Source organism: Arthrobacter bussei (genome assembly GCF_009377195.2).
Taxonomy (GTDB): Bacteria; Actinomycetota; Actinomycetes; order Actinomycetales; family Micrococcaceae; genus Arthrobacter_D; species Arthrobacter_D bussei.
Genome location: NZ_VJXX01000001.1, coordinates 112598 through 226472, shown reverse-complemented (window position 1 = coordinate 226472; position 113875 = coordinate 112598). Strand labels below are relative to the sequence as shown.

General features: G+C 70.1%; 107 protein-coding genes, 3 tRNA genes, 1 other RNA gene and 1 riboswitch (2 of these 112 cut by a window edge). Of the genes, 70 read left to right on the top strand and 41 right to left on the bottom strand.

The annotated features are described in order from the left end of the window. From FNH21_RS01105 to FNH21_RS01095, 3 genes are all read left to right on the top strand, one after another. Nucleotides 1–237, top strand: partial view of a lysophospholipid acyltransferase family protein gene (locus FNH21_RS01105; RefSeq protein ID WP_152811669.1) — the 3' portion only. It extends 558 nt beyond the left edge of the window; 237 of the gene's 795 nt are visible here — the last part of the coding sequence; the start codon falls outside the window, past its left edge; the stop codon is at nt 235–237. A 95-nt stretch (nt 238–332) separates the two neighbouring features. Continuing rightward, nucleotides 333–1340 (top strand): NAD(P)H-dependent glycerol-3-phosphate dehydrogenase, encoded by a 1008-nt coding sequence (locus FNH21_RS01100; protein WP_191931727.1) that lies wholly within the window; start codon nt 333–335, stop codon nt 1338–1340. Beyond that, nucleotides 1337–2473 carry a D-alanine--D-alanine ligase gene (locus FNH21_RS01095; protein WP_191931490.1) on the top strand — a complete coding sequence of 379 codons (1137 nt, stop codon included), beginning with the start codon at nt 1337–1339 and terminating at the stop codon, nt 2471–2473. Before FNH21_RS01100 ends, FNH21_RS01095 begins: the two co-directional genes overlap by 4 nt. Before the next feature lie 164 nt (nt 2474–2637). Here the strand turns inward: FNH21_RS01095 and FNH21_RS01090 are convergent, their stop codons facing one another. After that, nucleotides 2638–3786: a YeiH family protein gene (locus tag FNH21_RS01090; RefSeq protein ID WP_152811667.1), complete on the bottom strand. Its 1149-nt coding sequence runs from the start codon at nt 3784–3786 to the stop codon at nt 2638–2640. 374 nt (nt 3787–4160) lie between these two features. On the opposite strand from FNH21_RS01090, the gene FNH21_RS17240 reads away from it, so the two are divergent. The 3 genes from FNH21_RS17240 (at nt 4161) to FNH21_RS01075 (ending at nt 7690) form a co-directional block, all read left to right on the top strand. After that, nucleotides 4161–5066 (top strand): hypothetical protein, encoded by a 906-nt coding sequence (locus FNH21_RS17240; RefSeq protein WP_152811665.1) that lies wholly within the window; start codon nt 4161–4163, stop codon nt 5064–5066. Next, nucleotides 5063–6559 (top strand): NHL repeat-containing protein, encoded by a 1497-nt coding sequence (locus tag FNH21_RS01080; RefSeq protein ID WP_206687015.1) that lies wholly within the window; start codon nt 5063–5065, stop codon nt 6557–6559. Before FNH21_RS17240 ends, FNH21_RS01080 begins: the two co-directional genes overlap by 4 nt. 102 nt (nt 6560–6661) lie before the next feature. Then, on the top strand, nt 6662–7690 hold the full coding sequence (locus FNH21_RS01075) for a PKD domain-containing protein (RefSeq protein WP_152811661.1): 1029 nt from the start codon (nt 6662–6664) through the stop codon (nt 7688–7690). 83 nt (nt 7691–7773) lie between these two features. Here FNH21_RS01075 and FNH21_RS01070 read toward each other — a convergent pair whose 3' ends face one another. Beyond that, nucleotides 7774–11310: a bifunctional proline dehydrogenase/L-glutamate gamma-semialdehyde dehydrogenase gene (locus FNH21_RS01070; protein ID WP_152811659.1), complete on the bottom strand. Its 3537-nt coding sequence runs from the start codon at nt 11308–11310 to the stop codon at nt 7774–7776. 165 nt (nt 11311–11475) lie between these two features. Between FNH21_RS01070 and FNH21_RS01065 the strand changes: the two genes are divergently transcribed. Both FNH21_RS01065 and ribA read left to right on the top strand, forming a co-directional pair. After that, a complete protein-coding gene (locus tag FNH21_RS01065; RefSeq protein WP_191931489.1) occupies nt 11476–12396 on the top strand; it encodes a LysR substrate-binding domain-containing protein in 921 nt (306 codons plus the stop codon). A 72-nt stretch (nt 12397–12468) separates the two neighbouring features. After that, entirely contained in the window at nt 12469–13866 is a 1398-nt protein-coding gene (gene ribA / locus FNH21_RS01060; RefSeq protein ID WP_152811657.1) for a GTP cyclohydrolase II, read from the top strand. A 96-nt stretch (nt 13867–13962) separates the two neighbouring features. On the opposite strand, the gene FNH21_RS01055 is transcribed toward ribA, so the two are convergent. Continuing rightward, nucleotides 13963–14193: a DUF3072 domain-containing protein gene (locus FNH21_RS01055; RefSeq protein ID WP_152811655.1), complete on the bottom strand. Its 231-nt coding sequence runs from the start codon at nt 14191–14193 to the stop codon at nt 13963–13965. Between the two features lie 74 nt (nt 14194–14267). Between FNH21_RS01055 and FNH21_RS01050 the strand changes: the two genes are divergently transcribed. Next, nucleotides 14268–14714 carry an SRPBCC family protein gene (locus tag FNH21_RS01050; protein WP_152811652.1) on the top strand — a complete coding sequence of 149 codons (447 nt, stop codon included), beginning with the start codon at nt 14268–14270 and terminating at the stop codon, nt 14712–14714. On the opposite strand, the gene FNH21_RS01045 is transcribed toward FNH21_RS01050, so the two are convergent. Beyond that, nucleotides 14711–15730 carry a glycosyltransferase family 2 protein gene (locus FNH21_RS01045; RefSeq protein ID WP_241742687.1) on the bottom strand — a complete coding sequence of 340 codons (1020 nt, stop codon included), beginning with the start codon at nt 15728–15730 and terminating at the stop codon, nt 14711–14713. The genes FNH21_RS01050 and FNH21_RS01045 overlap by 4 nt on opposite strands. A gap of 162 nt (nt 15731–15892) precedes the next feature. Between FNH21_RS01045 and FNH21_RS01040 the strand changes: the two genes are divergently transcribed. Then, on the top strand, nt 15893–16732 hold the full coding sequence (locus tag FNH21_RS01040) for an SDR family oxidoreductase (RefSeq protein ID WP_191931488.1): 840 nt from the start codon (nt 15893–15895) through the stop codon (nt 16730–16732). Nucleotides 16733–16963: 231 nt separating this feature from the next. On the opposite strand, the gene FNH21_RS01035 is transcribed toward FNH21_RS01040, so the two are convergent. Beyond that, the gene (locus FNH21_RS01035; RefSeq protein WP_191931487.1) at nt 16964–17821 is read right to left on the bottom strand and encodes an SMP-30/gluconolactonase/LRE family protein; all 858 of its coding nucleotides are present in this window, start codon (nt 17819–17821) and stop codon (nt 16964–16966) included. A gap of 42 nt (nt 17822–17863) precedes the next feature. Next, nucleotides 17864–18352: a DUF3515 family protein gene (locus FNH21_RS01030; protein ID WP_152811650.1), complete on the bottom strand. Its 489-nt coding sequence runs from the start codon at nt 18350–18352 to the stop codon at nt 17864–17866. Between the two features lie 248 nt (nt 18353–18600). On the opposite strand from FNH21_RS01030, the gene FNH21_RS01025 reads away from it, so the two are divergent. The 11 genes from FNH21_RS01025 (at nt 18601) to rsmD (ending at nt 30183) form a co-directional block, all read left to right on the top strand. After that, nucleotides 18601–19380 (top strand): hypothetical protein, encoded by a 780-nt coding sequence (locus FNH21_RS01025; protein WP_152811648.1) that lies wholly within the window; start codon nt 18601–18603, stop codon nt 19378–19380. A 60-nt stretch (nt 19381–19440) separates the two neighbouring features. Beyond that, nucleotides 19441–20439 (top strand): dTDP-glucose 4,6-dehydratase, encoded by a 999-nt coding sequence (gene rfbB / locus FNH21_RS01020; protein WP_191931486.1) that lies wholly within the window; start codon nt 19441–19443, stop codon nt 20437–20439. A gap of 3 nt (nt 20440–20442) precedes the next feature. Continuing rightward, nucleotides 20443–21864: a sugar nucleotide-binding protein gene (locus FNH21_RS01015; protein ID WP_191931485.1), complete on the top strand. Its 1422-nt coding sequence runs from the start codon at nt 20443–20445 to the stop codon at nt 21862–21864. Between the two features lie 54 nt (nt 21865–21918). Continuing rightward, nucleotides 21919–23049 carry a thiamine-phosphate kinase gene (gene thiL, locus FNH21_RS01010; RefSeq protein ID WP_152811646.1) on the top strand — a complete coding sequence of 377 codons (1131 nt, stop codon included), beginning with the start codon at nt 21919–21921 and terminating at the stop codon, nt 23047–23049. Nucleotides 23050–23071: 22 nt separating this feature from the next. Further along, entirely contained in the window at nt 23072–24016 is a 945-nt protein-coding gene (locus tag FNH21_RS01005) for a DAK2 domain-containing protein (protein WP_152811644.1), read from the top strand. Next, nucleotides 24006–26240, top strand: coding sequence for a DEAD/DEAH box helicase (locus FNH21_RS01000; RefSeq protein WP_191931484.1), 2235 nt, complete (start codon nt 24006–24008; stop codon nt 26238–26240). The genes FNH21_RS01005 and FNH21_RS01000 overlap by 11 nt, the downstream gene beginning before the upstream one ends. Nucleotides 26241–26281: 41 nt before the next feature. Continuing rightward, nucleotides 26282–26686 carry a TOBE domain-containing protein gene (locus tag FNH21_RS00995; protein ID WP_152811642.1) on the top strand — a complete coding sequence of 135 codons (405 nt, stop codon included), beginning with the start codon at nt 26282–26284 and terminating at the stop codon, nt 26684–26686. A 116-nt stretch (nt 26687–26802) separates the two neighbouring features. Further along, entirely contained in the window at nt 26803–27558 is a 756-nt protein-coding gene (gene modA, locus FNH21_RS00990) for a molybdate ABC transporter substrate-binding protein (RefSeq protein ID WP_152813766.1), read from the top strand. A gap of 43 nt (nt 27559–27601) precedes the next feature. Beyond that, nucleotides 27602–28483: an ABC transporter permease gene (locus tag FNH21_RS00985; RefSeq protein ID WP_338403107.1), complete on the top strand. Its 882-nt coding sequence runs from the start codon at nt 27602–27604 to the stop codon at nt 28481–28483. Continuing rightward, the gene (locus FNH21_RS00980; protein WP_152811640.1) at nt 28483–29601 is read left to right on the top strand and encodes a sulfate/molybdate ABC transporter ATP-binding protein; all 1119 of its coding nucleotides are present in this window, start codon (nt 28483–28485) and stop codon (nt 29599–29601) included. The genes FNH21_RS00985 and FNH21_RS00980 overlap by 1 nt, the downstream gene beginning before the upstream one ends. Before the next feature lie 9 nt (nt 29602–29610). Next, nucleotides 29611–30183, top strand: coding sequence for a 16S rRNA (guanine(966)-N(2))-methyltransferase RsmD (rsmD, locus tag FNH21_RS00975; RefSeq protein WP_152811638.1), 573 nt, complete (start codon nt 29611–29613; stop codon nt 30181–30183). 112 nt (nt 30184–30295) lie between these two features. Here rsmD and FNH21_RS00970 read toward each other — a convergent pair whose 3' ends face one another. The 7 genes from FNH21_RS00970 to FNH21_RS00940 form a co-directional block, all read right to left on the bottom strand. Continuing rightward, complete coding sequence (locus tag FNH21_RS00970; protein ID WP_152811636.1) at nt 30296–31048, bottom strand: YcnI family copper-binding membrane protein; 753 nt, start codon at nt 31046–31048, stop codon at nt 30296–30298. Between the two features lie 120 nt (nt 31049–31168). Next, entirely contained in the window at nt 31169–31774 is a 606-nt protein-coding gene (locus FNH21_RS00965; RefSeq protein ID WP_152811634.1) for a hypothetical protein, read from the bottom strand. Nucleotides 31775–31941: 167 nt separating this feature from the next. After that, a complete protein-coding gene (locus FNH21_RS00960; RefSeq protein ID WP_152811632.1) occupies nt 31942–32148 on the bottom strand; it encodes a hypothetical protein in 207 nt (68 codons plus the stop codon). An 8-nt stretch (nt 32149–32156) separates the two neighbouring features. Next, entirely contained in the window at nt 32157–33908 is a 1752-nt protein-coding gene (gene ctaD / locus FNH21_RS00955; protein ID WP_152811630.1) for an aa3-type cytochrome oxidase subunit I, read from the bottom strand. Between the two features lie 73 nt (nt 33909–33981). Beyond that, nucleotides 33982–34329 carry a hypothetical protein gene (locus tag FNH21_RS00950; RefSeq protein WP_152811628.1) on the bottom strand — a complete coding sequence of 116 codons (348 nt, stop codon included), beginning with the start codon at nt 34327–34329 and terminating at the stop codon, nt 33982–33984. A gap of 144 nt (nt 34330–34473) precedes the next feature. After that, entirely contained in the window at nt 34474–35355 is an 882-nt protein-coding gene (locus FNH21_RS16965; protein ID WP_338403106.1) for a spermidine synthase, read from the bottom strand. After that, nucleotides 35352–36596 (bottom strand): aminotransferase class I/II-fold pyridoxal phosphate-dependent enzyme, encoded by a 1245-nt coding sequence (locus tag FNH21_RS00940; protein ID WP_152811626.1) that lies wholly within the window; start codon nt 36594–36596, stop codon nt 35352–35354. Before FNH21_RS00940 ends, FNH21_RS16965 begins: the two co-directional genes overlap by 4 nt. A 66-nt stretch (nt 36597–36662) precedes the next feature. On the opposite strand from FNH21_RS00940, the gene coaD reads away from it, so the two are divergent. From coaD to FNH21_RS00910, 6 genes are all read left to right on the top strand, one after another. Then, nucleotides 36663–37208, top strand: coding sequence for a pantetheine-phosphate adenylyltransferase (gene coaD, locus FNH21_RS00935; protein WP_152811624.1), 546 nt, complete (start codon nt 36663–36665; stop codon nt 37206–37208). A 229-nt stretch (nt 37209–37437) separates the two neighbouring features. Then, entirely contained in the window at nt 37438–38004 is a 567-nt protein-coding gene (locus FNH21_RS00930; RefSeq protein WP_055773283.1) for a YceD family protein, read from the top strand. A 2-nt stretch (nt 38005–38006) separates the two neighbouring features. Beyond that, nucleotides 38007–38210: a 50S ribosomal protein L32 gene (gene rpmF / locus FNH21_RS00925; protein WP_055773285.1), complete on the top strand. Its 204-nt coding sequence runs from the start codon at nt 38007–38009 to the stop codon at nt 38208–38210. Nucleotides 38211–38288: 78 nt separating this feature from the next. Next, nucleotides 38289–39092 (top strand): ribonuclease III, encoded by an 804-nt coding sequence (gene rnc / locus FNH21_RS00920; protein WP_191931483.1) that lies wholly within the window; start codon nt 38289–38291, stop codon nt 39090–39092. Continuing rightward, nucleotides 39093–40055: a bifunctional DNA-formamidopyrimidine glycosylase/DNA-(apurinic or apyrimidinic site) lyase gene (gene mutM, locus FNH21_RS00915; protein WP_191931482.1), complete on the top strand. Its 963-nt coding sequence runs from the start codon at nt 39093–39095 to the stop codon at nt 40053–40055. A 136-nt stretch (nt 40056–40191) separates the two neighbouring features. After that, nucleotides 40192–40368, top strand: a riboswitch (cyclic di-AMP (ydaO/yuaA leader). A 2-nt stretch (nt 40369–40370) separates the two neighbouring features. Next, nucleotides 40371–41201 (top strand): LysM peptidoglycan-binding domain-containing C40 family peptidase, encoded by an 831-nt coding sequence (locus FNH21_RS00910; RefSeq protein WP_152811622.1) that lies wholly within the window; start codon nt 40371–40373, stop codon nt 41199–41201. A 327-nt stretch (nt 41202–41528) separates the two neighbouring features. Here FNH21_RS00910 and FNH21_RS00905 read toward each other — a convergent pair whose 3' ends face one another. From FNH21_RS00905 to FNH21_RS00895, 3 genes are read right to left on the bottom strand one after another with little or no spacing between them, the layout of a single operon-like run. Then, nucleotides 41529–42497: an NAD-dependent epimerase/dehydratase family protein gene (locus FNH21_RS00905; RefSeq protein ID WP_191931481.1), complete on the bottom strand. Its 969-nt coding sequence runs from the start codon at nt 42495–42497 to the stop codon at nt 41529–41531. Next, entirely contained in the window at nt 42494–45283 is a 2790-nt protein-coding gene (locus tag FNH21_RS00900; RefSeq protein ID WP_191931480.1) for an alpha/beta fold hydrolase, read from the bottom strand. Before FNH21_RS00900 ends, FNH21_RS00905 begins: the two co-directional genes overlap by 4 nt. Further along, complete coding sequence (locus FNH21_RS00895; RefSeq protein WP_055773295.1) at nt 45277–46302, bottom strand: 3-oxoacyl-ACP synthase III; 1026 nt, start codon at nt 46300–46302, stop codon at nt 45277–45279. Before FNH21_RS00895 ends, FNH21_RS00900 begins: the two co-directional genes overlap by 7 nt. 255 nt (nt 46303–46557) lie before the next feature. Here FNH21_RS00895 and smc point away from each other — a divergent pair, with 255 nt between their 5' ends. Next, the gene (gene smc, locus FNH21_RS00890; RefSeq protein ID WP_191931479.1) at nt 46558–50187 is read left to right on the top strand and encodes a chromosome segregation protein SMC; all 3630 of its coding nucleotides are present in this window, start codon (nt 46558–46560) and stop codon (nt 50185–50187) included. 15 nt (nt 50188–50202) lie between these two features. Here the strand turns inward: smc and FNH21_RS00885 are convergent, their stop codons facing one another. Then, on the bottom strand, nt 50203–51519 hold the full coding sequence (locus FNH21_RS00885) for an MFS transporter (protein WP_152811618.1): 1317 nt from the start codon (nt 51517–51519) through the stop codon (nt 50203–50205). A 94-nt stretch (nt 51520–51613) separates the two neighbouring features. On the opposite strand from FNH21_RS00885, the gene ftsY reads away from it, so the two are divergent. From ftsY to FNH21_RS00870, 3 genes are all read left to right on the top strand, one after another. Beyond that, on the top strand, nt 51614–52807 hold the full coding sequence (gene ftsY, locus FNH21_RS00880) for a signal recognition particle-docking protein FtsY (RefSeq protein ID WP_191931478.1): 1194 nt from the start codon (nt 51614–51616) through the stop codon (nt 52805–52807). 199 nt (nt 52808–53006) lie between these two features. Further along, entirely contained in the window at nt 53007–54356 is a 1350-nt protein-coding gene (locus tag FNH21_RS00875) for an ammonium transporter (RefSeq protein WP_152811617.1), read from the top strand. Beyond that, nucleotides 54353–54691, top strand: coding sequence for a P-II family nitrogen regulator (locus FNH21_RS00870; protein WP_055773303.1), 339 nt, complete (start codon nt 54353–54355; stop codon nt 54689–54691). The genes FNH21_RS00875 and FNH21_RS00870 overlap by 4 nt, the downstream gene beginning before the upstream one ends. Before the next feature lie 159 nt (nt 54692–54850). On the opposite strand, the gene FNH21_RS00865 is transcribed toward FNH21_RS00870, so the two are convergent. Beyond that, nucleotides 54851–56290 (bottom strand): glucose-6-phosphate dehydrogenase, encoded by a 1440-nt coding sequence (locus tag FNH21_RS00865; protein ID WP_338403105.1) that lies wholly within the window; start codon nt 56288–56290, stop codon nt 54851–54853. A 168-nt stretch (nt 56291–56458) separates the two neighbouring features. On the opposite strand from FNH21_RS00865, the gene ffh reads away from it, so the two are divergent. The 13 genes from ffh to FNH21_RS00800 all read left to right on the top strand — a co-directional run bounded on the left by ffh (nt 56459) and on the right by FNH21_RS00800 (nt 66409). Further along, nucleotides 56459–58045 (top strand): signal recognition particle protein, encoded by a 1587-nt coding sequence (gene ffh, locus FNH21_RS00860; protein ID WP_191931477.1) that lies wholly within the window; start codon nt 56459–56461, stop codon nt 58043–58045. Between the two features lie 46 nt (nt 58046–58091). Continuing rightward, nucleotides 58092–58799 (top strand): alpha/beta fold hydrolase, encoded by a 708-nt coding sequence (locus FNH21_RS00855; RefSeq protein ID WP_338403104.1) that lies wholly within the window; start codon nt 58092–58094, stop codon nt 58797–58799. Then, nucleotides 58796–59905 (top strand): amidohydrolase family protein, encoded by a 1110-nt coding sequence (locus FNH21_RS00850; RefSeq protein ID WP_152811613.1) that lies wholly within the window; start codon nt 58796–58798, stop codon nt 59903–59905. Before FNH21_RS00855 ends, FNH21_RS00850 begins: the two co-directional genes overlap by 4 nt. A 51-nt stretch (nt 59906–59956) precedes the next feature. Further along, entirely contained in the window at nt 59957–60850 is an 894-nt protein-coding gene (locus FNH21_RS00845) for a VOC family protein (protein WP_152811611.1), read from the top strand. A 153-nt stretch (nt 60851–61003) separates the two neighbouring features. Further along, the gene (gene rpsP / locus FNH21_RS00840; protein ID WP_191931476.1) at nt 61004–61408 is read left to right on the top strand and encodes a 30S ribosomal protein S16; all 405 of its coding nucleotides are present in this window, start codon (nt 61004–61006) and stop codon (nt 61406–61408) included. A gap of 1 nt (nt 61409) precedes the next feature. Beyond that, nucleotides 61410–61655: an RNA-binding protein gene (locus FNH21_RS00835; protein ID WP_055773313.1), complete on the top strand. Its 246-nt coding sequence runs from the start codon at nt 61410–61412 to the stop codon at nt 61653–61655. A 112-nt stretch (nt 61656–61767) separates the two neighbouring features. Further along, nucleotides 61768–62358, top strand: coding sequence for a ribosome maturation factor RimM (gene rimM / locus FNH21_RS00830; RefSeq protein WP_152811609.1), 591 nt, complete (start codon nt 61768–61770; stop codon nt 62356–62358). After that, nucleotides 62358–63149: a tRNA (guanosine(37)-N1)-methyltransferase TrmD gene (trmD, locus tag FNH21_RS00825; protein WP_191931475.1), complete on the top strand. Its 792-nt coding sequence runs from the start codon at nt 62358–62360 to the stop codon at nt 63147–63149. The genes rimM and trmD overlap by 1 nt, the downstream gene beginning before the upstream one ends. Before the next feature lie 210 nt (nt 63150–63359). After that, nucleotides 63360–63719 carry a 50S ribosomal protein L19 gene (gene rplS / locus FNH21_RS00820; RefSeq protein WP_055773319.1) on the top strand — a complete coding sequence of 120 codons (360 nt, stop codon included), beginning with the start codon at nt 63360–63362 and terminating at the stop codon, nt 63717–63719. Nucleotides 63720–63729: 10 nt separating this feature from the next. Next, entirely contained in the window at nt 63730–64413 is a 684-nt protein-coding gene (lepB, locus tag FNH21_RS00815; protein ID WP_191931474.1) for a signal peptidase I, read from the top strand. A gap of 91 nt (nt 64414–64504) precedes the next feature. Further along, nucleotides 64505–65338 carry a signal peptidase I gene (gene lepB, locus FNH21_RS00810; protein WP_152811605.1) on the top strand — a complete coding sequence of 278 codons (834 nt, stop codon included), beginning with the start codon at nt 64505–64507 and terminating at the stop codon, nt 65336–65338. Beyond that, the gene (locus FNH21_RS00805) at nt 65335–66075 is read left to right on the top strand and encodes a ribonuclease HII (RefSeq protein WP_152811603.1); all 741 of its coding nucleotides are present in this window, start codon (nt 65335–65337) and stop codon (nt 66073–66075) included. Before lepB (FNH21_RS00810) ends, FNH21_RS00805 begins: the two co-directional genes overlap by 4 nt. Nucleotides 66076–66082: 7 nt before the next feature. After that, nucleotides 66083–66409 carry a DUF2469 domain-containing protein gene (locus FNH21_RS00800; RefSeq protein WP_055773327.1) on the top strand — a complete coding sequence of 109 codons (327 nt, stop codon included), beginning with the start codon at nt 66083–66085 and terminating at the stop codon, nt 66407–66409. Between the two features lie 150 nt (nt 66410–66559). On the opposite strand, the gene FNH21_RS00795 is transcribed toward FNH21_RS00800, so the two are convergent. After that, complete coding sequence (locus FNH21_RS00795) at nt 66560–66865, bottom strand: hypothetical protein (protein ID WP_152811602.1); 306 nt, start codon at nt 66863–66865, stop codon at nt 66560–66562. 229 nt (nt 66866–67094) lie between these two features. On the opposite strand from FNH21_RS00795, the gene FNH21_RS00790 reads away from it, so the two are divergent. The 6 genes from FNH21_RS00790 to FNH21_RS00765 all read left to right on the top strand — a co-directional run bounded on the left by FNH21_RS00790 (nt 67095) and on the right by FNH21_RS00765 (nt 72888). Continuing rightward, a complete protein-coding gene (locus tag FNH21_RS00790) occupies nt 67095–67460 on the top strand; it encodes a YraN family protein (RefSeq protein ID WP_191931473.1) in 366 nt (121 codons plus the stop codon). 38 nt (nt 67461–67498) lie between these two features. Further along, a complete protein-coding gene (locus tag FNH21_RS00785) occupies nt 67499–68995 on the top strand; it encodes a YifB family Mg chelatase-like AAA ATPase (protein ID WP_152813748.1) in 1497 nt (498 codons plus the stop codon). Further along, on the top strand, nt 68992–70194 hold the full coding sequence (dprA, locus tag FNH21_RS00780; RefSeq protein WP_152811598.1) for a DNA-processing protein DprA: 1203 nt from the start codon (nt 68992–68994) through the stop codon (nt 70192–70194). Before FNH21_RS00785 ends, dprA begins: the two co-directional genes overlap by 4 nt. Nucleotides 70195–70295: 101 nt before the next feature. Beyond that, nucleotides 70296–71072: a methylated-DNA--[protein]-cysteine S-methyltransferase gene (locus FNH21_RS00775; RefSeq protein WP_152811596.1), complete on the top strand. Its 777-nt coding sequence runs from the start codon at nt 70296–70298 to the stop codon at nt 71070–71072. Nucleotides 71073–71092: 20 nt separating this feature from the next. After that, entirely contained in the window at nt 71093–72160 is a 1068-nt protein-coding gene (locus FNH21_RS00770) for a tyrosine recombinase XerC (RefSeq protein ID WP_338403102.1), read from the top strand. A gap of 224 nt (nt 72161–72384) precedes the next feature. Beyond that, the gene (locus FNH21_RS00765; RefSeq protein ID WP_055773336.1) at nt 72385–72888 is read left to right on the top strand and encodes a DUF3145 domain-containing protein; all 504 of its coding nucleotides are present in this window, start codon (nt 72385–72387) and stop codon (nt 72886–72888) included. A gap of 161 nt (nt 72889–73049) precedes the next feature. On the opposite strand, the gene fabF is transcribed toward FNH21_RS00765, so the two are convergent. The 6 genes from fabF to aceE form a co-directional block, all read right to left on the bottom strand. Beyond that, the gene (gene fabF / locus FNH21_RS00760) at nt 73050–74285 is read right to left on the bottom strand and encodes a beta-ketoacyl-ACP synthase II (protein ID WP_152811594.1); all 1236 of its coding nucleotides are present in this window, start codon (nt 74283–74285) and stop codon (nt 73050–73052) included. Between the two features lie 114 nt (nt 74286–74399). Further along, nucleotides 74400–74645, bottom strand: a complete 246-nt coding sequence (locus tag FNH21_RS00755) for an acyl carrier protein (protein ID WP_026552001.1) — start codon at nt 74643–74645, stop codon at nt 74400–74402. A gap of 76 nt (nt 74646–74721) precedes the next feature. After that, entirely contained in the window at nt 74722–75783 is a 1062-nt protein-coding gene (locus tag FNH21_RS00750; protein WP_191931472.1) for a beta-ketoacyl-ACP synthase 3, read from the bottom strand. Then, complete coding sequence (locus FNH21_RS00745; protein WP_191931471.1) at nt 75780–76745, bottom strand: acyltransferase domain-containing protein; 966 nt, start codon at nt 76743–76745, stop codon at nt 75780–75782. The genes FNH21_RS00750 and FNH21_RS00745 overlap by 4 nt, the downstream gene beginning before the upstream one ends. A gap of 78 nt (nt 76746–76823) precedes the next feature. Continuing rightward, a complete protein-coding gene (locus FNH21_RS00740) occupies nt 76824–78275 on the bottom strand; it encodes a PucR family transcriptional regulator (RefSeq protein ID WP_241742685.1) in 1452 nt (483 codons plus the stop codon). 119 nt (nt 78276–78394) lie between these two features. Continuing rightward, nucleotides 78395–81148: a pyruvate dehydrogenase (acetyl-transferring), homodimeric type gene (gene aceE / locus FNH21_RS00735; RefSeq protein WP_338403101.1), complete on the bottom strand. Its 2754-nt coding sequence runs from the start codon at nt 81146–81148 to the stop codon at nt 78395–78397. A 348-nt stretch (nt 81149–81496) separates the two neighbouring features. On the opposite strand from aceE, the gene FNH21_RS00730 reads away from it, so the two are divergent. The 4 genes from FNH21_RS00730 to FNH21_RS00715 all read left to right on the top strand — a co-directional run bounded on the left by FNH21_RS00730 (nt 81497) and on the right by FNH21_RS00715 (nt 84338). Then, complete coding sequence (locus FNH21_RS00730; protein WP_191931470.1) at nt 81497–81916, top strand: DUF3052 family protein; 420 nt, start codon at nt 81497–81499, stop codon at nt 81914–81916. A gap of 2 nt (nt 81917–81918) precedes the next feature. Beyond that, a complete protein-coding gene (locus FNH21_RS00725) occupies nt 81919–82383 on the top strand; it encodes a redoxin domain-containing protein (RefSeq protein ID WP_338403100.1) in 465 nt (154 codons plus the stop codon). Nucleotides 82384–82413: 30 nt separating this feature from the next. Beyond that, complete coding sequence (locus FNH21_RS00720; RefSeq protein WP_152811588.1) at nt 82414–83373, top strand: NAD-dependent protein deacetylase; 960 nt, start codon at nt 82414–82416, stop codon at nt 83371–83373. 119 nt (nt 83374–83492) lie between these two features. Then, nucleotides 83493–84338: a hypothetical protein gene (locus tag FNH21_RS00715; protein WP_152811586.1), complete on the top strand. Its 846-nt coding sequence runs from the start codon at nt 83493–83495 to the stop codon at nt 84336–84338. Nucleotides 84339–84436: 98 nt separating this feature from the next. Here the strand turns inward: FNH21_RS00715 and FNH21_RS00710 are convergent. Together FNH21_RS00710 and rlmN are read right to left on the bottom strand one after the other, a co-directional pair. Further along, nucleotides 84437–84512, bottom strand: a tRNA-Val gene (locus FNH21_RS00710). A gap of 97 nt (nt 84513–84609) precedes the next feature. Next, nucleotides 84610–85836 (bottom strand): dual-specificity RNA methyltransferase RlmN, encoded by a 1227-nt coding sequence (rlmN, locus tag FNH21_RS00705; RefSeq protein WP_241742684.1) that lies wholly within the window; start codon nt 85834–85836, stop codon nt 84610–84612. Between the two features lie 242 nt (nt 85837–86078). On the opposite strand from rlmN, the gene gndA reads away from it, so the two are divergent. After that, nucleotides 86079–87518 (top strand): NADP-dependent phosphogluconate dehydrogenase, encoded by a 1440-nt coding sequence (gene gndA, locus FNH21_RS00700; protein ID WP_152811582.1) that lies wholly within the window; start codon nt 86079–86081, stop codon nt 87516–87518. Between the two features lie 58 nt (nt 87519–87576). On the opposite strand, the gene epsC is transcribed toward gndA, so the two are convergent. The 3 genes from epsC to msrA all read right to left on the bottom strand — a co-directional run bounded on the left by epsC (nt 87577) and on the right by msrA (nt 89825). Continuing rightward, nucleotides 87577–88164, bottom strand: coding sequence for a serine O-acetyltransferase EpsC (epsC, locus tag FNH21_RS00695; protein ID WP_191931469.1), 588 nt, complete (start codon nt 88162–88164; stop codon nt 87577–87579). 90 nt (nt 88165–88254) lie between these two features. Next, on the bottom strand, nt 88255–89190 hold the full coding sequence (cysK, locus tag FNH21_RS00690; protein ID WP_152811580.1) for a cysteine synthase A: 936 nt from the start codon (nt 89188–89190) through the stop codon (nt 88255–88257). Between the two features lie 110 nt (nt 89191–89300). After that, nucleotides 89301–89825 (bottom strand): peptide-methionine (S)-S-oxide reductase MsrA, encoded by a 525-nt coding sequence (msrA, locus tag FNH21_RS00685; protein WP_152811578.1) that lies wholly within the window; start codon nt 89823–89825, stop codon nt 89301–89303. A 141-nt stretch (nt 89826–89966) separates the two neighbouring features. Here msrA and FNH21_RS00680 point away from each other — a divergent pair, with 141 nt between their 5' ends. The 3 genes from FNH21_RS00680 to FNH21_RS00670 all read left to right on the top strand — a co-directional run bounded on the left by FNH21_RS00680 (nt 89967) and on the right by FNH21_RS00670 (nt 92794). Next, nucleotides 89967–90935, top strand: a complete 969-nt coding sequence (locus FNH21_RS00680) for a Nif3-like dinuclear metal center hexameric protein (RefSeq protein WP_152811576.1) — start codon at nt 89967–89969, stop codon at nt 90933–90935. Nucleotides 90936–91103: 168 nt separating this feature from the next. Next, nucleotides 91104–91853: a CT398-like coiled coil hairpin domain-containing protein gene (locus tag FNH21_RS00675; RefSeq protein WP_191931468.1), complete on the top strand. Its 750-nt coding sequence runs from the start codon at nt 91104–91106 to the stop codon at nt 91851–91853. Nucleotides 91854–91906: 53 nt separating this feature from the next. Further along, entirely contained in the window at nt 91907–92794 is an 888-nt protein-coding gene (locus FNH21_RS00670; RefSeq protein WP_191931723.1) for a reverse transcriptase-like protein, read from the top strand. A gap of 84 nt (nt 92795–92878) precedes the next feature. On the opposite strand, the gene FNH21_RS00665 is transcribed toward FNH21_RS00670, so the two are convergent. After that, the gene (locus FNH21_RS00665) at nt 92879–93640 is read right to left on the bottom strand and encodes a peroxide stress protein YaaA (RefSeq protein WP_191931467.1); all 762 of its coding nucleotides are present in this window, start codon (nt 93638–93640) and stop codon (nt 92879–92881) included. A 101-nt stretch (nt 93641–93741) separates the two neighbouring features. Here FNH21_RS00665 and rnpB point away from each other — a divergent pair. Together rnpB and FNH21_RS00655 are read left to right on the top strand one after the other, a co-directional pair. Then, nucleotides 93742–94133, top strand: an RNA gene (gene rnpB / locus FNH21_RS00660) — RNase P RNA component class A. A gap of 552 nt (nt 94134–94685) precedes the next feature. Beyond that, nucleotides 94686–95981 carry an MFS transporter gene (locus FNH21_RS00655; protein WP_152811574.1) on the top strand — a complete coding sequence of 432 codons (1296 nt, stop codon included), beginning with the start codon at nt 94686–94688 and terminating at the stop codon, nt 95979–95981. 57 nt (nt 95982–96038) lie between these two features. Here the strand turns inward: FNH21_RS00655 and def are convergent, their stop codons facing one another. The 4 genes from def to orn all read right to left on the bottom strand — a co-directional run bounded on the left by def (nt 96039) and on the right by orn (nt 98753). After that, nucleotides 96039–96611 (bottom strand): peptide deformylase, encoded by a 573-nt coding sequence (gene def, locus FNH21_RS00650; RefSeq protein WP_152811572.1) that lies wholly within the window; start codon nt 96609–96611, stop codon nt 96039–96041. 5 nt (nt 96612–96616) lie between these two features. After that, nucleotides 96617–97789 carry an acyl-CoA dehydrogenase family protein gene (locus FNH21_RS00645; protein WP_152811570.1) on the bottom strand — a complete coding sequence of 391 codons (1173 nt, stop codon included), beginning with the start codon at nt 97787–97789 and terminating at the stop codon, nt 96617–96619. Nucleotides 97790–97942: 153 nt separating this feature from the next. Further along, nucleotides 97943–98015: transfer RNA gene (locus FNH21_RS00640), tRNA-His, on the bottom strand. 135 nt (nt 98016–98150) lie between these two features. Then, nucleotides 98151–98753 (bottom strand): oligoribonuclease, encoded by a 603-nt coding sequence (orn, locus tag FNH21_RS00635; protein WP_152811568.1) that lies wholly within the window; start codon nt 98751–98753, stop codon nt 98151–98153. A 360-nt stretch (nt 98754–99113) separates the two neighbouring features. Here orn and mptB point away from each other — a divergent pair, with 360 nt between their 5' ends. The 3 genes from mptB (at nt 99114) to FNH21_RS00620 (ending at nt 101296) form a co-directional block, all read left to right on the top strand. Then, nucleotides 99114–100634 (top strand): polyprenol phosphomannose-dependent alpha 1,6 mannosyltransferase MptB, encoded by a 1521-nt coding sequence (gene mptB, locus FNH21_RS00630; protein ID WP_191931722.1) that lies wholly within the window; start codon nt 99114–99116, stop codon nt 100632–100634. Nucleotides 100635–100716: 82 nt separating this feature from the next. Beyond that, nucleotides 100717–101142 (top strand): DUF3224 domain-containing protein, encoded by a 426-nt coding sequence (locus FNH21_RS00625; protein ID WP_152811566.1) that lies wholly within the window; start codon nt 100717–100719, stop codon nt 101140–101142. A gap of 81 nt (nt 101143–101223) precedes the next feature. Then, a tRNA-Arg gene (locus FNH21_RS00620) sits at nt 101224–101296 on the top strand. A gap of 94 nt (nt 101297–101390) precedes the next feature. On the opposite strand, the gene FNH21_RS00615 is transcribed toward FNH21_RS00620, so the two are convergent. Beyond that, entirely contained in the window at nt 101391–101876 is a 486-nt protein-coding gene (locus tag FNH21_RS00615; protein ID WP_194718413.1) for a DUF6098 family protein, read from the bottom strand. 217 nt (nt 101877–102093) lie between these two features. Here FNH21_RS00615 and ssb point away from each other — a divergent pair, with 217 nt between their 5' ends. The 3 genes from ssb (at nt 102094) to ettA (ending at nt 105104) form a co-directional block, all read left to right on the top strand. Further along, on the top strand, nt 102094–102678 hold the full coding sequence (ssb, locus tag FNH21_RS00610) for a single-stranded DNA-binding protein (protein WP_152811564.1): 585 nt from the start codon (nt 102094–102096) through the stop codon (nt 102676–102678). A 57-nt stretch (nt 102679–102735) separates the two neighbouring features. Next, the gene (locus FNH21_RS16960; protein WP_338403098.1) at nt 102736–103323 is read left to right on the top strand and encodes a DUF6993 domain-containing protein; all 588 of its coding nucleotides are present in this window, start codon (nt 102736–102738) and stop codon (nt 103321–103323) included. A 98-nt stretch (nt 103324–103421) separates the two neighbouring features. Further along, nucleotides 103422–105104: an energy-dependent translational throttle protein EttA gene (gene ettA / locus FNH21_RS00600; RefSeq protein ID WP_152811562.1), complete on the top strand. Its 1683-nt coding sequence runs from the start codon at nt 103422–103424 to the stop codon at nt 105102–105104. 160 nt (nt 105105–105264) lie between these two features. On the opposite strand, the gene FNH21_RS00595 is transcribed toward ettA, so the two are convergent. Next, complete coding sequence (locus tag FNH21_RS00595) at nt 105265–106239, bottom strand: acyl-CoA thioesterase (RefSeq protein WP_152811560.1); 975 nt, start codon at nt 106237–106239, stop codon at nt 105265–105267. A gap of 171 nt (nt 106240–106410) precedes the next feature. Between FNH21_RS00595 and FNH21_RS00590 the strand changes: the two genes are divergently transcribed. Together FNH21_RS00590 and FNH21_RS00585 are read left to right on the top strand one after the other, a co-directional pair. Next, complete coding sequence (locus FNH21_RS00590) at nt 106411–106875, top strand: acyl-CoA thioesterase (RefSeq protein ID WP_152811558.1); 465 nt, start codon at nt 106411–106413, stop codon at nt 106873–106875. Further along, entirely contained in the window at nt 106859–107551 is a 693-nt protein-coding gene (locus FNH21_RS00585; RefSeq protein WP_338403097.1) for a DUF8185 domain-containing protein, read from the top strand. Before FNH21_RS00590 ends, FNH21_RS00585 begins: the two co-directional genes overlap by 17 nt. Before the next feature lie 246 nt (nt 107552–107797). Here the strand turns inward: FNH21_RS00585 and FNH21_RS00580 are convergent, their stop codons facing one another. The 4 genes from FNH21_RS00580 to pepN all read right to left on the bottom strand — a co-directional run bounded on the left by FNH21_RS00580 (nt 107798) and on the right by pepN (nt 112524). Then, nucleotides 107798–108211, bottom strand: coding sequence for a globin (locus tag FNH21_RS00580; RefSeq protein ID WP_152813726.1), 414 nt, complete (start codon nt 108209–108211; stop codon nt 107798–107800). Between the two features lie 221 nt (nt 108212–108432). Further along, on the bottom strand, nt 108433–109194 hold the full coding sequence (locus FNH21_RS00575) for a mechanosensitive ion channel family protein (RefSeq protein ID WP_191931466.1): 762 nt from the start codon (nt 109192–109194) through the stop codon (nt 108433–108435). Between the two features lie 122 nt (nt 109195–109316). After that, a complete protein-coding gene (locus FNH21_RS00570; protein ID WP_152811556.1) occupies nt 109317–109802 on the bottom strand; it encodes an OsmC family protein in 486 nt (161 codons plus the stop codon). Nucleotides 109803–109971: 169 nt separating this feature from the next. Next, entirely contained in the window at nt 109972–112524 is a 2553-nt protein-coding gene (gene pepN / locus FNH21_RS00565; RefSeq protein ID WP_152813724.1) for an aminopeptidase N, read from the bottom strand. Nucleotides 112525–112738: 214 nt separating this feature from the next. Here pepN and FNH21_RS00560 point away from each other — a divergent pair, with 214 nt between their 5' ends. Together FNH21_RS00560 and FNH21_RS00555 are read left to right on the top strand one after the other, a co-directional pair. After that, nucleotides 112739–113209 (top strand): ribose-5-phosphate isomerase, encoded by a 471-nt coding sequence (locus tag FNH21_RS00560; RefSeq protein ID WP_152811554.1) that lies wholly within the window; start codon nt 112739–112741, stop codon nt 113207–113209. Next, nucleotides 113202–113875, top strand: the 5' portion of a protein-coding gene (locus tag FNH21_RS00555; protein WP_055771531.1) for an Fpg/Nei family DNA glycosylase. Its footprint extends 205 nt past the window's final position; 674 of the gene's 879 nt are visible here — the first part of the coding sequence; its start codon is at nt 113202–113204; the stop codon falls past the right edge of the window. Before FNH21_RS00560 ends, FNH21_RS00555 begins: the two co-directional genes overlap by 8 nt.

The following is a 113875-nucleotide window of genomic DNA, read 5'->3' as shown; positions in this document are numbered from 1 at the left end:
GTGGACCTCAGCGAGTTCCGTGGTGCCCCGCTGACCCGCACCACCCTCGACGCCGCGACGGAGCGCATCCTCGATGCGATCACGGAGCTGCTCGCCGAGCTGCGCGGTGAGCCGTCGCCCACGGAGCGCTGGGATCCGGCCGCGAAGCAGCAGAAGTCGACCGGCCGTGATTTCGGTGCGACGGGCGGGAACGCCGGGGATCCGCCGTCCGCGGAAGAGTCGGGAGCTGCATCGTGAGCGGTCCGGAGACCGGCGCGCCCGGCACTGCCCACCACGCCGTCGCGGAGCGCCCCGGCGGGCAGCGGACACGACCCGACGGTGCACCCCGAAAGATCGCCGTCCTCGGCTCCGGGAGCTGGGGGACCACCTTCGCGAAGGTCCTGGCCGATGCTGCTCCGGACACCGATGTCATGCTCTGGTCCCGACGCCCGGAGGTGGCGGAGGAGATCTCGGTGCACCACCGTAACTCGCGATACCTCGGGGACACCCTCCTGCCGGGCAACGTCTCCGCCTCGGCGGTCATCGACGCCGTCCTCGCGGACAGCGACCTCGTGGTCCTCGCCGTCCCCGCGCAGACGCTGCGCGCCCAACTGCCCGCCTGGCGGCCCCTCATCCCGCCCCACGCCGTCGTCGTGTCCCTCATGAAGGGCCTCGAGGTCGGCACGGACGCGCGCATGAGCGAGGTGATCGCAGAGGAGCTCGCGCTGCCGCCCGAACGGATCGCTGTGCTGTCCGGGCCGAACCTGGCCATGGAGATCGCCCGGGAGGAGCCGACGGCGTCGGTCGTCGCGTGTCCCGACCACGACACGGCGACCTGGATCGCCGCCGCGTGCACGGCCTCCTACTTCCGCCCGTACACCTCGACGGACGTGATCGGGGTCGAGATCGGCGGCATCGTCAAGAACGTGATCGCGCTGGCGGTCGGCATCTGCGAGGGCCGCCGCATGGGTGACAACACCAAGGCCTCCGTCATCACGCGCGGCCTCGCGGAGACCACGCGCCTCGCCGTGGCCCTGGGTGGGCGCCCCGAGACCATGGCGGGACTGGCGGGCATGGGCGACCTCATCGCCACGTGCTCCTCCGCCCTCTCGCGCAACCACACCGCCGGGCACCTGCTCGGTCAGGGGCTGACCCTCGACCAGGTGACGGTGCGCATGAACCAGACCGCGGAGGGCATCAAGTCGGCGCAGGCCGTCCTCGACTCCGCGACGAAGCTCGGCGTCGACATGCCCATCACCGCGAGTGTGGTGGCCGTGCTGCAGGGACGCCTCTCCGTCAACGACCTCGGGCCGCGCCTGCTGGCCCGCAACCTCAAGCCGGAAGGCGATCACGCACCGTGACCACCGAGACTCCAGCCCCGTCCAAGCCCCGCGTCCTCGTCCTGTTCGGCGGCCGATCCAGCGAGCACGCGGTCAGCTGCGTGACCGCGGCGGGTGTCCTCGAGGCCATCGACCGCTCGCGCTACGACGTCATCCCGGTGGGCATCGCGAAGAGCGGCCAGTGGTCGCTCGTCTCGGCCGATCCTGCGGCCTGGTCGCTCCGTTCCGACGTCCTGCCCGAGGTGACCGCGACCGCGCAGGCCGTGGTGATGGGTACCGCAGACGGTGGTGCGGGACAGGAACTCCTCGTGGCCGCGCCCGGGTCAGTGCCCGAGAGCCTCGGCGGGGTGGACGTGGTGCTGCCCCTGCTGCACGGCCCGTTCGGCGAGGACGGCACCCTGCAGGGCCTGCTCGAGATGGCCGACATGCGGTACGTCGGCGCAGGTGTGCTGGCCTCCGCGGTCGGGATGGACAAGCACTTCATGAAGGTCGTGTTCGCCGCCGCGGGCCTCGAGGTGGGTCCCTATACCGTGATCTCGGACCGGCAGTGGCGCACGGAGCCCGAGGACTCCTGCGAGCGGGCCGCGGCCCTCGGCTTCCCCCTGTTCGTCAAGCCGGCGCGTGCGGGCTCCTCGATGGGCATCAGCCGGGTCGAGGACCCCGACGGGCTCCGCGCCGCGATCGAGAAGGCGCGGGCATTCGATCCCAAGGTGGTGATCGAGGCCGGTATCGAGGGCCGTGAGATCGAGGTCGCCGTGCTGCAGGGCCGGGGCCTCGACGGCCCGCGGACGTCCCTGCCCGGCGAGATCGCCATGCAGCCGGGCGATCACGCGTGGTACGACTTCGAGGCCAAGTACGTGGACGGTGCAGCCGCGGAGCTGTCCTGCCCGGCTGATCTCCCCGACGACGTCCTCGACTGCGTCCGGGTCCTCGCCGGGGAGGCGTTCGACGCGATCGGCGGTGAGGGGCTCTCACGCGTCGACTTCTTCTACACGCCGGACGGTCGGCTGGTCATCAACGAGATCAACACCATGCCGGGCTTCACGCCGATCAGCATGTATCCGCAGATGTGGGCGAAATCCGGTCTCGGCTACACCGAACTCATCGACGAACTGATCGGGCTGGCGCTGGAGCGGAGTACCGGGCTGCGCTGACATCGCGGTGCTCGTTGCGGTGCTCGACGCGGTTGGCGCGGTGTACGCGGTCAGCCCGAAGCGCGGCATCGTGCCGTCCGGCCCTGCCGGATCCGATTCGCCCCGGTCAGTCCCCCGGGTCCAGCCCGACTGTCGGGGTCGGTCTGTCGGGGTCGGTCTGTTCGTCAGGTCAGGACGACGACGCCCAGGAGTGACAGCCCTGCCAGGAGGGTGGTCGCCGCTGCACCGACGGCGGCGAAGCGGCCGCCCGTGCGGAGCAGTCTCCGCAGGTCGATGCCCGCGCCCAGGCCGAACATGCCCGCAGCGAGCAGGATGGTCGTGATGGTCCGGCCGACGTCGAGGACGGGTTGCGGCAGGATGCCGAGCGATCGCAGGACCACCATCGCGAGGAAACCGACGACGAAGAGCGGAACCACGGGTGTGGAGCGACGGACCTCAGCCGTACCCGTGTCCGCGGCATCCGTCATCATCCTGCCGCCGGTCGTCGAACCGGTCGTCGAACCGGTCGTCGAACCGGTCGTCGAGGCGGTCGGCCACCCGGTGCCGGCTTCGGTCGTCGCGGCCTGCGGGCCTGCGGATGAGCGACGTCGTTCACCGATGCTCGTGATGGCGGCCACCGGCGCGAGCATGAGGACGCGACCGAGCTTCACCACCGTGGCGGACGCCAGCGCCACCGTACCCGCCGTGCTCGCCACCGCCACGACCTGCGCGACCTCGTGGACCGCCAGCCCGGACCAGACCCCGAAGCGGGTCGCATCGAGGCCGATCGCCGCGTTCGCCAGGGGCAGGGCGATGATCATGAGGGAGCCGTAGAGGGTGACCATGGCGACGGCGGAGGCCACCTCGTCGTCGTCCGCATCGACGATGCCCTGCATCCCGGCGACGGCCGACGCCCCGCAGATCGAGAAGCCTGCCGCCATGAGCAGGGAACCGGAGCGGCTCAATCCGAAGCGCCGGCCCAGCCAGAGGGTGCCGTAGAAGCTGAGGACGACGCACGCGACGATCAGCAGGATGACCTGCGGCCCGAGCGCGAGGATGTCGGGCAGGGCCAGTTGCAGTCCGAGCAGCACCACGCCCGCGCGCAGGAGGCGCTTGGTCCCTCCGCCGATCCCCGTGCGCAGGGTGGCCCTGTACAGACCGGAGTTCCCGAGGAGAATCCCGAGGACGAGCGCGATGACGAGGGCCCCGAGGAGTGTCTGCAGGTGCGCGAGGAGCATCGAGACCCCTACTCCACCCGCCATCACGGCAAGCCCCGGAGTCCATGCCCGGACCCTGGCACGGCGGGACCTCCGGGTGGTGCTGCGGCTGCTCATGGGCTTCGATCCTTCCGACCACTGGCGGGCCGCGCGTCGTGGCGTCGGGAGCGGGCCACGGGTTCTCCGCGCGCAAGTCTACGTGCCACGGAGTGGCCGCCAGTGGCCGCCAGCGGCCGGCAGCGCCGACCTGCGTAGTCCGGAGGCCGACAACGCGTACGCCCTACTCGTGCGGTCGCACGCGCCCGTTCGTAAGCTGGCTGTGCGTACAGGTGAAGGACTCGGCAGGACTTTCGAGAAGCAGGTCCCATAATGGGCACTGGTGTCGACCGCGGTGGTGACCGCAGCCGCGTCGCGCGGCGGCTCGGCCGCCCCGCCGCTGATGACGGGCCGGAGGCCCGCCCCCGCTGCGACGGTCCCCTCGGTGGTGCAGCGTGGCAGCGCCGCAGGATGCGGGCGTCGTGACCTCCGACCGGCCCGGCACCTCGGAGCGGACAGGCCGCCGGGGACGGATCCGGACCATCGCGGCGCTTGTCCCTGTGCTCGGCCTGACCGGGTGGGCCGCGGCCGAGGCCCTGAATCCCGGGTCGGAGCAAATGCCCCCTTCGGCGCAGATCGGCGTTTCACCGGGTGCTCCGCTGGCCGGGTCCGCGTACGCTTCGCCGCAACCGACCCGCCCCGCACCCGCCAAGCCCGCACCCGCCAAGCCCGGATCGACGCCCGCTCCGGCGCCCTCGATCAGGCCCGTCGAGGGAGCCGAAGCGGCGACGCCGCCAAAAATTCCCGGTCCCGCGATCCCCGGCCCCGCGACCCCGAGCCCGGGGAATCCGACCCCTGCCGCGCCCGGGACGCCCGCTTCAGCGCCTCCGGGCCCGGACGCGTTCGCACCGCCTCGCGCCGTGGGGGCGATCGACGAACCCCCGCCCGTCGCCGCGGCGAAGGGCTTCGGGGAAGCGGCGGACCTCGCGCGTGGTGTGTCCGCCGAGGTGACGGCGCTGCAGTCCGTCGAGGGAGAAGCGCGAGGTATCGGCGAGGTGGGCGGGCCCGCGGTCCGCGTCACCCTCGAGGTGACGAACAGCACCGGTGAGCCCATCTCCCTGGCCGAAGCAGTCGTGAACGCCGAGACGGTAGCAGACCGGGCGCCGGCGGAACAGCTCAGTGGCCCGGGAGCCATCCCGTTTCCTGTCCAGGTGGGCCCGGGACAGACGGTCTCCGGAGTCGTCGTGTTCAGGATCTCAGCGGAACACCGTGACGCCGTCCGCGTCCTCTTCCACTACCGGGCCGTCTCGACGGTCGCGGTCTTCGAGGGTTCCGTGCCAGTGCAAGGAGAAGCACCATGAGAAGCACCAGCGGGCCGGAAGCGGGGATCGCCCCGGAACGGCGGTCCCGGATCCCTCGGGGGCTCTGGAGCGGTTTCCGGAGGACCGGGACCATGGCAGCGGGCACTGTCCTCGCGGTCGTGGCGACGGTGATCACCGGCCCGGTCGCCTCCGCCGACACGGCGCCGGATCCGGTGACCGCCGCGAACCCGCCCACGGTGTCGGCGGACCCGTTGCCCACCGTGCAGGTCGATGGCGTGGTCTGGCAGCAGGTGATCGTGGGGAACACCGTCTACGTGGCGGGTAACTTCTCGACGGCGAGGCCGGCCGGGGCCGCCCCGGGGACGAACACCGTGCCACGCAACCACATCCTGGCCTACGACCTCACGACCGGGGTGCTCCGCCAGTCCTTCGCCCCGAGCCTCAACGCGCAGGCCAGGACGATCACCGCCTCTCCGGACGGCTCCCGCATCTACGTCGGCGGCGCCTTCACCGCGGTCAACGGGACGCCCGCCTACCGGGTCGCCGCGCTCGACCCGACGACCGGGGCGATGATCAGCTCCTTCAGGCCGGCGCCGAACTCGAGGGTCGAGACGATCGTGGCGACGGCCGATGCGGTCTACCTGGGCGGCTGGTTCTCCGCCGTGGGTTCGAGCCCGCGGGCGAAGCTGGCCGCCGTCGATGCGGGTACCGGAGCACTGCGCGGCTGGAACCCTTCGGCCGCGGGCGGGGATGTGACCGCGATGGTCATCTCACCCGACCGGACGAAGATCGTCGTGGGCGGCAGTTTCACGACGCTCAACGGATCCTCGAACCCGGGTTACGGTCTCGGGGCCGTCGATGCAACATCAGGAGCACTGAGGCCGTGGTCCGTCAACGGGCTCATCCGCAACGGCGGTCCGAATGCTGCCATCACCGGGCTGTCGGCCGATGCGGCCAACGTCTACGGCACGGGGTACGTCTTCGGCTCGGGCGGGAACTTCGAGGGGACGTTCTCGGCGAACTGGGCGGACGGATCGCTCAGATGGGTCGAGGACTGCCACGGCGACACCTACGGCGTCAGCCCCGTCGGAGAGGCTATCTACACCGTGGGGCATGCCCACTACTGCGGGAACATCGGCGGATTCCCCGAGACGAACCCGAGGAGCTGGCAACGGGCGCTGGCCTTCAGCCGGAGTGCAACCGGGACCGTCGCCCGCAACGGTTCCGGTTCGTACTTCAACTTCCAGGGCAATCCCGCACCGTCGATCCTCACCTGGTTCCCCCGCCTGGACGCCGGCACGTTCACCGGCCAGAGCCAGGGACCCTGGACCGTGACCGGCAATGCCGACTACGTGGTGCTGGGCGGCGAATTCCCGAGGGTGAACGGCAAGGCACAGCAGGGCCTCGTCCGCTTCGCGGTCCGCAGCATCGCGCCGAACACGTCGGGTCCCGTCGTCACCGACGCCTCGGCCAGCCCGACCCTGACCTCTCCGGCGGCCGGCCGGGTCACCGTGCGGTGGACCGCCAACTAGGACTACGACAACCAGAAGCTCACGTACAGGGTCATCCGCGACGGCCAGATCGCCACCCCGGTCCGTCAGGTCTCCCAGCTGTCGACCTTCTGGCAGCGGCCCGTGCTCACGTTCGAGGATTCCGGGCTTGCCCCGTCCTCCACGCACAGCTACCGGATCCTCGTCACGGATCCCTTCGGCAACGAGGTGCGGTCGGCCGATTCGAGCGTCACCGTCATGGCCGGGTCCGCCCCGAACACGGCACCCGTGGCCCGGTTCACGGAGACGGTCAGCGGCCTGACCGCATCCTTCGACGCATCGACGTCGACCGACGCCGATGGCACCATCGCCTCCTACGCGTGGGCCTTCGGGGACGGGACCGCCGGTAGCGGCGTGGGACCGGCGAAGACCTACGCCGCAGCGGGCACCTACACCGTGCGGCTGACGGTGACCGACAACGCCGGGTCAACCAGCTCGGTCTCCCGCGTGGTCACCGTGACGTCGACAGGGCAACCCCCCGCGCTGGCGCGGGACGCCTTCAGCCGCACCGTCACCGGTGGGTGGGGCACGGCCGACGTCGGTGGGAGCTGGGCGGTCGGCGGGTCCACCGCCAGGTACTCCGTCGACGGGAGCGCAGGCCTGATGAGCATCGCGGCTCCGGGGACGAGCAGCACGTCCCGGCTCGACGGTGTCTCGTCCCTGACGACCGACACACGGTTCACCACACGACTGGACAAGGCGCCGAACGGGGGCGGCGCCTACCTGACGGTCATCGGCCGGAATGTTGCCGGGACCGGAGGCTACCGGGCGAAGCTGTGGATCTCCGCCGCGGGCGCCCTGTCCCTGTTCACCGAGAAGGTCGTCACCGGGACCACGACACCCCTCGGCAGTGCCGCCCTGTCGCCGATGACCTTCGCCGTGGCCGACACCTACACCGTCCGGGTGCGCGTCTCGGGTACTGCTCCGGCCACGGTCCAGGCGAAGGTCTGGAAAGCCGGGACCACGGAACCGACAGTATGGCAGGTCACGAGTACCGACGCCGATCCGGCCCTGCAGAAGGCGGGGTCCGTGGCGGTGGATGCCTACCTCTCCAGTTCGGCGACCATGGCACCGCTGACCGCTCGGTTCGACGACCTCCTCGTCCAGCAGTAGCCCGGCCCACCATACGGGGGACCGGCCGCTCCGAACGGGCGGCCGGTCGGGTGGCCGGGCCTCGCCGGACGACCGCGGTGGGACTAGAGGATTCCCTCCGTCAGCGCGTTCGGCGTACCGAAGCGGTGAGCCGTGATGCTGATCGACTGTTCCTGCAGGAACGGCAGGATCTCCACGCGACCCGACTCCGTCACCGGCTGCGCGTAGACCGCGAGGTCCGGGCGCCCGCCGGTCGCTGCAGCAAGCTCGGACACGCCGCCTCCGATGAGTCGGACGCGGCGTGCCGCGGAGGTCGCCGCAGCGGCGAGCCAGCCCGCATCGTCCTCCGTCGTGAGGCTCTCGGCCTGCGCCGCGACGACGGAGCGGAGCGCGGCAGGCAGCTCGACGGCGCTCGAGACCCTGACCGGGGCCCCGGCGGCGCGAGCGGCCAGCAGCACGCGGACGAGATCGGCGACCGGGGCACCCTCTGCGAGCCGGACGGTGACCGGGTGGGTGAGGTACCGGAAGAGGTTGCGCTCGGCCGAGAGCGCGGAGACGTCCCGCACCACGCCGAACTCGCCGGCCCACGCCTCGGCATCCGACGCCGCTGCGCGCGCCAGCCGGGCAGTGTCCGCCTCCGGCAGGCCCACGGACCGGGCCGCCGCGAGCAGGGGAGCGACGCCGGCCAGCGGTGCAGCGCCCGCGGTGGACTCCCTGGCCGACCAGGAGCCGAGGCCCACGAGGTAGTTCGGGCCTCCGGCCTTCGTCCCTGCGCCGACCGCCGACTTCTTCCACCCGCCGAACGGCTGGCGCTGCACGATCGCGCCGGTGATCCCGCGGTTGACGTACAGGTTCCCGGCCTTGACGCCGTCGATCCAGGTGGCGATCTCCCTGCTGTCGAGGGAGTGGATGCCCGAGGTCAGGCCGTAGTCGATGTCGTTCTGCAGCGCGATGGCCTCCTCGAGCGTGGAGGCCGTCATGATGCCGAGGATCGGCCCGAAGTACTCGGTGAGGTGGTAGATGGAGCCCCGCTTCACCCCGTCACGGACGCCGGGGCTCCAGAGCCGACCGCCGGCATCGAGCTTCCGCGGCTCGATCAGCCAGGACTCACCCTCGCCGAGGGTCGTCAGGCCGTCGAGGAGCTTGCCCTCGGCCGGTTCGATGACGGGCCCCATCTGCGTGGCGGGGTCCTCCGGGTAGCCCACGGTGAGGGAGGCGACGGCATCGAGCAGTTGGTTGCGGAAGCGGTGCGACGTGGCGGCGCTGCCCACGAGGATCACGAGCGACGCCGCCGAGCACTTCTGCCCCGCGTGGCCGAAGGCCGACTGCGCCACGTCCTTCGCCGCGAGGTCGAGATCGGCGCTCGGCGTCACGATCACCGCGTTCTTCCCCGAGGTCTCGGCGAGCAGCGGAAGGTCCGTCCGGAAGGACCGGAAGAGCTCCGCGGTCTCGTATCCACCGGTCAGGATCACCCGGTCCACGCGCGGGTCGGCGATGAGCTGACGGCCGAGCTCGTTCTCCTCGAGCTGCACGAGGCGCAGGACCTCGCGCGGCACGCCGGCCGCCCACAGGGCGTCCACCATGACCGAACCGGAACGGCGCGCCTGGGAGGCGGGCTTGATGATGACCGCCGAGCCGGCGGCCAGGGCGGCGAGGGTGGAGCCGGCCGGGATCGCGACGGGGAAGTTCCACGGCGGGGTCACGACCGTGAGCCGTACCGGGGAGAAGGCAGCACCGTCGACGTCGTCGAGGTCGCGGGCACGCTCCGCGTAGTAGTGGGCGAAGTCGACGGCCTCGGAGGTCTCCGGGTCCGCCTGGTCCAGCGTCTTGCCGGTCTCGGCGGCCATCACCTCCATGAGCTCGGCGCGCCGGGCCTCGAGGGCGTCGCCGGCCCGGTGCAGGATCACGGCCCGCTCGGCGCCGGTCAGGGAGCCCCAGTCACCCGACGCGGCGACGGCACCGGCGACGGCGTCCTCGAGGTCCTCGGTGCTGGAGAGGGTCGTCGCTGCCACGAGGTCGTTCCCGAGCTGCGAGGTGGGGACGCGATCCAGGATGGCCCGGCCCCAGGTGCGGTTCGCGGGCAGTGAGGGATCGGTGTCCGGGGTGTTCACGAAGCCGGAGCCCGGGTGGACCGGCTCGGGGAGGAAGCGGTCCTGCAGGCGGTTCGGCTGCGGCACGGTGTCGTCGAGGTCGTCCAGCGAGGCGAGGAACCGGTTCTTCTCGCGCTCGAACAAAGCCTCGTTCTCGGTGAGCTCGAAGACGGCGGACATGAAGTTGTCCTGGCTCGCGCCCTCCTCCAGACGTCGGATCAGGTAGGCGATGGCGACGTCGAACTCGCTGGGGTGCACCACGGGCGTGTAGAGCAGCAGGGAGCCGACGTCGCGCTTGACCGCCTCGGCCTGACCCTGGGCCATCCCGAGGAGCATCTCGAACTCGATCCCGTGCCGCACGCCGCGGTCGCCGGCGAGGAGCCAGGCGAAGGCGAGGTCGAACAGGTTGTGGCTGGCCACACCGATCCGGACGTTCTCCACTCGGCCGGGCTGCAGGGCGTAGTTGAGGACGCGCTTGTAGTGGGTGTCGGACTGCTGCTTGGATCCCCAGGTGGCGAGCGGCCAGTCGTGCAGGGAGGCCTCCACGGTCTCCATGGGCAGGTTCGCGCCCTTGACGACGCGCACCTTGATGCCCGCTCCACCGCGCGCCCGCCGGGCGGCAGACCACTCCTGGAGGCGGATCATCGCTGCGAGGGAATCCGGCAGGTAGGCCTGCAGGACGATCCCGGCTTCCAGGTCGAGGAACTCGGGACGGTCCAGGATCTTCATGAAGACCGCGATCGTCAGGTCGAGGTCCTTGTACTCCTCCATGTCGAGGTTGATGAATTTTCTCGACCCGGACCGCGCGGCCAGGGTGTAGAGGGGCGTCAGCTTCTCGGCCACGTGCTCCACGGCCTCCTCGAACGCCCACGCGGGGTGCGGCGCCACGGTGGAGGACACCTTGATGGACACGTAGTCGACGTCCGGGCGCTCGAGCAGGCGGACGGTCCCCTCGAGGCGGCGCTCGGCCTCCCGGTCGCCGAGCACGGCCTCACCGAGGAGATTGACGTTCAGGCGGATCCCCTCGCGCCTGATCTTCGCGATCGAGCGGCCGAGCTTCGCCTCCGAGGCGTCGATGATGAGGTGTCCGACCATCTCGCGCAGCACGCGCCGCGCGATCGGGATGACCACCCGGGGGAGGACGGGGGCGACGCCGGCGCCGACCTTCACGGCGGCGCGCATGTACCAGGGGAGGAAGCCGGGCACCATGGGCGCGATGGCGCCGAGGTTGCGCGCGGCGACCGAGAGGTCCTCCGGGCGGATGACGCCGTCCACGAAACCGACCGTGAAGGCCAGTCCGTCCGGATCCTTCAGGACCCCTGCCAGTTGCTGTGCGGAGGCGTCCACGGGCACCTTCGACGCCTCGGTGAGCCAGCGCCGCACGAGTGCGACGGATTCCTCCGGCAGCGTCGCCGGGATCTCGGTGGTCCCGCCGGGCACGGCGAGGAAGCGGGTCGAGCCGCCGTCGTTCACCGGGTGGGTGTCGACGGACGGGCCGGGGGTGGCCGCTGTGGCGGCGAAGCCCTCGAGGGGCGGTATCTGGGTTGTCATGGCAACGGCTCTCGGTCGGTCGGCTCTCGCCGGGCACAGGATGAAGCAGCTACTTCACGTCCCAGTATCGACCGGCCGTAGGATGAGGAAAAGCGATGAATACCGAAGGGTATTCATCAGCGGAACCGAAGAAGCGGGACCGCCGGGACGACCCCTGGAGGCACAGTGCTGGACCTGCGGAGACTGCGCCTGCTCAGGGAGCTCAAGATCCGCGGGACCCTCGCCGACGTCGCTGCCGCCCTCAGCTACAGCCCGTCCTCCGTGTCGCAGCAACTGGCCCTGCTGGAGAAGGAAGTGGGCGTCGAACTCCTGCGGAAGACCGGCCGGCGCGTGGTCCTGACGCCGCAGGCCGAGGTGCTCGTCGCGCACACGGCGGAACTGCTGGAGACCCTGGAGCGGGCCGAGGCCGACCTCGCCGCCTCGCTGACCACGGTGTCGGGGACCGTTCGGGTCGCCGTGTTCCAGTCCGCGGCGCTCGCGCTGATGCCCGACGCCCTGACGGCCATGAACCGGGACTACCCGGAGGTGCGGGTGGAGATGGTGCAGCGCGAACCGGAGAGGGCGCTGTACGAGACCTTCGCCCGCGACTTCGATCTCGTCATCGCCGAGCAGTACCCCGGTCACGCGGCCCCGCGCCACGCGGAACTGGACCACGTACCGCTCACCCAGGACGCGATCCGCCTCGCGGTCCCGCAGGCGGGGGAACGCGCTGTCACGGACATCACCACGGTGGCGGACGCCGCGGACGCGGCCTGGGTGATGGAACCGAGGGGTGCGGCGTCCCGCCACTGGGCGGAGCAGGCGTGCCGCCGTGCCGGGTTCGAACCGGACGTGCGGTACGAGACCGCCGACCTCCAGGCGCAGATCCGGCTCATCGAGTCCGGTAACGCCGTCGCGCTCATGCCCGACCTCGTGTGGACCGGGCGGAGCGTCCCCGTCCGGCTCCTCGACCTCGACGAGGACCCGCGACGATCGATCTTCACCTCGGCACGCCGGGCCGGCGCGCTCAGACCCGCCGTGCTCGCCCTCCGCGACGTCCTGGGACGTGCCGCGGCGAGCGTGCTGCGCCCCGCCCAGGAGCAATAAACCGTCCGCCGATCCCGTTCAAAGGATGACGCACGTTTTCGCCCTGTTCCGCCCCGCTCCTAAGGTTGTTGCATGCCCGCCCAGTCCGTCCGCTCCCTCCCGTCCGAGTCCTCGTCCGTCCCCGCCAGCGTGGAGCGGGTCGCGGAGACGGTGCTGCCCACGCGGCACGGGACCTTCCGGCTGGTCGGGTACCGCGACGGCGGCGGGACGGAGCACGTGGTGCTGGCGCAGGGGATCGACGACGACGCGCCCGACACGACGGGTCCGCCGCCGCTCGTGCGGGTGCACAGCGAGTGCCTGACCGGAGATGCCCTCGGCTCATGGCGTTGCGACTGCGGGGAGCAGCTCGACGCTGCGCTCGCGGAGATCGCCCGCGAGGGTCGTGGTGCCGTGGTGTACGTCCGGGGACACGAGGGCCGCGGGATCGGCCTGCTCGCGAAGCTGAAGGCGTACGCACTCCAGGACCAGGGGATCGACACCGTGGATGCCAACACCGCGCTCGGTCTGCCGGTCGACGCCCGCCGGTACGACCAGGCCGCCGAGATCCTGCAGGACCTCGGGATCGGGGCCGTGCGCCTCCTCTCCGGGAATCCGGCCAAGGAGGAGGCCCTGGAGGACCTGGGTATCCGCGTCGTCGAGCGGCGAGGGCTCGTGGTGTCCGAGCGCTCGGAGAACGCGCGCTACCTGGCGACGAAGCGGGCCCGCATGCGCCATGACGCCGCGCCGGTCGCCGACGCCTGGGACCTGCTGCTGGACGGCGTCGTGCCCGCAGCACCGGCGCCGGGTGAGGCCGAGGAGCTGGCCCACCGCTACGGCTACGTGGCGGCTGCCACCGGGCAGCTCGTCATCGGGCAGCTGCGGCAGAGCCTCGACGGATTCATCGCCTCACGGACGGGTGACGCCGGGCTGCACGAGGACCGCGGCGATCAGGGCCACCTGCAGCGCCTGCGCGCACTCGTGGACGCCGTCGTGGTCGGGGCGTCGACGGTCCTCACGGAGGACTGCTCCCTCGCGGTCGAGGAGGTCCCCGGCAGCAGCCCGGTGCGGGTGGTGCTCGACGCCGGCGCGAAGGTCGGCGTGCAGGCACGCGTCCTCGCCGACGACGGCGTCCCGACCCTGTGGATCACGGGACTCGGAGCGGTGGTCCCGACGGGCCTGCCCGCGTCCGTCGAGGTGGTCCGGCTCGCGGAGGGCGACTTCGCTCCCCGGCGCGTCCTCGACATCCTGCAGGCACGGGGGCTGTGGAAGGTGCTGATCGAGGGGGGCGGGAAGACGGTGTCCCGATTCCTCGACGCCGGGGTGCTCGACAGGCTCTACCTCACCACCGCGCCCGTCCTCGTGGGCGACGGCGTGCCGGGCATCCGCTTCAGCGGCTCGGATGCTCTCGACGAGGCCCGAAGCGCCCCGGTGCGGCGCTTCGTGTTCGGACAGGACATCTGCACGGAGTTCAACTTCGCCGCGGTGCGCTGACGAGGGTGACGGACGCCGGACCGACGAATCCCACGGCGCCGCGGCTGGAAGCCGCTGCACCGTGGGACCCGATCGGTACCGAGGCGTGCCGGGGGATCAGGATCCCTCGTCGAGCCTCTTGCTCTTGCCCTGGAGCCTGTCGATGTGCTCGGACGCCTCGGCCTTGTTGATGTCTGCGGGGATCTCCTCGCCGGCCTCGCGGGCGAGGGTGTCGAGGTAGCTGCGCTGCGCTGCGGTCATGGGCTCGTCGCCGGTGACCCAGTCGGAGGGATCGCGCTCGAAACCGCCCTCGGGCTCGGAGGTCGGGCTTCCCAGTGTGTCTGCCATGTGTGTTCCTCTTCGTCGTGGGGCGTGTTCCATCAGTCTACTTACCGTCACCGACACCCTTGTAGGGTGGGGCCATGATCACCGTCAGAGGATCCATCAGCACCGTCCTTCCTCCCGAGCGGGCCTTCGCCTTCCTCTCCGAGTTCGAGAACACGAGCACCTGGGATCCTGGGACGCCCGTCGTCGAGAAGCGGTCCGAGGGACCGGCCGCGGTGGGGCACCGCTACCACGCGGAGGCCGAGTTCCGCGGCAAGCGCCGTCCCATCGAGTACGAGATCGAGGAGTTACGGCCCGGCCACATCCGATTGCGCGGGGAGAACAAGACCCTCGTCGCCTTCGACTCGATGGACGTGGTCCCCTCGACGTCCATCCCGGGCGGCAGCGATGTCACCTACACCGCGGAATTCGACCTGAATGGGGTGCTGAAGATCGCACAGCCGGTCCTGCGGCCGGCGTTCGACGCGCTGCGTGACCCGGCGTTGAACGGGATGAAGGGGAAGCTCGACAGCCTGGCGGGCTAGCGCCGCGCGCTGATCCCGACGGGTGCGGGTCCCCGCGATCCGTCCCGCGGGCGGATCGCTGCGACGCGTCTCCGCAACTGGCGCTCGGAGTGCGCTGCCAGCCGCATCCGCCCGCCGCTGTACCGCACCCCACCGCGTGCCCTGCTCAGCACGGCGAGCCAGCTGCACACGGCCCGCTCCGCGAGCCACAGCGGTACCCACAGGGCAGCAGCGGGTGGATACACCGCCCGCCCGCCCCGCCGTCGTCGGCCCAGCTCCGCCAGGGCGGCGACACCGCAGGCCAGCCCGGCGAGCCGTAACCCGTCGGGACGGATGAGGACCAGGGCGGGAAGGACGCCGAGTTCCGCCAGAAGACGTGGCGGCTGACCGAAGCTGTCATAGGCCTGCCGCACGCGCTGCCGCAGGAAGTGCCGCGTGGTACAGGGCAGGCGACGCACGAAGAGATCGTCCGCCCGGACCTCCCGTCCGCCCGCAGCGCGGATGGTCCTGATCAGTTCCAGGTTCTCGAACAGGGCCTCGGTGCTGTATCCGCCGGCCGCCAGGACCGTGCTGCGCCGGAGGGCGAGGGTTCCCGGGTAGTCGGAGGCGAAGGCCCGGTTCAGCAGGGTCCGGCCGGTGTCCCAGCGTGCGTGCCAGGTGAGGGGTGCGAAGTAGTTCTGCGGCCGGACGAGATCCGCGCCGTCGAGGAGCCGCAGGACCCGCGACAGGCCTTCCTCGGTGTACCGGACGTCGTCGTCCGCGATGACGAGCCGTTCGTGCCGGGCGAGGGCGATCCCGGTCAGGACGCCCTGCACCTTGCCGTTCCCGCCCCGGCTGACCTGCTGCTGCGCGGGCCTGACGTGGCGGACGGCGGGAGGGAACGCCCGGGCGTGACGCCGGAAGGACGCGTCGGGGGACCCGTCGACCACCGTGACGTCGACCCACCGGACCAGCCTGGCCAGGTAGCGGGCCAGCTCGTCGAGGGGTCCCCGATCGGTCCACCTCAGCGGGAGGATGTACTCGGCTGGCTGCTGCATGGCTGCTACGGGTCCTCCTGCGCAACGGGTTCCCGGACCGGATGTCCGCTTCTCCTCAACTACTAAGGCTGCTTATGGTGAGGAGGCAAGGAACCTGCGGCACCGATCCCCGGTGGACACGGAGCGCCTGCAGGAGAGACCCAGCAGACACCAGGAGGAACAGTGAGCCAGCCAGTGCAGCAGCAGGACCCGCCCGGAACCACCGACGCGATGGACCCAGCGCCCGATCACGGCGAACAGTCCTACCGCGGCTCGGGCCGCCTCGCCGGCAAGAAGGCGGTCATCACCGGCGGCGACAGCGGCATCGGGCGCGCGGTCGCCATCGCGTACGCGAGGGAGGGCGCGGACGTCCTCATCAGCTCTCTGGACGAGGACGACGACGCCCGCGAGACCGCGCGCTGGGTCGAGGAGGCAGGCAGGACCGCTGTCCTCTTCCCCGGCGATCTGGCTGATCCGGCGACGTGCAGGGGCGTGATCGACACGGCGGTGCAGGAGTTCGGGCGCGTCGACATCCTCGTCAGCAACGCGGCCTTCCAGATGACGCACGAGACCATCGAGGAGATTCCCGACGAGGAGTGGGACCGCACGCTCGCCATCAACCTCAGCGCGTTCTTCCACCTGACCAAGGCGGTCCTCCCGCACATGGGCCCCGGAGGCTCGATCATCGGGTCCAGTTCGGTCAACTCGGACAACCCCGTCCCCACCCTCATGCCGTACTCGGCCACCAAGGCCGGCATCGCGAACATGACGGCCGCCATGGCTCAGCTGCTCGCCGAACGCGGCATCCGCGCCAACTCGGTGGCCCCCGGACCGATCTGGACGCCGCTCATCCCGGCTACCATGCCCGAGGAGCAGGTGGAGAGCTTCGGGCAGCAGGTCCCGATGCAACGCGCAGGCCAGCCGGCGGAGCTCGCCCCGGTGTACGTGCTGCTGGCCTCGGATGAAGCGAGCTACGTCTCCGGCGCACGCATCGCCGTGACGGGCGGGCAACCCATCCTGTAGTGCCCCTCCGCTCCGTTCGGAACGCACCCATCCACGGCCGGAGCGGACACGAACATGTGGGGGACAAGCCTCCCGCGGACGCATAACAGTGGTCGTTCGCGGGAGGATGTCCCTCCTCTTCGCCTCCGCTCGCCGGAGGCAGCGCTGGGCCGGTGATCGTGCAGGGACATCCCAGGGACTCAGCCCAGGGACTCAGCCCAGGGACTCAGCCCAGGGACTCAGCCCCGGGACTCAGCCACGGAACATCGGCAGCGGGGCTCCGGCCACACCTGTCCGCACCGAGAAAAGAGCTCCCGCCAGTGGCTCCGACCCCTCCGGGATGTTCTCCTGCGTGGTCGTGATGAACAGCGTCGAGAGGTCCGCTCCTCCGAAGGCGCACGCCGTCACGTTGGTGACGGGCAGGGGGATGTGCTCCGACAACCTGCCCGACGCATCGAAGCGCGCCACGGCGCCCCCGCCGTACAGCGCGGTCCAGACACCGCCCTCCGCGTCGATCGCCATGCCGTCCGGCATCCCCAGCGCGGGCTCGACGACGGCGAAGGTGCGGCGGTCCGTGAAGCTCCCCGCCTCGACGTCGTACCCGAGCGCGTCGATCCGGCCCGTCGGGGTGTCGCTGAAGAAGGCGGTGCCGCCGTCGGGGGAGAAGTGCAGGCCGTTGGACACCGTGATCCCGGTGAGCAGCGTCGAGACCGAGTGGTCGCCGTCCAGCGAGTACAGCGTGCCGGCGCCGAAGCCGCCCTCCCAGCCCATCGAGCCGCAGAGGAACCTGCCGGCCGTGTCGCAGCCGCCGTCGTTCATGCGGACGGCGGGGTCGTCGAAGGCCTCCGGCCCCTGTGAGAGGTCGGCGAGCGACTCGTCCGCGAACACGAAACCACGCTCCACGCCGATGACGTAGCCGCCCGAGGCGCGCCCGCGGATCACACCGGCCAGGCGGGGGTGCACGTCATGCCGGTCGATGCCCCCGTCCTCGTGGCGCACGAGGACGTCGCCCTCCATCATGTCGACGAGGAGCAGTTCACCCCGCCGCGGATCCCAGTAGGGGCCTTCTCCGTGGAAGGTGCAGACGTCGGAGATCTGTTCGGCTTTCACTGTGCCTCCTGGCGGGTCGCGGCTGGTGCGGTCGGTCCGGCGTCAGCCGCCGGTGGGTACGGGGGTGGCCTCGGACAGTCCCACGCAGGCCCGGGTCTGCTCGACGCGCGAGACGGCGTCGCCCAGCTCCACGAGGACAGTGCTGGAGGCCACCTCCTCGGGATCGAACAGGACCTCGACGGCGGGATCCCGCCCGTAGGTGGTCGCGGTCCACGCGGGATCACCCTCGCGGACCACCCAGTCGACGTCGTTCACGGTCACGCAGGGATCGGTGGTGGGCCCGGGCACGACGACGCCGCACCGCAGCACCACCCTGGACGGATCGCCCCAGGCGGACGTCGCCTGACTGTTGGTGTCCCGCTGTTCGTTCTCGGCGACCAGCGGCGGCAGGGCGATCATCACATCCGCGCAGTCGGCATTCGCGGCGTCCGCTGCCGGATCGACGTCGACGACGGACGTGCAGCCGGGCAGCACGACCAGCAGGGTCGCGGCGGCCGCGACGAGGGCCACGGCACGGGGGAGAGCACGCATGGAGCCAGCCTAGTGCGTGGCCCCGGCCTTCCCTCGACACGCGGTCGCGGGCTTCTTCCGCTTGCGGCCGGAGCGTCCCGTCGACGCCCGGGCGGCCTGCTGCGACACGCGGCCGCCGCCGGACCCGGCCGACCGCGCCGTGGAGCCGGCCGCCAGTAGGATTCGAGAGCCGCAGCGCTCAGGCTGACGGTCCCACGCGTGACCGGTGCGCTTCCCCAGCATCCCGGCGCAGATCGAGCCGAGGACGAATGACAGCGCCCCACCTCCCCGCCCCCCATCCCATCGTCCGACCGCGGGTCGCCGCCGCGGGCGCACTCCTCGCCGTGGCCGCGGTGGCCGCGGTGGCCGTCCTTCCCGCGCCGGCCGTCGCCGTCGCGCCCCGTCCTGCGGTCGTCGCCCAGCAGCAGCCCGACGTCGTCGAGCAGCAGCGGCCGAACGTCGTCGAGCAGCCCCAGCCGGGAGCGACGTTCGGCGAACCCGCACCGCCCGTGCCGGATCCCACCGCCACGTCGGGGATCGACCCCGCGACGGGATTCGCGATCAACGCCCGGACAGGCTTCCTCGTGCATCCGGGGACCGGCCACCTGATCGAACCCGGCACCGGGTACCTGCTCTTCGCGGACACGCTGATCTACACCAACGAGCGGTACGACGCCGCAACCGACCAGGTGGTACCGATCGAGGACGAGGGGCCCGTGCCGTCGCCGACTGCCGCGCAACCCACGGCGACGGCCACCCCGAGTGCGACGGCCTCCGCCCCCGTGACGGCAGCCCCGCCGTCGTCCGCGCCTCCTGCCGTCGTCCCGCCTGCGACCCTGCCCTCCGCCACCCCGGACGCGACGGTCACCGCGACGCCGCGCACGAGCAGCGTGCCGACTCCCTCGCCGAGCGGCAGCACGGTCGCGGTCGAGGCGGAGCGCACCTCCTCGCTCGCGCCCGCGGCCTGGATCGGCGCGGGTCTCGTCGCCGCACTCGTGGCCGTCGTGGTGGTCGTCGCCGTCCGCAGGAGGGGCCGCCACCAGTCGTGAGTGACGCAACGGGAGCGGTGCGCCCGGGGAGGCCGGGGTGCACCGGGTAAAGTGCAGGACGTGAAGAATCTCCTGGTGACCGGCGGAGCCGGCTTTATAGGGTCCAATTTCGTGCACTACCTGATGGAGCAGACGGACGTCTCCGTCACGGTCCTCGACAAGATGACGTACGCGGGCAACCATGCCTCCCTCGAGGGGCTGCCCGCCGACCGCTTCGACCTGGTGGTCGGTGACATCGCCGACGCCGCCGTCGTCGATCCGCTCGTGCAGCGCGCCGACGCGGTGGTGCACTACGCCGCGGAGTCGCACAACGACAACTCCCTGCACGATCCCCGTCCGTTCCTGGACACCAACATCATCGGGACCTACACCCTGCTCGAGGCCGCCCGCCGTCACGGCACGCGCTTCCACCACATCAGCACCGACGAAGTCTACGGCGATCTGGAACTCGACGATCCAGCACGGTTCACCGAGGAGACGCCCTACAACCCGTCGAGTCCCTACTCGTCGACGAAGGCCGGCTCCGACCTGCTCGTGCGCGCGTGGGTCCGGTCTTTCGGCGTCGGGGCGACCATCAGCAACTGCTCGAACAACTACGGCCCCTACCAGCACGTCGAGAAGTTCATCCCGCGCCAGATCACCAACGTCATCGACGGCGTCCGGCCCAAGCTCTACGGTGAGGGCCTGAACGTCCGCGACTGGATCCACGCCAACGACCACTCCTCCGCGGTCTGGACCATCCTCAACAAGGGCGAGATCGGCCAGACCTACCTGATCGGCGCCGACGGCGAGCGGAACAACAAGGACGTCGTCGAACTCATCCTCACCGAGATGGGACAGGCTGCCGATGCCTACGACCACGTGGTAGACCGTGCGGGCCACGACCTGCGCTATGCGATCGACTCCACCAAGCTCCGGACCGAGCTCGGCTGGGAGCCCGAGTTCCACCACTTCGAGCAGGGCCTGCGCGACACGATCGCCTGGTACCGCGACAACGAGGCCTGGTGGCGGCCGCAGAAGGCCGTGACCGAGTCCAAGTACATCGAACTGGGGCAGTAGCCCGTGGGCCCCACCTTCTCGAAGCCCCTCGGCTCGCGCGAGACGCCCATCCCCGGCGTCGTGCTGTTCGACCTCCCGGTCCACGGTGACAACCGCGGCTGGTTCAAGGAGAACTGGCAGCGGGCCAAGATGACGGCCGCCGGCCTCGCCGACTTCGGACCCGTGCAGAACAACATCTCCTTCAACGAGACGGCCGGCACGACCCGCGGCATCCACGCCGAACCCTGGGACAAGTTCATCTCGGTGGCGACCGGGCGCGTCTTCGGTGCCTGGGTGGATCTGCGCGAGGGACCCTCGTTCGGCGCGGTCTTCACCGCCGAGCTGGACCCCTCCACCGCCATCTTCATCCCCCGTGGCGTGGGCAATGCCTTCCAGACTCTCGAGGACGGCACGGCCTACACCTACCTCGTCAACGACCACTGGTCGGCCGACGCGCAGGACCAGTACGTGTTCCTCAACCTGGCCGACGAGACGTCGGCGATCGACTGGCCCATCCCGCTCGCCGACGCCGAGCTGTCCGACAAGGACCGACAGCACCCCCGGCTCGCCGAGGTCACACCGCTCGCGCCGCGCCGCACGCTCGTCGTCGGCGCCGACGGACAGCTGGGACGGGCGCTGCGCGCGGCCCTCGCGGGGCACCCGTCGGTGGAGTTCGCCGGCCGTGCGGAGCTGGACCTGCTCGGCGGTGGGCTCGACGACGCCCGCCCGTGGACGGCCTACGACACCATCATCAACGCGGCGGCCTACACCGCCGTCGACACCGCGGAGAGCCCGGAGGGCCGCGCGGCAGCCTGGGCGGTCAACGTCTCGGGCGTCGCGGCCCTCGCCCGCGTGGCCACCGCCCACCGCATCACCCTGGTGCACGTCTCCAGCGACTACGTCTTCGACGGGTCCCGGGACGTGCACGGCGAGGACGAGGCCTTCACCCCGCTCGGGGTGTACGGGCAGACCAAGGCCGCCGGCGACGCCATCGTGGCGACCGTGCCGCGGCACTACATCCTGCGCACCAGCTGGGTGATCGGTGAGGGCGGGAACTTCGTGCGCACCATGGCGAGCCTTGCCGGCCGCGGGATCTCGCCCAGTGTGGTCGACGACCAGGTGGGACGGCTCACCTTCACGGAGGACATCGCCGGCGCCATCCTGCACCTGGTCGGCACCGGCGCACCGTACGGCACCTACAACGTCACCAACGACGGCGCGCCGCAGAGCTGGGCAGAGATCGCCGCCGACGTGTTCGACCTCGTCGGACGGGAGCGTGGTGACGTCACCGGCGTCAGTACCGAGGAGTACTTCGCGGGCAAGGCCGCGGCTCCCCGCCCGCTGAGGAGCACGCTCGACCTCGCGAAGATCAAGGCCACCGGGTTCGCGCCGGCGCCGGCGTCCGAGCGGCTGTCCGCCTACGTGCACGCACTCCCGAGGGCGTGACGGCGGACCCGGCAGCCCGGCGCGCGTGTCGGCCCCGGGGCCTACGGTAGGAGTATGCGGCACGACATTCCTTCCGAACCGGGCGCAGCTGCAGTCCCGGACGCGACGACCGGGTCCTCCCGTCCGGCAGGTGGTGCTCCTCGGCCGGTGGCGCTGCCGGAGGACGCGGCTCCGGGCGTCGATCGCGGGTCCACCGCCGAGGCGTCGGTCGGCGGGCTGGGTGAAGGTGAACTCCTGGCACGGATCATCGCGATGCTGGGTGCTCCGCAGGGAGTCCTCGTAGGGCCCGGTGACGATGCCGCCGTGCTGTCGGAGGCCGGACCGCTCGTGCTGTCGATGGACACCCTCGTGGAGGGCCACGACTTCAGGACCGTACGCCCCAACGGCTTCAGGACCTCGGGCTTCGACGTCGGCTGGAAGTCCGCGGCGCAGAATCTCAGCGACATCAACGCGATGGGCGGCACGCCGACGTCGCTCGTCGTCAGCCTCACCCTGCCCCCGATCACCCCCGTCGCCTGGGTCGAGGACTGCGCGCGGGGCCTCGCCGCAGCGATCCGGGAGCTCCGCGCAGTGGGCTGCTCCGTGGTCGGCGGGGACCTCGGCCGCGGTTCCGAGCTCGTCATCACGGCAGCCGTGACGGGGGCCCTGCACGGGCTCGCGCCGGTGCTCCGTTCCGGAGCCAGGCCGGGCCACGTCCTCGCGGTGGCCGGAACCCTGGGCCGGGCAGCGGCCGGACTGGCCATCCTGGAGGACGGGCGGCCGGTGACGGAGTTCGGCGCGTCGGCGGCTGACCTCATCGCAGCCCAGCTGCGTCCCCGCCCGCCGCTCACCGCCGGCCCGGCCGCCGCTGCCGGCGGCGCGAGCGCGATGCTCGACATCTCCGACGGCCTCGTCCGCGACGCAGGGCGGATCGCCGCCGCCAGCGGGGTGCACCTGGACCTCGACCCCGTGGTCCTCGGGACGTACGCCGATCCACTCCGTGAGGTGGCCCTGGTGCTCGATCTCGATCCGATGGAGTGGATCCTCGGCGGCGGCGAGGACCACGGTCTGCTCGCCACCTTCCCGCAGGACTCCCTGCTTCCTCCCGGCTTCACTGCGGTAGGCTCGGTGAGGCCGGGCAAGCCGCTGGTGACACTGGCGTCACAGGCGACAGCTCTCAGGGGATGGGACCACTTTGCACACTAAGATCACCGCCAACGCAGTGGCGATGAAGCGTTGGTTGAGCAAGGCCGAGGAGTCGCTCGGGAACCACAGCGACCGCCTGAACGCCATCAACATCTTCCCTGTCGCGGACGGGGACACCGGCACCAATCTGTACCAGACGGTGCGGGCCGCTGCCCGGGCGGCGCACGAGGCGGACACCTCCGACCTCGGCGAGCTCCTCACCCTGGCAGGACGTGCCGCCATGGAGGATGCCCGCGGCAACTCGGGCACCCTGTTCGCCGTCTTCCTCTCCGCGTTCGCCGAGCCGCTCCACGGCACCAGCCGGCTGACCTGCACCCTCCTCGCCTCCTCCCTGCACCGCGCCCAGATCCGCAGCTGGTCCGCGCTCAGCGACCCCGTGCCGGGCACCATGCTCTCCGTCCTCGAGGCGAGTGCGCGGGGTGCCGCCGAGACGGCCGCGGGACACGCGTCGGACGACAGCAACTCGACGCTGGCGCTCACGCTCCGGGCCTCGGTCCAGCACGCCCTGCAGGCCGTGGTGCACACCGAGAGCCAACTCGGACCACTGACGGACGCGGAAGTGGTCGACGCCGGCGGCGTGGGCTTCCTGCTCATCCTCGACGCCCTCCGGGCAGCGGCCCTCGGCGAGGAACTGCAGGACGAGCTGATCGACGGCCTGCACGGCTACGACATCCAGGCACCCCACATCCACAACGGGGGAGACGCGGACGGCGTCGAGGTCATGTGCACCATCAACCTCAGTCCCCTCGATGCCGCAACACTCAGGCTCCACCTGGACGAACTCGGCGACTCGGTGATCATGAGCGCGGTCACGGAGGTCGAGGAAGGCTATCGCTGGAGGATCCACGTGCACGTGCCGGATGCCGCGCCGGCCCTGGCCCTCATCCACGAGGCAGGTCACCCCGTCAACATCTCCGTGACGCAGCTCGCGGTACCGGTTCCGGGAGCCGAGGCCGGTGAGTCCTGATGCGGCGCGGTCCACGGCCGCCTCGGAGCTCGATGCACCTCTGGACCGCCATCTGGGTCCCGTCGCGAAACTGCTGGCCAAGCACTTCTCCATCACCACGGTGGGGGAGCTGCTGAACCACTTCCCCCGCACCTACCTCAAGCGTGGCGAGCTGACCCCCATCGCGGAGGTGCCGGTGGACGAGGAGGTGACGCTGATCGCCCGCGTCCAGTCCGCGAACTCGCGGCGGATGCGCACGCGCAAGGGCATGCTGCTGGAGGTCGTGATCACGGACGACGCCGAGGGTGGCATCGGTGCCATGAGCCTCACCTTCTTCAACGGCTACGGGGCCGAGCGAGATCTCAGGCCCGGTGTCCGGGCCATGTTCTCCGGCAAGGTGACGGTCTACCGCGGGAAGCTGTCCCTGACCAACCCGGCCTACGTACTGCTGGACGAGGGCGACGGCGACCCCGCGTACGTGAACCGCCCGATCCCGGTCTATCCCGCGGTGGAGAAGCTCGGCAGCGAGCGCATCGCCCTAGCGGTCGGGACCATCCTGGACACGCTGCGGCTCACGGACCTGGATGATCCCGTCCCCGCGTCGATCGCCCGCCGCGACAAGCTGATGAGCCTCTCGACCGCCTACGAGCTGGTGCACCGGCCGCAGCAGGTCGAGGACGCCTACAGGGCGCAGCACCGCTTCCGTTACCAGGAGGCGTTCGTGCTGCAGGCGGCTCTCGCGCGGCGGAGGGCGCTGGCGGCGAGGGAGGACGCGACCGCCAGGCCCCCGCGAGCGGGCGGACTGCTCGACCAGTTCGACGCGCGCCTGCCGTTCACCCTGACGCAGGGTCAGCGCGACGTCGGACGGACGCTCGCGGACGACCTCGCCCGCGACCACCCGATGAACCGGCTGCTGCAGGGTGAGGTGGGCTCGGGCAAGACCCTGGTGGCGCTCCGGGCCATGCTGCAGGTCATCGACGCCGGCGGACAGGCCGCGCTGCTCGCGCCGACCGAGGTGCTCGCCGCCCAGCACCTCCAGTCGATCACGCGTACCCTCGGGCCGCTGGCCGAGGGCGGAATGCTCGGCGGGTCCACGGACGGCACGCGCGTGGTCCTCCTGACCGGGTCGATGAGCACGGCCCAGCGTCGGAAGTCCCTCCTGGAGGCTGCATCCGGTGACGCGGGGATCATCATCGGCACGCATGCGCTGCTCTCGGACAACGTGCAGTTCTTCGACCTCGGCCTGATCGTGGTGGACGAGCAGCACCGGTTCGGCGTGGAGCAGCGGGACTCCCTGCGCACCAAGGCCCGCACGTCCCCCCATGTCCTCGTGATGACGGCCACCCCGATCCCGCGGACCGTGGCGATGACGGTGTTCGGGGACCTGGAGACGTCCACGCTCTCCGAGCTTCCCGCGGGCAGGAGCCCGATCGCCACGCACGAGGTCGGGCTGACCGAGCACCCCGCATGGATCGACAGGATCTGGGCCAGGGCCCGCGAGGAGATCGATGCGGGCCGCCAGGTGTACGTGGTGTGCCCGAAGATCGGTGACGACGGCAGGTCCGAGGAGGACGTCCCCGCCCCGCTCTACGGGGACCCGGGGCCGGAGAAGGCCACCGGCGGTCAGCAGGAGCTCACGAGCGTCGTCGGCCTGTCCGACGACCTCGGCGCGGTCGCGCAGCTGCAGGGCGTGACGCGGGGGATGCTGCACGGGCGGATGGATCCGCAGGACAAGGCCGCCGTCATGGCGCGCTTCGCCGACGGCAGCGTACAGCTCCTCGTCGCCACGACGGTCATCGAGGTGGGCGTCGACGTCCCCAACGCGACCCTCATGGTGATCATGGATGCCGACCGCTTCGGCATCTCTCAGCTGCATCAGCTGCGCGGGCGGATCGGCCGGGGCGGGCACGCCGGGACGTGCCTCCTCGTCACCAAGCTCGAGCCCGAGCACCCCAGCCGCGAGCGGCTCTCCGCCGTGGCGTCCACGACCGACGGCTTCGAGCTCTCGCAGAAGGACCTCGAACTGCGCCGGGAGGGAAACATCCTCGGCGCGTCCCAGTCGGGCGGCCGGTCGGCCCTGCGGTTCCTGAAGATCACCCAGCACGGGACGGTGATCGAGAAGGCGCGGACGGACGCCCAGGAGATCGTCGGGGAGGATCCGGACCTCGAGAGGTATCCCGGCCTGGCACTGGCCATCGAGCTGTACCTGAACCCCGAGAAGGAAGCCTTCCTCGAGAAGGGCTGAGTCGGTCTTCGCTCCGCATCCGAGGATGTAAGGTTCTGTCCATGACGCAGATACGGATCGGAGACGCAGCCCGCTATCTCGGCGTCAGTGACGACACCGTGCGCCGCTGGATCGACGGCGGCATTCTCGCCAGCACGAAGGACCCGGCGGGGCGGCTCGTGGTGGATGCGTACGAGCTGGCGACGCTCGCGCACCGCAACGCCGTGCTGCCGGGCGACCCCTCCGACATCGGGCGGTCCGCGCGCAACAGGTTCGTCGGGATCGTCACGGACGTCCTGCAGGACACGGTCATGGCGCAGGTCGAACTGCAGTGCGGACCGCATCGCGTCGTGTCCCTGATGAGCAGCGAGGCCGTACGGGATCTCGGCCTGAAGAAGGGGTCGATCGCCATCGCCGTCATCAAGGCCACGACCGTCATCATCGAGACCCCGGGAGGGAAGGCGTGATCGTCGCTCGCCTCGCGTCGGGGGTCAGGAGTCACGGGCGGGACGCCCGCCGCGTCCGGCCCGGACGGACCCCGGGGTGGCAGCGGCGTGCGGCCCCCACCGCCGTCGCCTGCGCCATGCTCCTCCTGACGGGTTGCGGCGGAGCCCGGGATGCCACGGGCACCGGAGGGTCCGCTGCGGCGGACGGCGCGGCGATCGACGGGAGCATCACGGTGTTCGCGGCGGCCTCCCTCACCGGCACCTTCACCGACCTCGCCCGCCGGTTCGAGGACGGGCACCCGGGCGCAGAGGTTCGGCTCACGTTCGCGGGGTCCTCCGACCTCGTGACCCAGATCATCGAGGGGGCACCGGCCGATGTCTTCGCCTCCGCCGATACCCGCACGATGCAGCAGGTGTCCGACGAGGGGCTACTCGCCGGGACCGCGGTCGATTTCGCCACGAACACGCTCCAGCTCGCGGTCCCGCCCGACAACCCTGCCGGTATCTCGTCCCTCGCCGATGCCGCGCGCCCCGGCGTGAAGACCGTGGTCTGTGCCGAACAGGTGCCCTGCGGGGTCGCCGCGGCGGCCGTGACCGGTGCCGAGGGCGTGGACCTCGATCCGGTCAGTGAGGAGTCCTCCGTCACCGACGTGCTGGGCAAGGTGACGTCGGGGGAAGCGGACGCCGGCTTGGTCTACGGGACGGACGTCCGCGCTGCGGGGGGCTCGGTGCTCGGCATCGACCTGGCCGAGGCGGGGGCGGGAGTCACCACCTACCCCATCACCGCTCTCGCGGAGAGCCCGGAGGGGGCCACGGCGCAGGCGTTCGTCGACTTCGTCACGGGTCCCGAGGGTCGAGCCGTCCTGACGGCGGCTGGTTTCGGTGCGCCCTGAGGCCGCAGGCGGACGAGCGGGCCGGCCGCGGACGGCCCGGCCGGTGACGGTTCCCTCCGGGGCCGCCCGGACGGCCCGGCGCGTGAACACGGCTGCCCTGCCGCGCTGGGTGGTCGCTGCCGCCGTCGTCGGCGCTGTCTTCGTGGTCCTCCCCCTGGCGGCCATGACGCTGCGCATCGACTGGCCGCGGTTCGTCCCGCTCGTGACGTCCGAGGGGGCCCGGGCCGCCCTCCTGCTCAGCCTGCGCACCTCGGTGTCCGCCACGATCCTCTGTGTGCTGTTCGGTGTGCCGCTGGCGCTCGTCCTCGCGAGGACCTCCTTCCCCGGTCGGCGGCTCGTGCGGTCCCTCGTCCTGCTGCCCCTCGTGCTGCCGCCGGTGGTCGGGGGTATCGCCCTGCTCTACACCTTCGGTCGGCGCGGTCTGATCGGGAGCGGCCTCGCGTCCCTGGGGGTCGACGTCGCCTTCTCCACGACGGCCGTCGTGCTGGCCCAGGCGTTCGTCGCCCTGCCGTTCCTGGTGCTCAGCCTCGAGGGAGCCCTGCGGACCATCGGGACGCGCTACGAGGCGGTCGGTGCAACGCTCGGGGCCGGTCGCTGGACGGTCCTCCGGCGGATCACCCTGCCGCTGGTGCTCCCCGCACTCGTCTCCGGCGCGGTCCTCTCGTTCGCCCGGGCGCTCGGCGAATTCGGCGCCACCCTGACGTTCGCGGGGAGCCTCCAGGGCACCACGCGGACGCTCCCGCTCGAGATCTACCTGCAGCGCGAGACAGATCCCGATGCGGCCGTGGCCCTGTCCCTCGTCCTCGTGGTCGTCGCCGTCGTCGTGGTCGGCGTCGCCCATCGCGTCCGCCCGCTCGGCAGCCTCGATCCGCGGCGCACGGCGTCGCCGACGACGCCGCCCGCCGCGCCGGGGCGGGCGCACTGATGCGGCTGACCTTCGCCGGGGCACTGCCCGAACGCGGCTTCGACGTCGCGTTCGACCTCGCCGAGGGTGAGACCGTCGCGGTGCTCGGCCCGAACGGGGCCGGGAAGTCGACCCTCCTCGGCCTGCTCGCAGGTCTCCTGGCACCGTCCGAGGGCCGGGCGACCCTGGGTGGGGATGTCCTGTTCGACGTCGGGCCCGGGCGGCGCGTGCTCGTCGAGCCGCGGCGCCGGGGCGTCTCCCTCCTCGCGCAGGAGGCGCTCCTGTTCCCGCACCTCTCCGTCCTCGAGAACGTGGCCTTCGGTCCGCGCAGCCGTGGCCTGTCGCGGGCCGAGTCACGCGCCACCGCGTCCGCCTGGCTCGAGCGGGTCGGTACACCCGAACTGGCCGGGCGCAGCCCGGGGCGGCTGTCCGGCGGTCAGGCCCAGAGGGTCGCGATCGCCCGGGCCTTGGCCACGGACCCGGCGCTGCTGCTGCTCGATGAACCGCTCGCCGCCCTCGACGTCACCGTCGCCCCTGCGATCCGCACGCTGCTCCGTGAGGTCCTGCAGGGGCGGTCCGCCGTCATCGTGACGCACGATGCGCTCGATGCCTTCCTGCTCGCCGACCGCGTGCTGATCCTCGACGGCGGCCGCGTCGTCGAGACCGGGCGGACCACGGAGGTCCTGACGCGGCCCGTGACCGCGTTCGGTGCGCGGCTGGCCGGCCTGAACCTCCTCCTCGGCCGGCGGACGGAAACGGGATTCACGGGTTCCAACGGGCTGGTGGTGCCGTGGGAGGGCGCGGGACGCGAGGGGGAGGAGTTCGCGCTCGCGATCCGTCCCGCCGCAGTCTCGGTTGCACGACCCGGAGGTCCTCCCGCCGGGACGGTATGCGGGGCTGCACCGGGAACTAGCCGCGTCACGGCCACCGTCGACGACATCGAGCATCGCGGTGATGTGATCCGGGTCCATGCGGCCGGGATGACCGCTGACCTGGCTCCTGCGGACGCCGTCGCGATGGGTGTTCTCCCCGGCTGCGCCGTGGAGGTGTCGCTACGCCATGAGGACGCCATCGTCTATGCCCTTCCCGCTGCAACGGACGCCGGGCCGGCGGGCGGCCGGACCGGCGACGGGCGATAGAGTCGGAGGATGACGCGCATCATCGCCGGAGCCGCGGGCGGTTCGACCCTTGCCAGCGTGGAGGGGAACGGCACCCGGCCCACCACGGACCGCGTGAAGGAGGCGCTCTTCTCCCGGCTGGAGTCCTACGGCGTCCTGCACGGCGCGCACGTCCTCGACCTGTACGCCGGATCGGGCTCGCTCGGGGTCGAGAGTGCCAGCCGCGGGGCGGCGACCGTGGACCTGGTCGAATCGGCCGACCGCGCGGCGCTGGTGGCGCAGAAGAACGCCGATCTCGTGAACCGCGTCCTCGGCTGGACCGCCGTCCGGGTGCACCGGTCGAAGGTGGAGACGTACCTCGACCGGGTGGCGCCGGAACTGACGTGGGACCTCGTCCTGATGGATCCGCCCTACACGGTGGACGCCGACGGCGTGATCGCCGTGCTCGCGGCCCTCGAGTCACGCCTTGCGAAGGGAGCCGTGGTCGTCGTCGAGCGTTCGGCCCGATCACCGGAGCCGTCCTGGCCGGGCGGGCTGGAGCGTTTCTCGGAGAAGAAGTACGGCGAGACCCGCCTCTGGTTCCTCGAGCCGGCAGCATCCTGACCCGTCACCGCGGATCGGGCAGGGGCACGGCCTCCCGTCGTGAAGGGGGCGTTCGGGATCCCGAGGGCGCGGTACCGGTTCGCACGCCGGCACCGCGCCGGTATCGGGGGTGTCAGGCCTGGCGGCGCGTACGGACGAGAGCGGTGGCGCCGGCGGCGAGGCCGAGCAGACCGGCGACGAGGCCGATCCAGCCGACGGCGGAGGCCGAGCCGGTGTCCGTGCTCGCTGCGGCGGGCTCGGCGTCGATCGCCTCGGGAGTCTCGGCCGCTGCGCCGTGCGCGCCGTGTCCGTCCTCGCCCTCGACCGCCGCGGTGGTCAGGAACGACGGCGCCGGCTTCTCGGGCTCCTCTGCGCCCTCGACGACCTCGTCGTCCCACTCCACCACATCACCGTCCGTGTAGGACTGCGTGGCAGGCAGCACGACCGTGGTGCCCGCCTCGGGGAGCCGGCCCACGGAGATCGAGAAGGTCTGGTACTCCTGCTGCGAGATCTCGGCGCCCGGTTCCGCCGTCCATACGACGGAGAGGGGGGCCTCCGTGAGCGTCGCGCCGTCGGCGGTGGTAACGGGCTCGGGCAGCGTCCCGGTGACCACCTCCGCCGTCCAACCCTCCACGGGCCTGACCCGCACGGAGGTGAACGGCTGCTCGGTGGGCAGCTGGACCTCGAGCTTGTTCGTCGCGGCTGTCTCGGACTCGTTGGGGACGCTGAACGTGAGCTGCGAGTAGCCGTCCTCGGTGGTCGAGGCGGGTGCGACGGTCACGTGCGCGCTCGCCGCGCCGAGGCCCAGCGCCATGAGACCGGCGGTGGTGAGCGCGACGGCGGAGGTGGAGAGGGTGCGGCGATTCCGCAGGGATGTGTTCGACATGGTGAAGCCTTCCAGAGGTGCGCCCGATCCACCGCGAAGGCGGTCTGGTCCCGGGCAGCGGGTGATGGGGGTGACGGGTCGGGGACCGCCCGCAGCCCCCGTCCCTGTGGAGGACGCGGCTCAGGCGGTCGTGATAGCCGGAGACGGCGGCCCGCGGAGCGGGGGGACTGCGCCGTACACGGTCGATGGAGCGACGGGCGTCGGAACGAGGACGACGTCGGAGCGGTGCGGGGTCGCGGGCAAGGGGATGACACCGGGTCCGGTGAGAAGAGGCCGGAGCCAGGCTCGGAGCAGGGTGGCGGCGTGATCGCTCTTCGAGACGGCCGCCGCGAGGACGATCGTCGCTGCAGCGTGCAGGAGCAGCATCAGGGCGCCACCGGTAGCTCCCGCCATCCCGTCCTGCGTGACGGGCGAACAGGCCAACTCGAAGGCGGCGTGGTGACCGGGCATCGCTGAGGAGCTCTGGCAGACAGCGGGCACCGCGGTCAGGGAGAACAGGCTGTGCAGCAGGGCCTGCCCCGCACCCATCACGAGAAGGGCGGCGCGGAAGGACACGGTGCGCCGTGCGAGCGCCATCATCGGCAGGAGCAGGAGCACGCCGAGCAGCAGGATGACCCCGGGCGCCGGCAGGTGACCGGCGGCGAGCACGTGCGACGCGGAGGAGACCGAGAGGATCAGGGAGACCAGCACCAGCGACCGGATATACGGAAGGGCAGGTGCAGTCATGGCTGTTCCTTCCCCTGTCATTCCCGTGCGTCGGCCTCGGCATCGACCGTCAGGTGACGATCTCCTTCAGCGTACAGCGGTCGACCACCCCGATGATCTGCACATGATTCGGTCAGCTGTGCGCCACGGATGGGCGCCCGATGCATGCAGCGCCCCAGGACCGGGCGTCAGCGGTGGTCCCTCACCCTGTGTCCGCGCACGGACGACCGGACGCGCCACCCCAGGGCTGATCCCGTGACGATCAGGCAGACGGCGATACCGTTCCAGGGAGGCAGTCCGTGAACGGTCACGAGCATCCCCAGGCCGGCCGTCAGGCAGGCGAGGGCAGTGCAGGCGAGGACGACGGCGGAGACGACATCCACAGGAGCTCGCATGGTCGCTCCTAGTTCTCCGGATCCGGCTGGCGAGGGTTCCTGGTCCCCATGTCCGCTGCTCCCAGGGCCCCGGCTGCAGGAGAGTGGCTCGTCTCGTTGAAGCGCGCCATGAGCTCGGGATGGTGCAGGTCGAGGGCCGGGCGCTCGGACCGGATCCGGGGGATGGACGCGAAGTTGTGCCGCGGGGGCGGGCAGGAGGTCGCCCATTCCAGCGAGGCACCGAAGCCCCAGGGATCGTCGACGTCGACCTTCCTGCCCGCGCGCCACGTGATGTAGACGTTCCAGAAGAAGGGGATCATGGACGCCCCGAGGAGGAAGGAGCCGATCGTGGAGAACTGGTGCATCCCCGTGAAGCCGTCCTCGGGCAGATAGTCCGCGTAGCGCCGCGGCATACCCTTCACCCCGAGCCAGTGCTGGATCAGGAACGTCGCGTGGAATCCCAGGAACAGCATCCAGAAGTGGACCTTGCCCCACCGCTCGTTGAGCATGGTCCCGGTGAATTTGGGCCACCAGAAGTAGAAACCCGCGAACATCGCGAAGACCACGGTCCCGAAGACCACGTAGTGGAAGTGAGCCACCACGAAGTAGGTGTCCGACGTGTGGAAGTCCAGGGGCGGCGACGCGAGGATGATCCCGGTGAGGCCACCGAAGAGGAAGGTCACGAGGAAGCCGAGGCTCCACAGCATCGGGGTCTCGAAGGTCAGCGAGCCCCTCCACAGGGTGCCGATCCAGTTGAAGAACTTCACGCCCGTCGGCACCGCGATGAGCATCGTCGTGAAGGCGAAGAACGGCAGGAGCACGGCCCCGGTCACGTACATGTGATGCGCCCAGACCGTCACGGACAGCCCGGCGATGGAGATCGTCGCGTACACCAGGCCCTTGTACCCGAAGATCGGCTTGCGGCTGAAGACGGGGAAGATCTCGGACACGATGCCGAAGAACGGCAGCGCGATAATGTAGACCTCTGGGTGGCCGAAGAACCAGAACAGGTGCTGCCACATGATGGCACCGCCGTTCTCCGGGTCGAAGACGTGCGCGCCGAAGCGACGGTCCGCGCCCAGGGCGAACAGCGCGGCAGCCAGGACGGGGAAGGCCATGAGGACCAGGATCGAGGTGATCAGCGTGTTCCAGGTGAAGATCGGCATCCGCCACATCGTCATGCCGGGGACGCGCATGCAGATGATCGTCGTGACGAAATTGACCGACCCGAGGATGGTGCCGAATCCGGCCAGGGCAAGACCGAAGACCCACAGATCCCCGCCGATGCTCGGGGAGAAGCTCACGTTGGCCAGCGGCGGATAGGACGTCCAGCCGAACGCGGCGCTGCCCTGCGGGGTGAAGATGCCGAGACCGACGATGATCCCCCCGAAGAGATAGAAGTAGTAGGCCAGGGCGTTCAGGCGCGGGAAGGCGACGTCGGGCGCGCCGATCTGCAGCGGCATGATGACGTTGGCGAACCCGGCGAACAGCGGGGTGGCGAAGAGGAGCAGCATGATGGTGCCGTGCATCGTGAAGAGCTGGTTGTACTGCTCCTTCGTCTGCAGGATCTGCATGCCCGGCGCGAAGAGCTCCGCGCGGATCAGGAGCGCCTCGACCCCGCTCAGGCAGAACCACACGAAGGACGTGATGATGTACAGGTAGCCGATGGTCTTGTGGTCGGTGGTGGTCAGCCATTCGACGATGATCCGGCCGCGCCCCCTCGTGGAGGCGGCCGCAGCGGGTCTCGCGGCGAGGGTCGAGTCGGCGTATTCAGCGGTCATGGGCCGGTCCTCTTCTGTGCAGGTGAGCCGTGGGGGTGGGGGAGGCGCGGCATGCCGGCCCCCCGGTGGTCGTTCACACCGCCGACCGGTGGAAGCCGCCCGGGCGGGCCCGCAGCGAGGGGCATTCCGGGAGGTCGTCCGGCACGATGAGCGAGCAGGTGCCGGTCCGCTCCGTGAGCAGGGGATGCGCGGTGGGCCCGACGATGCCGAGGTTCTGCAGCGTGTCCACCCCCTCACGATCGATGTGCGTGGCGCCCGTCAGGTCGATGACGACGTTCGGCTCCTGCAGGATGCGGAAGCTGCGGTCGACGATCGGTACGAGCGCGCGGCAGCTGCCCCGCGTGAGGCAGCCGCGGACGTCGATACGCGCCCATCGGAAGTCGATGTCCAGCTTGACGGTGATGCTCAGCGTGTGCCGCATGGCTCCGGTCTCCCCAGGGTGGGACGGTCCTTCGCGCCCGGCTGCTCAAGCTCTTTCAGGCTAGTGACGGCATGGTGTCGGTGCCGGGCCGGATCTTTCTTGACAGGAGGGCGTGCGCCCGGTCCCGCATCCGCTGATCGAGGGCTACCGCCCGGGAAGCGGCTCCCCGGCGTCGAACGCCTCCCTCGCCGGTCCGGTCAGCACCGCGGCGGGGTGCGGGCCGGACGCGAGCAGCGCGCCGGTCCACGACGCGGGCCAGGCAGCGGGACGGGCGGCCACGACGACATTCCCCGCCGAGCTGCCGTCCACCATCCCGGCCTCGGTGAGGACCGCCGTCGATCCCGCGAGGGAGGACAGCTGCCGGCTCTGCGCCCGGGCGAAGGCGAGGGGCGGATCGTCGCCCACGTTGACGAGCACCACGCCGTCCCGTGCGCAGACGCGCAGGAGGTGGGCTGCGAAGTCCGGCGAGGTGAGATGGGCCGGGGCGTCCGATCCGGCGAAGATGTCCAGGACGACGGCGTCGAAGGATCCGTCGGCCTCCTCCAGCACCACATCGGCGGCGTCGCCGATCACGATTCCGCAGTCGGTACCGTCCGCGAGGGGCATCTCCGCGAGGACGAAGTCCATCAGCTCGGCATCGAGGTCGACGGCGACCTGCGCGGATCCGGGTCGCGTCGCGTGGACGTAGCGGACCAGGGTGAGCGCCCCGGCGCCGAGGTGGAGCACCCGCAACGGCGCGCCCGGTGCTCCGAGCAGGTCGATCACGTGCGCGATGCGCTGGAGGTACTCGTAGAAGACGCGGCCCGGGTGGGCGATGTCGACGTGGGACTGCTGGGCGCCGCCGATGCTGAGGATCAGCGCACCGTCGATGTAGGCGTCCTCGTCGATCTCCGCGTACGCGCCCGAGACGGGGAGCCAGCGCGTCGGCACGTCGAATCCGTCGTCGTCGGCAGCGGCCTTCGGGCCGTCGTCGCCGGCGGTGGCCTTCGGGCCGTCGTCGCCGGCAGTGGCGTCCGGGGCGTTCACACACGGTCCCGGAGGGTGGCCAGGCGCCGGGCGCCCTCCTCGATCACGTCGAAGCGCTTGCAGAAGGCGAAGCGGAGCAGCGACCTCGTCCGGGCGGCGCCGTCCTCGTGGCAGAACATCGCCACCGGTATGGCGGCCACGCCGATGAGCGAGGGCAGCCGGCGGGCGAGGGCCGTCGCGTCGTCGATGCCGAGGGGGGACGCGTCGACCATCGTGAAGAACGTGCCTTCCGGCTCGAACACCTCGAATCCTGCGGCGCGAAGCCCCTCGCCCAGGAGGTCGCGCTTCCTCCGGAGGGTGGCCGCCGCGGAGTCGAAGAACTCGTCGGGCAGGCCGAGGCCCAGAGCCACCGCACTCTGGAAGGGGGTGCCGGAGGTATAGGTGAGGAACGTCTTGACGGTGCGCACCTGCGCCACGAGTTCCGCCGGTCCACTGAGCCACCCGACCTTCCATCCCGTCACGGAGAAGGTCTTGCCTGCCGAGGAGATGGTCAGGGTGCGTGACGCAGCGCCGGGGAGAGTGGCGATCGGGACGTGCTCGGCGCCGAAGTGGAGGTGCTCGTACACCTCGTCCGTGACGATGATGGTGCCGTGCCGCTCCGCCAGCCGGACGATCGTCTCGAGTGCCTCGCGCCGGAAGACGCTGCCGGTGGGGTTGTGGGGGTTGTTGACGACGACGATCCTCGTGCGGTCGGTGAAGGCCGCCGCCAGTGAGGCGGAGTCCGGCTGGAAGTCCGGCGCCAGCAGGGGAGCTGTCGTATGGGTGGCTCCGGAGAGGCCGATCACGGCGCCGTAGGAATCGTAGAAGGGCTCGAAGGTCAGCACCTCGTCGCCCGGCCCCGCGAAGGCGAGAATGGCCGCGGCGATGGATTCCGTGGCGCCGGTGCTCACGATCACCTCGGTCCCGGGATCGACGGCGAGCCCGTAGAAGCGCTCCTGGTGGGCGGCGATGGCGTCACGCAGCACCGGGAGGCCCTGTCCGGGCGCATACTGGTTGGCCCCGTCGGCGATGGCCGATCTCGCGGCGTCGAGGATCTCCCGCGGCCCGTCCTCGTCGGGGAAGCCCTGCCCGAGGTTGATCGCCGCGTGCTTCTGCGCGAGGGCGGTGACCTCCTCGAAGATGGTGATCCCGAGCCCGCCGTCCTTGCCGAGCAGGTTCGCGCCGGCGGCGGTTCTCGCCCACGGGGAAGCCGGGCCGGTGGTGGGGACGTGCGGAGAGGTTCGCTCGGCATCGGTGCTCATGCCACCAGTATCCCGGTGACGGCTGCTGGGAGTGGACCCGGGAGCGGGACTGGGTACCGTGGAGGCATGAACCGCGCCGTCTGCCCCGGATCCTTCGACCCACTCCACAACGGACACATCGAGGTCATCGGGCGTGCAGCGCGCCTGTTCGACGAGGTGCTCGTCGCCGTGTCGACCAACTACGCCAAGAACTACCGCTTCTCCGGCGAGGAGCGCATCGCGTTCTGCGTCGACGGCCTCGCGCACCTGCCGAACATCCGCGTGGTCCCCATGGGCGCCGGCCTCCTCGCGGACTTCTGCCGCGAGAACGGCGCAACGGCGCTCGTGAAGGGCCTGCGCTCCAGCCTCGACTTCGACTACGAGCTGCCCATGGCGACGATGAACCGCCACCTCGCAGCCGTCGAGACCGTCTTCCTGCCGACGGGTACGGACTTCGCGCACGTCTCCTCCACCCTGCTCAAGGAGGTGGCCGCCCTGGGCGGTGACATCCGTCCGTTCGTGCCCGACGCCGTCCTCCGGCGCCTGAACCCCTCCGCCGGTGATGGAAGCGCGGATGCGGACGTCGAGGAGGCCGCCACGGACGTCGACGGCACGGCAGGGGGTACGCCCTGATCGTCGGGCGACCGGACTCGGCGGGTCGCGGCAGCCTGATGGCGGGGTGCGGCACGGAGCATGAGCGGCCGCCGGGGCCGAGCGGCGTCGTCCCTCTTCCGGACCCACCCGTCGGACGGGCATCCGCCCGGACCACCGCGTTTTGGGCCTGCCGGTCCCGTCAGGCTAGGATGGTACGTCGGTCATATGTTCTACAGGAGTCACCATTAGCAGCGATCTCAGTTCGCCCCTGACATTCAGTGTCAAGGATCTCGGACGCAGTCCGGGGAGCATGCGGACAATCGAAGAACATGTTCCGGCACCGAAGGATTTCGGGGTGGCGCTGATCGGCGTGCAGGAGGGCTCCGACATGGAGCTGGACCTGCGGTTCGAATCGGTCCACGAGGGAATCCTGGTGTCGGGGACGGCGAACGTCGAGGTGACCGGCGAGTGTGGCCGCTGCCTGGAGCCATTGCGGTTCGACCGCGACGTGGACCTCCAGGAACTCTTCTTCTACAGCGACTCCGCGTCGCTGTCGGTGGAAGAGGACGAAGAACAGCACCGGGTGGAGAGCGATTCCGTCGATCTGGAGCCCGTGCTGAGGGATGCGGTGGTCACATCACTGCCATTCCAGCCGGTGTGCCGGGAAGATTGTCAGGGCCTGTGCTCCGAGTGCGGAGCACGGCTGAACGATGATCCGGACCACCACCACGAAGTTTTGGATCCCCGCTGGTCAGCCCTCGCCGGGCTGGCGGGCACCGCCGCCGAGAACGATGCGGCACCCAAGTCAGAGTCAGACGAGAAGGAAGAGAGTTAGCCGTGGCTGTCCCGAAGCGGAAGATGTCCCGCGCGAATACCCGTGCACGCCGGTCCCAGTGGAAGGCAACCGCCCCCAGGCTGGTCAAGACCCTCGAGAACGGCCGCGTCACCTACAGCCTCGCCCACCAGGCCAAGGTTGTCACCGACTCGGCCGGCACCCCGCTGTTCCTCGAGTACAAGGGCCGCAAGGTAGCCGACGTCTGACATCGGTGCACCTTCCGCTGCAGTGCTCCGCGCAGCAGCGGGGAACGCCGGTCCGACGCGTGATCAGCTGATGCGGTCGTGAAGAATACAGAAGAACTCTCGAAGCGTCTCGGTGTCACTATCGACACCGAGACGCTTCGTCTTGCCCTGACGCACCGGTCCTACGCGTACGAGAAGGGTGGGATCCCCACCAACGAGCGCCTCGAGTTCCTCGGGGATTCGGTGCTCGGCCTCTCCGTGACGGACGCGCTGTACAGGGACAACCCGGATCTGTCCGAGGGTGAACTGGCGAAGCGGCGGTCCGCCGTCGTCAGCACCAGGGCGCTCGCCGGCGTGGCCCGGACACTGGACCTCGGCAGCTACGTCCTGCTCGGGCAGGGGGAGAAGCTGACCAACGGGCGGGACAAGGCCTCCATCCTCGCCGACACCATGGAGGCCGTGATCGGCGCCGCGTACCTCAGCCACGGCATCGAGACTGCCCGCGCCATGGTCATGCGCCTCATCGGTCCCCTGCTCCGGGACTCCGCCGTGCTCGGTGAGGGAACGGACTGGAAGACCCGGATCCAGGAGACGGCGGCGGGCAGACGGCTCGGCGCCATCGACTACCAGGTCGACGGGACGGGTCCCGACCACGCACGCACTTTCACCGCGCGTCTCGTCATCGGCGGCGTGGAGTACGGCGCGGGTGGCGGGCATTCGAAGAAGGAGGCCGAGCAGGCGGCTGCTGCTGCCTCGTGGAAGCTCCTCACGGATGTCGAGGATGTACCGGCGACCGTCACGGGAGCCGGCGACGTCGGTGTCCGGCCCGAGGGCATCGTGACGGGTAGCGCCGGAGGCGCGCCCGGGCACTCCCAGCGCCCGGAATCCGCTGACGGAGCATGAGTGCCTGAACTTCCCGAGGTGGAGGTGGTACGGCGGGGACTGTCCCGCTGGGTCATCGGGCGGACGGTGGAGGGGGTCGATGTCGTCGATCCACGATCACTGCGCCGTCACGTCAACGGAGTGGAGGACTTCGTCGGTGAGGTCACCGGCGCGCGCGTCACCGATGTGGTGCGGCGCGGGAAGTTCCTCTGGATGGTCCTCGAGGATCCGGAGGCGGCCGACGACGCCCCGCCGCTGGCGCTGATGGCCCACCTCGGCATGAGCGGGCAGCTGCTCATCGAGGATGCCGCGGCGCCCCGCGAGAAGCATCTGAAGGTCCGCCTGGCCCTTTCCCGGGCGACAGGGGAGGACGGCTCCGCCCTCCCCACGGATCTGCGTTTCGTCGACCAGCGGATCTTCGGCGGGATGTTCGTCACGGGCCTCGAGCCGACACCGGACGGTCGCCCCGGTGGGCTGGGAGGAAGCGACGCTGCGCTCGTGCCCCACCAGGCCGCGCACATCGCCCGTGACCCCCTTGACCCTGCATTCTCCCTCGAGGACTTCCACCAGCGTCTCCGCCGCCGACGCACAGGCTTGAAGCGGGCCCTGCTGGATCAGGGGCTCGTCTCGGGGATCGGGAACATCTACGCCGACGAGGCGCTGTGGGCGGCGCGCCTCCACTACGCGCGGCCGACGGAGACGATGCGCCGACCCGACACCCGACGCATCGTGGACGCCGCCACCCAGGTGATGACGCGTGCGCTCGCTGCTGGAGGGACGAGCTTCGACGCCCTCTATGTCAACGTCAACGGTGCGTCCGGCTACTTCGCCCGCGATCTCGAGGCCTACGGGCGTTCGGGCCGGCCGTGCCGCAGGTGCGCCGCAGAGGGACGGACCACGCTGATCCGGCGGGAGCAGTTCATGAACAGGTCCTCCTCCTTCTGCCCCGTCTGCCAGCCCAGGCCGCGGAACGCGAGACCCTGAACAGCGCCGGGCCGGCGGCACCGGCCGCCCGTGATGCAAACGTGACAACTCGGGAATCACCGCGTACCGTTGAACCCGCGCCCGCTCCACCACGGAGGGGCGCCCCTCCTCTCTCTGCCTAACCCTGTCGATGAGGACGGACCGTTCGCTACACACATCGACAGGGGCGGGGGAACCGATAGCGGACCCACTCACGGGTCCTAGGGGTAAAGACGCGCGTGCACCAGCTCTGGGGCGGTGGTGCTCGAACAACACGTCCGGATGTCCCATCCGAACCCGACAGCTAACTTCGTAGGCATTGGGAAAGGCATCAGCATGTCCAAGAAGAGCCATATCGCACGCCACCGGGCAGTCCCCACGCGCGTCAACCCCCTCGTCACCGCCTCACGGGCCGTCTCTGCGAGCGCCTCGGTCGCCGGCAAGCCTGCCGCCGTCGTCGTCGCGGCCTCCGGCCTCATGCTCGGTGCGGCACTGCCCGCCAGTGCAGCCGGCGAGATCAGCGTCCAGTCGGTTCCCGTCCAGCAGGTGGTGGCCACCCCCGCCGCAGCCGGCACCTACACCGTCCAGTCCGGTGACACCCTCGGCAGCATCGCCGCGGCCCACGGAGTCGGCCTGGACACCCTGTTCTCCGCGAACGGTCTGGGCTACGCCTCGGTCATCTACCCGGGCCAGTCCATCTCGCTCGGCGGATCTGCCGCTCCCCAGCAGCAGTTCTCGGTGCAGTCCGCATCGGTCGTCGCAGCACCCGCAGCAGCGGCCGTCGCCGCCCCTGTCGATGCAGCGCCCACCTACAGCCTCCAGTCCTCGTCGATCGGTGCCCCGGGCATCGTCGGAACGGCCATGCAGGGTGAGGGGTCCGGGTACGTCTACGGCGGCACGTCCTTCGGCGGCTGGGACTGCTCGGGCTTCGTGCAGTGGGTCTACGCGCAGAACGGCATCAACCTCCCGCGCACCACGTGGTCCCAGTTCGCTGCCCTGCGCCCCACCAGCAACCCCCAGCCGGGCGACCTCGTGAGCCAGAACGGCGGGAGCCACGTCGGCATCTACCTCGGCAACGGCCAGATGATCAGCGCGCTGAACCCGTCGCAGGGTACGCAGGTGCACCCCGTCTCCGTCATGTCGGTGGACGGCTACTACACCCGCTGATCGATCGGTCGGCCCATCCGGGGGTCAGCGGCCATGCCGCGGACCGAAGGAGTGGCGGATCTCCAGCGGTGACGCATGACGAAGGGCGGGATGCACAGCATCCCGCCCTTCGTCGTACCCCCTCTCCGACGCCGTCCGGCACCCTGCTGTCCGAGCGGGTCGGCAAGCGCCGTGGACCTCGAGCTCGGCGCAGGGTCCGGAGGCGCCGCCCGCGGACGACGGCGCGCGCTCGGCGTGATGGCGGTTCGTCGAGGCGTCGCGAACGACCGGATGGGGTCGGACGGGATCGTGTGCTGCCTGCCGGGGCGGGCGGTCTGCGGGCCGGTGTCAGATCGAGTAGTGGCGGGTGAGCCGCTCGAACCCCTCGTCGATGCCGACTGCCGGATGCCAGTCGAGGACCGCCCTCGTGTGCCGCTGGTCGAACCAGTGCGCGGTCGAGAGCTGTTCCGCCAGGAAGCGCGTCATGGGCGGCTCTCCGGACCGATCGAGGGCGGCCCAGAAGCGTTCGATCACGGCCCCCGCTCCCCGGGCGAGCGATCCTGGCACGCTCCGGGTGGGCGGGGTCACGCCTCCCGCGCGGCAGATACCGGCCAGGAGCTCGGCGATGGGCCGGGGTTCTCCGTTCGTGACCACGAGTGACAGCCCCGCGGCGCGGTCCATCCGGACCAGGCACGCCACGATCGCGGCCGCCGCGTTGTCCACGTAGGTCGTGTCGATGAGGGCGGTGCCGTCGTCGAGCAGCGGGAGGCGGCCGGCGCGCGCACGCTCGATCACGCGCTCCACGAGCTGCGTGTCCCCGGGGCCCCAGACGATGTGCGGGCGGACCGCCGCGACCCGGAAGTCCCGGGTGCTGCGACCGAGCGCCAGCAGTTCCGCGGCGGCCTTCGTCCGGGCGTAGTGACCCCGCGCATGCGCAGGATCGGCCGGACCTGCCGGTGCGCCGACCAGCGACGTGCCGTCATGCGCCACCGAGGGGGAGGAGACCTGGACGACGTCGGTGACGCCGGCCTGCTCCGCCGCGTCCAGGAGGAGGCGCGTCCCCTCGACGTTGATCCGCTGGAACTCGGCAGCGGGACCGGCGAAGGAGACCTTGGCCGCGAGGTGGATGACCGACGAGCACCCGGCCACTGCGCGGGAGACCGCTGCGGGATCGTCGACGGACCCGAGGACCTCGTCGGCCCCGGCGATGCCCGCCGGGCGCCGCTGGAAGCAGCGCACCTCCCGTCCGGTGGACTGCATCTGCTGCGCCACGGCGCGGCCGAGCATGCCGCTGGCCCCGGTGACGAGGACCGTCACAGCGGTCCCGCCCGGCCGCCCGAGAGGAACCGGCTGCTCCAGGCAGCCACGCGTGCGCGATCGATCTTGGCGTTGTGGCGGATGTCCACCGGCAGGGCGGGGACCTCGACGACGGCGGCGAGGTCCACCCCGCGCTGCCGAGCCACCTCGCGCGCGGCGGCCGCCAGAGCCGGGGCGGCCAGGCGGGCCCGCTGTTCCGGCCTCCGCAGCAGGGACGCAGCCGCCGCTCCGGCCCTGCGTCGGACCGGCCGGCCGGCGGCTGCTGCCACGCTTCCGGACGCTGCCGTCTCGAGGACGGCGACGACGGCCTGCGTGCCGGCCGGCCCGACGCCGACGACGGCGGCGAGGCGGACGTCGCCGAGGATCTCCAGCGCCTGTTCCAGGCCGACGGGCGTGAGGATCCCCGCAGCGGAGGTGATGACATGGCCCAGGCGGCCTTCGACCCAGAGCCTGCCCTCCGCGTCGAGGTGGCCCACGTCGCCCGTGCGGTGCCACGGGTGCGTCCGGACGGATTCCTGCTGCGTCCTCCACAACCGGAAGTAGCGGTCCTTCACATGGGGCGCATCGACGAGGATCTCCCCGGTGACACCGGGGGCCGTGGTGGGCTCGCCGGTCGCCGCACCCGGAGCGGACCCCGGTGGCCGGGGACCGTCCCCGTGGTCCTGGACGTCCGGGTCGGCCGCGGCCAGCGGACTGATGGCGACGGCCGCTCCATGCACGGGGCGGCCCACGCAGACACCGTTGCCTGCGCCGTCGAGCCCGCCGGCGCCCGCAGCGGCGGCCCGCCGGATGCCGTCGAGGTCGGTGTCGGCGACGAGGAGGGACTCCGTCATGCCGTAGGGCGTGTGGAGGGCCGCCGCCGGAACCAGGGCCTGCACCTCCTCCAGCAGCGGGACGGGGATGGGGGCTCCCGCCGAGAGGAGCAGCGAGATGCGCCCGAGCGCGGTCCGGCCGTCCTCCGACAGGGCACCCGAGGTCGCGATGACATTCCTGAGCGCTGCGGGGGAGGCGAACACGACCGTCGCATCGATCGCTGCTGCTGCGTCGGCGAGCGCCTGCGCCGTCAGCGTCCGGGGAGCGGTGACGTCCATGTCCGGTGTCACGGAGGTAGCTCCGAGAGCCGGGCCGAGGAGGGCGAACGGTGCGAATCCCGCGACGAGGGATGTTCCGGGGCCGAGCCCGAGCGTGGCACCGACGGTGTCCCGCATCGCCGAGAGCTGCCGGTGAGTGTAGACGACACCCTTCGCCGGTCCGGTGGATCCCGAGGTGAAGAGGATGGCGGCATCGGCATCGGGCTGGACCTCTGCGTCGGCGGTCGCACGCGCGGCCCTGAGGTCGCCCAGCGACGCGTCGACCCGCAGGGCCCGCCGTCGTGCCGCGGTCAGGGACGTGGCACTGATCCTGCGGCCCGGCCAGCGGAAGGCCCGCGCGGCGAGCAGGGCGCGTTCGATCCCGATGACGACGTCGGGCGCGGAACTGCGCACGGCGCGGCTCAGCCCGCGCGCACCGAGGCCGGCGTCGGCGACGACGATGATCGCCCCGATCCGCAGGCACGCATAGATGAGGACCGTGAGGTCGATCCCCGGCGGGACCAGAAGGCTGACGCGGCTGCCCGGGCCGTAGCCCAGCGCCGTGAGCCCGGCCGCCACGGCGGCGACGTCGTCGTCGAGGTCCTTCCACGACAGCGTCCTGGCGCCGCTCGGGGTGATCTCCGCCACGGCCGTCGTCCCGCTGTCCGGGCCCGACGCGAGATCCCGGAGCCGCCGGCCGAGTGGCGAGAAGGCCGGGCCTTCGTCAGGGCCTTCGTCGGAGCCTTCGTCAGAGCCTGCGGTGGGGGCGGATGCGGTGGTCCCCGCGTCGCCGGTCGGCACTGCGACGGAACGCGCGGCGAGCCACTCCATGGCGGTGGCTGCTGTGTCCGCGTCCTCCTGCACGAGGTGGCTCGCGTGCTCGAAGCGGTGGATGTCCGCGTGGGGCAGCCGCTGGGCGAGATCCTCGAGGTACGTGTCGGAGAAGACGGGATCGTGCGGGCCCCACATCATCAGCACCGGGACGTCGAGCGTACGGATGCCCTCGGCGGTGGTGGTCAGTGCCGCGTGGCTCGGATGCGAGGGATCGGCCGGTATGTCGGACACGAAATTCGCGATGCCCCGGCGGTCCTGCGGCGTGCGGTAGGGCGCGCGGAACGCGCGGCGCACCGACGGGTCCAGGGCCGGCCGGGCCAGGGCCAGGGTCACGTCGAGGAAGGCGGTGGTGGTCCGCGTGCCCATGCCGTGGACGCCCGGCGCCAGAGCCAGCCGCAGGGGCGCGGGGATGGAGCGGGCCGGATCCTGGTGGATGGCGGTGTTGGTCAGGATCACGCCGACGAGGTCCGCGCGGTTGCGCTCGGCGTAGCCGAGGCTCACGACGCCACCCCAGTCGTGCCCCACCGTCACGACGGGACCGTGCAGGCCGAGCGCCGCGACGAAGTCCTCCAGATCGGTGATGCGGTGCTCGAGCCGGCGGAAGACGCCGGTGCGGGCGGAGTACCCCATGTCGAGCTGGTCGACGGCGACGACGCGCCAGCCCTCCGCGAGCCCTGCCGCCAGGTAGGTGCGCCAGAGGTAGGACCACGTGGGGTTGCCGTGGACGCAGAGCAGGGTCCCGCGGACGGGAGCGCCGTCGGCACCCGCGCCGTTGTCGAGGTAGTGCCAGCGGTGGTGCGTCCCGGGGGCGTCCGCCCCGCTGGTCGAGGGCACGTCGAGGTACGCCGACCACGAGGGATCGACGCCGGGGAGTGCTACCACGCAATCTCCATCATCGACGTGTTGAGGCCGGAGCCCACGCCGAGGCACAGCACGCGGTCACCGGGACTCAGCGACTGCGCCTCCTGGGCGAGGGTCATCGGCAGCGACGCCGGGCCCACGTTGCCCCAGTGCGGGAAGGTGATGGGCACCCGTTCGCGCTCCAGGTCGACGGCCTTGATGATGGCGTTGGTGTAGGAGTTGGAGACCTGGTGCGTGACGTAGCGGTCCATGCCGTCCCAGTTCCACCCGTCCGTCTGGGCTTCGTGCCACGCCGTGACGACGAGCTCCAGGCCGCCGTCGAGCAGTCCCTTGGTGTCGGTGTACATGCCGTCGATGCCGCCGATGCAGAGCTCGTGGTGCTGTGTCCCCGCGCGGGACACCCCGCCGAGGATCCGGTGCGAGCCCGGGTGGAGATCCGCCGGGCCGATCACCGCGGCGGCGGCGCCGGAGCCGAGGGTGAGCGTGGCGAACTCGGCGAGGAAGTCCTCACGGGTGGAGTCCTCGCGGTTGAGGCGGTTGAAGGTCGCCTCCTGGGTCCGCTGGGCGTCCTCGCCGGCGACGATCAGGGCGTACTTGATCTGGCCGGAGTCGATCATGTTGGCCGCCAGCGTCATGCCGTTGACGAAGCCGAGGCAGGCGTTCGCCAGGTCGAAGTTCATGGCGGAGGACGGCAGGCCGAGGGAGTGGTGGATCTTCACGGCCACCGAGGGCTCGAGGTTCCGGCGGGTCACCGAGGTGTTGATGAGGAGCCCGACGTCGCCCGGCTCGATCCCCGCCTCGGCCATGGCCTTGGCGCCGGCCTCGATGGCGGCATCGTCGAAGTCGGACCCCGGGGACCACCAGCGCCGCTCGGTGACACCTGCCACGCGCTCGAGGAGCCGCTTGGAGAGCCGGAGCCTCTTGAGGCTGGGTGCCAGCCGTTCGTCGAACTCTGCGGAACTGACGACTACCGGCGCCTCCACACTCGTGACGGCGAGCAAGGCCGTGTTTTCATGTCGAAACGTCGCGTTACCGGTCAAATTTCCTGCCTCGTCAACTGGTCAGCGCCGGTGGATGGCCGTGAAGGACCCACGGGTGGATCGGCCTGGACGCCTCTGGATACTGCTGAAACTTTTGTAAGCCTACTTCTTGATACCTGGGCGGGTCACTCGGGATTCCGGGAGCGCGCACTCTTGTCCACCCGATGCCGTGCCCCTGGTCCGCCCAATACCGCGCACGGTCGGTGTGGTCCAGTAGATTGGGGAAGTCCTACCCCACCTGGAGATCCTGACACCGTGCATCTGAAGAGTCTAACCGTGCGAGGGTTCAAGTCTTTCGCTTCGGCGACCACCTTCGACTTCGAGCCGGGCGTCACCGCCGTCGTCGGGCCGAACGGTTCCGGCAAGTCGAACGTCGTCGACGCGCTGGCCTGGGTGATGGGGGAGCAGGGGGCCAAGACCCTGCGCGGCGGCAAGATGGAGGACGTCATCTTCGCCGGCACCTCGGGGCGGGCGCCCCTCGGTCGGGCCCAGGTCTCGCTCACGATCGACAACGCCGACGGCGCCCTGCCCATCGAGTACGCCGAGGTCACGATCTCCCGCACGCTCTTCCGTGCCGGCGGTTCCGAGTACGCGATCAACGGCAAGAACTGCCGTCTCCTCGACATCCAGGAGCTCCTCTCCGACTCCGGGTTGGGCCGCGAGATGCATGTGATCGTGGGGCAGGGGCAGCTGGACCGCGTGCTGCACGCCACCCCGGAGGACCGGCGCGGCTTCATCGAGGAGGCTGCCGGGATCCTCAAGCACCGGCGCCGTCGCGAGAAGACCGTGCGCAAGCTGGACGCCATGCAGGCCAATCTCGCTCGGCTGACGGACCTCACGGGCGAGCTCCGGCGTCAGCTGACCCCCCTCGGCAAGCAGGCGGAGGTGGCCAGGCGGGCCCAGCAGGTGCAGTTCGCCGTCCGCGATGCACGGTCCCGCCTGCTCGCGGACCAGCTCGTGACCCTGCGGTCCGGCTTCCAGCGCGACGTCGCCGCCGAGGCGGCCCTGCAGGCACGCCGCGAGGAGGTCGAGGTGCAGCTCGCAGCCGGTCGGCAGCGCCAGGCCACCCTCGAGCAGGCGGCCGCCGCCGCGGTGCCCGCCCTCAACCGGGCGCGCGAGACCTGGTACGCACTCTCGAGTGCGCGCGAGAAGCTCGCCGCGCTCGCCGCACGCGCCGAGGACCGCGGCCATCTGCTGGGCCAGGGCGGGGCGGACTCGGACAACGGGCGCGATCCGGACCAGCTCGACCGGCAGGCCGAACGCCTCCGCGCGGAGGTGTCCGGCCTGGAGGCAGAGGTGGGCGACCTGGGGCGCGCGCTCGAGCAGACGCTCGCTGCCCGGCGCGCGGCCGAGGAGGCCTCGGCCGCGGAGGACGCGCGGCTCGCGCGGCTCCTGAGGGCCGCCGCCGATCGCCGGGAAGGCGATGCCCGGCTCGCGGGAACGGTCGGAGCGGCGCGGTCCCGGGTCGAGTCGGCCGTCGCGGAACTCGGACGCCTGCGGGCGTCCATCGCCGGGGCGGAGGAACGCCGCCGCACCGCCGAACGCGACTTCACCGCCCTGGAGAGCCAGGTTGCCGGCGAGGAGGAGGGGGAGGAGGGGCTCGACGCCGAGTACGAGGAGGCCTCCGCCGTCCTCGACACCGCTGCCCGCGAGCTCGAGGTGCTGATCGAGCAGGAGCGTGCCGCGGAGCGCGAACGCGGGGCTCTCGCTGCGCGCCTCGAGGCGCAGCACGAGGGTCTGCGGCAGCGCGACGGGTCGGGCGCGCTCCTCGCGGCCGGCCTCGACGGCGTGCACCGGCCGCTCGGCGAATTCCTCCAGGTGGCGCCCGGCTTCGAGAAGGCGGTGGTCGCGGCCCTCTCCGGCGCGGCGGACGCGGTCACGGTCGGGAGCCTCGAAGCGGCACTGCGTGCGCTCGCCCTGATGAAGGACGACGACGCCGGCCAGGTGTCGCTCGTCGTCGCGCCCGGATCCGGGGGCGCCGTCCGGTCGGGAGAGCGCCCGCCGCGACAGGACGCGACGACGGGCCCGGAGGTGCCTGCAGGCGGTGTCGCGGCCCTCGACGTCGTCGATGTGCCGCCGGCCCTCCACCCCGCACTGGGTCACCTGCTGCACGGCGTGCTCGTGGTGCAGGATCTCGAGGCGGCGGGGGCCGCTGTCAGGGAGGGGCTCGCCGACGTCGCCGTGACCCTGGAGGGTGACGTCTTCTCCGAGCACACGGCCCGGGGAGGGACGCCGGGAGCCGCGGGCTATGTGGAACTGCGCGCTGCCGCCGAGGAGACCGAGCAGGGGCTTGCACGGGTCGTCGCCGAGGCCGAGAGGCTGCGCTTCCGCCTGTCCGCGGCGCGGACGACGCGCCAGGAGGCCCAGCAGCGCGTCGACGCCGCTCTCGAGCGTCTGCACGAGTCGGACGCCCGGATGGCCGCCGTCGCGGAGAAGCTGGGTCAGCTGAACGCTGCCGTCCGCTCCGCCTCCGGTGAGGGGGACCGCCTGACCGCGCTCGTCCGTGCGGCCGAGGCCGACCTCGAGCGCGAGGAGTCCCGGCTCCGGGAGGCGGCGCAGCGGCTCCAGGACCTGCAGCGGCAGCCGGTGGAGGCCGAGCCCTCGACCGCGCAGCGCGACGCCCTGCAACGCGCCGCCGTCACCGCCCGCCAGGGCGAGCTGGAGGCACGGCTGGCCCTCCGGAGCCGGGAGGAGCAGCTCTCCGCCCTGGCAGGCCGGGCAGCGTCGCTCGAGCGCGCGGCGCAGTCGGAGCGCCGGGCCCGCGAGCAGGCGGCGGAGAAGGCGAGGATCCGGAGGGCTCAGGCACTCAGGGCCGTCGCCGTCTCCCGGGCAGCCCGGCGGGCCGAGCACCACGCCGTGGCGTCCATCGCCGTCGCCGCCGAGCAGCGCGACGCCGCCGAGCGGCTGCGCGAGCAGCAGGACACCGAGCTGCAGGAGGTGCGGGAGAGGAACGCCGGGCTCGCCGTCGAGCTCGCCCGCCTCACCGATTCCGTGCACCGCGACGAACTCGCGCGCACGCAGCAGCGGCTCCGGATCGAGGCACTCGAGAACCGCTCCATCGAGGAGCTCGGGCTGACGCCGGACCACCTGGTGGACGAGTTCGGGCCCCACCTGCCCGTACCCGCGGACACCACCCCGCCCGCCGACAAGTGGGCGGCCCTCCGGGCCCCGGTCGACGACGACGGCAACACCGTCCCCGCAGGCGTCCCGTACGTGCGCGAGCAGCAGGAGAAGAGGCTCAGGCGTGCCGAACGCGATCTCGCGGCGCTCGGCAAGGTCAACCCGCTGGCCCTCGAGGAGTTCGCGGCGCTGGAGGAGCGCCACCAGTTCCTCAGTACGCAGCTGGCCGACCTCAAGGCGACGCGCAAGGACCTGCTGGACATCATCCGCGAGGTCGACGAGCGCGTGGAGCAGGTGTTCACGGCCGCGTACCGGGACACCGCCGAGCAGTTCGAGCGCGTCTTCGCGACCCTGTTCCCCGGCGGCGAGGGCCGCCTCGTCCTCACGGATCCCGCGGACATGCTCACGACCGGGATCGAGGTCGAGGCGAGGCCCGCCGGCAAGAAGATCAAGCGCCTGTCCCTACTCTCGGGTGGTGAGCGGTCACTGACCGCCGTCGCGCTCCTCGTCGCGATCTTCAAGGCCAGGCCCTCGCCGTTCTACGTGATGGACGAGGTGGAGGCAGCCCTGGACGACACGAACCTCGGCCGGCTGATCATGATCTTCCGTGAGCTCCGGGAATCGAGCCAGTTGATCATCATCACGCACCAGAAGCGCACCATGGAGGTGGCGGACGCGCTCTACGGGGTGACGATGCGCGGCGACGGCGTGTCCACCGTCATCAGCCAGCGGATCGCGGCGGAGGTGGAGCGGGTCCTCGACTGACCGCGGGGTCCTCCACTACCGCACGTCACCGCCCGCCTGCGCGGGTGCGTCCGGACCGGCAGCGCTCGGCCGGGGCAGCGTCTCGCGGGACACGACCCACACCGCTGCCGCCACGAACGCCAGCACGCCGGTCACGAGGAAGGCCGCCTCGTAGGAGCCGACGAGGAGCCGGTCGATGATCACCCCGGCGACGATCGGGCCGACGATGGCACCGAGGTCCGAGCTCATCTGGAACGCGGCCAGGACCTTGCCACCGCTGCGCCCGTTGCCGATCACGTCCGCGACCGCCGCCTGCTGCGCCGGATTGAGCAGCCCGGTCCCGATCCCGCCCACCACGCAGATGGCCAGGAAGACGACGACGTTCCCGGACAGGCCGAGGGCGGCCATCGCGGCGCCGTTGACGATCAGCCCGGTGATCACCAGCGGCCTGCGGCCGATGCTGTCGGCGAGGCGTCCCGAGACGGTGAGCGAGAGCGCCGTGCCGGCGGCGAAGAAAGCGAGGGAGGTCCCGGCGATCTCCGGCCCGGCGTTCAGCACCGCGGACGCGAAGAGCGGCACGAGGGCCATCCTGATGCCGAAGGACGACCATCCGTTGGCGAAGCTCGAGACGAGGGCGGCCCGGTACCCCGAGTGCGCGAGGGCCTCGCGGACGGTGAGGGGCGCCTGGTCCCGGGCCGCCCTGCGCTCGGCCAGCGACGTCCCCTTCAACTGGAAGAAGACCACCGCCGAGGCGACGAGCAGCGCCCCCGCGTAGACGAGGAAGGGCACCCGGAGTCCGAACCTCGCGAGGACCCCGCCGAGGATCGGGCCGCCGATGCTGCCGAGCAGGAAGGCCGTCGCGTAGGCGCCGGAGACACGGCCGCGGATGGAGGGCGGTGCGAGCCGGACGATCAGACCCATCGCCGACACCGTGAACAGGGTGGAGCCGATGCCGCCGAGGCCACGGAAGACCAGGAGCTGCCAGTAGTCGCCGGCGAAGGCGCAGGCGGCCGTCGAGAGGGCGACGATCAACAGTCCGACGATGTACACGGGCCGCTCGCCGAGGCGTTCCACGAGCCACCCGCCGGCCGGTGCGAAGAGCAGCCGCGTGAAGGCGAAGGCACTGACGATCACCGCTGCGGCCGTCACCCCGACGTCGAAGCTGCGGGCGAACTGCGGCAGGATCGGCGCCACCAGGCCGAAGCCGATGGCGATCACGAAGGCTGCGGCGATGAGCACCCGGATCTCCCGCGGGATGCGCTCGCGAGGGGGGCCGCCGTCGTCCCCCTTCTTCCTGCCCCGGGGGACGATGCTGAACGAGGGGTGCTTGCGCGCGCGAGGGGATCCGGCCATGGTCCTCGCATTCTGTCACCGCCCGTCGCCTGATGCTCAATCGGCCGCTGAGGCCTCCCCTGCGGGCTCCGGGACCGTGTGAGAAGGTGGATCAGTGAACGAGATCCTCCTGCCTGTCATCTTCGTCGTCCTCGCGCTCGCCGTGATCGGGTCGGTCGCCGCCGTCCTGGTCCGCGGCCGTCGCACGCCTCCCGGCCTGTACTCCTCGCCGCGCGATCCCGATGACCGGCCCCTTGCCGGTGCGCACGGCTCGACGTCGACCGACGTGCTCGACCGCCCCGACGGCGTCACCACGGACGTCCTCGTCCCCGATGACCTCAGCGGCCTCGAGGACACCCCCGCCGGCCCGAGCCTCGACACCGTCGACCCGGTGCAGGGTCGCCTCGCCCGCCTCCGCGCCCGGCTGGTGCGCTCCAACAACGCGCTCGGCAAGGGACTGCTGGCACTGCTGTCGAGGGACAGGATCGACGAGGACGTGTGGGACGAGGTCGAGGAGACCCTCCTCATGGCCGACCTCGGCACCGAGCCCACCATGGAACTCGTCGACGCCCTCCGCGAGCGCGTGAAGGTCGCCGGCAGCAGGAACCCCGCCGAGGTCAAGGACATGCTCCGGGAGGAGCTGGTAAAGCTGGTCGATCCGTCGATGGATCGGTCCCTCGCCACGCAGCGCCACGCCGACCGTCCTGCCATCGTGATGGTGGTCGGTGTGAACGGCGTCGGGAAGACGACGACCGTCGGCAAGCTCGCCCGCGTCCTCGTGGCCGACGACAAGGACGTGCTCCTCGGAGCGGCGGACACCTTCCGCGCCGCCGCTGCGGAACAGCTGGCCACCTGGGGTTCGCGGGTCGGCGTGCCGACCGTCAAGTCCGACGTCGACGGCGCCGACCCCGCGTCGGTCGCCTTCGAGGCGGTCAAGGCCGGGATCGACCAGGAGGTCGACGTCGTCCTGATCGACACCGCCGGGCGCCTGCAGAACAAGGTGGGCCTCATGGACGAGCTCGGCAAGGTCAAACGCGTGATCGAGAAGCAGGGCACGGTGGACGAGGTCCTGCTGGTGCTCGACGCGACGACAGGCCAGAACGGCCTGAGCCAGGCCCGGGTCTTCGCGGAGGTCGTGAACATCACCGGGATCGTCCTCACCAAGCTCGACGGCACCGCGAAGGGCGGCATCGTCGTCGCCATCCAGCGGAGCCTGGGTGTCCCGGTCAAGCTGATCGGCCTCGGGGAAGGCGCGGACGACCTCGCACCCTTCGACGCCGAGGCCTTCGTCGACGCGCTTCTGAACTGAGGCCGCGGGCCCCGGGACGACCGCCCCGCCGGCAGCAGCCGGCAGGGCTGAAATCTCCCTGAAACATGCGCGTCACGCGTCTTTTACGTGCGTGAGACTGATGTAACCTGCCCGCAATGCGCGGCCCCAGGGACGGAAACACGGCCACCCCATTCTTGAGGGGCGGGAAGTACCCGCCCCTTTGGAAGGATCGTGTTTGATGGATCTGACAGCAGGCCACGTCTGGGTGATGGTCTCCGCCGCCCTCGTTCTCCTCATGACCCCCGGCCTCGCCTTCTTCTACGGCGGGATGACGCGCGCCAAGGCCGCCCTGAACATGATGATGATGAGCTTCATCGCCGTCGGACTCGTGGGTGTCGTCTGGGTCCTCTGGGGCTACTCGATGACCGGCGGTGACGGTGTCGCCCAGCTCTTCGGCAACCCGTTCGCGTCCTTCGGCCTCACCAGCCTCCTCGGCACCGAGGACCTCATCGGCGCCGGCTACGGCGCCACCTTCGCCATCATCACCGTCGCGCTGATCAGCGGTGCCATCGCCGACCGCGCGAAGTTCGGTGCCTGGACGATCTTCGTCCCCATCTGGGTCACGGCCGTCTACTGCCCGCTCGCCTTCATGGTGTGGGGCGGAGGCCTCCTCAGTGCGGACGGAGCCGTCGGCGGAGCCGTGGGTGAGGCTGTCGACTTCGCCGGTGGGACCGTGGTGCACATCAGCGCCGGCGTCGCCGCGCTCGTCCTCGCCCTGATCCTCGGCAAGCGCCAGGGCTTCGGCAAGGACCCCGCGCAGCGCCCCCACAACATCCCCTTCGTCATGCTCGGCGCAGCGCTCCTCTGGTTCGGCTGGTTCGGGTTCAACGGCGGAGCGGCGGGCTCGGCCGAGGAGGCCGGCCTCATCTGGATCAACACGATGGCGGCTCCCGCAGCGGCGATGGTCGGCTGGCTGATGACGGAGCGCATCCGTGACGGACGCCCCACCTCCCTCGGGGCCGCGTCGGGTATCGTCGCCGGCCTCGTGGCCATCACGCCGGCCTGCGCGAACGTCAGCCCGATCGGTGCCGTCGGCCTCGGTCTCGTCGCCGGTGCCGTCTGCGCCCTCGCCGTCGGTCTCAAGTACCGCCTCGGCTTCGACGACTCGCTCGACGTCGTGGCCGTCCACCTCGTCGCCGGTATCCTCGGCACGCTGGCCATCGGCTTCATCATGCTTCCCGTCGACGGCGAGGGTGGTGGCCTGTTCTACGGCGGTGGCGCAGCCCAGCTCCTCGCGCAGGTCGTCGCTGCTGCCATCGCGATCGCCCTCTCGGCGGTCATGACCGCGATCATCGGTCTCGCGATCCACAAGACGATCGGCTTCCGCATCAGCGGGGAGAACGAGGTCTCCGGCGTGGATCTGTCGGAGCACGCGGAGACCGCCTACGAGTTCGGCGGCCTGGGGGTCGGCGGGTCCTTCCACCCGTTCGCAGACCAGATGTTCGCCCGGCCCGCGCAGCAGGCGGCCGATGCCCAGCCCGACCGGCAGTCCACGCAGCAGAACGTCACGGAAGGCGTCCATTCATGAAACTGGTGACAGCGATCGTCCGTCCGGACAAGCTCGACGGCGTCCGGGGTGCTCTCGAGAACTACGGTGTGCAGGGTCTCACCGTCAGCCAGGCCAGCGGCTACGGCCGCCAGCGCGGCCATACCGAGGTCTACCGCGGTGCGGAGTACACCGTCGACCTCCTGCAGAAGGCACGCGTCGAGGTCCTGGTGGCGGACGCCTGGGTCACCGACATCGTCGACGTGCTGGTCTCCACGGCCAACACGGGCCGTGCCGGTGACGGCAAGGTGTGGGTGATCCCCGTCGAGGAAGCAGTCCGGGTCCGCACGGGTGAGCGGGGGGACGCAGCCCTGTAGACAGTCCCGGGAGCCCGGCCCCCGTACCGAGGGACAGAAGGAGGGCCACCCCCGATGGGGTGGCCCTCCTTCTGCGTGTGCTCCCTGTGGGCTCTGTGGGCTCTGTGGGCTATGTCGGCTCTGTGGGCTCTCAGTCTGCTGCGTCCGGCTGGGCGTCGGTCAGACCCGACCGTGCGACGACGGCCAGTCCTCGGGCCCTGCCGATCCTGCCGGGTACTCCTCGAGCGGTACGCGGTCCTCGGCCCAGGCCTTCAGGACGGGCTCGACGATCCGCCAGCAGTCCTCGGCGGTGTCGCCGCGGACCGAGAGTGTCGGATCGCCCGCCAGCACGCCGTCGAGCACCTCACCGTAGGGGAGCAGGTCGGTTTCGTTGAGGTCGGCGCTGAGCGTGGCGCGGTCCAGCGAGAAGATGTCACCCGGGCCATTGACGTCGAGCTCCAGCTGCAGCGTGTCAGGACCGAAGCCGATCCTCAGTTTGGTGGGTGCGTCCTGCCCGGTGAAACCGAGCGGCAGGTGGCTGACCGGCCGGAACGTGATCACGGCTTCCTTGCGCTTGGCGCCGAGCGCCTTCCCGGACCGCAGGATGAACGGAACGCCCGACCACCGCTCGTTGTTGATGGACACCGTGACCTCGGCGAGTGTCTCCGTGTTCTTCGAGGGATCCACCCCCGGCTCCGCCGTGTAGTCCGGGATGGGGCGGTCCCCGATCGTGCCGGCGGTGTAGCGGGCGCGCCTGCTGCTGGCCGGGCTGTCGAGGTCCACGGTGCTGGCCCGCAGGATGGATCCGATGTGGTCGCGCAGGTCGCGCTCGTGCAGGGTGGACGGCGCATTGAGCGCGAGGAGGGCCATCACGTGGACGAGGTGGCTCTGGATCATGTCACGGAGTGCGCCGGCGCCGTCGTAGTAGCGCGCCCGGTTCTCCAGGGCGAGGTCCTCGTCGAAGATCACCTCGACCTTCTCGATGTGCAGGTTGTTCCACACCGGCTCGAGGATCCGGTTCGCGAAACGCAGGCCCAGGATGTTGAAGACCGTCGCCTTGCCGAGGAAGTGGTCCACGCGGTGGATGTTCTGCTCGGGGACCAGCCGGGCGAGCTTCTCGTTGAGTCGGTGCGCGCTGGCCTGGTCGGTGCCGAAGGGCTTCTCCATGACGAGGCGGGTGCTCTTGGGCAGCGAGTTGGGGCCGAGCGCGCTGCACGCCAGCTGGCTGACCGCCGGAGGAAGGGCGAAGTAGACGGCAACCGGGCCCTCGAGCGTGTGGACGAGGTCGGCCAGGCCGTCCTTCGTGACGTCGAGGAAGTGGTAGGAGCTGCGGTCCCGCACGTCCTGGAGCGCCGCGCGGCCGGCGTCGTCGGCTTTCTCCATCGCACTCGCGAAGGCACCGTCGATCCGCTCGCGCCAGTGCGCGTCCGTCCAGTCGTCCGATCCCGCCCCCACCAGGGTGAGGCCGTCGCCGCGCCGCATGCGGATGAGCCGCGCGAGGCCGGGGAGCAGGAGACGCCCGGTGAGGTCGCCGGACGCTCCGAGGATCAGCAGTGTCCGCACGCGGGTGTCGGCTTCTGCGGGGATGGAATCGTGTTCTGCGAGCGAGTGAGTGTCCACGCCTTCACTGTGCCACTTATCCCTGCCGGTGTCCCGCTCTCCGACGGGGCGCCGGGACTTGCGCGCCGGGCCGGGCCGCGGCCGTGGACGGGCGGTGCTGCCGTGTCCCCAGTTGATACCCTAGGGAGTTGAGTCTCCCTGACCCCCGATGAAAGTAGTTCACGGCACGTGTTCAATTCACTCTCCGACCGGCTGACTGCGACCTTCAAGAACCTGCGCGGCAAGGGCCGCCTCACCGAGGCGGACATTGACGCGACGGTGCGCGAGATCAGGCGGGCCCTGCTGGACGCCGACGTCGCCGTCCCGGTGGTCCGGGCGTTCACCTCGGCCATCAAGGGACGCGCCCTCGGGCTCGAGGTCTCGCAGGCACTCAATCCCGGCCAGCAGATCGTCAAGATCGTCAATGAGGAGCTCGTGGGGATCCTCGGTGGCGAGACGCGCCGCATCCGTCTCGCGAAGAACCCGCCGACGGTCATCATGCTCGCGGGGCTGCAGGGTGCGGGTAAGACGACCCTCGCCGGCAAGCTCTCGAAGTGGCTCAAGGGCCAGGGGCACAGTCCCCTCCTCGTGGCGTGCGACCTCCAGCGGCCCAACGCGGTCCGCCAGCTCCAGGTCAACGGTGAGCGTGCCGGTGTCCCGGTGTACGCACCGCATCCCGGCGTCAGCTCCGAGTTCGAGTCCGCCACGGGCGATCCCGTCGCCGTCGCTCGCCAGGGCATTGCCGAGGCTCGAGCACGCCTGCACGACGTCGTGATCGTGGACACCGCGGGCCGCCTCGGCGTCGATGCCGAACTGATGCAGCAGGCCGCGGACATCCGCGAGGCCATCACGCCGGACGAGGTCCTCTTCGTCATCGACGCGATGATCGGCCAGGACGCCGTCAACACCGCGCTCGCCTTCAACGAGGGCGTGGACTTCACCGGTGTCGTCCTGACCAAGCTCGATGGCGACGCCCGCGGTGGTGCCGCACTCTCCGTCGCCTCGGTCACCGGCAAGCCGGTCATGTTCGCCTCCACGGGCGAGGGCCTCGACGACTTCGAGCTGTTCCACCCGGACCGCATGGCCTCGCGCATCCTCGACATGGGCGACATCCTCACGCTCATCGAGCAGGCGGAGCGGTCCTGGGACAAGGACGAAGCCGCCCGGATGGCGAAGAAGTTCTCCGACCAGGAGGACTTCACGCTCGACGACTTCCTCGCGCAGATGCAGCAGATCCGCAACATGGGCTCCATGAAGAAGATGCTCATGATGATGCCCGGTGCGGCGAACATGCGCGAGCAGCTCGAGAACTTCGACGAGCGCGAGATCGACCGCGTCGAGGCGATCGTCCGTTCGATGACCCCGCACGAGCGCGTGGCCCCGAAGATCATCAACGGCTCGCGCCGCGCGAGGATCGCCCGCGGCTCCGGCGTGCACGTGTCCGAGGTCAACGGTCTGCTCGAACGTTTCACGCAGGCCCAGAAGATGATGAAGAAGATGGCCTCCGGCGGCGGTATCCCGGGGATGCCGGGCATGGCAGGGCCGGGCGGATTCGGTGGCCCGCGGAAGACCAAGGCCGCGGCTGCCAAGGGGAAGAAGAAGCCCCGCTCGGGCAACCCGGCCAAGGCAGCGCTCGAGGCGCAGGAGGCGGAGCAGCGACGAGCTGCCGCGCGCGCCGCTGCGCCGACCGGGGCGGCCTTCGGAGGCGGCCAGCCGGACTTCGATCCGTCGGCGATGAATCTCCCGAAGGGCTTCGAGAAGTTCCTCGGGAAGTAGCCGCTGCGGTGCTGGCAGGCCGGTGCCCGAGCGGTGGGGTCGCGGCGTGACGGGCGGTGAGCGCGTGGTGTTCGTGCACGGCGCCGGGTCCTTCGGCGCTGCGGCGTGGCCCCGGCAGCACGGTCTGTCGCTGGACTTCGACTGCCTGTACGTCCGGCGGCACGGCTTCTCGGCGACGGAGGAGCCGCTACCGACCGACCACGCCCGTGACCAGGCCATCATCGCGGACGCCCTCGGCGCGGGCGGACACGTCGTCGCCCACTCGCAGGGCGCCGTGGCCGCGATGATGCTGGCGGTCGAGCGGCCCGATCTCGTCCGGACGCTGACGCTCGTGGAACCCGCGTGCTTCTCGCTGACCGCGGATCTCCCGGCCACGTCCGCCCACATCGCCCTGATGGCGCCGCTGTTCGCCGTCCGGCACGCCGTGTCGGACGAGGAGTTCCTCAGGAGCTTCGTCCGCCGAACCTTCTCGGCCGAGGCGGGAATGCCCAACACCGCCGAGGGACGGCGGGGCGCGGCACGCCTGCGGCTGCAGAGCCCGCCGTGGGAGGCGCCGCTGTCGATCGTGCCGGGTGTTCCGACGTTCGTCCTCACCGGCGGCTGGGAACCGCTCTACGAGGAGGTCGCGGACTATCTCGCCGGGACCGGCGCGATCCACCGCCAGGCTCCGGGCGGTCACCGCCCCCACGATTCCGAGGAGGGAGCCGCGCTCGTCCGGTCCTTCCTGCGGACGGGCCGGGACGCGGCGGTATGAGTCCGGACGACGGCGGCTACCTCCACCTCACCGGGACCGTACTGCTCTCACCCACCCGGACGGTCCGCGACGTCTACGTCCGCGACGGCCGGTTCACCTTCGCGCGTCCGTCCGGCCCGCCGGCGCGTGTGCTCGAGGGGTGGGTGCTGCCCGGTCTCGTCGACGCGCACTGCCACGTGGGCCTCGACGGTCGCGGCCTGGTGCCCGACGACGTCGCCGAACGCCAGGCACTGGAGGACCGCGATGCGGGGACGCTCCTGATCCGCGACGCCGGCGTGGTGAACGACACTCGGTGGATCCAGCAGCGCGAGGACCTGCCGCGCCTGGTCCGCGCAGGCCGGCACGTGGCGCGGACGCGGCGCTACTTCCGCGACTACGCCGTCGAGGTGGAGCCGGAGCACCTGGCCGCCGCGGTGGCGGAGCAGGCCCGGCGCGGGGACGGCTGGGTCAAGATCGTGGGGGACTGGATCGACCGCGGTCTGGGTGACCTCGCCCCCGCCTTCCCGCCGCGGGCGATCCGCGAGGCGGTCGACGCCGCCCACGCCGAGGGCGCGCGGGTCACGGCCCACTGCTTCGCGGCGGAGACCCTCGACGCCATGCTGGATGCGGGGATCGACTGCATCGAGCACGCGACCGGCATGCTGCCCCGGCACGTGCCCCGCTTCGTCGAGCAGCGGGTCGCGATCGTGCCCACCCTGATCAACATCGACACCTTCCCGGCGATCGCCGACGGGGCCGCCGGCAAGTACCCCGACTACGCCGCGCACATGCGCACGCTGTGGGGTGGTCGTCACGCCATGGTGCAGCGGGCCTTCGACGCCGGGGTCCCGGTCTTCGCGGGGACGGATGCGGGAAGCGTCATCGCCCACGGACGCCTGCCGGACGAGGTCGCGGCACTCGCCGCCGCGGGCCTCGGACCCGTGGCCGCGCTCGATGCCGCCTGCTGGTCGGCGCGGACGTGGCTGGGCTTCCCCGGGATCGAGGAAGGTGCGGCCGCCGACGCCGTGATCTGTGCCGCCGATCCGCGGGTCGACGTCGGGACACTGGCAGCGCTCCGCGCGGTGGTGCTGCGCGGCCGCGTGGTCGACCGGCGCCCCCGGGAATAAGTTGAACCTTCAAGTAGCTGTAGGGGGTACAGCCAGACGAAGGAGTGACCGATGCCGGACCTGCTACCCACCGACACCACCATGGGCACGCTGACCCTCAGGGTCGGCGACCTCGCCGCGATGTCCGCCTACTACAGCGTCGCCCTCGGGCTCGCCGTGATCGAGGACGGTAGCGACGCCGTCGTGCTCGGTCGCGCGGGACGGGCCGTCATCAAGCTCGAACACGCGGGACACCTGCGCCTCCCGCCGCCCGGGCAGGCCGGGCTCTTCCACACCGCGCTCCTCTTCGACGACCGCGCGGACCTCGCCGCCGCGGTCGAGTCGGCGGCACGGCACCCGCACAGCTCCTACGTGGGCAGCGCGGACCACCTCGTCAGCGAGGCCTTCTACTTCACCGATCCGGAGGGCAACGGGATCGAACTGTACGTCGACCGCCCGCGGGAGGCCTGGGCCTGGACGCAGGACGGGACGGGACACCGGACGGTGGTCATGGACAGCCTTCCGCTCGCACCGCGTGCCTATCTCGAGCAGCATCTGACCGAGGACGCCGTGTCGGAGGTCGCCTCGAGGAATGCCGCCGTCGGGCATGTGCACCTGCAGGTGGGGGACGTCGGGACGGCAGAGCACTTCTACGTCGACGTGCTGGGTTTCGAGCGGACCGCAGGGTGGCACGACCAGGCGCTGTTCGTCTCCGCGGGCGGCTACCACCACCACATGGCCATGAACGTCTGGAACAGCAGGGGCGCAGGTCCCCGCCGGGACACGCTCGGACTGGGCGAGGTGCTCCTCCGCGTCCCCGGTGCCGACGAGGTCGCCGCGCTGGCCGACCGCCTCGTGCACGCGGGCATCACGAGCCGGCATACGGGGGAGGAGTTGCGCTTCGAGGATCCCTGGCGGAACCAGTTGCGCGTGGCCGCCGGCGCGGACCCTGCCGGAATCGCCTAAAGCACGGCGCATCTGGCACAATGGAGCCGTACTCGATCCGTGCAGCCCCTCTCTCTGTGCGCATTGTGTCCTCTGAACCCCCATGAATGGCCCGCCCCACGGGAGCAGGATGACGGGTTCGCCCCTTTTCGTTAACAAGGAGTGACCACACAAGTGGCCGTAAAGATTCGCCTCAAGCGCATGGGCAAGATCCGCGCACCGTTCTACCGTGTCGTCGTCATGGATGCACGCTCCAAGCGTGATGGCCGTGCCCTCGAAGAGATCGGCAAGTACAACCCCACCGAGGAGCCCTCGTTCATCGAGATCAACTCCGACCGTGCGCAGTACTGGCTCGGCGTCGGTGCGCAGCCGACCGAGCAGGTCTCCGTGCTCCTCAAGATCACGGGTGACTGGCAGAAGTTCAAGGGACTCAAGGGCCAGGAAGGCACCCTGCGGACCAAGGCACCGAAGGAGACCTTCGTCGCTCCCGAGAAGGGCTCCGTGATCGTCCCCGAGGCCATCACGCCGAAGGCGAAGAAGAACGACGACGCCGCCGCGGAAGCGACCGAGGCAGAGTAAGTTGCTGGCCGACGCTCTGGAGCACCTCGTCCGCGGCATCGTCGACAACCCTGACGACGTCAGGGTCTCCGCGAAGAACAACCGTCGCGGCGAGACCCTGGAGGTCCGCGTGCACCAGGAGGACCTGGGCCGTGTGATCGGCCGTCAGGGCCGCACCGCCCGTGCCCTGCGCACGGTGGTCGCAGCGCTTGCCGACGGCGAGCCGGTCCGTGTCGACGTCGTCGACACGGACCGCCGCCGGGGCTGACCCGGAGCTTCACAGCGTCACGACCGGCCCCACCACCAGGACATGGTGGTGGGGCCGGTCTCATGTCACACCCTTTTCACGCCGCTACCGGCACGAGAGCAGGAGCACCACCATGGACGTACTCGTCGCGAGGATCGGGAAGCCGCACGGCATCAGGGGCGAGGTCACGGTCCAGCTCTTCACCGATGCCCCCGAGGACCGGTTCGATGCCGGCGAGACCTTCCGGGTCGAGGGTGCCGCCGTCGCCGAACTGACGGTGGCGAAGGCACGCTGGAACAAGGACATCCTGATCGTCGCCTTCGAGCAGGTGGCCGACCGTAACCAGGCCGAGACCCTGCGCGGCGCCCAGCTGTTCATCGACACCACCGGCGCCGAGGACGAGGACGACGACGCCTGGTACGAGCACGAACTCGTGGGGCTCGACGCCCGCGTCGACGGTGCCTCGGTGGGCAGGGTGACCGCCCTGCGCACCCTGGCGGTCCAGGACCTCCTCGTCGTGGAGCTCGCCGACGGTCACGAGGCGTTCGTGCCGTTCGTCGGTGACATCGTCCCCGAGGTGAACACCGAGCAGGGCTTCATCGTCATCGTCCCGCCGGTTGGTCTCTTCGACCTGAACACGCCGGGATCCAACCAGGCACCCGACGACGGCGACGACGTCGCGGACGGTGCGACCGTCAGCGACACCGGCGAGGCGCGCGACTAGTGCGCATCGACGTCGTCTCCATCTTCCCGGAGTACCTGGCCGCACTCGATCTCTCGCTGATCGGCAAGGCCCGGCAGGACGGCGTCCTCGACGTGCGCGTCCACGACCTGCGCACCTTCACGACCGACCGGCACCGGACGGTCGATGACACGCCCTACGGCGGTGGCGCCGGCATGGTGATGAAGGCAGAACCCTGGGCGCAGGCGCTGGAGTCCGTGCTGACGGAAGCACCGGCGTCGCAGCACAGGCCCACCCTGATCGTCCCGTCGCCCGCCGGGGCCGTCTTCGACCAGGCCATGGCGCACGAACTGGCCGGTCTGGAGCACCTCGTCTTCGCGTGCGGCCGGTACGAGGGCATCGACGAGCGCGCGATCGACTGGGCCCGGGACGGCTTCGACGTCCGTCCGGTCTCCCTCGGCGACTACGTGCTCAACGGCGGGGAAGTCGCCGTCCTCGCGATGGTCGAGGCCGTCGGTCGGCTCATCCCGGGTGTGGTCGGCAACCCCGAGTCCCTCGTCGAGGAGTCCCATGCCGACGGTCTGCTCGAGTACCCCGTCTACACGAAGCCGTCGTCGTGGCGGGGCCGGGACATCCCGGAGGTGCTGCTCAGCGGCAACCACGCGAGGATCGCGCGGTGGCGCCGGATGGAGCAGTTCCGGCGGACCGCCGACAGGCGACCGGACCTCCTCGGGGACATCGACGCGACGTCGTTGCCGGCGGCGGACCTGAAGGCACTGCGGGAGGCAGGGTTCGACGTCGTCGGAGGCCGGCTCACGCGCCCCACGCATTAGTGGTTGGCGGGCGGGCTGTGGAAGAATGGACCTTTGTGTCCACTGGGCCGGACCCTGCCACAGGGGGCGTCCGGCCAACAGTCGCACACCGGCTGCCGAAGCATCGGATCGGCCGGGACAACCTCTTCGGCGGCATTGCCCGGACTCCGTCCCGTCCTTGACCGCCGTAACCCACGTGAGTGACCTGTGGCGTTCACCAGGAGTACGACAATGCACATTCTCGATTCCGTCGACGCCGGATCCTTCCGCGACAACGTCCCCGACTTCCGCGCCGGTGACACCGTCAACGTCCACGTCAACATCATCGAAGGCAAGAACACCCGTGTTCAGATCTTCAAGGGCTTCGTCCTCGGCCGCCAGGGTGATGGCATCCGCGAGACCTTCACGGTCCGCAAGGTGAGCTTCGGCGTCGGCGTGGAGCGTACGTTCCCCGTCCACAGCCCCGTCCTCGACAAGATCGAGGTCGTGTCCAAGGGCGACGTCCGCCGCGCCAAGCTCTACTACATGCGCGAACTGCGCGGCAAGGCAGCCAAGATCAAGGAGAAGCGCGACCCGAAGACGGTCAAGTAACTCCCTGACGGTGCATGAAGACCCCGCCTTCCGACCCCCGGTCGGAGAGCACCCGGAACGCCGGCCCCATCGTGTGGGCTGGCGTTTCGTGTTCTCCGCCGTCGTCGTCGCCGCCCTGATCACCGGACTGGTCCGCGCCTTCCTGATCGACGTCTACTTCATCCCGTCGGCCTCCATGGAGCCGCTGCTCACGGAGGGGGACCGGGTCCTCGTCGGCAAGCTCGACGACACGCGCGGGGAACTCCGCCGGGGCGACGTCGTCGTCTTCGACGGCCGGGGGTCCTTCGACCCGATCACGGACCCACGGTCCCTCCCGGAACGCGTCGTGGCCGGTGCCGGCCAGTGGCTGGGACTCTCCGGCAGCGACACGGTGTACGTGAAGCGGGTCGTCGGGGTCGCGGGGGACCACGTGGTGTGCTGCGCGGCCGACGGCCGGATCAGCGTGGACGGGAACGGGATCGACGAGCCGTACGTCTATCCGGGGGATGCGGCGAGTGAGCAGCCGTTCGACGTCGTCGTCCCTGAGGGGCGCGTCTGGCTCCTCGGTGACCACCGCTCCGCGTCCATGGACTCGAGGTCCCTGCTCGGCGCGCCCGGCGGTGGCCTCGTCTCCGAGGATCGGATCATCGGCAGGGCCTTTCAGCTAGTCTGGCCACTCGACCGGTTCGCGCCGATCGAGCGCCACGTCGGCTGAGATGGGCAGCACCGCGGCGCTGACGCCGCCCAGGCAGTAACGCATCCGGGCGCGCAGCCGCCGGAATCACGACCACGAAGGACATCAGCACATGGCACGGAGCTTCCGCAGGAAGTCGGCTTCGGGGGCCGAGGCACCCGCAGCACACCCCTTCGACCCGGACGCACCGCAGACGTCCGAGGACGGCGCCGGGCGCCCACGGGCGAAGAAGGAGGCCGATCGCGGATTCGGTGCCTGGCTGAAGGAGATCGCGACGATCGTCGTCATCGCCCTGGTGCTCTCCTTCCTCATCAAGACCTTCCTCTTCCGTGCGTTCTTCATCCCGTCGGGCTCCATGGAGGAGACCCTGGAGATCGACGACCGCATCTTCGTGAACCAGCTCGTCCCGCAGCCGTTCGATCTCCAGCGCGGGGACATCGTCGTCTTCCGTGATGCCGAGGGATGGCTGCCTCCGCAGACCCAGACACAGGTGAGCTGGTTCAAGGAGGCCCTCATCTTCGTCGGGCTCGCCCCGGACGAGTCCCAGCAGCACCTCGTCAAGCGCGTCATCGGCCTCGCCGGCGACCACGTCATCTGCTGCGATGCCCAGGGCCGCATCACCGTCAACGGCGAGCCGCTCGACGAGCCCTACCTCTTCCCGGGAGCCAACCCGTCGGACGTGCCGTTCGACGTCGTCGTGCCCGAGGGCAAGGTCTGGGTCATGGGGGACCACCGCAACGCCTCGGCCGATTCCCGGGCGAACCGGGACAAGCCGGGCGAGGGTTTCGTGAGCGTGGACGAGATCGAGGGCAAGGCCGCGGTCATCGCGTGGCCGCTCAACAGGATCGGCTTCCTGGGAAACCACCCCGAGGTCTTCGACGGCATCCCCGAGCCGGAGGCCGCGGCCCGGCCCACTCCCGCAGCACCCACGCCCTCGGGACCATGACCGCAGCGCGCAGGAAGAGCACCAAGGCCCCGAACCTCACCTTCGAACGGGCCCTCGGTGAGCAGGGGCACCGCTTCGTCGCCGGCTGCGACGAGGTGGGCAGGGGAGCGTTGGCCGGGCCGGTGTCCGTCGGCATCGTCGTCGTGGACCTGCACTCCGCCGCCGGTCTGAGGGGCGTCCGGGACAGCAAACTGCTCGCTGCAGCCGAGCGCGAGGCGCTCGTGCCCCGCATCCGGCGCTGGGCGGTCGCTTCCGCCGTCGGTCACGCCTCCGCCGCCGAGATCGACGGCCTCGGGTTGATGGCCGCGCTGCGCACCGCGGGTAGCCGGGCATGGGAGGTGGTGCTCCGGACGGTGCCCCCCGACGTCGTCGTGCTCGACGGCAACCACGACTGGCTGTCCGCGCGGCAGCAGGAACTCCTGTTCCGGACGGACGACGGCGCCCCTCCCGTGGAGACCGTCGGATGCGCTGCCCCCGTGCACACGAAGATCAAGGCGGACCTGACCTGCCTCAGCGTCGCGGCGGCCAGTGTCCTGGCGAAGGTCGAGCGGGACGCATACATGGTGTCGCTGGCCGGCGATCATGCTGCCTTCGGCTGGGATGTCAACAAGGGCTACGCCACCGAGGTACACCGTGCGGCGATCGACACCGTCGGGCCCACCGGGTTCCACCGCAGGACCTGGCGGCTGGGCAACCTGGACCGGGTTGGCGCGTCGACCACGGAGAATGGGGGATGATGGTCCGATGAGTGCCGAGGATCTTGAGAACTACGAAACCGACATGGAGCTCCAGCTCTACCGCGAGTACCGGGACGTCGTGGGGCTCTTCAGCTACGTCGTGGAGACGGAGCGCCGGTTCTACCTGGCGAACAACGTGGACCTCCAGGCGCGGTCGGCCGACGGCGAGGTCTACTTCGACCTCACGCTGCAGGACGCGTGGGTGTGGGACGTGTACCGTTCCGCCCGATTTGTGAAGAACGTCCGCGTCATCACCTTCAAGGACGTCAACGTCGAGGAGCTGACGAAGTCGGACGACATCGCGCTGCCCAAGGACGGGACGCTCGGCAACTGACCGCTTCTGGTTCCTTCCTGCCCTTCCCCGCCAGCGCGGCGCTTGGCCCCGGACGCCGGCTGTTGGAGTCCCGATCTCCGCTGCGTGGTACCTCCGCCCTGATCTCCGGCGGCTCGTCCGTCGCGTCGGTGACTCGGCACGGCGGTCGGGTCAGAGGGTAGGTCCCGCCTCCTCGCCACCGCGGGAGAAGGCGTCCTCGTGGTCGTCCGGGAGGAATACGGCCTGCTCGAGCCGGTCTGCCTCCGATCCGCCCGTCCCTTCGCCGTCGACGACCCCTCGGGCCGTCGCGTCGTCCGGGTGTGCCGGCGTTCCCTGCTCCAGGCGATCCGCCTCGGACCCTCCGGTTCCGGCGTCCGCGATGGCGGCGGACGCCGCATCGGCAGTCGGTCCGGCAACGCCCTGTTCCTGCAGATCTGCGTCACTGCCGCTCGGCAGGATGCCGCTGGACTCCGACATCGATGCCTCCTTCGCTCTCGTGCGTCGGCATCCGTGGATGCCGCTTGTCCTCCACCGTACGAGAGGCAGCGACGCGGGGGCCAGTACTTCCCGCTGTCGGGATGTCGTCCCCGTGGACGCCGGTATCATCGACGTCCGCCAGGGCGGGTACGGCGTGATTCCTCCGTTGTCCACATAGGGCGTCCCGCCCGGACTCCGTCCTCCTGCTTCCCCGAAGCTGGGGGAGGAGGTGATCGCCATGCTGGCGAAGGATCAGTTGGGCCGCCGCGGGGAAGCGACAGCGGCGCAATACCTGGAACGCGCAGGACTGCGGATCGTGGACCGTAACTGGCGTTGTCCGGCCGGCGAGATCGATCTCGTGGCCGTGGACGGTTCCACGCTCGTGATCGTCGAGGTCAAGACGCGCAGTTCGGACGATTTCGGGCAACCGCTCGAATCGATCACGGCGAGCAAGCTCGAGCGGCTGTACGTGCTCGCGTCCCAGTGGGCCCGGGCGCACAACCAGCGCTTCAGTGGCTTCCGCATCGACGCGGTGGGAGTTCTCGACGACGGCGCCGGTGACCCGCGCATCGAGCATGTCCGGGCGGTGATCTGACCGTGCTCGGTCGGACCTACGCCGTGTCCCTGGTCGGGATGAACGGGCACATCGTCGAGGTCGAGGCGGACATCGGGCAGACTCTTCCGGCGTTCGTGCTCCTCGGACTTCCCGATGCGTCCCTGAACGAGGCGAAGGATCGCATCCGGGCGGCAGCCCGCAACGCCGGTGTCCCCCTCAGCAGGCGCAAGATCACCGTCAACCTCATCCCGGCGTCGCTGCCGAAGCGGGGATCGTCCTTCGATCTGGCGATCGTCATGGCTGCACTCGCTGCAGCAGGAGACGTGCGGGGCTGTGGCACCACCGTCTTCATCGCGGAACTGGGGCTCGATGGACAGCTTCGTCCTGTGCGCGGGACGCTGCCTGCGGTGATGGCCGCCGTCGACGCCGGCTACCGGAGCATCGTGGTCGCGGCGGAGAACGAGGCCGAGGCGGCTCTCGTCCCAACAGCGGAGGTCAGGTCCTTCCACACCCTCAGGGCAGTGGCCGCGGGCTTCGGCGCGGACGTCGAGGTCGAGGACCCCGCCGAAGCAGTGCCACGGGCCCTGGTGGCCGTTCCCGCCACGCAGCCCGTGCCCCCGAAAGACCTGTCCGACATCGCCGGACAGGTGGAGGCCCGGTTCGCCCTGGAGATCGCCGCGGCGGGAGCGCACCACCTCCTGATGATGGGTCCGCCCGGCGCGGGCAAGACGATGCTCGCCGAGCGGTTGCCGGGCATCCTGCCCGATCTCGAGGACGACCACGCGATGGAGGTGACAGCCATCCACAGCCTGAGCGGTGAGCGGCTCTGTGCGGAGCTGGTCCGGAAGCCGCCCTTCGAGAGCCCGCACCACACGGCGACGCCGGCGTCGATCATCGGAGGCGGGAGCGGCATCCCCAGGCCGGGCGCGGCGTCCAGAGCCCACCGCGGCATCCTCTTCCTCGATGAGGCGCCGGAGTACGAGCGCCGCGTGCTCGAAGCGCTCAGGGAGCCCCTCGAGAGCGGTCGCCTCGTCCTCCATCGCGCCTCCGGCACTGCCTCCTACCCCGCCCGATTCCAATTGGTGCTCGCCCTGAACCCCTGCCCGTGCGGACTGGCCAACGGGAAGGGGATCGACTGCATGTGTACGGCGCAGCAGCGACGCCGGTACTTCAACCGGTTGTCCGGACCACTCCTCGATCGTGTCGACCTGCAGCTGGTCGTGCAGCGCGTGAGTCTCGCCGACTATGCGGACGGGGCGTCGTCCGAGGCCTCGTCCGTGGTGGCGGCTCGGGTCGCAGAGGCACGCGCTGCCCAGCGCGCGCGGCTGGGCAGATGGAGCTATGCGACGAACTCGGAGGTGCAGGGCCGCATCCTGCGCGGTGAGCTCGCGCTTTCGCGCAGGGTGACGGCGCCGCTGGACAGGGCACTCGATCGTAGCCTCGTCAGTGCGCGTGGCTGGGATCGTGTGCTGCGGGTGGCATGGACCATCTGCGACCTCAGTGGCCGTGGGAGCCCGGATGCGGACGACGTCGTCACCGCCCTCGGGTTCCGCCTTCAGGAGCGTGCAGCATGAGCACGCCCGTTTCCGCCGCGGATCAGGCGCGGGCTGCCCTGTCGAGACTGTTCGAGCCGTCCGATACTGTCGGGCTCGGGCTGGCCGCTGTGGTGGGTGCTGTCGATGCCCTGCGGATCGCCCGGAGGGAGCTCACGGCCGGGCGTGCAATCCGTGCGGAGCTCTACGACCTCCTGGACCTGACGGATCACGGGAGCCGCGACCATCTGCAGGAGGGGTTGGACCGGTGGGCGCCTCGCGTCGCCGACCTCGCGCCTGAACGCGACCTGGCGACCCTCTCGCGCCTCGGTGGTCGTCTGGTGACCCCGGACTCGAGGGAGTGGCCCGGCGCGCTGGAGGATCTGCAGTCGGCTGCTCCTCTGTGCCTGTGGGTGCGTGGTCGGCCTGAGATCCCCGACCGCAGCCGGCTCGCGGCCGTCGTCGGATCGAGGGACAGCACCTCCTACGGAGCGTCCGTGACGGCGGACCTCGCCGCCGGTCTCAGCACCCGCGGGTACTCGGTGGTGTCCGGTGGTGCCTACGGAATCGATGCCCAGGCTCACCGCGCCGCTCTCGCCTCGGGGGAGGATGGCGGGCTTCCGCCGACCGTCGCCGTCCTCGCCTGCGGCATCGACCGCTACTATCCAGCAGGGAATGAGGAGCTTCTGCGTGTCATCGCAGAACGGGGACTGCTCATCTCGGAGGTACCTCCGGGGAGCTCGCCGACGAGGTGGCGGTTCCTGCAACGCAACAGGCTGATCGCTGCGCTGAGCGGGGTGACCGTCGTCGTCGAAGCCCGCTGGAGGTCCGGCGCCCTGAACACAGCCCATCATGCGGCCGGTCTCGGACGCCCTGTCGGGGCAGTGCCAGGATCGGTGCACTCGGCCAATTCGGCGGGTTGCCACCGGCTGCTGAGGGACGGTACGGCAGTCTGCGTGACCGATGCGGCGGACGTCGCCGAGCTCGCAGGGCCCCTCGGCACCTTTCCGACGGGGGATCGTGCTCGTGAGGCGGCGACGCCCGCCAAGGAGCAGGACGGGCTCGCCATCCCCGATCTGCTGGTCCTGGACGGTCTTCCGGTTCGGGCCTCGACGACGGTCGACAAGCTAGCCGTCGTGGCCGGGCTGTCCGCGCGGGAGGTGATGGGCGGACTCGGTCGGCTCGAACTCGCAGGGCTCGCCATGAGGACGCCGGAGGGATGGCGCCGACTGAAGGCCTGATCCGTCCGTACCGCTGTCTCGGCGGCGGTGGTGAGCGGAAACCAGGCGTAGATCGTATGAACCTGCAGACAGACGCATGAACGTACCTGAAGGAGATCCTGATGTCCGAAGTCCAGTCCACCGGTCCGCGGAAACGTGCGGGGCCACGGGACGTTCGCTGGTACTGCGACGTCGACAGTCCCGTCGGCACGCTGCGCATCGTGGTCGACAGTGAAGCTGTCATCGGTCTCTACCACGGAGAGCACGTGCCGCCTCCCACCGCGGAGGTCCTCGGACACCCGGTGTCCGTGCCGTCCGACCCACCAGCAGGTGTGCCGCGCGGGCACGTGATGCCTCATGCGGCTCCGAGGACGGGCGATGACGCAGGCGGCGAGCGGATCCGTCCGATCGCAGCAGCGGGGGAGAGCGTCGTCGAGGCTCCGGACACGTCACGTCGACTCCTGGTGCGGACGGCCGGTGAGCTTCGGGAGTACTTTGCAGGAAGCCGGCGACGGTTCGACGTCACCGTCGTCCTGCAGGGCACCGCGTTCCAGTGCTCGGTGTGGGCCGCCCTGAGGGACATCCCCTTCGGCGAACGTCGCAGCTATCGCGACATCGCCGAGCAGCTGGGCAATGCGAGCATGGGCAGGGCCGTCGGAGCCGCGGTGAGAGCCAATCCCGTGTCCATCATCGTGCCCGGACACCGCATCGTCGCCAGTACGGGCGCCGTCGTGGGCTACGCAGCAGGCATCGGCGTGAAGACAGCGCTCCTGGAGCACGAAACGGCCGTTCATCCAAGGAATCCCCTCCGTGCGACTGCGCCGGCCGAATCCGGAGAGGTGCAGTCCTGCGGGGGTGCCTGGTGGACGGCAGGGCGCTCCTTCCAGGCGGAACCTTGATCCGAGGAGATACTGGTGACGTGGACAGAGGTGACATGAACGGGAGACGCGTGGCCGATGCCGTCGCGGACCGCGCAATGTCGACGAGCGCGGTCGTGGCCGGCACAGTCGTGGCCGGCGCAGTCGCGGACGACACTGCGGGGCACCGAGCTGCCGTCGAGGCTTCGGGCGACGCCGCGCATCAGTTCGCCTTCACCGCCGCGCTGCGGGCGTTCGAGGACTACCTGACGCTCGAGCGCAACCGGTCCGTTCACACGATCCGGGCGTACCTGAAGGATGCCCGCCTCTTTCTCATGCATGCGCAGAAGGCCGGCGTCACGAGCCTCGGACAGCTCGAGCTCCGCCACTTCCGGAGCTGGCTCGGCGTGCTCGACGATGCAGGGTTGGCTCGCTCGACCCTCGCTCGTCGTGCGGCATCCGTCCGGACCCTCATGGACTGGGCGGTGCGTGAAGAACTGGTCCCGGCCAATCCGGCTCTGCGGCTCCGTGCGCCCAAGCGCAGCAGCGCGTTGCCCGCGGTGCTCAGTCACACTCAGGCACAGACCCTGTTCGAGGGGCCGGTCTCGGACGCCGGTACCGATGCCGGTCTCCTGCAGCGCCGCGCCATCCTCGAGGTGCTGTACGCCACGGGGGTCCGCGTCGGCGAGCTGGTCGGGATCGACATCGATGACGTGGACACGGGGCGCCGCACGCTCGTCGTCACCGGCAAGGGTGACAAGCAGAGGACCGTCCCGTACGGCGAGCCTGCCGGCGACGCCATCGAGGCGTGGCTGCGCCACGGCCGTCCTCGATGGTCCACCCCGAGGAGCGGACCTGCCCTGTTCCTCGGCAGGCGGGGAGGGCGGATCGACCAGCGGACGGTCCGAACCCAGGTGAAGGAGGCCCTCGATGCGCTCGGTGACACGGCAGCACGAGGCCCCCACGCCCTGAGGCACACCGCGGCGACCCACCTGCTCGACGGCGGAGCCGACCTCCGTGCCGTGCAGGAGCTGCTCGGCCACTCCAGCCTCGCCACCACGCAGCTCTACACCCACGTGTCGGTCGATCGGCTCCGGCGAAGTTATGAGCAGGCGCACCCGCGCGCCTGATGCAGAGGGAGTGTGGCCCAACTCCGGCGCGGCGCTACCACCGGAATAGCACCGCGGTAGTTACAGTGGCGAAATTTAGATTCGTCGGGCACAATGAGCAGTGGCAACACAGAGCCTGCACTCCGGTGCGGGTGGGTCTCGTAAGGTAGCAGCACGCTCGTTCGCAGTTTCATCAGCCAGTGCAGGTCGTTGGGGAAGACGTACCTACAGCTATGGAGGATGGAATGTCTGTTGTGATGGCGCGCGGTGTCCTGTACGTGCACTCAGCCCCTACTGCGCTGTGCCCTCATGTCGAATGGGCCATCGGCTCGGTGCTGGACAAGCGCATCGACATGGAGTGGACAGCTCAGCCTGCCGCGCCCGGAATGCTCCGGGCAGAGCTGTCCTGGGTCGGCCCCCAGGGAGCCGGTGCGCAGCTCGCATCCGCTCTCCGCGGCTGGGCGCATCTCCGCTACGAGGTGACCGAGGAGCAGAGCGCCGGCGCCGACGGCGGGCGGTGGTCTCACACTCCAGAGCTCGGGATCTTCCATGCCACGACGGACGTCCACGGAAACATCATGGTGACCGAGGACCGCATCCGGTACGCCTACGAGGCCGGGGCAGGCGATCCCGCGGCGGTGTACCACGAGTTGTCCCTCGCCCTCGGCGAGTCCTGGGACGAGGAGCTCGAGCCCTTCCGCCATGCAGCCGAGGGCGCACCCGTACGCTGGTTGCACCAGGTCGGCTGAGCCACCGCACGCCGTCCGTCTGCGCCCACCCGCGCAGCGTGATCCCAGTACTCCGCAGTGTGTGATCACCGCCCGCGTCCCCTCGTCCATAGCGTCGGGCCCGCGGCGGAACGACGAAGGCGCCGCCCCCTCCGGGGCGGCGCCTTCTCGCGTAGCAGCTGTCAGACGCTGCGGAGGACGATCACGGCATTGTGCCCGCCGAAACCGAAGGAGTTGCTCAGTGCGACGATGTCGCCGGACGGCAGGTCGCGCGGGGCGGTGACGACGTCGAGGGGGATCTCCGGATCCTGGTTGTCCAGGTTGATCGTGATCGGCATCTTGCGTTCGTGCAGGGCGAGGACCGTCATGACGGCTTCGACGGCACCGGAGGCCCCGAGCAGGTGACCCGTCTGCGACTTGGTCGCAGAGACCGCGACCTGGTCGAGGTGGGAGCCGAGAGCAGCTTTCAACGCCGTGTACTCCGGCTTGTCGCCGACCGGCGTGGAGGTCGCGTGCGCGTTGACGTGCACCACGTCCTCGGCCTGCGCTCGCGCGTCGAACAGCGCCGCCTTGAGCGCCCGCGTGGCCCCGAGGCCCTCGGGATCAGGGGCGGTGATGTGGTAGGCGTCGGCGGTGACGGACGTCCCGGCCAGCTCGGCGTAGACACGGGCACCACGGGCGCGGGCGTGCTCCTCGGCCTCGAGGACGATCGCCCCGGCGCCCTCGCCCATGACGAAGCCGTCGCGGTTCGTGTCATAGGGCCTGGAGGCCGACTCGGGATCGTCGTTCCGCCTGGACAGCGCATGCATGGATGCGAAGGCAGCGATCGGCATCGGGTGGATCGCGGCCTCCGCACCGCCGCAGACGACGACGTCGGCCTTGCCGGACCTGATGAGTTCGAGTCCCTGATGCAGGGCTTCGGTCCCCGAGGCGCAGGCGGAGACGGGAGTGTGGGCGCCGGCGCGGGCTCCCAGGTCAAGGCTCACCGCTGCTGCGGGGCCGTTCGGCATGAGCATCGGTACCGTCATGGGCAGGACGCGCCGCGGTCCCTTCTCGCGAAGGGTGTCCCAGGCGTCGAGGAGGGTCCAGACGCCGCCGATGCCCGTTGCGAAGGCGACCGCGAGACGGTCCTTGTCGATGTCCTCGATCCCGGAGTCCCGCCAGGCTTCGCGGGAGGCGACGACGGCGAACTGCGTGGACGGGTCCATGCGCTTGGCCTCCACGCGGGACAGCACCTCCGACGCCGGCACCGTGATCTGCGCGGCGAAGGTGACCGGCAGTTCGTACTGCTGCACCCAGTCGGCTTCGATGGTCCGGGCGCCCGATACTCCCTTGAGGGAGTTGGCCCACATGGTGGGGACGTCCCCGCCGATCGGGGTGGTTGCACCGAGTCCGGTGATGACGACTTTGCGTGGCATGGTCACTCTTTCGAAGCTAGGGCGTGCGCCGGTGGAATCGGGCGCAGGGATGACGGAGACGGCCGCCCCCGGCAGGTGACACCGGGAGCGGCCGTAGCGCCGGGAGCTGCAGGACTAGGCCTGAGCGCCGGAGATGAAGGTGACGGCGTCGCCGACGGTCTTCAGGTTCTTGACCTCTTCGTCGGGGATCCGCACACCGAACTTCTCCTCGGCGTTGACGACGATCGTCATCATCGAGATGGAGTCGATGTCGAGGTCGTCGGTGAAGGACTTGTCCATCTCGACGGACTCGGGCGCGAGGCCGGTCTCCTCGTTGACGATCTCGGCCAGACCGGCCAGGATTTCTTCGTTGCTAGCCATGGTGGCTCCTTTTCTGTTGCTGCCGGTACACCGGCGGGGATGGTCAAACCGCGCTGTCACGGTCTGGGCTTGAAAACTAGGGAAGAACCACGACCTGCGCCCCGAAGACGAGGCCGGCCCCGAACCCGATCTGCAGCGCGAGCGTGCCGCTGAGTTCAGGCTGTTCCTTGAGCGTGCGGTGCATGGCCAGGGGGATGGACGCTGCCGAGGTGTTGCCTGCATCCACGATGTCCCGCGCCACGTACACGTGGTCGGGGAGCTTCAGCTGCTTCACCATCTCATCGATGATACGGATGTTGGCCTGATGCGGCAGGAAGACGGCCAGGTCGTCCGCAGTCACTCCTGCGGCGTCGAGCGCGCGCTGCGCCACCTTCGCCATCTCCCAGACGGCCCAGCGGAAGACGGTCGGCCCGTCCTGGCGCATGGTGGGCCAGAGACTCTCACGTGCGGCGTCGGCGTCCTGTTCGGCCTCGCCCTTGGTGGAGACGGTCCCGAGCGAGAAGTCCCGCGTGTCGAGCAGCGACCGCGTCATGCGGATCGCCTGGTGCTTGCTGCCGTCGGATCCCCAGACCGAGGGGCCGATCCCGGCCGAATCAGCGGGACCCACGATCACGGCGCCGGCGCCGTCACCGAGGAGGAAGGAAATGGTGCGGTCGGAGTTGTCGATGAAGTCCGAGAGCTTCTCGACACCCACGACGAGCACGTACTCGGCCGTCCCGGCGTGCACCAGCGCGTCAGCCTGGGCGATGCCGTAGCAGTAACCGGCGCATGCCGCCGAGATGTCGAAAGCCGGTGCGGGGGTGGCTCCCAGGCGATCGGTGAGTTGCGCGGCCGCGGAGGGTGTCGCGTGCGGGTGGGTGACGGTGGACACGAGGACGGCGCCGAGCTGCGACGCCTCGATCCCGGCGGCGACGAGGGCTTCCCGTGCTGCTGCCTCGGCCATGTCGATGACGCTGACGTCGCGCGGTGCCCGGTGCCGGGTGACGATGCCGGTACGCTGGCGGATCCACTCGTCGGACGAGTCGATCCACTGGCAGACGTCCTCGTTGGTGACGATGATCTCGGGCCGGTAGGCGCCGACGCCGAGGATGCGCGTGTGCTCACGCAGGGGTGCTTGCTTGATGGCGCTGATGCTCACTGAGGTCCTTCGGAGATGGGTGCGGTGACCGGGTCCGTGGTCCGCGAGTGTTCCTCGATGAAGCTGCGCGCGGCGTCCAGGTCCTCAGGGGATTTTACGGCGAGAGTGGCCGTACCGCGCATTCCGCGCCTGGCCAGGCCGGTCAGTGTGCCCGCGGGAGAGAGCTCGACCATCCCCGTGACCCCCATGGCCTGCATCGATCCCATGCACAGATCCCAGCGCACAGGGCGGGAGACCTGCGCGATCAGGCTGTCGAGGTTGCCCTGGCCGGTGGCGATGGGCTTCCCGTCGTAGTTGGACATGAGGGTCGCGGTCGGATCGGCCGGTGTGAGCGTGGGCCGGAGCTCTTCCAGCGCCGTCACCGCCGGAGCCATGTGCGCGGTGTGGAAGGCGCCGGCGACCTTGAGGGCGATCACGCGGGCTTTCGAGGGTGGGTTCTCGGCGAGGCCGGCCAGCTGTTCCAGGGTGCCCGCCGCCACCACCTGTCCTCCGCCGTTGGCGTTCGCCGCCGTGAGGCCGAGATCGGCGAGCCGCGCGGCGACCTCCTCGGGATCGCCGCCGAGCACCGCACTCATGCCGGTGGGCGTGGCTGCTGCCGCTCCGGCCATCGCGTTCGCCCGCACGCGGACGAACGCGACGGCGTCGTCCTCCGTCAGGGCCCCGGCGATACCCGAGGCGGTGAGTTCACCGACGGAGTGACCGGCGACGACCGTCGCTGCGGTCATCGTGTGACCGGTCAGGAGCAGGCGGGCCGTGACGAGTCCGGCGGCGACGATGAGCGGCTGCGCAACGGCGGTGTCCTTGATGGTCTCCTCGTCGGAGGTGGTGCCATGGCGGACGAGGTCGGTGCCTGCGCGGTCGCTCAGCTGCTCGAGGTGATCGCGGACTCCGGGGAGCTCGAGCCAGGGGGCGAGGAAGCCGGGAGTCTGTGAGCCCTGTCCGGGGCAGGCGATTGCAAGCACTCTTCCAGCTTTCCAAAGGGGAGGGGCAATATCGGGTGTTCGGCAGAACCAAGCTGGCTGTGTCCCGTTGTAGGAAGTCTACAAGGCTGCGGCTCTCCCCGCGGCTGCAACGCCTTTGTCGCCGATGCCCGGGCGGGAGGTCCGGGCGGTCGCCCCGGCCGCGGCGGAGCCGGGGCCGGCAGGCGCCGTGGCCGCGGCCAGCCGCCCCACCACGAGTGCGGTCTGCAGGACGTAGGCCTCCCGCGGGATGAGCGGGTCCCACCCCGTGACGTCGCAGACGCGTCGGAGGCGGTACCGCACGGTGTTGGCATGGACGAAGAGGGACCTCGATGTCGCTTCGAGGGAGTGTCCCAGGGTGAGGTACGCGGACAGCGTCTGCTCGAGACCGTTGGAGGCTGCGAGGAGGGGGCGGTAGATGCTGCGGACGAGGGCACGGCGCGCGGTGTCGTCGCCGGAGATGACCCGCTCCGGCCACAGGTCCTCCGAGGACACGGGCCGGGGGGCGGAGGGCCACGCGCGGGCAGCGGTGAGCCCCGCGAATGCGGCTTGCGCGGACGTGCTCGCCGCGACGAGCGACTCCGCTTCCGGCCCGAAGACAACGGCACCGTCGCCGAAGAGTTCACTGATCCTGGGATAGGCCTTGTCCGCGTCCCGGACGCCGCCCAGGACGAGGATCAGCCGTTCGCCCTGGATCCCGACGAGGACGTCCTCGGCGAGACGCCCCGTGATCCTGCGCAGTTCGTTGAGGAAGCCGGCGTTGGGTTCGGCTGGGGCGCTGCCGACCATGACGGTGATCGGCGCCTGGGAGGTCCAGCCCACCGCGGCGATCCGTGAGCGCAGTGCGTCCGAGCTCTCCCCGCGCAGGATCGCGTCGACCACGAGGGCCTCCAGGCGCGTGTCCCAGGAGCCACGGGTCTCGGCGGCGCGTGCATAGACGTCCGCCGCGGCGAAGGCGACCTCTCTGGAGTACCTGAGCACGGCTTCTCGGAGCGGGGCCTGGTCGGCCACGGGCGCGAGGAACGGGACGTGGTCCTCGACGACCTGCACCACCACGCGGATGAGCTGGAGGGCCTTCTGCAGACTGATGGAGCGGGTGAGTTCGGTGGGTGCCGTCCCGAAGACATCGCTGAGCACCCAGGCGGGGGAGACGGGCTTCTGGTACCAGTTGACGAAGGACGCGATGCCTTTCTGCGCGACCATCCCGAGCGCGGAACGCTCATCAGGGCGGAGTCCCCGGTACCACGGCAGATCCGTGTCGAGTTGCTTGAGCGTCGCCGTCGAGAGGGAACCGATGGTGGCGCGCAGCTTCTCGACGGTGGCGGGATCGGGAGGCGCGGCTCCCGCGTTCGTCGCACCGGAGGCACCGGAGGCACCGGAGGCACCGGAGGCACCGGAGGCACCGGAGGCACCGGAGGCACCGGAGGCACCGGAGGCACCGGAGGCACCGGAGGCACCGGAGGCACCGGAGGCACCGGAGGCACCGGGCCTGGTGCCGGAGGAGGTGGCGGGGACATGGTCGGGCTGCCGCATGCTTCGAGCATACGGTCTGGACGACGCCGGGCCCCATTTGTGAGAAGGCTACAAAAAAGGCGACGGCGGGAAGCAGCCAACGCTGCGTCCCGCCGTCGCCCGTCGGCTCGGTGGGTGGATCAGGCGTCGCCGCCTGCGTTGCCCGTGGTCCCGGCGTTCACGTCGAGAAGGCTGTACTTCTCGATGGCCTCCCTCGGCGCGTTCGCGTCGACCTCGCCGCGGCGGGCGAGCATCTCCAGGGCGCGGACGACGACGGAGTGGCTGTCGATCTTGAAGAACCGGCGTGCCGCTGCGCGGGTGTCCGAGAAGCCGAAGCCGTCGGCGCCGAGCGTCGCGAACTCGTTCGGCAGGAACTGGCGGATTTGGTCGGGAACCGCCTTCATGAAGTCCGAGACCGCGACGATCGGACCCGTCGCCCCCTCGAGCTGCTGCGTCACGAACGGCTTACGGGCTTCGGCGCCAGGGTTGAGGAAGGCGTCCTCCTCGGCATCGAGGCCGTCGCGGCGGAGCTCGTTCCAGGACGTGACCGACCAGACGTCGGCGGAGACACCCCAGTCCTTCGCGAGTATCTTCTGCGCCTCGAGCGCCCACGGCACGGCGACGCCGGAGGCCAGCAGCTGCGTGCGGGGGCCGTCGACCTTGGCGGGCTTCAGCAGGTAGATGCCCTTGAGCAGGCCCTCGACATCCAGTTCCTCCGGCTCGGCCGGCTGCACGAACGGCTCGTTGTACACGGTGATGTAGTACATGACGTTGCGGAAGGACTCCGGCTTGTCGCCGATGTCGCCGTACATCCGGTTCAGGCCGTCACGGACGATGTGCCCGATCTCGTAGCCGAAGGCGGGGTCGTAGGTGACGACGGCCGGATTCGTCGACGCGAGGATAGGTGAATGACCGTCCGCATGCTGGAGGCCCTCGCCGGTCAGCGTGGTGCGGCCGGCCGTGGCTCCGATGATGAAGCCGCGGGCCATCTGGTCGGCTGCGGCCCAGATGGAGTCGCCCGTGCGCTGGAAGCCGAACATCGAGTAGAAGACGTAGATGGGGATGAGCGGCTGGCCCTGTGTGGCGTATGCCGTGCCGGCCGCGGTGAAGGCGGCCATCGATCCTGCCTCGTTGATACCCGCGTGCAGGATCTGCCCCTCGATCGACTCCTTGTACGCGAGGACCAGGTCACGGTCCACGGACAGGTAGTTCTGGCCCTTGGGGTTGTAGATCTTCGCGGTCGGGAAGAACGAATCCATGCCGAAGGTGCGCGCCTCGTCGGGGATGATCGGCGCGATCCGCTTGCCGAACTCCTTGTCCCGCATCAGGTCCTTGAGGATGCGCACGAACGCCATGGTGGTCGCGGCCATCTGCTTGCCGGAACCGCGCTTGGCCATCTCGTACGCCTTGTCGCCCGGCAGGACGATGTCGGCGTGCTTGGTGCGGCGCTCGGGGATGAAGCCGCCGAGCTCACGGCGACGCTCGAGGAGGTACTTGATCTCGGGAGCATCGGCGCCCGGGTGGTAGTACGGGGCGTTGTAGAGGTCGTCGTCGATCTGCTCGTCGGTGACCGGGATGCGGAGGTGGTCGCGGAACGCCTTGAGGTCGGCGTTGGTCAGCTTCTTCATCTGGTGGGTCGCGTTGCGTCCCTCGAAGTGCGAGCCCAGGCCGTAGCCCTTGACGGTCTTCGCGAGGATGACGGTCGGCTTGCCCTTGAACTCCGTCGCGGCCTTGTACGCCGCGTAGACCTTGCGGTAGTCGTGCCCGCCGCGCTTGAGGTTCCAGATTTCGGCGTCGGTCAGGTCCTCCACCATGGCCTTGGTCTCGGGGGACTTGCCGAAGAAGTGGTCGCGGACGAATCCGCCGGACTCGGCCTTGTACGTCTGGTAGTCGCCGTCGGGCGTCTGGTTCATGATGTCGACCAGGGCGCCGTCGTCGTCCTTGGAGAGCAGCGAGTCCCACTCCCTGCCCCAGACCACCTTGATGACGTTCCAGCCCGCGCCGCGGAAGAACGCCTCGAGCTCCTGCATGATCTTGCCGTTGCCGCGGACGGGTCCGTCGAGGCGCTGCAGGTTGCAGTTGATGACGAAGTTCAGGTTATCCAGGTTCTCGTTGGCGGCGAGCTGCAGCAGCCCACGCGATTCCGGCTCGTCCATCTCACCGTCCCCGAGGAAGGCCCAGACCTGCTGGTCGGAGGTGTCCTTCAGCCCGCGGTTGTGGAGATAGCGGTTCGACTGCGCCTGGTAGATGGCGTTCATGGGGCCGATGCCCATGGAGACCGTGGGGAACTCCCAGAACTCCGGCATGAGGCGCGGGTGCGGGTAGGAGGACAGCGCATGGCCCTCCTTGGACTTCTCCTGGCGGAAGCCGTCGAGGTCCTCCTCGGTGAGCCGTCCCTCGAGGTAGGCGCGGGCGTACATGCCGGGGGAGGCGTGGCCCTGGAAGAAGATCTGGTCCCCGCCGCTCGGGTGGTCCTTGCCCTTGAAGAAGTGGTTGAAGCCCACCTCGTACAGGGTCGCGGCGCCGGCGTAGGTGGAGATGTGGCCGCCGACCCCGATCTCGGGGCGCTGGGCACGGTGCACCATGACGGCTGCGTTCCAGCGCAGCCATGCGCGGAACTTCCGCTCGATCTCCTCGTCACCCGGGAACTCGGGTTCCTGGTCCGCGGGGATCGTGTTGACGTAGTCCGTCGTCGTGACCATGGGCACGCCCACGGACTGCGCACCGGCACGCTGGAGGAGCGAACGCATGATGTACTGCGCGCGCTCGGTGCCCTGGGTGCGGATCAGCTGGTCGAGGGATTCGATCCACTCAGCGGTCTCCTCGGGATCCCCGTCGGGCTTGCCGACGGTCAGACCGCTCAGAATATCCGCCGTACCTTGTTCTACAGCCACGCGATATCTCTCCACTTCCACAGATTCTGTCTGTGTCGTTTTATGCCTGCGCACGGCTCGTTGGCCCGCGCAGAGATGCATGCTCGGCCGGACGGTGTGAGCACCGTGGCCATATATCGGTTCACTCTATCGCCGCCGTACGGTCCGTGCGTAGCGGGATGGGGGTCGCCGGGCAGATTACGCCGAGGGCTTGCGCACGCCACGTCCGGGGGCCGGCCCCCGCGTGCCCGCGGACGACGGCGGCCAAAAGCGCCCTCCGGCTTGATGCTTGGCGTATAAAGGTGTTGGCTGGTAGCAATGTACAACCATACGAGGGCTCGTCAGGCCCGTCTTTCCAGGAGGAGCTAAGTGAGCGAGGCTGAAGCCGCCACTGCGGTCAACGTGGCAGGCAAGTTGGGTTTCAAGAACGGAGACCTCGTTCAGGAGCTCGGTTACGACGACGACGTCGACTTCGAGTTCCGTGAGGAACTGGAGGACGGCCTCGGGTCCGAAGTGCTCACGGAGGACGACCAGGACGTCGTCGACGGCGTGATCCTGTGGTGGCGGAGCGGCGACGGCGATCTCGTTGATGCCCTGGTGGACGCACTGACCTCGCTCGGGGCCGGGGGAGTCGTCTGGCTCCTCACGCCGAAGTCCGGCCGTCCCGGATATGTCCCGCCCGCTGACGTCCAGGAGGCGGCCCCTACTGCCGGCCTCCACTCGACCTCCTCGGCTGGCGTGTCCAGGGAATGGTCCGCCACCCGGCTCGTCAGCCGACGGAAGCAGTAGCGGTGCCCCTCGAGATCGGTTCCGCCACACCCTTCTTCACGCTTGCCAACCAGTTCGGCGAGGTCGTCGAGAGCTCGTCCCTGGTGGGCGGCGCCGTGGTCGTCTTCTTCCCCTTCGCGTTCTCGCGCGTCTGCACGGACGAACTCGGCCAGTTGCGCGACAACCTGGAGCTGTTCGACGCGGCAGGCGTCACACTCGTCGCCGTGTCGGTCGACCACAAGTACACGCTCCGTGCGTTCGCGGACGCCAACGACATCTCCTTCGATCTCCTCGCCGACTTCTGGCCGCACGGCACCGTCACGCGGAGCTATGGCGCGTTCGACGACACCAAGGGCTACGCCGATCGTGTGAGCTATGTCCTCGACGGTTCCGGCACGGTCCGCGCCGTCGTGTCCTCCGACCACGGACAGGGACGCCCGATCGCCGACTACGCCCACGCATTGTCCTCGGTCGAAGCAGCCCTGTGACGCCGTGACCCGCCCGGCCCGGACGTGACGATGAGCTCGGCGGAGGATCGTCCCCTCCGGCAGGACGATCTCCCGGGACCGGAGTCCAACCCGAGGCTCGGTCTGACCGGGTTCGTGAGCGAGACCCCGGCCGCAGCCCTGGCACCGCTGGGGCCGGAGGAACGCGCAGCGCTGGAGCGCGCGGTGTCCCTCCTCGCCGGCCGACGCCTCGCAGTCCTCACCGGAGCGGGCCTGAGCACCGACTCGGGCATCCCCGACTACCGGGGGCCCACATCCGTTCCCCGCAATCCCATGACCTACCAGCAGTTCGTCGGTGACGAGGTGCTGCGGCGGCGCTACTGGGCCCGGAACCACGTGGGCTGGCGGCACCTGCGCCGGGCCGATCCCAATGCCGGCCACGCGGCCGTGGCGCGGCTCGAGCAGCGCGGGCTGCTGTCCGGGCTCATCACGCAGAACGTCGACAAGCTGCACTCCGCAGCAGGCAGCACGAGGGTCATCGACCTGCACGGGACCTTCGACCGCGTGGTGTGCCTGCAGTGCTCGTCGACGTTCCCGAGATCGCGGATCGCGGAGATCCTCGAGGGCCTGAATCCCGGCTACCTGGAGCGGGAGTCGGATGCGGGCGACGTGGCTCCCGACGCGGACGCCGATGTCGATGACACGGGCGACTTCGTCATGGCACCGTGTCCGGTGTGCGGTGGCATGCTCAAGCCGGACTTCGTCTACTTCGGGGAGAACGTGCCGAAGGACCGCGTCGCGGAGGCGTATGCCCTGGTGGACGGCGCCGAGGGCCTGCTGGTCGCGGGTTCCTCCCTCACGGTGATGAGCGGACTGAGGTTCGTGCGGCACGCCTTCAAGGCGGGAAAGCCCGTGGTGATCATCAACCGCGGGTGGACCAGGGGGGACGAATTCGCCTCGCTGAAGATCGAGGCGGGCGTCTCGGAGGCCCTCACCTATCTCGCCGACGAATTGCCGGACCTCCCGGACTGACACGTGCTGCCTGCTCCCGGAAGCAAGTAGTCACCGAACGATTCGAGTATCGGCTACTGTTCCGGCCCAGCCCCGGGCGTCCTACGGTCTACCCATAGGTCTCTCACCCGGGGTGGAAAATGCGTTCGTCGATCAGGTCTCTCGCCATCGTTCTCAGCACTGTCGCGGCCGTCGTCGTCGTGCCGCTCGCCGTCGATCTCCGCAGTGGAGCGGGGGGCGATGATCCGGCGGAGGTCGGGGAGGTGACGGCCGTAGGAGTCGTCGACGGCTCCCCGGGACGCAGTGCCGGTGTGTCCGGTCCTCCGGACGAACCGGGCGTCGGGTCGGTGCCCACCTCGGCCGTTCCTTCGGGCGACGACGAAGTCCGCAGCATCGGGATGGGAGGCGCCGACCCCAGTGCGGCGGTCCTGTCCGGGCCTCGCCTTCCCGACGCGGTCGACACGCCGGCATCACCCGCTGGTCCTCCTGCCACCCCGGTGGTTCCGGTGATGGTCGAGAGGGCCGAGGTCCACGTCGGCGCTCCGCCGGCAGTGGAGGTGACAGTCGTCCTCGTTGACGCCGGCGGGACGGTACGGCCTGATACGGGGATCGGCAGCGGAATGGGCGGCGACCTGCCGCCCGGGTACCTGCCCACACCGCCCTACCCGCAGTGCCCCATCACCGCGGCCGGCGCCTGGTGGACCGACCCGGCCGACCCCTACACATGCCTCCCGCCGGCATCGGTCCCCTTCCACGAGCCGACTCCGCCGGGTATCGATCCAGAGCTCCTCGAGCCGATCGTCGAGGCCGAGGTCCCTGAGGGATCCGTAGGGTGGCACGAGCCGACGCCGCCGGGCATCGATCCGGAGCTCCTGGAACCGATCGTCGAGGAGGTCGAGGGCCTGGCGGGTTCTGTCGACGACGGGACACACTCCACCGACGCTGCTCCGGCCGATGCCGCGCTCGTCGTCGCGACCCGGCGATAGCCGCATCCACATACTGATCCCGCCGGCCGGCCCGGCCGTCCCCCTCGACGACAGAAGGAGCCCCGCCGTGGCGGGGCTCCTTCTGGTTGTACAGCCTGTGGTGGGTCCTACCGGGATCGAACCGATGACATCCACGGTGTAAACGTGGCGCTCTACCAGCTGAGCTAAAGACCCGTGGCACCTGGTGCAGCCGGCCGATCCTGACGGACCGGCTGCATCACGAGGGTCGACTATACCGGCACGCCGAGTGATCGCGCCAATCAGGAGGTCGCTATTCGCCCGCCGCGAGCTGGCCGCAGGCGCCGTCGATCTCCTTGCCGCGGGTGTCCCGCAGCGTGGTGGGGATGCCGGCAGCACGGAGGCGGTTGATGAACTCGGTGGAGACGCTCTTCTCCGAAGCCGTCCAGATGGATCCCGGTGTCGGGTTGAGCGGGATCGGATTGACGTGCACCCAGCCGCGCCCGCGCTGGTTGAGCTTCTTGGCCAGCAGGTCCGCGCGCCAGGCGTGGTCGTTCATGTCCTTGATGAGCGCGTACTCGATACTCACCCGGCGCCCGGTGGTCCGGTAGTAGTTGTACGCGGCGTCCAGGGCCTCGTCGACCTTCCACTTCGTGTTGACCGGGATCAGCTCGTCGCGCAGTTCGTCGTCGGGTGCGTGCAGGGACAGCGCGAAGGTCACCGGGAGGTTTTCCGCGGCCAGCTTGTCGATCGCGGGCACGAGGCCCACCGTCGACACGGTGATGTTGCGTGCGGACATGCCGAGGCCCTCGGGGGAGTCGTCGACGAAGCGGTGCAGGGCCGCCATCACGCGCTTGTAGTTGGCGAGCGGCTCACCCATCCCCATGAACACGATGTTGGTGACGCGGTCGGCGTCGTGCCCGCCGTCCGTCCGCAGATCACCCAACGCACCTTCGGCGAGGGCCCGGTTCGCCGCGACGACCTGGTCCACGATCTCCGCCGTCGACATGTTGCGGGTGAGGCCGGCCTGGCCGGTGGCGCAGAACGGGCAGTTCATGCCGCAGCCGGCCTGCGAGGACACGCAGAGCGTGACGCGGCCCGGGTACCGCATGAGCACCGATTCGACGAGGGCCCCGTCGAACAGGCGCCAGAGGAACTTGATGGTGTCGCCGTTGTCCGTCGTCAGGCGCTTCACCTCGGTGAGCAGCGGCGGGAACATCGCTGCCACCAGGTCCTCGCGACCGGCCTTCGGAAGATCGCTCATCGCGGCGGGATCCGTCGTGTAGTGCGAGAAGTAGTGGGTGGAGAGCTGCTTGGCGCGGAAGCCCTGGTGCCCCAGCTCCTTCAGGCGGTCCTGCCGCTCCGTGAGCGTGAGATCCGCCAGGTGCACCGGCGGCTGGCTGACACGCGGCGACTTGAACTGCAGCAGCGGCCGGCCGTCGCTCGCCACGATGGGCTGCGCACCTTCCACTTCGGGGCGCACCTGAGGGCGCGCCGTGGCGGGGGCGGGGGCAGTGGGGGTAACGGTAACGTCGGACATCCTTATCATTCTTTCATGGATGGCGCCAGCGACCCAGCCGGAGCAGCTGTCGATCGGGACACATGCCGGCGGTCCCGGGAATCGCTCCCCGACGAAACAAAGCGTCCCCGCAGGCCGGCGGTGTAGCGGCAGGCGTCGCGACGGTAATAGTGTGAAAGCGACCGGACGGCCCGCGCGGAGACGCGCCGAGCACCGGCACCTGCAGCGCACATGCATGCAGCTGACAAACGACGGAGAACACATTGAGCGCACAGATCGGCGTCACAGGCCTGGCAGTCATGGGAGCGAACCTGGCCCGGAACCTGGCCCGCAACGGGTACACCGTGGCCCTGCACAACAGGTCCATCGAGAAGACCGACACCCTGCTGGAGAAGCACGGCGGAGACGGCGATTTCATCCGGACCGAGACACTGCAGGAGCTCGTCGACTCCCTCGAGAAGCCCCGCCGGGTGCTCATCATGGTTAAGGCGGGCAAGCCCGTGGATTCCGTCATCGACCAGCTCACGCCGCTCCTGGAGCCCGGCGATATCGTGATCGACGGCGGCAACTCCCACTACGAGGACACGCGCCGTCGCGAGGCGGCCCTGTCGCAGCAGGACCTGCACTTCGTGGGCGTCGGCGTCTCGGGCGGTGAGGAGGGCGCACTCCTCGGTCCGTCGATCATGCCCGGCGGCTCCCGCGAGTCCTACGACTCCCTGGGCCCGATGCTGGAGAAGATCTCCGCCAAGTACAACGGGGAGCCCTGCTGCCGCTGGATCGGCACGGACGGCGCCGGCCACTTCGTGAAGATGGTGCACAACGGGATCGAGTACGCCGACATGCAGGTCATCGGCGAGGCCTTCGATCTCCTGCGTTCCGGTGCGGGCATCGAGCCCGCCGAGCAGGCGAAGATCTTCACCGACTGGAACTCGGGCACCCTGTCCTCCTTCCTGATCGAGATCACCGCAGAGGTCCTCGGCCACGTCGACGGGCGCACGGGCAAGCCCTTCGTGGACGTCGTCGTCGACTCGGCGGGCCAGAAGGGCACCGGCCGCTGGACGGTCGTGTCAGCCCTCGAGCTCGGGAGCCCCACGTCGGGTATCGCCGAGTCGGTGTTCGCCCGGGCGCTGTCCTCGCAGAAGGACCAGCGGGTGCCCGCCCAGGAGATGCTGCAGGGCCACGAGGCGGCGGTGGAGCTCCCCGAGAGTTTCGTCGAGGACGTGCGGCTCGCCCTCTACGCCTCCAAGCTCGTCAGCTACGCGCAGGGCATCGACATGCTCACGGCGGCCGCGAAGGAGTACGGCTGGGACCTGAAGCTCGACGAGATCGCCTCGCTGTGGCGCGCGGGCTGCATCATCCGGGCGGAACTGCTGGACGACATCATGAAGGCCTACGCCGTGGCCGACGAGCGTCCGGCGAACCTGCTGCTCGCACCGGCCTTCACCGAGGCCATCGCCGGTGCGGTCCCCGCCTGGCGCCGCGTCGTCTCGACCGCCGTCCAGCTCGGCATCCCCGTGCCGGTCTTCTCGGCGTCGCTCGCGTACTACGACGGACTGCGCCGCCCCCGCCTGCCGGCCGCGCTCACCCAGGGACTGCGGGACCTCTTCGGCGCGCACACCTACAACCGCGTGGACACCGAGGGCACCTTCCATACGCTGTGGGGCGAGGACAAGTCCGAGATCGAGGCCGTTGACACCCACTGACGGCACGCTGAACGCAGAGACCCCGGACCGTGGTCCGGGGTCTCCCTGCGTTCGAGGCTCAGATGTAGATCGCGGGGTCCACGTACTCGGCCGGATCCACCGCGGGCTGTGTCTCGCGCCGCGAGTCGCGGTGGCGGAACGTCGCCGGGATCCCCGTCACGATCGAGTCCGGCGGGGTGTCCTTGACGACGACGGCGTTCGCGCCCACCGCGCTCCCGGCGCCGATCGTGATGGGACCGAGCACCTTGGCGCCCGCCCCGATCGTCACGCGGTCACCGATCGTGGGGTGGCGCTTGACCTTCTCGAGCGATCGGCCGCCCAGCGTGACGCCCTGGTACAGCATGACGTCGTCGCCGATCTCGGCCGTGCCGCCGATGACGATACCCATGCCGTGGTCGATGAAGAACCTGCGGCCGATCGTCGCCGCCGGATGGATCTCGACGCCGGTGAGCACCCGGGCGAGTTGCGAGAGTACCCGTGCGGGGAAGCGCAGGCCCTCGGTACGCCACATGCGGTGCGTGAGGCGGTGGACCCAGATCGCGTGGAGGCCCGAGTACACGATGGTGTTCTCCACGTCTCCACGTGCGGCCGGATCATGAGTGCGCGCCGTCTCGAGATCCTCGCGCAATCGTTCTAGAAAACTCACCGGCTACCTTCGCATGGGGTGGTGGTGCTGCATCGACCGGACGTGATGTCAGCGGATCGGAGCGGCTGTCAGGGGTGATTCGCGGCCGGGTCAGCCGCGGATGTCGTCGAAGAGCACCGTGGAGATGTAGCGCTCGCCGAAGTCGCAGACGATCGCCACGATGAGCTTACCGGCGTTCTCGGGCCGCTTGGCGAGTTCGAGTGCTGCCCATACGATCGCGCCGGACGAGATCCCCCCGAGGATGCCCTCCTGCGTGCCGAGCGCGCGTGCCACGCGGACGGAATCCTCGACGGTGGCGTCCAGCACCTCGTCGTAGGCGTCGCGGTCCAGGTTCTCCGGGATGAAGTTGGCGCCGAGGCCCTGGATCTTGTGCGGTCCGGGAGCTCCGCCGTTGAGGATGGGCGAGTCTGCGGGCTCGACGGCGACGATCTGCACTCCGGGCTTGCGTTCCTTCAGCACCTGGCCGACGCCGGTGATGGTCCCGCCGGTGCCCACGCCTGCGACGAAGATGTCGACTGCGCCATCCGTGTCCTCCCAGACCTCCTCGGCCGTGGTGGCACGGTGGATGGCCGGGTTGGCCGCGTTGGCGAACTGCTGGGCCCAGATGGCGTTCTCGGTCGAGGCGACGATGTCCTTGGCCCGCTCGACGGCGCCGCGCATTCCCTCGGAACCCGGCGTCAGGACGATCTCCGCGCCGTACGCGCGCAGCATGACCCGGCGCTCGGTGGACATGGTCTCGGGCATGGTCAGGATCACCTTGTAGCCCCGGGCGGCGCCGACCATCGCGAGGGCGATCCCGGTGTTCCCCGAGGTCCCTTCCACGATGGTGCCACCCGGCCGCAGCGCGCCGGCCTGCTCGGCGGCGTCGATGATGGCGACGCCGATGCGGTCCTTCACGCTGTTCGCGGGGTTGTAGAACTCCAGCTTGACGGCGACCTGCGCATCGAGTCCCTCGGTGAGGCGGTTCAGGCGCACGAGGGGAGTGCGTCCGACCAACTGGGTGACGTCGTCGTAGATCTTTGCCATGCGGGGCCTGCCTGTTCTGGAGTCGGGAGGGGAGTCGTCGTCACGGCGGGGACCGTCGAGCCATCCGCCGTGACGACGGCGGTCAGCCTAACGGCTGGAGACCCTACCGCCTATGCGGCGAGCCACTGGGAGTAATATTTCCGCGCCTTGGACAGCTTCGGATTGATGATCACCTGGCAGTACCCCTGCTCGGGGTGCTTGGCGTAGTAGTTCTGGTGCCAGTCCTCGGCGACGTGGAACTCGGGCAGCCTGCTGACCTCGGTGACGATCGGGTTCTTCCAGTTCTCCTGGTTCCTCTCGATCGCGTCCTCGTAGAGCGCCTTCTGCTCGGCGTCCTGGTAGTACATGACGCTGCGGTACTGCGTACCGACGTCGTAGCCCTGACGGTTGAGCGTCGTGGGGTCATGGGAGACGAAGAACATGTCGAGGACGACGTCCTCGGGGATGACGGTCTCGTCGAAGCTCACCGCGACGACCTCGGCGTGGCCGGTCATGCCGGAGCAGACGGAGTCGTAGTCGGGATGCTTCGTGTGGCCGCCGGTGTAGCCCGAGACGACGTCGGTTACGCCGCGGGTCTTCTGGTAAAGGGCATCGAGGCACCAGAAACAGCCCCCTCCAAGCACAAATGTCTTCATGACTGTGTCAATGCGCGGCGCGCACCGAAGATTCCCGCGGCGGATCAGCCCGCAGTGAAAGCGGACGGCGTCCGGCGTGAGCTCCGAGGCGGGTCCGGGTGCGAGTTGGAGGCCGTGCGACGGGCGGGTATTACTGGTGGCATGGACAACAACGAGCACGACGCCGGCGTCGCCCCCTCGACTGAGGAGCCGACCGGGCAGACTCTCCAGGGCGACCCCACGGCGCGCGAGGTACCCGGCTCCGACGCCGCGCCGGAGTCCGACGAGACGGCCACGCCGACCGTCGGAGATGTCCTCGTCGCCATCGAGGAGTTGTGGCCGGAGAGCCTGGCGGAGGGGTGGGACGCCGTCGGCCTCGTGGCCGGGCGGTCCGGCAACCGCGTGGGGAAGATCCTCTTCACCGTCGACCCGACCGCCGCAGTGCTCGACGAGGCGCTCGACTGGGGCGCCACGATGATCATCTCCCACCATCCCCTCCTCCTGAAGCCCGTCTCCTCGGTGGCTGCCGCGGGCTTCAAGGGCGAGGCCATCCACCGGCTCATCGAAGCCGGTTGCGCTCTCGTCACGGTGCACACCAACGGGGACAGCGCCGTCGGGGGCGTCTCCGACGTCCTCGCCGACGCGCTCGGCCTTCAGGACGTGGAGCCGCTCACCCGCGCCGCCGAGGGTCTGCCCGAGGAGGGCATCGGGAGGGTGGGCGACCTCGCCGCGCCGGCGACCCTCGGAGATTTCGCCGCCTCGGTGTTCTCGATCCTCCCCGCGGTCGCCGGTGGCGTCCGGGTGGCAGGGGACAAGGACGCGATGGTCCGGCGCATCGCCGTCTGCGGCGGCGCAGGGGATTCGCTGTTCGACAGCGTCCGGGCCAGCCGCGCCGACGTCTACGTCACGGCGGACCTGCGCCACCATCCGGCGTCCGAGGTGCGGGAGGCGGCCGCAGGCGCCGCACCGTACCTGATCGACGTCTCCCACTTCGGCAGCGAATGGCTGTGGCTCACCCCCGCGGCCGAGGCCCTCGGCAACGTGCTGTCGGACCAGGGCTTCGGCACCGACATCCGTGTCAGCGGCGTGAACACCGATCCGTGGGACTTCGTCCTGACCCCGGGCCGCTGAGCCGCCGCTGAGCCGCCGCAGTCCGTCGTCGTCCGTCGCGCGGTCGAGGCTCGCGGCACGCCGCCCGTCGGTCCGCCCGCGCCGTGCTCGCCCGCACCGTGGCCTAGGCTTGGACGACGCCCCCGCCCGCCCGTCGTGCACCACCCGTCCCCATCCTGGAGGTTTTCCGTGGCCAAGGCTGCTCCCGAGGAACAATTACGCCTGCTCGATCTGCAGGCCCTCGACTCGACCCTCAACAAGCTGACACGACAGGCGGCCGCCGCGCGCAGCAATCCCGAACTGGGGATCGTCGGCGCGCGCGTCGCCGAGGTGGACGGGGAACTGGTCCGTGCCACCACGGAGCTCGGCGACCTCGAGCGGGAACTGACGCGTGCGGAGGACGAGGTGCAGTCGGTGGTGAACCGGCTGGAGCGCGACGACAAGCGGCTCAACAGCGGAACCGGGACGTCGAAGGACCTGACGGCGCTGCAGCACGAGGTGGCCTCCCTGACGAAGCGGCGCTCCGATCTCGAGGACGTGGAACTCGACGTCATGGAGCGCGTGGAGGCCGCGCGGTCCGCCCAGCTCGAGGTACAGGGCAGGACCAACGGCGTGCGCGCCGAGCTGCGCGGCCTGGAGGAGGCGCGCGACGCCGAGGTGGCGGCCATCGAAGAACAGCGCAGTTCCGTCCAGGCCCGGCGGGACGAGCTCGCCGCGACCTTCGACGCGCCGCTCCTGACCATGTACGAGCGGATCCTCGCGCGGCGCGGGGTCGGCGCCGCGCGCCTGTTCCACGGCAAGTCCGAGGGCTCGGGCATGCAGCTCAGCCCCGGCGACCTGGCCGATATCTCCGGAGCCGCCCCGGACGACATCGTGCTGTGTCCCGACTCCGGCTGCATCCTCGTGCGGTCGAGCGAGTGGGGGATCCAGCAGCCGTGACGGATGAGCAGTTGTTCGACCCCTACGAGCAGGACCAGCAGAGCGGGGAGGCGGTGACGGACGCCCCGGCACGGCTCGTCGTCGAGGCCGATGGCGGGTCCCGCGGCAACCCGGGCCACGCCGGCTACGGCGCGCTCGTCAGGGACCCGGACACGGGCCGGATCCTCGTCGAGAAAGCCGCCTACATCGGCAAGGCGTCCAACAATGTCGCGGAGTACTCCGGTCTCGTGTCCGGTCTCGAACTCGCGCGGGAGATCAACCCGACCGCGTCCGTCCACGTGAAGATGGACTCGAAGCTCGTCGTCGAGCAGATGTCCGGTCGGTGGCAGATCAAGCACGCCGACATGCGGATCCTGGCTGCGAAGGCGCGGAAGGTGCTCGATCCGCGGCGCGTGAGCTACGAGTGGATCCCGCGTGAGCGCAACAAGGATGCCGACCGGCTGTCGAACGAGGCCATGGATGCGGGCATGGCCGGAGTCGAGTGGAAGCCCCGCGCCCAGGCAGCTCCCATGGCCGCCATCGAGCCGGATCCCGCGCCCACCGCGCCACGACCTGCGGGCAGGCTGCACCACGTCGAGGTGTGGACCGGTGATCTCGCCGGGTCGCGGGAGAGCCTCGGCTGGCTGCTCGAGCGGTTGGGTTTCCCGCAGCGCGAGTCATGGCGGGACGGCACCAGCTACGGATCCGACGACTTCTATGTCGTGCTCGAGAGCGGTCCCGACCTCGCGGCGGGACACCACGAACGCCGCTGCCCGGGCGTGAACCACCTCGCGTTCCACGCCGGCTCGCGGGCGGACGTCGACCTCCTGGTGCGCCGCGCGGCGAGTCACGGCTGGTCGCTGCTCTTCCCCGACAAGCACCCCTATGCAGGTGGTGCCGGCCATTACGCCGCCTACCTCGAGAACGCCGAGGGTTTCGAGGTGGAGCTCGTCGCCCGCTGAATACTCCTGGGGTCGGGGACCCTGCACGCGGCGCATGCGGTGCGTCAGGATCGTTTTCCGCGTGGCACGGCGGGTGGACGGTGGTCAGTCGATGAGGATGGCGAGCTGGGCCGGCTTCCGTGCCGTCGCCGGAGTGAGCTCCGCCGGCCACCGCTCCTGAGTGGCGCGCAGCAGCGCCTCCGCGGAGGTGGGTGCCGTGCCTCGCCGCGTCAGGAGGTGGCGCGCGAGTTCGCCTCGCGTGTGCTTGGCGAAGTGCGAGACGACGGTTCGCCTCCCGTTGCGGAGCTGGAAGACACTGACGGCGGCCGTCTGCTGCGGAGGCGGGGCCCATGCCGGGGTGTAGGTACTGGAACGGCAGTCGACGATCAGGTCCGTGCCGGCGCGCCCGGTCAGGGGTGCGGCGAGGTGCTGCTTCCAGAAGCTCGCCAGCCGTCCGGTGCCGGGTAGGTCCACGGCCATGGACAGGCGATAGGCCGGGATCCTGTCGCCGAACCCGATGGCTCCCCACAGGCCGGAGACGACGACGCACTGCTCGCGTGCCCGCCGCTTCTGCACCGCGGTCATCGTGGCGTACCCGAGCGCGTCGTAGAGGACCCCGGAGTACACGTCGTGGGCGGGGGCGGCAGCGGCGGCCTCGAGGACCAGGTTCCGTCGCACGTCCTCCGCCAGCGATGCTCCGACGCCGAGCAGCGCGTGGGCGTCGTCGTGACCGCTTGCTGCCTTCAGCGCCGTGAGGACGGTCCTGCGGGCCTTCGTGAGTTCGGGGAACGCGAGATCCTCGAGGACGAGGGGGTCCCCCTTCCGCGCTGCGGCTTTGCCTTCGGAGGGCGGGAGGAGGATCAGCACCGATCAACCGTATCGGATCTCGACGGGCCGGCCGCACGCGCGGACACCCGCCTGCCTGCCGACCGGAGGAGCGGGACCGAACCCCTAGAATGGATGACGGATGGGTCGACCAGGCGGCCGCGTTGAGCCCGCTTGCGCGGGCCACCGAGGAACGTCCGGGCTCCCTAGGGCAGGGTGGTGGGTAACGCCCACTCGGGGTGACCCGCAGGCCAGTGCCACAGAAAAGAGACCGCTCCCCACCACGCTCCGGCGTGAAGGGGAGTAAGGGTGAAAAGGCGGTGTAAGAGACCACCAGCGTGCCGGGTGACCGGTGCGGCTCGGTAAACCCCACCCGGAGCAAGGCCAGACAGTGCGCGTTCGAGGGCTGCCCGCCCGAGTGCACGGGTAGGCCGCTGGAGGGCGTCGGCAACGGCGTCCGTAGATGGATGGTCGCCACTCGCACGGCGGCAACGGTGTGCGATGACAGAACCCGGCGTATCGGTCGACCCATCCCTCGACCGGCCGAATCACGTCAATGATGTCTTTCCGCCGCGGGGTCGGCGCGTCGCCCGTTGTACGCGCCCGCCGAGCGGCCTACTGTGTGAGGACCGCCGCGGGTCTCGTACGCAAGCGCGACGGTATGAACGGGCCGGCTTACTGCTGGGGCTTCGGGGCCGGTCCGTTCGCCTCGGCTCGGCTCACCACGCGACGCCGGCAGAATCCGGACCGCGCATGAAACGGCCCCCCGTACCCGGTCTCAAGAGGTAGGGGGACCGTCCGGCGTCTATAGCCGCCTCGAAGGGGCATCGACCGCGATGCTGCTGGGGGAACGACCGCGGGATGACCCTCCACCTCAATGGTCCGCCTCCGACCCGGTCACGGCAATCGCGAGACGCCGCTCTTCGCCAGGGGAGAAACCGGGAACTTCTACCAGGCGGCACAGTTTGATTGCCGAGGCGAATGATTATCGGTGGAACGTGCTCGCCCGTCAAGGGCGGCTGAAGTCCTCGCTCCGAATGGCGGTGCCTCGACGGGAGGCCTACAGCGGCTCGGTTATGGTGTTCGAATGAGCGCTGGGGGTATGCAGGAGCGACGACTCGTCGCGCGCAACCGCAACTTCCGTGCCCTCCTCGTCTCGAGCACGTCCGGCGTCCTGGGTAACGCGGTGGCCGCCGTGGCCCTCCCGATCATCGCGGCCGTCGAGCTGCAGGCCAGCAACTTCGAGGTCGCAGCGCTGGCGGGCATGACCTTCCTCCCCTGGCTGGTGCTCGGACTCCTCATCGGTGTCTGGGTGGATCGGCTGCCGCGGAAGCCCGTGATGATGGCCGCGCTCGTCGTGCGCGTGCTCGTGCTCGGCCTGCTGCCGATCGGGTACTGGCTCGGTTTCCTGTCCACGCCCCTCCTCTTCGTCGTCGCCTTCGTGGCGGGCATCGCCTCCGTCTTCTTCCAGCTGGCTGATGCAGCCCTGGTCCAGCAGGCGGTGACGCCGGACGAGCTCATGGAGGGCAACGGACTCATCACCGGAACGGGGGCGGCAGCGGATGCAGCCGGTCGCGCGATGGCAGGGTGGCTGACCACGTTCGCCGGCGCCTCCAACACCCTCCTGGTGCAGTTGACGGCATCGATCGTCTCGCTCCTCGCGGTGCAGCGGCTCGACGTCGAGGAGGTGGTGCAGCCACCGGCCAAGCGCCCCATCCTCAGGGAGATGGCGGACGGGCTGCGCTACACGTTCAGCACCGCACCCCTGCGTGCGCTCCTCCTCAACGCCGCGCTGTGGAACCTCGGCGGGAACATCGCGGCGTCCCTCCTCGTGCTCCTGGTCCTCCGCACGCTGGGCGAGTCCGAGGTCTGGCTCGGTCTGCTCCTGGCCGCAGCGTCGGTCGGGGGAGCCGTCGGAGGGGTCACCGCGAACGCCCTGGGGGAGCGCATCGGCTCCGGTCCTCTCTGGCGGTGGTCCATGGTGCCGGGGGTCCTCGGGTACGCATCCCTGCTGGTGCTCTCGCCCGGCTGGGGCATGCTCTGGGGCCTGCTCGGCATGTTCGTCATGGGAGCGAGCGTCTCGTGGAACATCGTGGTGGGATCCAGCTTCCGCCAGCGCGTGTGCCCGCCGGGCATGATGGGCCGGCTGGGCGCCGCGTCCCGGACGGTCAGCTGGGGCATGCTCGCCCTCGCCAGTCTCCTGGCGGGTCTGCTCGCGGAGTCGATCGGGATCAGGGAGGCGATCCTCGTCGGCGTCGTGATCGCCTGCTCGGCTCCGCTCGTCGCCCTGCTGGGTCCGCTGCGGGGTGTCACGCGCCTCGAGGACCTCGTCGAAGCGCCCGCGCCGGTGGGTCAGGAGCACATCCCGAAGCCCTCGTCCTGACGCTCGCCACGTGAGCGACCGGTGCCACCGAGGGGAGCGGCTCAGTCGGTGGCGCGATCAGTGACCGAAGGGGTCCGGATCCACTCCGGGCATCCAGGTCAGCCCCGCGATACCCCATCCGTTCGCCTTCACGGCCTTTCTGGCGCGGCGGGTGTGCTTGGCGTTGAGCCGGTCCACGTACAGTTTCCCGTCCAGGTGGTCGTTCTCGTGCTGCATGCACCGGGCGAACCACCCCGTCGCCTCGAACTCCACGGGACCCCCGTCGCCGTCGAAGCCGGAGACCCGCACCCAGTCGGCGCGTTTGAGCGGGAACGCCTCACCCGGGACGGAGAGGCATCCTTCCGACTCCTCGTCGGGGTCGGGCTCCGAGCCCGGGATCTTCGATGTGACGAGCGTGGGATTGACGATGACTCCCCGTGCGGGCACGTCGTCGTCGTTCTCCATGCCGTAGACGAAGATCCGCAGGCCCACGCCGATCTGCGGCGCCGCGAGACCGACCCCGTTGGCGGTGTCCATCGTCTCGAACATGTCGGCGATCAGGGTGCGCATGGCGTCGTCGAACTCCTCGACGGGCCGGGCGCGCTGATGCAGGACCGGCTCACCGGTGATCGTTATGGGGTGGACGGTCATGGGGACTACCTCTTCCGTGCGGCGCGGTCCGCGATCGTGCGGCCGATGGACTCGCGCATGATCTCGCTGGTACCGCCGAAGATCGTCAGCAGCCTTGCGGCGAGGAAGGCCTGCGCCACGGGGTACTCCAGGATGTAGCCGTACCCGCCGTGCAGCTGCAGGCAGCGGTCCGTGATCGACTTCGCCCGTTCGCCGGCCCACAGCTTCGCCTGCGCGGCAGCAGTGGGGGTCAGGCTGCCGGCGTTGAAGGCGAGGACTGCGCGGTCCACGAACGTCTCCGTCACCTCGACCTCGGTGAGGATGTCGGCGAGGACGTGGCGGGTGTTCTGGAAATCGAGCACGCGCTCACCGAAGGCGCTCCGGTCCGTCACGTAGCGCACGGTCTGCTCGTACGTCGCCCGGGCGAGGGCGGCTGCCGCCACGGCGATGCCCAGCCGGCCCTGGGGGATCTGCTCGAGGCTGTAGCGGAGGCCCTGCCCCACCTCGCCCACGAGGTCCGTGCCGGGGACCCGCACGTTGTCGAAGAACAGCTCGGCCGTGTCGGAGGCGTGGAAGCCCATCTTGTCGAGCTGCCGGCCCGGCGTGTATCCCTCGCCCTTCCGCACCATGAACAGGGAGAACGAGTCGCTGGCGCCCCGACCGGAACCGCCATCGGTCCGCGCGAGGACGAGTGACGCGTCCCCGCTGATCCCGTTGCCGATGAAGACCTTCTGGCCGCTGATGAGCCAGTCGTCGCCGTCGCGCACCGCCTTGGTGCGGATCCCGCGCAGGTCGCTGCCGGCTCCGGGTTCCGTCCATGCACAGGAGGTCACGATCTCCCCCGATACCATCCCGGGGAGCCAGCGTTCCTTGAGGTCGTCGGAGCCGTGCGCCAGCAGGTGGGGGAGGACCAGGTCGTCGTGGAGGTGGAACGCCAGGCCCACCGACAGATGGTTGCTGCGGGCGAATTCCTCGTCGAGGACGGATCGGAAGCGGTAGTCGGGCATGCCGGCACCGCCGAACTCCTCGGGAACCGCCAACCCGAGGAGGCCCTGCTCCCCGGCGGCCGTCCATACCGACCGGTCCATCATGTGCTGCCTGTCCCAGTCCGCGTAGTGCGGAGCGACGGCGCGCTCGTTGAACTCGCGGGCGACGTCGCGGAAGAGCTCGTGATCCTCGTCGAACACTGTGCGTTCCATGGTGGGTCCTTCGGTGCTCTCGGCCGCCGGAACCGCAGGCCTGTGCAGGCTGCGTCCGGAAGGCGTGGGCGTACGGGGTCCGAAAAATGCGGATGCCGCCCCGGATGATCTCCGGGACGGCATTCGTGGTCAGGAGTCATCCTGACGACTGAGGGTGAGTAACGGGGGTTGAACCCGCGACCTCCTGGACCACAACCAGGCGCTCTGCCAACTGAGCTATACCCACCATGTGCTTCGCTGTCCGGCCCGGCGAGAACCTCCGTCCGGGCTGTCTGCGAAAGGCAGCGGATACAAGTTTACACACTTTTCGGAGTGCTCCGGACAGTGCCTGCCGACGCCGGGTCGACGCCGGTTGGCGGGGTCAGGACACGATGCTGCGGGCGATCGCCTTGCTGGTGGCCGAGTCGGGTCCGGGTGCGGGAACGAAGACGGCCGCCCGGTAGTAGCGCAGCTCCCGGATGGAATCCTCGATGTCCCCCAGGGCGCGGTGGCCGCCTGTCTTGGCCGGCGACTGGAAGTACGCGCGGGTGTACCAGCGGCGGGCCAGCTCCTTGATCGTGGACACGTCGATGATCCGGTAGTGCAGATGATCGGTCACGAGGGGCATGTCGCGCAGGAGGAAGTTCCTGTCCGTGCCGACCGAGTTGCCCGCGAGCTGGGCCTTGCGGGGCTCGGGGACGTGGGTCCGGATGTAGTCGAGGACCTGCTGCTGCGCGTCCTCCATGCTGATGCCGCCGTCGAGCTCCTCGAGGAGACCGGAGGTGGTGTGCATGGTGCGCACGAAGTCGCCCATCTGCGCGAGCGCCTCCGGCGCCGGCTTGATCACGACGTCCACACCATCGCCGAGGATGTTGAGCTCGGCGTCCGTGACGAGCACGGCGACCTCGATCAGCGCGTCGTTCATGAGGTCCAGGCCCGTCATCTCGCAGTCGATCCAGACGATGTGTTCATTCGATATCGGCATCCGACCAATGTACCGTCCGCCGCCCACGCGCTTCGCAGAGGCGCGGGTCGGTCCGCGGGAGAGGCAAGGCACGCCCCGTGACGGGCAGCCGGAGTGGCAGCGGACCAGACCGCTTTTGGCCGTCGGGCACAGGACGAGGCCCCCTGTCGCCGCGCCGCCGTGGACGGCGGCTACCGGACCCGGGGCGTCACCCGATGCTAATATTCGAACAGTTCGCTCAGGGCTGCGGGGAGATCTGGGTAACCCTGCTGCTTCCGGTACGGGCACCGATGTGCCCCGCGCCAGGCCGTCGCCGGCCGGCCGCCTGAGGACATGGGCGTTCGACGCCGACTCATGCCTGCCGACGATTGGATCCCCCAGATGCCCGCCCAGCTCCCCGCACTGCAGGTCGAGACGCAGCCGGGTCCCAACCGGCCGAACGTCGCGATCGTGCAGGGGTTCGTCGGGTCGCTGCTGATGTGGATGGGCTCCCTCGGCGTCGGATGGCTGTCCCTCGCGTCGGTGGAACTCCGGCGCAACCCCGTCATCATCTGGCTGCGCTTCGAACCGGTGGGTGCGGTGCTCTCGGTCCTGCTCCTCGCGCTCGGCGGGATGCTGCTGATCCGCGCCTGGCTGCGCCTGGGGCAGCGATTGAACGGGTGGTCCGAGGAGACGCGTCCGTACGTGCTCAAGGCGATCGTCGCCTGGACCGTCCCGCTCGCGGCGTCTCTGCCCCTCTTCAGCCGCGACGTCTTCGCCTACATCGCCCAGGGCCAGGTCATGATCGCCAAGCTGAATCCCTACCGGGACGGCTACTCCCAGATCTCCAACTATCTGCAGATCGGTGCGGACGACCTGTGGGCGCAGAGTCCGACCCCCTACGGTCCGGTGTTCCTGTGGATCGAGGAGGGCATCGTCCGGGTCACGGGCGGCTATCCGGACACGTCGATCATCCTGTTCAGGGTGGTGGCGCTGTTCGGCGTCGCGCTGTGCATCTATTTCGTCCCGAAGCTCGCGGCACTCCACTCCATCAACGCGACCCGCGCCCTGTGGCTCACCGTCGCCAATCCGCTCTTCCTCATCAATTTCGTCGCCGCCATCCACAACGACTCCCTGATGATCGGACTGGCGCTGGCCGGGCTGTACTTGTGCGCGACGAAGCGACCCCTGCTCGGGATCCTCCTCATCACGCTGTCCGTCGGCGTCAAGCCGATCACCCTCATCTTCCTGCCCTTCGTCGGGCTCATGTGGGCAGGCAAGGGTGCCTCCTGGCCGCGGAAGTTCCTCTACTGGTTCATGACGGCCGGACTGTGTCTCGGCATCCTCTGGATCATGGGGCTCATCAACACGTTCGGCTTCGGCTGGGTCGGCGCGCTCAGCACTCCGGGAAGCGTCTGGATCTGGTACGCACCCGTCGGTTTCATCGGGCTGGTGATCGCCACCCTCGGCAACGCCGTCGGCCTCAACGGGTGGGACCTCGCCAACGCCTTCCACACCCTTGCGCGCATCGCCTCGCTCGTGATCATCGCGATACAGGTGTTCCGCGGGGACCACAGCCGGCTCGTCCGGCGACTCGCGTTCGCCTTCGCCGCCATCGTGCTGCTGGCCCCCATGATCCAGTCCTGGTACGTCGTGTGGCTGATTCCTCTGTTCGCCGTGACCGGCATCCGGGACGACTGGCAGGTCAAGTTCCTCTACTTCACGGTGGCGTTCTTCATGGTGTACGCCATCTCGGACCAGCTCGACATCTTCCCCTACTTCGACCTCAGCTTGACGGTGGCGCGGCAGGTGGCGGCGGTCGTCGCTCTCGGGTTCGCGCTGTACCTCGTGTTCCTGGACCGCAGCACCAAGGTGCTCTTCCGACGGCGGTACAGCCCCCTTGCCCCGGGTCAGCTGCACTGATCCGACGTCGGCCGGCGTGTCGAGGCGGGATGGATCCGGGGGTGCGCAAGCGGGGGAGGCGCGGAACGGCGATACTGGACCGATGACCGATACAGGAACGACGGCGTACAGCGGCGAGTACGAGATCAGCGAGTGGGTCGCGGAGCCGTACTCCGAACCCGGAAGCACCGGCGAGCTCTCCCGCGTGCGGGCCGCGAAAGTGTTCGAGGGTGAAATCAGCGGAACGAGCACGGCCGAGCTGCTGATGGCCGGGAACGACGTCGGAGCCGGCTACGTGGCCTCCGAGCAGTTCATCGGCTCGATCGGCGAGCGGACGGGCGCGATGACCGTGCAGCACTGGGGGGTCGCTGAGGGTGCCGACGCTGCGAGCTCCGGCCACATCATCCCGGGATCCGGTACGGACGGGCTGCGGGGCATCTCCGGGAAGGCCGTCTACTCGCAGGACCCTGACGGCCAGCACCGCCTCGAACTGCGCGTGACCTTCGCGGCCGCCGTCGACGACGAATGATGTCGTTGCAGCCCGGTCGCGGCAGGCCCATGACCATGGACCCCGAGCGGCCCGGGGCAGCCATAGTAAACTCGGGGTACTGCCTCCGTAGCTCAGGGGATAGAGCAGGGGCCTTCTAATCCTCTGGTCGCAGGTTCGAATCCTGCCGGGGGCACTTCGGGGCCGGGCGCGCGCGTCCGGCCCTTGCCATGTCCTGGTGGGGACGCCTTCGCTGCCGGCCGGGTCCCTCCGACCGGATGGATCGTGGGCTACGGCCGGTTCCCGGCGTCGAAGCGCTCGTCGTACACCCTTCCCGCCTCGCGCAGCAGCTGATCGCTGATGCGCCCGAGGGGCACCACGTCCGTCAGCAGCGGCTCGCAGTCCGGTCCGCGCCCGATCGGCGTCCCGGTGAGGATCCAGGCGTACCGCTCCTCCTGCTCGGCGAGATGCCGGTACTGGCAGATCTGCCGTGCGAGCCAGTCCTCCAGGGGGCGCGTCCACCAGTCCTCCGGGGTGAGCGGGTTGACCGAGAGCCCGGGCAGCGTCAGGCCGCTCTCCCCGTCCCTGCTCGTGGATGTCCTGTCCGCGGCGAAACCGCACGAGTAGCGGAGATAGACGGGACCCGAGTCCTCGACCACCCTGCCGAGATGCTCGAGGCTGTCGACGACCCTCTCCTCCGTCCTGGCGTCGGAGCCGGCGTGGGCGGCGTCAGGTGCAGGAGGGTGGGTGCTGTCCACGGATGCTGCGGTGTTCATGCCTCCACGGTAGGAAGCCGGTCGCCGGCCGTTCAACACGTCGCTCCGACCCCAGAATGACTTCCACGGCGTGGATCGATGGGCTAGGAAGCATCGGCGACTGTTGACCGCCCCGGTTATCAACATAGCGCTCGCCGCTCCCCGACGGCATGGCAGATCGTCCCACACTGAACCCGGGCCGGGTGCCCGGCACTTCACCTCAACCGAAGGGAACACCATGACCGACATCATCACCGTGCGGGGCTACGTCGCTACCGAGGTCCGTCTGACCCTGGCGCAGAGCGGGCTGCCCATCACGGGCTTCCGGATCTGCTCCACGGAACGACGCTTCGACAGGGAGACGGGCGCCTGGGTGGACGGCCACACGAACTGGTACTACGTCTCGATGTTCCGCCAGCTCGCCACCAACGCCGGCGCGAGTATCAAGAAGGGCGACCGCGTCATCGTCAGCGGTCGCCTCAAGGTCCGTCCCTGGATCAACGCCGACGGCCGCACGGGAATGTCGGTCGAGATCGATGCCGATACGGCAGGCCACGACCTCATGTGGGGTACGGCGAACTTCAGGCGGACCAGCGCCGACCGGAGCGATTCCCCCGCCGGGGTCGAGGACCCGCGGACGGAGGACACCGCGGACCAGGACGGCGCCGGGGCGCTGCCGGACGGCGTCGATCCCGTGACGGGGGAGCTGTTCGACCCGGCGACGGAACCCGATGCGACGGACGGTGCGGGGGATGGTGCGGCGCCCACGGACAGCCGCACAGCGAGCGACGACCTCGTCGACGCGACGTCCGTGCCGTTCTAGGGACCGTCTCCGCTGCGGGAGAGCGGCCGTCGGTCCGGCGCATGGCAGGATGAGGGCGTGAGCCGCCGCCTCCCGATCAGACCGCCGTCCGCGCTGTGGCGCATTCTCACGGTGTCGGCGGCACTCTCCGTAGGTGTCACCTCCTGCACCGCCTCGCCCGATCCGGACGCCGGGCCGATCAGCAGCCCGGCATCGGACGCAGCGGAGGGCACGCCGACGCCCGGCGCTCCGGCGAGTGCGCCGTCCGACGGTTCCACCTCCGACAGTTCCACGTCCGACGGTTCCACATCCGCGGTGCCTTCGCCGGAGGGGACGAGCCCCACGGCGACGGAGGGCGGGGACGCCATGGGTGTCGCGGAAGCCGTCAGGTCCTCCCTGCAGGCACTCGCCGACGGCCAGGACTCGGTGACGCGGGACCAGGTACGCGCGGCGATCGAGCGGGGCTTCGCCGACGAGGGGGCCGTCCCGGAGCGGATCGAGGTGTCGGTCGACCGGACCCCCACAGGTCTCGACGTCGACGCCATCCAGGCGGCCGGTCTCATCGGGGACCGATGCGTCGTGGGGGAGGTGCGCGAGGGCGCCGTCTCGGCGGTCGTGCTGCCGGTCCTCGCCACGGGCCTCTGCTTCGTCGGGGATCAGCGCTGACCTGCTGAGGCCCTCTGCAGGTCATGGTGGACCGGCCATGGCGCGGAGAGGTCCCGTCGAGTGGGAGAACTCGCCCGGCACGCACTAGCCTTAGGACCATGGCGGAATTTATCTACACAATGACCAAGGCCCGCAAGGCCGTTGGCGACAAAGTAATCCTCGACGATGTCAGCATGTCCTTCTTCCCTGGTGCGAAGATCGGCGTCGTGGGCCCGAACGGTGCCGGTAAGTCCACCATCCTGAAGATCATGGCCGGCATGGACACCCCCTCGAACGGTGAAGCCCGCCTGTCACCGGGCTACAGCGTGGGGATCCTCCTGCAGGAGCCTCCGCTCAACGAGGAGAAGACCGTCCTCGGCAACGTCCAGGAGGGCGTGGGCGAGATCTACGGCAAGATCCAGCGCTTCAACGAGATCTCCGACGAGATGGCGAACCCGGACGCGGACTACGACACACTGCTGGACGAGATGGGCAAGCTGCAGGAGGCCATCGACGCCGCGGACGCATGGGACCTCGACTCCCAGCTCGAGCAGGCCATGGACGCTCTTCGCTGCCCGCCGCCGGACGCGGATGTCACCGTCCTCTCCGGTGGTGAACGTCGACGCGTAGCGCTGTGCAAGCTGCTGCTCCAGAAGCCCGATCTTCTCCTGCTCGACGAGCCGACCAACCACCTGGACGCCGAGAGCGTGCTGTGGCTCGAGCAGCACCTGAAGTCCTATGCCGGTGCCGTCCTGGCCGTGACCCACGATCGCTACTTCCTCGACCACGTGGCCGAGTGGATCGCCGAGGTGGACCGCGGCCACCTCTACCCCTACGAAGGCAACTACTCGACCTACCTCGAGAAGAAGCGTGCGCGTCTCGAGGTCCAGGGCAAGAAGGACCAGAAGCTGTCGAAGCGCCTCTCCGAGGAACTCGAGTGGGTCCGCTCGAACGCCAAGGGACGCCAGACGAAGTCGAAGGCGCGTCTCAACCGCTACGAGGAGATGGCCGCGGAGGCCGACCGCACCAGGAAGCTCGATTTCGAGGAGATCCAGATCCCGATGGGCCCACGTCTCGGGAGCCAGGTCATCGAGGCGCACAACCTGAAGAAGGGGTACGACGACCGCGTCCTCATCGACGGGCTGTCCTTCTCCCTCCCGCGCAACGGCATCGTGGGAGTCATCGGCCCCAACGGCGTCGGCAAGACCACGCTGTTCAAGACCATCGTGGGGCTCGAGGAGCTCGACGGCGGAGAGCTGCGCATCGGTGATTCCGTGAAGATCTCCTACGTCGACCAGTCGCGTGGCGGCCTCGATCCGAACAAGTCGCTCTGGGAGGTAGTGTCCGACGGACTCGACTTCATCCAGGTCGGGCAGGTCGAGATGCCGTCGCGGGCCTACGTCTCGGCATTCGGCTTCAAGGGGCCCGACCAGCAGAAGAAGGCGGGCGTCCTCTCCGGTGGTGAGCGCAACCGGCTGAACCTCGCCATGACCCTGAAGCAGGGCGGAAACCTCCTGCTCCTCGACGAACCGACCAACGACCTCGATGTCGAGACGCTCTCGAGCCTCGAGAACGCCCTGCTGGAGTTCCCCGGTTGTGCCGTCGTGGTCTCGCACGATCGCTGGTTCCTCGACCGCGTGGCGACGCACATCCTGTCCTACGAGGGCACGGAGGAGGACCCCGACAACTGGTACTGGTTCGAGGGCAACTTCGACGCGTACGAGCAGAACAAGGTGGAGCGTCTGGGCGCCGATGCGGCGAAGCCGCACCGGGTCACGCACCGCCGCCTGACGCGCGACTGACGGACATCCCCGACTGCGGTCGGGCGTGTACACAGCTCGGACGGCGTCGCGCGTGGACGATCGCTGACGACGAGGGGCCCGGCCGATGACCGGGCCCCTCTTCCGTCCCCGGGCGACGCGCCGGTCCGGACGGCTGACCCACCACGACCTGGCCGGGTGGTCAGTCCCGCGGGATGCGGACCATGCCCTCCTGCGCCACACTGGCCACGAGTTCGCCGCCCCGGTTGTAGATGCGGCCGGCGGCCAGCCCCCGCGCACCGGACGCACTCGGCGAACTCTGCACGTAGAGGAGCCAGTCGTCGACCCTCACCGGTCGGTGCCACCACATGGCATGGTCGAGGCTCGCCACGCTCATGCCGGGCTGGATCCAGCTGAGCCCGTGCGGCCGCAGGATCGATTCGAGCAGGGTGTAGTCGCTCGCGTAGGCGAGGGCGGCGCGGTGCAGGTCGGGATCGTCCGGCATCGGTCCGAGGCTGCGCATCCAGACAGCGTTCCGCGGCTCCTTCGAGCCCTCATTGGTGAGATAGAGGGGCGCGTCGATATGCCGGATGTCGAAGGGGCGCTCGTAGGCCCAAGCCCGCGCGACCGGATGGTCGAACCCGCCGAGGAGGTCCGCCGTTGTGGGCAGGTCCTCCGGATCGGGTACGCCGGCCGGCATGGGATCCTGGTGCACCACGCCGTCGTCGGGCTCCTGGAAGGACGCGATCATGGACAGGATGGGGACGCCGTTCTGGTAGGCGTGGGTGCGACGGGCGGAGAAGGAGCGTCCGTCCCTCAGGCGCTGGACCCCGAAGGTGATGGGCTTGTCGGCGTCCCCGGCACGCAGGAAGTACCCGTGCATCGAGTGGACGTCGCGCGTCGGTTCGACGGTGCGCATGGCGGCGACCAGGGACTGCGCGAGGACCTGGCCGCCGAACACCCTGCGGCTGGGCTGCCGTGCCGAGGTGCCGACGAAGATCTCCTCGTCCGTCTGGGCACCCTCGGCCGGGCTCAGGTCGAGCAGATCGAGGAGAGCCGCCGTGGGATCCGTCACGGAGTCCGACGACCCCGCTGGGTTGTCCTCTCCGGGCGACTCCGACGCGCCGGACGGTCCTGCCGCTCGCGGTGCGGTCGCGCGAGGCCGGTGTTCTGCCATGGTTCGGGGTCTCCTCGGGGACGGGTGCTGTGGGAGCGAAGGCTCCCTGACGTCTTCTGACAGTAGACGCCGACCCTGCAGCGCTCAACACGGCTGCTTGCCCTCCGGCCGTCGCCGTGGCCGACGCCCGCGGATTGGATTCGGTGTGGCTGCCTTTGCGAGGATGAGGTCATGTCCACGGTCCACACCCTTCCCCTCCACCTGCGCTTCGGCGACGAGGACTCCTACGGCCACGTCAACAACGTGCGCTACTTCCAGTTCCTCGAGGACGCCCGCGTGCAGCTCATGAGCCGTCCGGCCGGCGGGCTCTCCTTCATGGACACCATCGACCCGGACCACTACACACTCGTGGGCCGGCAGGAGATCGAATACCTCGCGCCCCTCAACTTCAGCACGGTCCCGGCGGCCGTGGATCTCTGGACCACAGCGGTCGGGGTGTCCAGCTTCGACCTCGGCTACGCGGTGCGGGACCGCATCGAGTCGGCGGGGAGTGTCACCAGTGCCATCGCAGCAACCACCATGGTTCTCGTGAGTCGCAGCACGGGCCGGTCGGTCCGCCTGTCCGGGACCCAGAAGGACATCCTCGGATCGTGGCAGGGCGAGCCCGTCCCCTTCCGCCGTGCGCGGACCAGGTAGCGACGTCGTGTCCGATCCCGTGCTCCGATTCGCCGACATCCCGACGGTTGCCGATTTCCGCACATTCACCGCACGGGCCAGGGCGAACGACGACGGCGGCATGCGCCTGGTCGTCTCGGGTCCTGTCCTCGCCGCGTACGTCCGCACCCTCGGCCCGACCGTCCTCGGCGAGGCGTTACCCACGGTCCTCGGCCTGAGGACCATGGCGCTCGATGCCGCCGAGCCTCCGGTCGGTCCGGTGGACACGACCGTCGCGCTCGGGTCGGTGCTCGACCGCCTCGCCCGGATGCAGGACGGCGACCTGGCGTTCACCCTTCCCACGGTGACGGTCACGGAGGCCTGGGCGGGCGTCCTGCCTCCGCGATCGGGCTGGACGCTCGTCGGCTCGGTCCCCAACAGCTTCCTGGAGCAGGCTGCACGTGACGGTATCGGCGAGGTGGCCAGAAGCCTTCCCGACCGGGCAGGGGCACCCGTCGTGAGCAGCGTCCGCGCCGCGGTGTGGGGCCGGGAGCTCGACGGTGTACCGGGATCGGTCGCCGCGGGAGCGGCGTTCGGTGCGTTCAGCCTCGGCTTCCTCGATCCTGCGGGCGACGCGACGGTACACACGAACGGTCGTTGGTCCCGCGTGAGCACGACCCGCGGCCACATCCTGGTCCGGGCCGCAGCGCTCTTCTGACCGGGCGTCGGGAGCGGGAGCCAGGCTGCAGGGGCGCGCGCCTGCGTAGGCGCCGCTCACAAGGGGGCACCTCCGGCACAACATGCACCCGTGGCAAGCGGCGGCCCGCGTCATAACCGGCCCAGGCGCTGTCACGCAGTGTCAGGCGACGCGACGTAGTGCCGGACCGGGTCCTTCGGGGGCCGCCGCCGGGCGCGACGACGAAAGGCGCTTCTCGGCCGCTGTGTGTGGGGAGGGGGGGTACTGTCAGTCGGCTGCGTTGACCATCGAGTGGGCGGCCCGGTCGAGGTAGTCCCACAGGGTGGCCTCGTGCAGCGGAGCGAGGTCGAGCGAGTCGACCGCCGACCGCATGTGCTGGAGCCAGTGGTCCCGTGCCTCGGGCCCGACGCGGAACGGCATGTGCCGCATGCGCAGCCGCGGGTGGCCGCGTTGCTCGCCGTAGGTTTTCGGACCGCCCCAGTACTGCTCGAGGAACAACAGGAGCCGCTCCTTGGCGGGTCCGAGGTCCTGCTCCGGGTACATCGGACGGAGGACCTCGTCCTCGGCCACGCCGTCGTAGAACGCGTCGACGAGGCGCACGAACGTCGGATGGCCACCGATGGCGTCGTAGAAGTTCTCCGTGTACTCGGGCTGGCTGAAGGTCTGCCCGGCTGCGACCAGCCGCTCGACCGGGAGGGCGGCCCGACCGCCGGCCGACGGAGAGAGAGGCACGGACGTCGGGGATCCCTGCGGGCGCCCGTCCGACTGGCGTCCTTCCGGCTCCGGTAGGCCTGGTCGGCGCGGCTCCTGCCCGTTCGGCTCCGGCGGAGGCGACGCGGGGTCCGGACCGGCCGGCTCCGCACCTGCCGGCGGCTCGGCGACGCCGTCGGGCGTCGGGCCGCTCATGCCCGACCCTCCGGTGAGGAGGCCGCCGGAGGGGCGGCGAGGGTTGCGGGTGAGGAAGCCGCAGGAGCGGCAGCAACGGCGGCCGGCGAGGACGCAGGGGCGGTACCGGGGGAAGCCGTGGCGGGAGCAGGGGCAGGCGCCGCGTCGGCGGCAGGGGAGACCGGGGGATCGGCGGGAGGTGCCACGTAGTCGCCCTGCGAGCGGTTGCCCACTTTGGTGATGTCGCCGTTGCGGACGTACCAGATGGCCCCGTCCTCGTCGATCATGCGGGTGATGCGCAGACCGAGCGACTGGACGACACCGACGGTGTCGCCCACCTCGATCGTGTCACCGATCCCGTATTGGTCCTCGATGGTGATGAAGAACCCCAGGAAGGCGTCGCGGATGACTTCGCGGGCGCCGAAGCCGATCGCGATCCCCACGATCCCCACGCTCGCGAGGATCGGGCCGATGTTGAAGCCCAGCGTGTCGATGGCCATGAGGATCGCCACGATCGCGATGGTGCCGGCGGTGACGCTGGAGAGGAGGCCGCCGATCGTCTCGGCCCGCTGCACGCGGCGCGCACTGTCGAAGGGTCTGAGGGCCGGCTGGGCCCATTTGAAGTGCGGCTTCTTGAAGACGCTGTACCCGTTCTGCACCCGGGTGACGGCCCGGGTGATCAGGTAGCGGACCACGAGCCAGAGCAGCAGCGCGCCGATCAGGACGATCAGGGCGCCGAGGATCTGGCCGCCGTAGCCGAGGGAGGGGAGGAAGGTCATGGAATCGCTTTCGAGCAGGCGGCGCGTGGTCCGCCCGGAGGGGTAGGCGCGGGGTGCCTTAACAGGCTACAGCCGCGCCACGGCCCATCCGCGACGGCGGCCCGGTCGGCGGTCGCCCGCTCCTACACCGCACCAGCCGGTCCTGAGGAGGTCGGTTCGTGATGGACGGGGAACGAGACCGACCGCGCGATGAAGCACAGGCGGTTCGCCTCGGCGTGCAGGGAGTCCGCCAGTGGGGTGTGGTCGGCATCGGCGAGTTCCACATGCGGTCGGAGGATGATCGCGGTGAATTCCCCGCTGCCGTCGCGGTTGAGCCGCATGGTTCCTTCGGGAGTGTCCGAGTAGGCGGTGACCACCACTCCTGCCTTCACCGCCACATGGAGGTAGGAGAGCATGTGGCACTGCGCGACGGCGGTCAGCAGGAGCTGCTCCGGGTTCCAGCGGTCCCGGGACCCGTGGAAGGTGGGATCGGCCGTGCCGAGCAGCAGGCCCGGTCCGTCCACCTCCACCTGGTGGTCCCGGCTGTAGGAGCGGTAGCCGGAGGTACCCGGACCGAGGTTGCCCGTCCAGCGGAGGCGGGCGGAATAGCGGTGTTCCTGCAGGTTCATGGTCCGACCCTAGTCCGCCGTCCTCGCGCCCGCCCACCTGCGCCCCTGCCCGCGGTACGGGGGACGCCTGCCCTGCGTCACCGGGCCTCACACGTGAACGGGGAGGACCGGTCCGGTCCTCCCCGTTCACGGGATACACGGCCACGAGGGAACGCGACCCGCGTCGTGACTACCTGTCGGCCGCCTGAGCATTCAGCGCCCGGACCACGCCGTCACGGCTCTCGAGCACGAGTCGCCGCAGCGAGGGTGATGCGTCGCCGAGCTCGGCGAGGAAGGCGTCGGTCCGGTCGAGGGTGTCCTGGGTGGTCAGCAGCGACGGATAGAGCCCGACGACGATCTGCTGGGCGATCTCGTGCGTGCGGGTTGCCCACACGTCCTGGATCGAGGCGAAGTACCGGTCGGCGAACGGCTCGAGCAGCGAGCGGTCGTGCACCCGGGTGAAGCCGGAGATCATCGAGCGCTGCGTGGCGTTCGGCAGGTCGGTCGACTCCACGAGGGCCGACCACGCGGCGTCCTTCGCGGCTGCGGTAGGGAGAGCCGCCGTGGCCGCTGCAGCGGCCAGCTCGCCCGTCGCCGTCGAATCACGTCCGAGTTCGGCCTCGATCTCCGCGGTCCCGTAGCGGCCGCCGACCACGAGGCTCGTCACCAGTTCCCAGCGGAGGTCCTGGTCGACGGTGATGCCCTCGGGCACGGTGTCTCCCGTCAGCATCGCCTCGACGGTGTCGAGGTGCGCCGACGTTCGGGCGTGGGAGGAGAACGCGCGGGTGAACTGCAGCTGGGCATCGGACCCCGGATCGGCGGCCAGGGCGAGCTCGAGGAGGCTGTCCGCCGCGGCATCGCCCATCGCCTCCCTGTCCTCAGGCGTGACGTAGAAGGTCAGGGTCGAGGCGAGCTGGCGCAGCAGGACGAGCACCACCGACGAGTCCGATTCCGCACCGATGTTCTGCAGCACGAGCTCCACGTAGTCGCGGGCGGGGGTCTCGCCGTCACGGGCGGCATCCCAGGCGGAGGCCAGCACCAGGGTCCGGGGGAGCGAGTCCCTGAAGTCCTTGACGTGGCGGACCGAGGTGCGCAGCGATGCCGGGTCGAGGCGGATCTTGGCGTAGGCCAGGTCGTCGTCGTTCAGCAGGACAAGCGCCGGCTGCCGCTGTCCGACGAGCTCGGGTACCTCCGTGCGCTCGCCGTCGACGTCGAGCTCCACCCGGTGCACCCGCACGAGCGCACCGTCGTCATCGTGATCGTAGAGGCCGACGGCGAGGCGGTGCGGTCGGATGGTGGGGAAGGCCTCGATGGCACTCTGCACGACGGCGAACGAGCTGAAGGCGCCGTTCCCGTCCGTCTCGAACTCGGGACGCAGGGTGTTGACGCCCGCAGTCTCGAGCCAGAGGGCGGACCACTCCTTCAGGTCCCGGCCGCTGGCGGCCTCGAGCTCGGAGAGGAGATCCGCCAGTTCCGTGTTCCTCCAGGAGTGCTTCGCGAAGTACTGGCGGACACCCTGCATGAACTCCTCCTGGCCCACCCAGGCGACGAGCTGCTTGAGCACCGAGGCGCCCTTCGCGTAGGTGATGCCGTCGAAGTTGACCTGCACGTCCTCGAGGTCGTTGATCTGCGCCACGATCGGGTGGGTGCTCGGCAACTGGTCCTGCCGGTACGCCCAGCCCTTCTCGAGGATGGCGAAGGTGGTCCACGACTGCGTGAACTCGGTGGCCTCCGCGGCGGCCAGCGTGGACATGAACTCGGCGAAGGATTCATTGAGCCAGAGGTCGTTCCACCATCGCATCGTGACCAGATCACCGAACCACATGTGGGCCAGTTCGTGGAGGATCGTGATGGCGCGGCGCTCGACGGTGGCGTCGGGCACACGGGAGCGGAACACATAGGTCTCGACGAAGGTGACGGCTCCGGCATTCTCCATGGCGCCCGCGTTGAACTCGGGGACGAACAGCTGGTCATACTTCTCGAACGGATAGGGAGCGCCGAACTGCTCCTCGTAGAACGCGAAGCCCTGCCGTGTCAGCGCGAAGATGTTCTCCGCGTCCATGTACTGCATGAGGGACTTGCGGGCGAAGACGCCGAGCGGGATGGTGCGGCCGTCGGAACTCGTCAGCTCGCTGCGCACGGACTGGTAGGGGCCGGCGATCAGGGCCGTCACGTACGAGGACATGACCGGGGTCGGTTCGAAATACCAGGTGGACGCCGCCCCGCCGTCGGCGGCGGACACCGCCTGGACAGGCTCCGGGGTGGTGGAGTTCGAGATGACGTCCCAGTGCGACGGCGCCGTGACCGAGAAACGGAAGGTGGACTTGAGGTCCGGCTGCTCGAAGACGGCGAAGACCCGGCGGGAATCGGGGACCTCGAACTGCGTGTAGAGGTACACCTCCCCGTCCACCGGGTCGGTGAAGCGGTGGAGTCCCTCGCCCGTGTTCATGTAGGGCATGTCGGCCTCGACGACAAGCCGGTTGCTCGCGGACAGCGACGGCAACTGGATGCGGACGCCGTCGGCCACCTCGGCGGGGTCGAGGCTCACACCGTTGAGCTCGACGCGGTGGACGGTCTCCGTCACGGCGTCGATGAACGTCGATGCGTCCTGCTGCGCGTCGAAGGCGACCACGGTCGTCGACCGGAAGAGGCGATCGCCGCGGGTCAGGTCGAGGGTGACCTCGTAGGAGTGGACGGTGAGCAGATCGGCGCGCGTGCGTGCTTCATCGCGCGTCAGGTTCAGACCGGGCAAGGATCGCCTCCAGGGTGGGGTACGGGTACGGCGCGTGTGATGCGGGTTACGCTGCGCTCCGATTCTCTCACTCCGGCGGTGAGGTCGCGCGCGTGGTCGCCCCGGCCGGCGGCGCACTAGGCTGGCATCGTCCCACCTCCATCGCCGGGACCTCTGCCCGGTCGCCGCCGGGCGGTCCGGCGCCCTCCAGAAGGAACAGATCGCCATGCGCGTCCACCTCGCCACCGACCACGCCGGCATGGAGCTCAGTGCCCACCTCCTCTCCCACCTCGTCCGGGCCGGGCACGAGGTCATCGACCACGGCCCGACGGCGTACGACCCGGAGGACGACTACCCCTCCTTCTGCATCGACGCGGCAGAGGCCGTCGTCGCCGACCAGGCGGCGGGCGTCGAAGCGCTCGGCATCGTCCTCGGGGGTTCGGGCAACGGCGAGCAGATCGCTGCCAACAAGGTGCGTGGGATCCGGGCGGCACTGGCGTGGAGCCTCGACACCGCCCGCCTCGCGCGGCAGCACAACGACGCCAACGTGGTGGCCGTCGGCGGGCGGCAGCACTCGGTGGACGAGGCGACCGCCATCATCGAGGCCTTCCTGGCCGAACCCTTCAGCGGGGCGGAGCGGCACAGCCGCAGGATCGCCCAGGTCACCCGCTTCGAGGAAACGGGCAGCGTTGCCTGAGGGCCACTCGGTCCACCGTCTGGCGAAGCAGTTCACCTCCGTCTTCACCGGTGCGCGGCTCGCCGTCTCCAGTCCGCAGGGTCGGTTCGCTGCCGGGGCGGAGCAGCTCGACGGCGCAACCCTCGTCAGCGCGCTCGCGCATGGCAAGCAGATGTTCCTGCGGTTCGACAACGACCGCGTCCTCCGGATCCACCTCGGTCTGTACGGCGCGTGGAGCTTCGGCGGGGACGCCACGTTCCGCGGAGCCTCGAGCATCGGCGCACCCCGCCGTGTGGGGGAGTCGGAGCAGCCGTCCGACGGCGGCCCGGCGGCCTATGCGGGACCACCGGACCCGGTGGGTGCGGTGCGCGTCCGTCTCGTGTCCGATCACGGCTGGGCCGATCTCCGTGGGCCGACGGCCTGCGAGGTGATCACCGCCGCGGAGGAGAAGGTGGCCCGGGCGAAGCTCGGCCCGGATCCGCTCCGACCCCGGCCGGACGGATCGGCCTTCGTCACGAAGGTCATGTCGAGCATCACGCCCGTCGGGATCCAGCTCATGAACCAGGCGGTCATCGCCGGGATCGGCAACATCTACCGCGCAGAGGTGCTGTTCCTGCAGGGCATCAACCCCTGGCGCCCGGGAAAGCAGCTGAGGGAGGACGAGGCCCTGGGGATCTGGGCCGATAC

What these genes read in the sequence shown, in the direction of transcription:
- FNH21_RS01090 (WP_152811667.1), bottom strand. Translation starts at nt 3,786, where the DNA reads ATGAGCAGCCGCAGCACCACCCGGAGGTCCCGCCGTGCCAGGGTCCGG.
- FNH21_RS01080 (WP_206687015.1), top strand. Translation starts at nt 5,063, where the DNA reads ATGAGAAGCACCAGCGGGCCGGAAGCGGGGATCGCCCCGGAACGGCGG.
- FNH21_RS01070 (WP_152811659.1), bottom strand. Translation starts at nt 11,310, where the DNA reads ATGACAACCCAGATACCGCCCCTCGAGGGCTTCGCCGCCACAGCGGCC.
- ribA (WP_152811657.1), top strand. Translation starts at nt 12,469, where the DNA reads ATGCCCGCCCAGTCCGTCCGCTCCCTCCCGTCCGAGTCCTCGTCCGTC.
- FNH21_RS01055 (WP_152811655.1), bottom strand. Translation starts at nt 14,193, where the DNA reads ATGGCAGACACACTGGGAAGCCCGACCTCCGAGCCCGAGGGCGGTTTC.
- FNH21_RS01050 (WP_152811652.1), top strand. Translation starts at nt 14,268, where the DNA reads ATGATCACCGTCAGAGGATCCATCAGCACCGTCCTTCCTCCCGAGCGG.
- FNH21_RS01045 (WP_241742687.1), bottom strand. Translation starts at nt 15,730, where the DNA reads ATGCAGCAGCCAGCCGAGTACATCCTCCCGCTGAGGTGGACCGATCGG.
- FNH21_RS01030 (WP_152811650.1), bottom strand. Translation starts at nt 18,352, where the DNA reads ATGCGTGCTCTCCCCCGTGCCGTGGCCCTCGTCGCGGCCGCCGCGACC.
- FNH21_RS01025 (WP_152811648.1), top strand. Translation starts at nt 18,601, where the DNA reads ATGACAGCGCCCCACCTCCCCGCCCCCCATCCCATCGTCCGACCGCGG.
- thiL (WP_152811646.1), top strand. Translation starts at nt 21,919, where the DNA reads ATGCGGCACGACATTCCTTCCGAACCGGGCGCAGCTGCAGTCCCGGAC.
- FNH21_RS01005 (WP_152811644.1), top strand. Translation starts at nt 23,072, where the DNA reads ATGAAGCGTTGGTTGAGCAAGGCCGAGGAGTCGCTCGGGAACCACAGC.
- FNH21_RS00995 (WP_152811642.1), top strand. Translation starts at nt 26,282, where the DNA reads ATGACGCAGATACGGATCGGAGACGCAGCCCGCTATCTCGGCGTCAGT.
- modA (WP_152813766.1), top strand. Translation starts at nt 26,803, where the DNA reads ATGCTCCTCCTGACGGGTTGCGGCGGAGCCCGGGATGCCACGGGCACC.
- FNH21_RS00980 (WP_152811640.1), top strand. Translation starts at nt 28,483, where the DNA reads ATGCGGCTGACCTTCGCCGGGGCACTGCCCGAACGCGGCTTCGACGTC.
- rsmD (WP_152811638.1), top strand. Translation starts at nt 29,611, where the DNA reads ATGACGCGCATCATCGCCGGAGCCGCGGGCGGTTCGACCCTTGCCAGC.
- FNH21_RS00970 (WP_152811636.1), bottom strand. Translation starts at nt 31,048, where the DNA reads ATGTCGAACACATCCCTGCGGAATCGCCGCACCCTCTCCACCTCCGCC.
- FNH21_RS00965 (WP_152811634.1), bottom strand. Translation starts at nt 31,774, where the DNA reads ATGACTGCACCTGCCCTTCCGTATATCCGGTCGCTGGTGCTGGTCTCC.
- FNH21_RS00960 (WP_152811632.1), bottom strand. Translation starts at nt 32,148, where the DNA reads ATGCGAGCTCCTGTGGATGTCGTCTCCGCCGTCGTCCTCGCCTGCACT.
- ctaD (WP_152811630.1), bottom strand. Translation starts at nt 33,908, where the DNA reads ATGACCGCTGAATACGCCGACTCGACCCTCGCCGCGAGACCCGCTGCG.
- FNH21_RS00950 (WP_152811628.1), bottom strand. Translation starts at nt 34,329, where the DNA reads ATGCGGCACACGCTGAGCATCACCGTCAAGCTGGACATCGACTTCCGA.
- FNH21_RS00940 (WP_152811626.1), bottom strand. Translation starts at nt 36,596, where the DNA reads ATGAGCACCGATGCCGAGCGAACCTCTCCGCACGTCCCCACCACCGGC.
- coaD (WP_152811624.1), top strand. Translation starts at nt 36,663, where the DNA reads ATGAACCGCGCCGTCTGCCCCGGATCCTTCGACCCACTCCACAACGGA.
- FNH21_RS00910 (WP_152811622.1), top strand. Translation starts at nt 40,371, where the DNA reads ATGTCCAAGAAGAGCCATATCGCACGCCACCGGGCAGTCCCCACGCGC.
- FNH21_RS00885 (WP_152811618.1), bottom strand. Translation starts at nt 51,519, where the DNA reads ATGGCCGGATCCCCTCGCGCGCGCAAGCACCCCTCGTTCAGCATCGTC.
- FNH21_RS00875 (WP_152811617.1), top strand. Translation starts at nt 53,007, where the DNA reads ATGGATCTGACAGCAGGCCACGTCTGGGTGATGGTCTCCGCCGCCCTC.
- FNH21_RS00870 (WP_055773303.1), top strand. Translation starts at nt 54,353, where the DNA reads ATGAAACTGGTGACAGCGATCGTCCGTCCGGACAAGCTCGACGGCGTC.
- FNH21_RS00850 (WP_152811613.1), top strand. Translation starts at nt 58,796, where the DNA reads ATGAGTCCGGACGACGGCGGCTACCTCCACCTCACCGGGACCGTACTG.
- FNH21_RS00845 (WP_152811611.1), top strand. Translation starts at nt 59,957, where the DNA reads ATGCCGGACCTGCTACCCACCGACACCACCATGGGCACGCTGACCCTC.
- rimM (WP_152811609.1), top strand. Translation starts at nt 61,768, where the DNA reads ATGGACGTACTCGTCGCGAGGATCGGGAAGCCGCACGGCATCAGGGGC.
- rplS (WP_055773319.1), top strand. Translation starts at nt 63,360, where the DNA reads ATGCACATTCTCGATTCCGTCGACGCCGGATCCTTCCGCGACAACGTC.
- lepB (WP_152811605.1), top strand. Translation starts at nt 64,505, where the DNA reads ATGGCACGGAGCTTCCGCAGGAAGTCGGCTTCGGGGGCCGAGGCACCC.
- FNH21_RS00805 (WP_152811603.1), top strand. Translation starts at nt 65,335, where the DNA reads ATGACCGCAGCGCGCAGGAAGAGCACCAAGGCCCCGAACCTCACCTTC.
- FNH21_RS00800 (WP_055773327.1), top strand. Translation starts at nt 66,083, where the DNA reads ATGAGTGCCGAGGATCTTGAGAACTACGAAACCGACATGGAGCTCCAG.
- FNH21_RS00795 (WP_152811602.1), bottom strand. Translation starts at nt 66,865, where the DNA reads ATGTCGGAGTCCAGCGGCATCCTGCCGAGCGGCAGTGACGCAGATCTG.
- FNH21_RS00785 (WP_152813748.1), top strand. Translation starts at nt 67,499, where the DNA reads ATGAACGGGCACATCGTCGAGGTCGAGGCGGACATCGGGCAGACTCTT.
- dprA (WP_152811598.1), top strand. Translation starts at nt 68,992, where the DNA reads ATGAGCACGCCCGTTTCCGCCGCGGATCAGGCGCGGGCTGCCCTGTCG.
- FNH21_RS00775 (WP_152811596.1), top strand. Translation starts at nt 70,296, where the DNA reads ATGTCCGAAGTCCAGTCCACCGGTCCGCGGAAACGTGCGGGGCCACGG.
- FNH21_RS00765 (WP_055773336.1), top strand. Translation starts at nt 72,385, where the DNA reads ATGTCTGTTGTGATGGCGCGCGGTGTCCTGTACGTGCACTCAGCCCCT.
- fabF (WP_152811594.1), bottom strand. Translation starts at nt 74,285, where the DNA reads ATGCCACGCAAAGTCGTCATCACCGGACTCGGTGCAACCACCCCGATC.
- FNH21_RS00755 (WP_026552001.1), bottom strand. Translation starts at nt 74,645, where the DNA reads ATGGCTAGCAACGAAGAAATCCTGGCCGGTCTGGCCGAGATCGTCAAC.
- FNH21_RS00740 (WP_241742685.1), bottom strand. Translation starts at nt 78,275, where the DNA reads ATGCGGCAGCCCGACCATGTCCCCGCCACCTCCTCCGGCACCAGGCCC.
- FNH21_RS00720 (WP_152811588.1), top strand. Translation starts at nt 82,414, where the DNA reads ATGAGCTCGGCGGAGGATCGTCCCCTCCGGCAGGACGATCTCCCGGGA.
- FNH21_RS00715 (WP_152811586.1), top strand. Translation starts at nt 83,493, where the DNA reads ATGCGTTCGTCGATCAGGTCTCTCGCCATCGTTCTCAGCACTGTCGCG.
- rlmN (WP_241742684.1), bottom strand. Translation starts at nt 85,836, where the DNA reads ATGTCCGACGTTACCGTTACCCCCACTGCCCCCGCCCCCGCCACGGCG.
- cysK (WP_152811580.1), bottom strand. Translation starts at nt 89,190, where the DNA reads ATGGCAAAGATCTACGACGACGTCACCCAGTTGGTCGGACGCACTCCC.
- msrA (WP_152811578.1), bottom strand. Translation starts at nt 89,825, where the DNA reads ATGAAGACATTTGTGCTTGGAGGGGGCTGTTTCTGGTGCCTCGATGCC.
- FNH21_RS00680 (WP_152811576.1), top strand. Translation starts at nt 89,967, where the DNA reads ATGGACAACAACGAGCACGACGCCGGCGTCGCCCCCTCGACTGAGGAG.
- FNH21_RS00655 (WP_152811574.1), top strand. Translation starts at nt 94,686, where the DNA reads ATGAGCGCTGGGGGTATGCAGGAGCGACGACTCGTCGCGCGCAACCGC.
- def (WP_152811572.1), bottom strand. Translation starts at nt 96,611, where the DNA reads ATGACCGTCCACCCCATAACGATCACCGGTGAGCCGGTCCTGCATCAG.
- FNH21_RS00645 (WP_152811570.1), bottom strand. Translation starts at nt 97,789, where the DNA reads ATGGAACGCACAGTGTTCGACGAGGATCACGAGCTCTTCCGCGACGTC.
- orn (WP_152811568.1), bottom strand. Translation starts at nt 98,753, where the DNA reads ATGCCGATATCGAATGAACACATCGTCTGGATCGACTGCGAGATGACG.
- mptB (WP_191931722.1), top strand. Translation starts at nt 99,114, where the DNA reads ATGCCCGCCCAGCTCCCCGCACTGCAGGTCGAGACGCAGCCGGGTCCC.
- FNH21_RS00625 (WP_152811566.1), top strand. Translation starts at nt 100,717, where the DNA reads ATGACCGATACAGGAACGACGGCGTACAGCGGCGAGTACGAGATCAGC.
- FNH21_RS00615 (WP_194718413.1), bottom strand. Translation starts at nt 101,876, where the DNA reads ATGAACACCGCAGCATCCGTGGACAGCACCCACCCTCCTGCACCTGAC.
- ssb (WP_152811564.1), top strand. Translation starts at nt 102,094, where the DNA reads ATGACCGACATCATCACCGTGCGGGGCTACGTCGCTACCGAGGTCCGT.
- ettA (WP_152811562.1), top strand. Translation starts at nt 103,422, where the DNA reads ATGGCGGAATTTATCTACACAATGACCAAGGCCCGCAAGGCCGTTGGC.
- FNH21_RS00595 (WP_152811560.1), bottom strand. Translation starts at nt 106,239, where the DNA reads ATGGCAGAACACCGGCCTCGCGCGACCGCACCGCGAGCGGCAGGACCG.
- FNH21_RS00590 (WP_152811558.1), top strand. Translation starts at nt 106,411, where the DNA reads ATGTCCACGGTCCACACCCTTCCCCTCCACCTGCGCTTCGGCGACGAG.
- FNH21_RS00575 (WP_191931466.1), bottom strand. Translation starts at nt 109,194, where the DNA reads ATGACCTTCCTCCCCTCCCTCGGCTACGGCGGCCAGATCCTCGGCGCC.
- FNH21_RS00570 (WP_152811556.1), bottom strand. Translation starts at nt 109,802, where the DNA reads ATGAACCTGCAGGAACACCGCTATTCCGCCCGCCTCCGCTGGACGGGC.
- FNH21_RS00560 (WP_152811554.1), top strand. Translation starts at nt 112,739, where the DNA reads ATGCGCGTCCACCTCGCCACCGACCACGCCGGCATGGAGCTCAGTGCC.